This window comes from Mesorhizobium sp. M0296, assembly GCF_040321675.1.
In the GTDB taxonomy this organism is placed as follows: domain Bacteria; phylum Pseudomonadota; class Alphaproteobacteria; order Rhizobiales; family Rhizobiaceae; genus Mesorhizobium.
Map to the genome: position 1 here is coordinate 1 of NZ_JAMYRZ010000009.1, position 115,072 is coordinate 115,072.

Sequence of the window (115,072 nt, forward strand, 5' to 3'; positions counted from 1 at the left end):
CGCAAGCTCGAAAGCGCTTGACCTCAACATGCCGAATAGAGAAGTGCTTCAGGACTGCTGCAACCCGGACTTTTTCAACACTATCCACCCGTATCTGCTCTTGCGGCATACCGAGGATGCGCGAGAGCTGCATGCGGTCGCGGCGGCCATGCTGCCCACCGGCAAAGACGTTCAGGGTACCATCCGTACCGACGAAAGCGTAGCCGCCCTCCGTCTCCATAAAGCCGTGCATCTGGCACGGCGTTTCGTAGACAGCCTCGACGATATGAGCTGCCTTGGCAAAAGTCGCGGCGGCATCGCCACGCGTGAACTCGAAGCTGCACTGCAGATTGCCTGAGGCGTGGACCGACTCGGCTCCAGCGGCGAGTGCCTGTTGGGGATCGCTCACAATTGGCAGCGGCTCGTATTCGACGCTGACGAGAGCAAGCGCGCGTTCGGCCGTCTTCATGTCAACAGCGGCAACAGCAGCAACCGCGTCGCCAACATAGCGGACCTTGTCGAAGCACAGTGCCGGCTGATCTTGCACGACAATGCCGAAGGCATTGCTGCCGGCAATGTCGCGGTGCGTGACAACCGCCGCGACGCCGGGCAGCGCCTCGGCCGCGCTCGTATCGATGGAAACGATCCTTGCATGGGGAATGCCAGCGCGCCGAATGCGCCCGACCAGCATACCGGGCTCGCGATGGTCGGTCAGGTATTCGAGCCGGCCGGCGATTTTCGGCGCGCCGTCCGGCCGCTGGTACCAGCGTGCGCCGGTTTCCGACCGGGACACAAGAACCTCGGCAGGCGGCTTTCCGGACGGCACGGTCCGCCGGCGCGGCGAATGTGCTCCTTGGGACAACTTGCCGCCGAGCCCGAAGACCAGCGCATTCGCCGCGACATTGCGCCGATAACGGCCGGACCGCCACGAATCGTCGATCGCCGGCGCCTCTGCAAGAATTGCGGCGTGCAGCTCGGCCCAATCGATCTCTTGGAGGCGCCGGCCGATGAGCAGCGCTTCAGCGCGGCCAAGACGGGCTGCTTCGCCGCCGCGGCTGGCCGCGAGCCGCGCGATCGTGACAAGATCGTCCGCCGTTTCGATCAGTCCGGCAACACCAGCCACGCTTGGGGTGAAGGCGGCGCGCAGGCCGACTTTGCGATGGGTCCAGCGAGCGGCAGTTGGCTGCGGTGGAACGATGATCGTCTCAATGAGGGCCGCTGACGGTGCGTCGGCCAACCATTGCGCGAGCGGCACGACGGCGCGCCCAGCCGGTGAGACGATCTCCAGCTTCGCGTCGATCGCGAGCAGGGCCGGCAGAAGGCAACCCGTGCGCCCGGCGACGTTGCCGCCCAGCGTTGCGAGATTGCGGACGGCGGGTCCCGCCGTGGCGCGGACGGCGGCTGCGAGCAGAGGCAAATTCTCGCCTATCGCCCGGTCACGCTCCAAGGCACCCAGGGTCGTCACTGAGCCGATGCGAAAGCCGTCATCGGCCGGTTGGATGCCCTTCAGGCAGGCGATTCGGCCGATGTCGATGAGGCGCCGCGGCTTTGGCAGGCCTTTCGCCCAGCCGAGCTGCAGCGCCGTGCCTCCGGCGACCAGTTGCGATGCGCCCTCGCCTGCCAACGACAGCGCCTCGGCAACGGAGGCCGGGCGAAGCACCTGGAGATCCGGTCCGGTCATGTGGCTACCGCGGTCGTGCCGAAACGAATGCCTTTTTCCTTCAGCCAGCGGCGGTAAGCGATGGAGGAACCGTCGGCGCGTGTCGGGATTTCCATCCGCGGCTCGAGCGGAAGGCGCAGCGGCCGCTGGTTCTGCACGATGATCCGATCTTGCAGAAAGATGACCTGTTCGAAGTTGAGCAACGCCGTCTGCGTCGAAGCGGAGTCGACGAGATACATGACCGGCTGGGCGCGGCAGAGATCTTCCTCGAGAGGCTGGATGAACAGCGCGATCACATCGAGCCGACCGCGCGCTCCGGGGCATACACGGTAAAGCATGACAATGAATGGGCTCGGCACACGATAGGTCAGATGCACAAACGCGCCGGAGCTTTCCGTGGCGGCGATGCGCGGCTGGAAGAACGTGCAGTTGGTCGCCCAGACCTCGTCCACGTCGCGACGTATCTCGCTCAGATAGGCCGGCACCTCCGTATGCGGCTCCGAGCCGAGAATGTCGGTATGCACGAAGGGGAAATGTGCCATGTCGAGGAAGTTCTCTACGACACGCAAACCCGAAGCCCGCATCGTCACCCAGCCGCAGGGCACGTAGCGCCGGTCGGGCTCCGACGCCTCGGCGATCTCGAAGATTTCCTTCCCCGGCTCGCCCAGCGTCGTCCAGACGCAGCCGTAGCGCTGTCGGACAGGCAGCGCGAGGCCGCGGCCGTCGTCGTCCAGGACCTCCCTAACGATGATTGCGCCCGTGATGTCACGGACCAGTTCGATGTCCTGGCCCAGCAGCCGCGTGCGGCTCGGCGCGCCACCCAGGTCGGCCACCGTCGCCACCGCATACCAATCGTCCAGTGCCGCCCTGTCCGTCGTCTTCATTACCGGGGCTCGCCTTATTGGGTCCACTGCAGGCTGCCGCCGGAATTCTCGGCGAGGAAGGCGGCGCGCCGGGCGAACAGGCCAGGCGCGACGCGATGGATTTCGGCAATGATCTCGCGCAGGGCGCCGGTGCGCAGCACGCCGTGCTCGACGAGGATCTCGCCATCGACCATCGTCAGGGACACGTCGCTGCCGCGCACGGCGTGGACGAGATTGTGGTGGAGATTGAAATAGGGTCCGTCGCGGAAGACCGGCGTCATGCGCGGCGTATCGGTGCGGACCGCGATGATGTCGGCACGCTTGCCGACCTCGATCGAGCCGATCTCATGATCGAGGCCGATCGCCTTGGCGCCGACGATGGTGGCCATGCGCAGCACTTGCCAGCTATCCATGGCAGCGGCGTCGAGGTCCTTCAGCTTGCCCAGCAGCGAAGTCACCTTCATCTCTTCGAACATGTCGAAATTGTTGTTCTCCTTCTCGCCGTCGGTGCCGATCCCGACAGGCACGCCGGCCTTCAGCATCTCGGCCACCAGCGCGATGCCGCTTGCCAGCTTCATGTTGGAAACAGGATTGTGGGCCACCGAAACGCGGCGCTTGGAAATAAGCTCGATCTCCTCCCGGTCGAGCCAGACGGCGTGGGCGATCATGGCGCGCGGCGTTTCGAAGAAGCCGAGGTCGTCGAGCGCGAACATCGGCCGTTTGCCGTAACGCCGCTCAAATTCCGCGATCTCGATCTCGGCCTCGCTGCAATGTGTGTGGAAGCCGGTCTCGTATTTCCTTGCGAGTTCGATCGCCCGGCGCTGGCCGGCTTCGTCGGCATAAAACAGATGCTCCAGCCCGACCCAGACGTTGATGCGGCCGCCCGCCTTGCGATGCCAGCCCTCGATCATCGCCTCGTTCATGTCGAGCGTGTCGAAATAGTTGTAGTCGGGATGCTCGCCGACGTAAGGCACGGCGACCAGGCGGTTGCCGATCGCCTCGGCCGCCCTGGCGCTGCCTTCCATGAACCGCCACATGTCGACGACGGTGGTCGTGCCGCCGAGCACGGATTCCGCGTAGCAGAGCCACGACGCCGCCTCGGCCTCGTGTGGCTGCAGCACGCGATGCATCGGATTGATATGGAGTGTCAGCCAGTCCCAGACCGGCAGGTGCTCCGCCGTGCCGCGCAGGAAACCGGAATGCGCATGCGCGTTGACCAGCCCGGGCAAAAGCACCGCATTGTCGAGCTTCTTCACGGCTACGGCCGGATGCGCGGCACGCAGTGCAGCGAGCGCACTGACCGCGGCGATACGGCCATCCTCGACCAGCACGGCGCCGTCAGGCAACACATGGTTATTTTCATCCATAGTGAGCAGCGTGTCGGCCGCAAGGATGAGGCTTCGTGTCATCGCCAGTGCTCCGTGTGCGTTCTGTCGTTCATGACATCCTCAAGCTGCCGCGAGCAGGAAATCGGCGGCGCGCTCGCCGATCATAGTGGCGGGCGCGTGGGTGTTGCAGGTCGGGATCGTCGGGATCACCGAAGCGTCGGCAACATGCAGCCCATCAAGGCCGTGCACGGCGAGGCGGCTGTCGACGACGGCCATCGCGTCCTCGCCCATCTTGGCTGTTCCGCAGGTGTGGAAGAACGTCGAGCACGCCTCGCGGATGAAGGCGATTGTCTCGGTGCGGGTCAGTCGGCGGTCGGGTGCGGCGAAGCTGCCGAAGAGACCGGCATTCGCCTTTGCAGCCGCCATCTCCATCACCAGCTCGACCGCAGTGACCATGGCGTCGAGATCTTCCGGTTCCGCCAGAAAGTTCGGTTGGATTTCGAGCGGCCCGCCGGGCTTGCCGTCGAGTAGCTTCAGCTGCCCGACACTCTTCGAGCGCATCAGGCCCGCACCGAAGGAAAAGACATCGCCGGATAGATCGTAGCGCGCGCGGATCGCAGGTTCGGCGCTGTTGCCCTGGACCGGAAAGGCGTGCAGGTCGGGCTGCGGCAGGTCCGGCCGCGACTTCCAGTTGACCATCGAGCCACCGCCATTGCCCACTATCGGTCCGATCGGGCGCTTCGCGCGGAAAACGCAGGCCTGCGCCAGCGGATGATCCTGAAGATTCCGGCCGACGCCCGGCAGGGCGCAAACGACCGCAATGCCAAGGCGCTTCAGGTCGAGCGGATCGCCGATGCCCGACAGCATCAGCAGGCGCGGCGTGTCGATGGCCCCGGCCGCTAGCACGATGCTCTCTTGCGCGCGCGTTTCGCAGATTTCGCCGCCGACGAGGTGCTTGACCGCGACGCATCGGCTGCCTTCGACCGTCAGGCCGATGGCCGCGGATCCGGTCAGCACCGTCAGCATCGGGTGATCCAGGATCGGCACGAGATAGCCCGTCGCCGAACTCCAGCGCTTGCCGTCGAAGATGTTGAAATTCGCGGCGGTCGCCCCCTCGTTGCTGGGGCCGTTCGGATCGTCGATCACCGGGATACCGATCTCGGCCGCGCCATCGATCAGCGCCTGCGCGACCGGGTGCAGTGCCGTCGGCCGCTCGATACGGAGCGGACCGCCCGCTCCGCGAAACTCGCTTGCACCGTCGCGCCAGTCCTCGCAGCGCCGGAAAAAGGGCAGCACGTCGGCGAAGCTCCAGCCCTTGGCGCCGCCAGCCTCCCAGGCATCGTAATCATGTGGGTGGCCGCGATACCACATCATCGCGTTGATGGCGCTTGAGCCGCCCAGCAGGCGGCCACGCGGGATGCCGATGGTACGGCCGTTCACGCGCGGTGTCGGAGCATAGTCGTAGCCCCAGTCATAGGTGCCGCGGCCAAGCGGCACCCATTGGCCGGGGTCGTCGGCCTCCACGATCCCAAGACTCGTCGGGCCTGCTTCGATCAGGAGGACGTCGGCACCGGCATCGACCAGCCGCCGCGTCACCGCACAGCCACCGGAACCCGAGCCGACCACGACGTAGTCGTAGCTGGGTTTCAGCGCGCGTCGAGGGACGACAGGTCCGAGGGTGCCCATGATCTCGTCAGTTGTGCTCGCTCGGGCCCATGATGACGATGCGTTCGCTCGCCTCGACGTGGCGGACGAAGATATACTTGTCCTCGCGGCCGTCGCTGTGTTTGCGCTTGATGTCCGGCTGAACCGTTCCCGAGACCTTGGCGACCACTATATAGGGTGCCTCCATCGCGAGCGCCCTTGCGCAATGCACGTCGAACTCCTCCACGGTGCGCGCCGTATGGGCGTTCTCGACGCCGGCGCCGCGCGCGATCGCGGCAAGGTCGACGCGGCCCAGCGCCGTATGCGTCGGCGGGCCGCCGATCGACTGGTAGCACTCATTGTCCCAGACCACGATGAAGAGGTTTTTCGGTTGTTCGTTTCCGAGCGTGGCCAGGATGCCCAGATTGAAGAGCAGGCCGCCATCCGTATCAAGCGAAACGACGCGGCGGTGCGGCAGGCCGGCGGCGAGCCCGAAGGCCTGCGGCGTGACGCAGCCGAGTTGCTGCTGGAACAGGCTCGCCTCGCGCATATGCGGCGCGGCGTTGTACCACTCGTCGACGCTGCCGCCGAGCGAAAGGATCACCAACTCATCCTTCAACCGCGCGGCAAGCGCCTTCATGCAGTCGAAGCGTTTCATCGCACCACCTCGCCGCCGAGCGCCACGGCCGAATGGTAGTAGGACGCATAGGACCAGGAATAGGCGTCGACGATGGCGCGCTCGATCTTCGCCTCCTCGGTGACGATCCGGTACGGAACGCGCAGTGCGTTCAGCACCGGCTCCATGGTGATGCCATGCGGGATTGCCCACCAGTTGTTCTCGCCAAGCTCGCCGCGATAGCTCATCAGCATCACGACCGGGATGCCGGCTCCGAGGCCCATGCGGGCCAACGGCTCGACCGAGGCGCGCAAGCCGGAATTTTCCATGACCAGCGCCGCGCGCTTGCCCGACAGGAAGACCCCGCCGCAGATCGCCGCGCCCTCACCCTCGTTGGTGACGCGGATCGTGCGGATATCCGGATCGGCATCAAGCGCCGGGTAGAGCTCCTTGAACAGCGAATCGGGCAGGTAGCAGACGATGCTCACTCCCGCCCGCTTAAGCCCCCGAATGACCGCGTCGACCGCACTCTGCTTCATGACATCCCCTTCGGCCGGGAAGTCTCGCAAAGCTCAGTTGTTCGAGATAGGGACAAATTACTCTCTTTATCGATGCGCAAAATGCAACAACTAACCATGCAACGCCTCGACCATGCGGGCCAGCAGCGCCGCGAATGCGGAGGCCGCATCCGACATTTCGCGTTCCAGTCGGGCGAGCAGCATCAGTCGGTGCGGGTTCATGCGAGAATCGCGCAACGGCACGAAAACGATCGATCCGTCAGCCACTTCCGGTTCGATGCCGAGCTTGGTGCGAAGCACCACGCCGAGGTTGAGGCGCACCATCTCGGTCATCAGTCCGATCGAGTTGGTCCGCGACCGTCGCGTGATGTCGATCATGGAGCGCCCGATCGCATCGTCGATCGAAATGCCCAAAGCAAGGCTGTTGTCCGAGACGATGACCTGTTCGCCGGCAAGATCGAACAGCTTCACTTCCTTGCGGCCGGCAAGGCGACTGTCCGGATGAGCGACGACGCCCAGCGGCAGAGGCGTGCTCGCGATCTTGCGCACGTTGCGCGGCACGCGCACGTCGAAAGCAAGCGCCAGATCGCATTCGCCGTCGGCAACCGCATCGCAGGCGCGCTGCGACCCGGCGACATGCACATCGACCGATATCCGCGGATGGCGCTTCCAGAATTCCTTCAGTGCGTTCGGCACCAGCCCGCGCGCCGCGCTCTCCACGACTGCCACGGACAACGAGCCGCGGTTGAGGCCACTGAGATCGTTGATCTCGGACGAGGCGCGGGCCAACTCGGTGATGCTCTGACGCGCGTGGTAGAGCAGAAGCTCGCCTGCGCTGGTCAGTTTCAGTCGCTGGCGCACGCGTTCGAAGAGCGGTGTGCCCAGTTCGTCCTCCAGGCTCTTGATGACGCGGCTGATAGAGGATGGCGCCACGTTGAGCGTCTGCGCGGTCTGGCGCACCGAGCCCAGCCGCGCGACCATTTGGAAATAATGGATGCGCGGTGAGACCAGGCCAAGCCGGAAGGGATCCACTCAGGCGGCCTCGAAGGCCGGGACGATCTCCATTTCGGGCACCAGCACGAGACCTTTGTCGGTGATGCGGATTTCGGGGATGACCGAGAGCGGGATGAGGTTGAAGCCCATATAGGGGATGCAGCAGCCGGCCGCCTCCCATACCCGCTTGAGGATCTTCACCTCATCCGCGACCTCGGTGACGCGCTTGTCGGACAAAAGGCCGGCGATCGGCAGTTCGACCATGGCGGTTACTTTGCCGTCGACGACGACACAGACGCCGCCTTGCGTTTCCTCGATCGCCCGCAGCGCCACCTGCATGTCGGCCTCGTTGACCCCGGCGATGATGATGTTGTGGCTGTCGTGGCCGACAGACGACGCGACGGCGCCGCGCTTCAGCGTGAAATTGCTGAGCAGCCCGTAGGCGACGTTGCCGTCCGACTTGCCATGGCGCTCGACCACGGTGACGAAGCACAGGCCGTGGCGGTCGAAATGGTTCTGCCAGTCATTGGCCGGATCGAGCGTGATCTTCTGGTGGCCGAGCGTGATCCCCGGCAATTCGGTGCGGATGGTATGCGCCACCACCTTGGCGGTTGGCAGGTCCGGCGTCAGCTTGATCTGCTTCGGCAGCTTCACTGTGTGGTAGGCCGCGTCCGGATAGCGGTAGCGGGTCGAGAGGGCCTGGTCGAGCAGCGGCGTGATCTTGCCGTCATCGACGACGAGTTCGCCGCCATACCACGTGCTGACGGGATCGAAGCCGTCGTCGAGCAGCACCAGGTCGGCACGGCGGCCGCCACCGAGGCCTCCGATTTCGCCTTCCATGCCGAAGCGCGTCGCGCCATGCAGTGAGCCCATAGACCAGGCCTGCTCCGGCGTCATGCCGGCCTTCATCGCCTCGCGCGTCACCCAGTCAAGGCCGAAGAGCATCAGGTCGTCAGCATCGCGGTCGTCGGTGCAGACCGCGATGCGCTTGTGCGAGGCTCCGAGTTCCGTGATCGTCTTGATCGCTGCGGGCAGGCTGTGCCACGGCGTCGTCGGCGGGCCGCCGCGCAGGAACAGCCAGATGCCGGCTTCGAGCATGTCGTCGGCGATCTCGCGGTCGATCGCCTCATGGGTATCGGTGACGCCGGAGGCCGCATAGGCCGACACGAATTCGCGTCCATAGACGTGTCCCGACACCGGGCGGCCGCGTTTCAGCGCCGCAGCGAGGATGGCATGGCTGCGTTCATCGCCCATAGCCACTGGCACGAAATCCATCTTCTCGCCAAGCGCCACGGCTTCCGGCCATTTGTCGAACAATGCGCCGATCTTCTCGGCTGTCAGGTCGCCACCGGCCGTTTCCAGCAACGGCGAAGTTGCCGGGACGGTGCTCGGAACCGTCAGGAAAATGGACAACGGCGCCAGGCGCGCGTCCTCCAGCATCGCCTCGATGCCAGCAACGTCCATGACGTTGCCGATCTCGTGGCTGTCGCAGAAGAGGGTCGTGGTGCCGTTGAGCAGCGCCGCCTCGGCATAGGCGCAGGCCGTCACCATCGAGGATTCGATGTGGATGTGCGGATCGACCAGGCCGGGGGCCACGATGCCGCCCCTGGCGTCATATATCCTGGCGCTGCCGCCCTTGTAGGTGCCGGCCGGTTTCACAGCGGCGATCCGTCCTCCCGACAGCCAGATCTCGCGGCCTGGAAGAATGCGCTCCGAATAGGTCGACAACGCGCGTGCGCCGGCAATGACCAGATCGGGATCGGCTCGCCCGGAAGCGACACCGGCCAGTCGCCGGGTCATGGACGAGAGCGGCTGGACGGAAAAGCGCGTGAGAGAGGTCATTCTGTTGCTAGCCTCGTTCTCGAATGTTGGCGTCAATGGTAATCGGGGATGCCCGGCATGGTCATGAAGCCGGGAAGCGCGCGGAAGCGACGCGCCCAGCGGCGCAGCGCCGGATACTCGTCATGGTCGACGCCGAAATCGCGGCTCAGCGCAAAAGCCGGAAAAAGCGCGATGTCGGCGATGGTCGGGCGGTCCGCAGCGAACCATTCTTTTTTCTCGAAACCCCGCGCGGTCATATGGTCGTCCATGGCGCGGAGTGCGTGCGCGGCACCGGCCCTCAGCGCAGCCTCGTCGCCGCCGGCGCCGAACATGGCATGGCGGCGTGCGGCGCCGGCAACGCCGAGATCGCCGGTCGCGAAGAAAAGCCACTGCATCACCTTGGCGAAATCCGCCCCATCCGCCGGCAGCCATGCACCCATTGAATCGTGGCTGCGCGCCAGATGGACGATAATGGCCTCGGCGCCGAACATCGTCACCTCGTCGTCGCGGAGAATGGGCAGGCTGCCCGCCGGGTTCATGGCTAGGAATGGCGGCGTCTTCTGCTCCGCCCCCGGAAATGCATCGACTGCAACGGTCTGCCATTCCAGGCCGAGCATGGAAAGCGCCAGCCGCACCTTATAGCAGTTTTCGTCCAGCTCGTAGTTGTAGAGCGTGATCCTCGCCATCATGCGGCCCACGTCGTCGAGGTCGCGCCGGTACGCCCGGTCTCGAGATGATGACGCAGCTCGCTCGTCCAAGCGAAGAAATGCTCCTGCCCCTTGCCGGCATACTTGGCTGCCGGCCCGTCAATCACGACGTGCAGGGCCGATCGTTTGTCGGTCAGTTCCTGCAGGCCAAGAAGCAGCGTGTGTTCGCCGACCGTCAGGCTGAACAGCATCCCGCTCAGCGCCTTCAGATCAGCGAGCCCGGATCCGCGGGAGAAGGGCCTGGGCGGCATGGCCCTCACGACATCGATCACCATTGCGGCGGGACTGTCGAGATACAGGCTGCGGACCGGCACCACCTCCTCTGGCAAGGCAGGCAGTTCGGGCAATGCTGCTGCCGGATCCAGTGCCGTCCAGACCATTCCAGCCGCCTCGGCCGTGCTGTAGACGGACACGGCAATGGACGCCGGCACCCTGAGATCGGGGTGGGCCGGAATGTATCGGCACTGGCCGGCCGCATCGTACTGCCAGCCGTGATAAAGACAGGCAATATGATCGCCGCGGACAAAACCGAAGCTCAGCTTCATGCCGCGATGCGGGCAGCGATCCTCCCAGACATGCGCTGCGCCGCTGTTGTCGCGCCACACCACCAGTTCGTTTCCGCCAAGGCGGATCCCGGCCGAACTGCCCGGCTCGATCGATCCCGACAGCGCCACTGGGTGCCATCCAGCCTGTATCGTCATCCTGCGTCTTCCTCTCTGGAATATCCCCGAATTTCGGCCCGTTCGCAGTCCATCACCAGACAGTCGATTGGTCCCAGGCTACATGCCATCTCGAAGGCATCGATGAGATCGGGCTGGCCCGAAACCTGGACGACAAAAAAATCGTCCGCGGCTTCGTGCACCAGCAGATCGAGATTGAGCCGAGCGGCACGCCTGTCGGCGAACTCGCTAAAGCTCGACGACACCAGTTGGCCGACGAAGCGCAGGCGCGTTGTTTGAGGCGGAGGCGCAAGGTTCTGCGCTTCCAGTAAGTGCTTCATGCCTATATTTCTCCCGGCCTGCACATTTTTTAAGCAATTTTAGAATGTGTCTAGTTAGGCATCATTTTTTGGCTTGTGCAAGCCCCGTTTCCCTGACATCTGTTGCGTATCAGGTGATTGGACACTTGGAAAAAGCCGCGATTATCGAACAACTCGGCAGCCGTCCGTCGCCCAAGAAAACCAGGTGCGGCTTGGGATTGCCGGTCCGGGCGGGTGAGCGTCGATGTCGTTGTCAAGTTTCATTCAGCTTATACCCAAGGTCGAGTTGCACTTGCACCTCGAGGGTGCCGTCTCCACAGAGACATTCGCCGAGCTGGCGGCGCTGAACGCGGTGTCGCTGCCGGACGGCAGACCGACATCGGAGCTCTACAGCTACGGCAACCTGCTGGATTTCCTGAAGATTTACGATCTGGTTTGCGCCTCGATCAGGACTGCGGACGATTTCTCTCGCATCACCTTCGAGGCACTGGAGCGCTGCGCGAAGGCCAGTGCGCGCTACGTCGAACTGTTCTTCAGCCCGCATGCGCATCTGGCTCATGGCGTGGCCTATTCGACTATGCTCGAAGGCATCCTCGACGGCTTTCACCGCGCAAAGGAGCGCTATGGGCTTATAGCAAAGCTGATACCGGCCCATGCGAAGCCGCTCGGCGCGGCCGGTGGGGAGCGCTTCCTGGACATGGTTCTGGCCGAGCGCCCGGCAGAGGTGATCGGCATCGGCTTCGATTACGACGAACGCCCGAACCCACCGCCGATGTTTGCGCGCATCGTCGAGCGAGCGCGGGCGGCCGGGCTCAATGTCACCAACCATGCGGGCGAGGACGGCCCGGCGGGCTACGTCCGCGATACCGTCGACGTCCTCGGCCTGAGACGGATCGACCACGGCTACCACGTGGTCGACGACCCCGCGCTGATGGAACAGTGCAGGGAAATGGGTATCGTCTTCACCTGCTGTCCGAGCACGACGCTGGCCACCACTGTCTGGCGCGACCTTTCCGCGCCCGACCACGCGATCCGCCGCATGATCGAGGCCGGGCTTACCGTGACGATCCACTCCGACGATCCGCCCATGTTCGCCACGACGCTCGACCGCGAATACGCGCTGATCGCGGAGAATTTCGCGCTCGGGCCGCCGGCACTGAAGCGGATCGCGCTGGCTGGCCTGTCCGCCGCATGGCTCGACGACGACATCAAGCAGGCATGGCTGGCCGACTGGTCGGCAGAAATCGACCGCCTCATGGAAACCGAACTGTCTCTCCCGAACTGAACACAACACGGAACAAAGGACCGACGCATGATCGACCTGCGCAATCTCTCCCGCCGAGGCTTCCTCAACATGGGCGCCGCAGCCGGCGCCTCGCTGCTCCTGCCGAAATCCGGCCTTATCACGCCCGCCCATGCACAGACGCCGCTCGCCGCCGTCGCCGAGGAAAACGCTGTCATCGCCTTCGGCCACACCGGTCCGGTGACCGATGAAGGCTGGACCTGGAGCCACGACCAGGGCATGAAGGCCGTGCAGGAAGTGTTCCCGAAGCTGAAGACGCTGTTCGTCGAAAGCATCCCCTATTCGGCCGACGCGACCCGCACCTTCCGCCAGTTCGTCTCGGAAGGTGCCAACATGGTGTTTGCCACCTCCAACTATGGCGACTTCCTCTACGACGTGGCCAAGCGTTCGCCGGACGTCGCCTTCTATGAATGCGATGGCCGCAACCCGCTCGAAAATCTCTCGACCTATTACCTCGCCCATTGGTACCCGACCTACGTCACCGGTGTCGCCGCGGGCCTGATGAGCAAGAGCGGCAAGCTCGGCTACGTCGCCTCCTTCCCTGTTCCGTCGGTCTTTTCCGGCACCAACGCCTTCCTGATGGGCGCCCGTTCGGTCAATCCCAACGCCACGGTGCAGACCATCGTCATCAACTCGTGGTTCGATCCGCAGGCTGCCACCCAGGCCGGCACCGCACTCATCGATAACGGCGCCGACCTTCTGTTCGGCATCATGGACGAAGCAGGCTATCTGCAGGTGGCCGAGCAGCGCGGCGCGAAGGCCGTCATGTGGAATACCGACATCCGCCGCTACGGGCCGAAGGCCTACGTCTCCTCGATCGCCATCGACTTCAAGAAATTCTATGTCGACCAGGTGCGCCTGCGCCTCGAAGGCAAGTGGACGCCCTCGCAGACCATCCTGCCGATGGGCGGCGGTATCGACCGCGATGCCTGGGGCGAGACGGTGCCCACCGAGGTCGCAAAGCAGGCCGATGCCGTGCGCGACAAGATTCTCGGCGGCTGGAGCCCGTTCGAGGGCGAGATCAAGGACACCAAGGGCAACGTCAAGGTGGCTGCCGGCCATCGCATGACCGAAGAGGAACTCTACAACTGGGATTGGTCGATCGAAGGCGTCAGCGGCCTCCAAGCGTGATCCCGAAAGATTGCAGAGTTTTCGGATAGACTATGCGGCAGAAGGCAAAGAGCTGAGCGGGATGAATGATTTTGTTCCAGTTCATCATGCTTCGAGCGAGCACCGCTACGGCGGCATGGAGGTGCCGTCCACCTCCCCGGGGCGTTACGAGCCTGGCTCCGGCGCGCCGCCGCTCGTGCTGCTCAAGGGCATCAGCAAATATTTCCCCGGCGTCGTTGCCAACCAGGATGTCGACCTGGACGTGATGCCGGGGGAGATCCACGCCTTGCTTGGCGAGAATGGCGCCGGCAAATCGACCTTGATGAACATCCTCACCGGCATCTATCAGCCGGATGCCGGTGAGATCGTCGTCGACGGCTATGCCAAACGTTTCGCATCTCCAGTCGATGCGATCTCCGCCGGTATTGGCATGGTCCACCAGCATTTCAAGCTGGTGACCGCCTTCACGGTTGCCGAGAATATTCATCTCGGCTGGTCCGAAACGCCCAAGCGTATTGGCTCGTCGGTGCTCGAGGCGCGGACTGCCGCACTGGCCGACAAGCTGAACCTCGCGGTACGGCCATCCGCGCGCGTCGCCGATCTTTCGACCGGCGAGCAGCAGCGCGTGGAAATCCTACGCGTGCTCGCGCGCAACGCTCGCGTTCTGATCCTCGACGAGCCGACTGCAGTGCTTACTCCGGCGGAAGCGCGCGAGCTCTTCAAGGCGCTCAAGCAGTTCGTGTCCCGGGGCAATGCGGTGGTCTTCATCAGCCACAAGCTCGACGAGGTCCTGGAGATATCCGACCGCATCACCGTGCTGCGCGGCGGCCGCAAGGTGGCCACCGAAAAGACTGCGGACTGCGGCGAGAAGATGCTGGCGCGCCTGATGGTTGGCCGTGAGATCGTGCTTAGCAATCTGCGTGCCAGGCAGCCAGGCGCGGCCGGCATCTCCGCCGAGCCGGTGCTCAGCCTCAAATCCGTCGTCGCGCGTGACGACGTGGGCGGCATCCTTCTCGACCAGGTTTCGCTCGACATCCATGCCGGCGAGATTCTCGGCATCGCCGGTGTGGCCGGCAACGGCCAGAAGGAGCTGACCCAGGTCGTCACCGGCTTACGGCCGATCCACTCCGGCCAGATACTGCTCGGCGGAAAGGACGTCACGACCGCCGGCGCGGTCGATTACGCGAAGTTCGGCGTCGGCCACATTCCCGAAGACCGGCTGCACAGCGGCCTGGCGCCGGCGCTTTCAATCACCGATAACGCCATAATCCGCGAATATGCGTCGCCGCCTGTTTCAAAGGGCTTTGCGTTCCGACCGCGCCTTGCGGCAGCTCTCGCGCGCACGATCGCCGAAGCGGCATCCGTTGCGGTGCCCGATTTCGGCATGCCCATGCGCAACCTTTCCGGCGGCAACCAGCAGCGCCTCGTCGCACGCCGCGAGATGCGCATCGCAAGCAAGGTTCTGATCGCCGCCTATCCGAGCCGCGGCCTCGATGTCGGAGCGATCAACACGATGATGCACTACCTCGTCGAATTGCGCGATGCCGGCGTCGGTGTGCTCTTCATTTCCGAGGAGCTGGAAGAGCTGTTCAACCTGTCGGATCGCATCGCCGTGATGTTCCATGGCAGGATCATGGGCGCGGTGGAGACTGCCTCCACCGACATCGAGGAAATCGGCCTGATGATGGGCGGGCAGATGCGGTCCAGTGCTGGCGCCCAGGCCGCTGCCGGGAAGCACTGACCTTGGCGATCAAGCTTCAGCGCGTTCCATCCGCGCAGCCCTCCGTTGCCTTTGCGGCACGTGCCCTGGCGATCGTGCTGGCGCTGGGGGTCGCCGGCCTGGTTCTGGCCGCTCGCGGCAATGCTCCCGTCGAACTCGCCTGGGAGGTGCTCAGCTCGACTTTTGGCTCGAGCTTCGGGCTGGAAGACGTCGGACTTCTGGTCACTCCCCTGATCCTGACCGGCCTGTCGGTCTGGGTAGCGCTGAGAATCGGCGCCTGGAACATCGGCGCGGAGGGCCAATTCTATGCCGGCGCCTTCAGCGCCACGGCGGTCGCGCTGTTCATTCCCGGCCCGACCTGGCTGATCCTGCCTGTTATGTTCACCGCTGGCGCGCTCGGCGGGCTGCTCTGGATACTGGTGCCGACGCTGGCGCGCGCCTACGCCGATGTCAGCGAACTCATCACCACCCTGCTTCTGAATTTCGTGGCGACGCTGATGGTTTATTACGTCGCCACCGGCCCATGGCTCGACCCGAGCGGCCATGCGCTCGCGACCACTGCACGTCTGCCGCATGACGTGCCTGAATTCTGGGGTATCGTGCACTACGGTTTCCCGCTGGCGATCCTGCTCACTTTTGTCATCGCAGGACTGCTCAACTACACGCGCTGGGGTTACGAGGTGCGGGTCGCTGGGTCGAACCCGAGCGCGGCGCTTTATGCGGGCATGCCGTTCCGGCGCCGCCTGATCGTCGTCCTGCTGATGTCGGGAGCGATCGCCGGCATCGCCGGTATGCTGGAAGTAGCTGGCACGGTGCATCGCCTGCAGGGCGGCATCTCCAACAATTTCGGCTATCTCGGCATCATGGTCGCGGTGCTGGCGCGCGGTTCCTCACTTGGCGTGCTCGCAGGCGCGGCTTTGATGGGCGTCATCCTGAATTCGGGCATCATCCTGCAGACGCAAGGCATCACCGTCTCGGCCGTGCTCGCCATCACCGGACTGATCCTGTTCTTCACGGCGATCGGCAACGAACTCGCTCACTACCGCATCACGCGGACCGAACCGGCCGCGAGCTGAGGAAACACCCATGGACATGATCGCCGGACTGATCCAGACCTCCATTCTCGCCGGCGGCGTGCTGGCGCTGGCGGCGCTGGGCGAGACGCTCTCCGAGCGCGCCGGCGTCGTCAATCTCGGCGTCGAAGGGCTTATGGCACTCGGTGCAATCACTGGCATCGCGGTCGTCGTCGCCACGCCGCACCCTATGCTCGGCTTCGTCCTTGCGCTTGCCGTCGGTTTCCTCGTTGGCTGCGTCTTCGCTCTTGGCACCGTCGTCGTCAAAGCGAACCAGGTGTTGTGCGGCCTGGCGCTGACGCTGATGGGCACCGGCATGGCCGCAACGATCGGTCGCGCCTATTCCGGCATGCCGGCGCCGGCGACCTTCGCGCCGATCGCTATTCCCTATCTTAGCGACATCCCGCTGCTCGGTCGCGCGATCTTCACGCAGAACATCCTTGTCTACCTGATCTACATCGTCCTGCCGGTTGCGCTGCACTACATCATGTTCCGCACGCGCCACGGGCTGAACATGCGCGCGGTGGGCGAAAACCCCGCGGCAGCCGACGCCGCCGGCATTTCGGTGCAAAGCATCCGCTTCTGGTATGTCGCCGCGGGCTCGGCGCTGGCGGCCGGCGCCGGCGCTTACCTCACGCTTGCCTTCGTTCCCTCTTGGTCGGAAGGCGTCGTGGCCGGCCGCGGCTGGATTGCCGTCTCTCTCGTCATCTTCGCAGGCTACCGGCCCCTCAACGCCGTGCTGGCCGCTCTGCTGTTCGGTCTCATCACCTCTCTCGGCTTCGTCGGCCAAGCACGCAACTGGCCGATCGCGGCGCCGATCCTGTCGATGCTGCCCTATCTCGGCACGATCGCCCTGATCATCGTGCCGGTGCTTGCCTGGCAACGCATGCGCCGGGTAATGGCCGCGCCGGCTGCTCTCGGCGAACCCTATTTCCGCGACATGCGTTGAGACCATCATGCCCCGCCTGCTTGTCAAGAACATCGATCTGCTCGCCACCTTCGATGGTACGCGCCGCGAGATTTCCGACGGCGCCTTGTTGATCGACGACAACGTCATCGAAGCGGTCGGCACCACCGCGGAACTCAGTGCCTCCAGTGCCGACGAGGTGCTCGACCTATCGGGCCATGTCGTCATGCCGGGCATGGTGAACACGCATCATCATATGTACCAGAACCTCACCCGTGTGACGGCTCAGAACGACGAGCTGCTTGTCTGGCTGAAGACGCTCTATCCGATCTGGGCCGAGCTCGACGACGATGCGATAGGCGTCTCGGCGCGCGTAGCGATGGCCGAGCTCATCCATTCGGGCTGCACGACCAGCTCCGATCATCTCTACATCTTGCCCAACAACTGCACGCTCGACGCGACGATCGGTGCGGCCCGCGATATCGGTCTGCGTTTCCACGCTGCGCGTGGAGCCATGTCGCGCGGCGAAAGCCAGGGCGGCTTGCCGCCGGATCGCTGCGTCGAAAACGAAGAGGATATCCTGAAGGATGCCGAACGGCTGATCGGCGGCTATCACGACGCGTCGCGGCATTCGATGAGCCGAATCATCCTGGCTCCTTGCTCGCCGTTCTCGGTGACTCCGGAGTTGATGCGCGATGCGGCATCGCTGGCGCGCAGCCACAAGGGCGTGAACCTGCATTCGCACCTTGCCGAAGAGCTTTTCGAGGAGAAGTACTGCCTCGAAATCTATGGCAAGCGGCCGGTCGAGTTCGCCGAATCCGTCGGCTGGCTCGGTGACGACGTCTGGTTCGCCCACTCGATTTTCATGACCAGCGACGAGATCGACCGCTTCGCCGAAACCGGCACCGGGGTCGCCCATTGCCCGTCGGCTAACATGCGCTGCGGCCAGGGCATCGCGAAGATCCGCGAGATGCTCGACAAGGGCGTGAAGGTCGGCCTTGGCGTCGACGGCTCGGCCTCGAACGACACGTCGAACCTGTTCATGGAAGCGCGGCTGGCGCTGATGCTTCAGCGTGTCGCGCCGCACCACTACCTCTCCGAAAAGCCCGGCGGCCGCGGCGGTTTCGGCGGCACGCCGACGGCGCTGTCCGCGCGCGAGGCCCTCGAAATGGCGACGCGCGGCGGCGCTGCCCTGCTCGGTCGCAATGACATCGGCCATCTCGCGCCCGGCATGTGCGCCGACTTCATCGCGGTCAAACGCAGCCAAGTCGGCCTTTCCGGGACCGAGCGCGACCCGCTCGCCGCGCTGGTGCTTTGCGGACCCTTCAAGGTCGACTATTCCTACATCAACGGCCGGCAGATTATCGCGAGAGGCGACTTCGCCTCTTTCGATGTCGAGGCGGCGATGGCCGACCACCGGGCTGTGATGGACCGCATCTATCGGCAGTGAGATAGCACAGGAAGGACGCAACAATGACCATTAAGCGAGCTGCGGAGCAGGCGGCCCTCGATCAATGGTATTGCATTGACGCGCTGAACGAGATTCCGGTCGGCACGATGGCGAGCCGGCTTCTGGGCATCGATCTGTTGGTAGCCCGCGATACGGCAGGCGCGGTCAATGTGTCGCGTGCCGGCGACGGCAGCCAAGTCCCGGCCAAGGAACGCTACGGCTATCTATGGATCACGCTCGGCATGCCGGCCGGCGATGTGCTGTCGATCCCGGAGGCCTATGAGGACGATCGCCGGCCTGTCGTTTGCGGAGCGATCGCGGTAAAGGCGTCCGGCCTGCGCATCGTCGAGAATTTCCTCGACATGGCGCATTTCCCCTTCGTCCATACCGACATATTGGGCGCCGAGCCGCACACGGAAGTGCGGCATTACACAACCGAAATCCGCCGCGACGTGGATGAGGTGTGGGCGACCAACTGCGAATTCTTCCAGCCGCAGGCAGCACTCTCGGCGACCGGCGGCATCATGACCCAATACATGTACCGGGTCGCCAATCCTTTCGCGGTGATGCTCTACAAGACCTGCCCCAACGCGGCTACCCGGTGGGACGTGATCTGTCTGTTCGTGCAGCCCCTCGATCCGGACCGCTGCCGCGCGCACCCCGTCATGTTCCTGATCGACGACGTATCGACCACGACCGAACTTGTGCAGTTCCAGCAGCTCATCTTCCTGCAGGACCGCATCATCCTGGAGAACCAACGGCCACTTCTTTTGCCGCTCGAGCCGCGCGCGGAAATCCCGACGCGGGCCGACGGCTCGTCGATCGCCTATCGCCGCTGGCTGAAGGAGAAGGGCATCACCTACGGCACGACGGCGCAAGCCGCATGAGCGGCAGCCCTTCCGATATTGTCATCGGCACCGACGGACAGGCAATCGCGCTCTGGCGCTTCGCGACGGCAGTGCGTAGCTGTTCTTCGGCGGAGGACAGGTGAGCGACCTGAGCGGCAAGACGCTTCTGGCCAGCGGCTTTCACGCGCCAGAGCGCGGGCTCGTGGAAGAGTTGCTCCATGCCCTGATCGCAATCGATCAATCAGGCATCATCGTCTCGGTGCTGCATCCGCATGATGCCGGCTATGACGAGGCGCTGGAGGCCGCGCGCCGGACCGGTTCGCTGGCGACCTTGCCGGCGCAGAGTTATCTGCTGCCCGGCTTCGTCGATCTTCACGTGCACGCGCCGCAATATCCGCAGCTCGGCCGGGCGCTGGACGTGCCGCTCGAGGCCTGGCTCCACAAACACACGTTTCCCCTGGAGGCGCGCTACGCCGATCTCGCCTTCGCGCGGCGCAGCTACGGCCTGCTGGTCGACGACCTGATCGCTAACGGCACGACCACAGCGCTCTACTTCGCAACCATCCACCAGGACGCGACAAGGCTGCTCGTCGACATTTGCCTCGAACGCGGGCAACGTGCGCTGGTCGGCAAAGTGGCGATGGACAATCCCGACGAGTGCCCGGCCTATTATCGCGATACCTCGGCGGACGAGGCCATTGATGGCACGCGCGCTCTGATCGACTACGTGCATGGGCATCCAGACAATGCCACGGGACGGGTAAAGCCGGTCATTACGCCGCGCTTCATCCCCTCCTGTACCGACGCCGCCCTCGAAGGGCTCGGCACGCTTGCGCAGGAATGCGGCTGCCATGTGCAGACGCATTGCTCGGAGAGCGACTGGGCGCATGGCTACGTGCTGCAGCGCCACGGGATCAGCGACACGTCTAGCCTTGATCGCTTTGGCCTGCTGCGCGCCGGCAGCGTGCTCGCGCACGCCAATTTCATTACGCTTGCCGACATGGAGACGATCCGCGTGCGCAAGGCGGCCGTGGCGCACTGCGCCGTCTCCAACGCCTACTTCGCAGGCGCCGTGTTCCCATTGAGGGCGGCCCTCGAGAAGGGTGTCAAGGTCGGGCTCGGCACCGACATTTCCGGGGGACCGAGCGCCTCGATGTTCGATGCGATGCGCGCGACGGTCATGTCGTCGCGCATGCTGGAAACCGGCACCGACCCGGCGCTAGCGGCCGAGACGCGCACGGCTGGAACGGCACGCGTCGACTTTCGCGAGTCCTTCCACCTGGCGACGGCAGGCGGTGGCGCGGCACTCGGCTTGCCTGTGGGGCGATTCTCTCCTGGCTACCATTTCGATGCGATCCTGGTCGACACCGCCGCGCCCAGAGGCACAATTCACCTGTGGGACGAACTCGACGACGGCGACGGCATCCTTCAGAAGATCGTCTACTCCGCTTCCAGGGCCAACATCGCGTCGGTCTGGGTCGGCGGGAGAGCTGTTCTCGCCTAAGCGGACGGGAGGCTGTGCCGAGAACCAGGAATCTTCCCGTGTTATTCCTTACGGTCGGGGCACGTCATGGATTTTGATCAGTATTCGCCGACGTCGATGACAGCCTGGGCAAAGGCTTGCGGGGCTTCTTGAGGCAAGTTGTGGCCGATACCGCCGGTGATGATCCGGTGCGTGTATCTGCCCGAGAATTTCTTGGCGTAGGAACTGCTGTCGGGATGGGGTGCGCCATTGGCATCACCCTCAAGGGTAATGGTCGGCACTGTGATCACGGGAGCTTCGGCCAGCCGGTTTTCCAGAACGTCATATTCCGGCTCGCCCTGTGCCAGGCCGAGCCTCCAGCGGTAATTGTGAATGACGATGCTGACGTGATCCGGGTTGTCCAGTGCTGCGGCGCTGCGCTGGAAGATGTCATCGTCGAAATTCCACTGCGGCGAAGCGAGTTGCCAGATGAGTTTGGCGAAATCGCGCGTGTATTTCTCGTAGCCGGCGCGGCCGCGATCCGTGGCGAAGTAATACTGATACCACCATTGAAGCTCCGCCTCCGGTGCCAGCGGCACCATGCCGACGCGCTGATTTCCGATGAGATAGCCGCTCACCGAGACGATCGCCTTGCAACGCTCAGGCCAGAGCGCGGCAACGACATTGGCCGTTCGGGCGCCCCAGTCGCAGCCGGCGATCGTGGCCTTTTCGATCCCCAGCGCATCCATCAGGGCGATCGTATCCGCGGCGAGCGCCGACTGCTGGCCATTGCGCATCGTCTCGTCCGACAAGAATCGTGTGGTGCCGTAGCCGCGCAGGTAGGGCACAATCATGCGGTACCCCTTTGCGGCAAGCAGAGGAGCGGCGTCGGTGTAGGTGTGAATGTCATAGGGCCAGCCATGAAGCAGGATCACTGGAGCACCTTCGGCAGGCCCCAGCTCCGCATATCCGACGCTCAGTTTTCCGGCATTGACCTGTCTGAGCGAGCCGAATGATTCCGGCCGGGCTTGCGTCGCGGACGCCCTCGCCTCGACCATCCAAGTGGCTGCCGGCGCGCTCAAGCCGAGTTCGGTGGCGGCGAACGTCATTGCTGTCGCACCGACAATGCGCCGGCGGCGATGATCGACCGTGTCGGGAGCCTTACTCGCATTCATGATGAAGCCTCTATGATGACCAACAAGCGGGAACAACTAGACCGGCCGCCGCATCGGCCAACAAGAAACATTGCGCTTATTTCGACGGTGACTGCGGCGAATCCAGGATTGTAACCCTCGGCCAGGAGGCAGTGGGGCGAGCTCTGACTGAATGTCGGTAAGGTCCAGCGTTTCCTCGATTTCCCTCCGGAGAAATTCGAGACGTAGGCCATCCCCGCGGTTGGAAGCGGCTGGATGTAGCATCCGCAGGAACGGCAGCATGAGAATGACTCCTGATCTTCTGTTGGGGCGAGAGGATATGTTGCATCTGATCTTATGCTCGAAGTCGCCCTCAGCTTCAGACGAGGCCCTCACGATCCATTGCGATGCGCACGGCCGGCCGGGCAGCCATTCGGGCGCGAAGGGCTTGCAAGGGCGCGGGAACAGGGACGTGGAAGCGCGCCGCCCAAAGCAGCATCACGAAAAGATAAAAATCCGCGACGCTGGGTTTGTCGCCGAACAGATAGTCGGTCTCGAGCCCGTCAGCGAAGAACTCGAGTTGGCTCGTAATCGTCGCGCTCGCCTTGGCCTTTTCGGCATCGCTGCTTTGGTGCCACATCGGCTTGAAGCTTCGGTGTATTTCAGTTGAGACGTAGGTCAGCGCTTCGAGAAGGCGGGTACGGCCCAACGGCCCCGCCACTCCCAGTGGCGGGTATTGCGACGCAATCCAGTCGAGGACGGCGATATTTTCCGTCAGCGTTTCGCCGCTATCCAGCACGAGGGCTGGAACGTAGCCCTTGCGCGTGACGGTAGTGAAATCATCCCCGGAGCCTGTTCGTTTGGTCTTGAGGTTCACACTTTCGCGCTCGAAGGAAACACCGGCCTCTTCCAGAGCGATGTGGTCCGCCAGGCTGCAGGCGAGAGGGCTGTAGTAGAGTTTCACCGCTTTTCCCTTTTCTAAACCCGATTGAATCCCGCAACTGGTCGTAGCCGAGCGGAAAACCTGCCCCGCGCCACGCGAGACGACCGCTCCAGAAACTCGCATTTGGCGGAGACGACGACTACGACACCGACAGCTAGACGTGCCTATGCCGAGGTATGGTCGGGCTGAAGTTCGGGATCGCCGTGCGCAATGCCGGGGCGTATGCCAGCTCAGTGGCCAACGGTTACCTGGAGGAATCCAGAACCTTCCATGATGGCATCGCCAGGCCAGCCAGTCCTTCGCTCAGGAAATCCTAAACGAAAGTATTGGACGCACGTGCCGTTGGCACGATGGCTCACATCCGGCCACGGCCGGCATATTCCGCGCGGCATGAGCAGACTGGAAAGGCGAAAGCCGTGGTCTGCTTTTGCTCGATTGCCACCAACGCGATGACGCAGCTTCCGACAATAGGAGTCGCCATCATGGCCGACCTTTCCGAAACCTCCACAGCCGAGCACACATTGCGCGTCGAAGCGCCCGCCGCGATCGAGGTCGACGTCTCCTCGCTGACGCCGGGAACGTCGCTGATCGTCGACTGGCACGGCAAGCCGGTGGTCGTGCGCAACCGCACCGAAAAAGAGAGGAAGGACGGCCAGGCAGTCAGTCTCGCCGAGCTCCAGGATCCAATTGCCCGCAACGCCAATCTGCCGGCCGATGCGCCGGCAACCGACGCCAATCGAACTATGCCGGGCAAGGAAGCCTGGGTGGTGATGATCCAGGTCTGCACCCATCTCGGCTGCATCCCGCATGGTCAGGAAGGCGATTTCGACGGCTGGTTCTGCCCCTGCCATGGTTCGCAATACGACACCGCCGGCCGCGTCCGGAAGGGGCCGGCACCCGAGAACATGGCGGTACCGGTGTTCCAATTCGTTTCCGACACCAAGATCCGTATCGGCTGAGGCAAGGGCATTTCGATGAGCGGCGACAAACACTCGACCTATACGCCCAAAACCAGAATCGAACGTTGGTTCGACGCCCGCCTGCCGCTGCCGCGGCTGGTCTATGACAGCTTCATCGTCTATCCCGTCCCGCGCAACCTGAACTACGCCTATACGTTCGGCGGCATTCTCACGATCATGCTGGTTTCACAGATCCTGACCGGCATCGTGCTGGCGATGCATTACGCTCCTGATACGGGGCTGGCCTTCAACTCGGTCGAGCAGATCATGCGCGACGTGAATTCGGGCTGGCTGCTGCGCTATCTCCATTCCAACGGCGCGTCGTTCTTCTTCATTGCCGTCTACATCCACATCTGCCGCGGACTCTACTATGGTTCGTACAAGGCGCCGCGGGAGCTGCTGTGGGTGCTCGGTTGCACCAATCTCCTGCTGATGATGGCGACGGCCTTCATGGGTTACGTGCTGCCTTGGGGGCAGATGTCGTTCTGGGGCGCTACTGTCATCACCAGCTTCTTCACCGCAGTCCCACTGATCGGCGACTGGCTCCAGCAGCTTTTGCTCGGCGGCTTCGCGGTCGATAATCCGACGCTGAACCGCTTCTTTGCGCTGCATTACCTGCTGCCATTTGTGCTTGCGGGTGTGGTGACCTTGCACATATGGGCGCTTCACGTCGTCGGCCAGAACAATCCGACCGGCATCGAGGTCAAATCGAAAACTGATGTCGTGGACTTCACGCCCTATGCAACCGTCAAAGATGCCTTCGGCATCCTCGTGTTCCTGTTCTTCTTCGCCTATTTCGTTTTCTACCTGCCGAACTACCTCGGCCATCCCGACAATAGCAGCATCGCCAATCCGCTGAAGACGCCGGCCCACATCGTCCCGGAATGGTACTTCCTGCCGTTTTACGCGATCCTGCGGGCCATCACCTTCAATATCGGGCCTATCGATTCCAAGCTCGGCGGCGTGCTCGCGATGTTCGGCTCGATCGCCGTGCTGTTCCTGGTGCCGTGGCTCGACACCTCGAAGGTGCGCTCGGCGGTCTATCGGCCCTGGTACAGGGTGCTCTTCTGGCTGTTCGTTGCCAATGCCCTCTTTCTCGGCTGGCTCGGCTCCCGGCCGGCGGAAGGCGCATACGTCGTCATGTCCCAACTAGCGACGCTTTACTATTTTGCGTTCTTCATCATCGCGATGCCGGTGCTCGGGCTGATCGAAAAGCCGCGACGGCTGCCGAATTCGATCACCGAAGCAGTTCTCGAAAAAGACAAGGCCAGCGGCAGAGGCCCGATCGCCGGGCCGGAGACCAAACGTTGAACTGCCATGGCGGTGATCGTTCGTGAACTGGTGGAACTCTCCTCTGGTCTACATCGTGTTGCTCGGCCTCGCCGGGATCGTCGTTTGGACCCTCATCCCCAGCCGCTTCGCCAATGCGAAGCTGGTCGTCCAACTCGGCTTTTTCCTCGCGATGTCGGCCATGGTTCTCCACCTGCGCGTCGTGCCATACGAGGCCGCAGGAGACAACGAGACAACCGGAGGAGCGATCCTCATCGGCTCGGTGAAGCTGCTCTGGTGGGTTCACCTTGCCTGGGCGCTGATCGGATTTGTCCGTATCTATCTCGTCTTCGAGCGACAGCCGCGCGAGGCACGTCTCCTGCAGGACGTCGTGGTCGGTGTCGTCTACGCTGGAATGTTCCTGTCGATCCTGGCGTTTGTCTTTGCAGTGCCGGTCGGAACGCTCATTGCCACGTCGGGCGTCTTTGCCGTCATCCTGGGACTGGCGCTCCAGAATACGCTTGGTGACGTATTTTCGGCGATCGCGCTAAACCTCGGCCGCCCTTACGTGCTTGGAAACTGGATCATTCTGGGCGACGGAACCGAAGGCCGCGTTGTCGAGACCAATTGGCGGTCGACCCAACTTTTGACCCCGACACACAATGTCGTGGCGCTGCCAAACAGCCTTCTCGCCAAGATCGGGGTAACAAATCTAAGCGGTCCGGACGAGAGCCATGGACTTGCCGTAACCGTCAAGGTGGCGCCAACGAAGACGCCGGCGATCATCGTAGACCTCATGCGCACTGTCTTGCTGAGCTGCAATTCAATCCTCCAGGAGCCTTCGCCTTCGGTCACCATCAGAAGCCTGGATGCCGCAGCTATCGAGATCGAGTTGTTTTTTCGCGTCGCAAGTATCGACCAGCGAAGTGCCGCTCGGAACGAAATCTTCGATCTCATTTATCGCCATTCAAAGTCGACCGGCATGCTGCTGGCGGAGCCATTTTCGGGCTCGATTGCCATGACCAACCGGCCGGGCCACGAGACGGCGGCCTCCCAAGGCTTCACCCCGATCGAACTCATCAATTCCATACCGGTATTCTCGGCGCTAACGGATACCGAGCAGGAGTCGCTCGCCAAAGCGGCCTCGGTTCGCACCTACCATAAGGGCGAAATCATCGCACGACAGGGAGAGATGCTGCCGTCGCTCATGATCGTACGGACGGGAGTCATCGTCCGGCAAATTGGCCAGGGCGATGATCAACTGCAGGAGATCGGCCGGCTTGCACCCGGCGATTTCTTCGGCGAGACCGGTTTGCTCGCCGGCATTGGCGAGATGTCAAGTTTGCGGGCAATGACCCCCATCACGGTTTACGAGATAGACCAGGAAAGCTTTGCGCCGCTGCTGCACGACAGGCCCGAAATGGCCGAAGATCTTGCCGCGATCCTGTCGATGAGGGTGTCGGCTCTTAATGAAAGCGGCATCGCCGGACAGCACCACGCGGGCTCCAAATTCGCGCTCCTCAAAGCCATTCAGACAGTCTTTCGCGCCGCTCCGTTCAAGCGCGTTCGAGCACCTGGCTGATAAGGCATGCAGAAGGACAGAGATCCATGACCCATCCGCCAAAGCGATATCACAGGCATCGATACACTCATCCAGCCGGCTATCCGTGATTTTGCGGACGGACTGAAGATAAGGCGCGTATTGCCGTCCTCGAATCGCCTGATGATCGGGCCCTTCATCCTGTTCGACCATTTCGGCCCCGCTATGTTCGACGCAGGTCACGGTTTCGATATGGGACCGCATCCGCATATCGGCGTTGCGGCCGCGAGATCGTCCATTGCGACAATTTGGGTAAAGTGCAGACCATCCGTCCTGGCGAGGTCAACTGGATGACGGCCGGGTCGGGCATCGTCCATTCCGAGCGCACGCCACCGGACGTTCTCCGACATGGTCTATGCCGAAATTGTGCTCACGAGCGGCGCGCGCTACCAGGTGAAACCCGAACACCGTGAGCGTGCGATCTACATCGTCGCCGGTGAGGTTGGAATTGTCGGCCAGTTCGGTACGTTTCATGAGGCCGAATTAGTAGCTCTGGCGCCCGGCGCTGAGATTGTGCTCCAGGCGCCTGCCTTCCATGCGGCGAGACTGATGCTGATAGGAGGTGAGCCCCTGGCCGAGCCACGTCATATCTTTTGGAACTTCGTCTCCTCTTCAGCCGAACGGATCGAGCAGGCAAAGGCGGATTGGCGCGAACGCCGCTTCCCCGGCGTGCCGGGAGAGCACGAGCTCATGCCTCTGCCAGATGGCAGCGTGTGAGGGATAAGGCAGCGGATGGTGACCTCAGCGCCGCGACAGCTTTACGCCGGGTGGCGCAGGCAGACCACTACGATATCAAGTAGAGATCGTTCATCGTTTCCTCATCGAGCAAACCGTCGAACCAGACGTCGAAGATTGTCTCGAGCAGGAACTCGTCGTTGCTTGCTTCGGAAAACAGCGTGAGGGACGCGTGCAACTTCTTCGCATCAACGTCACCGAAGACAGCGCGAGCGCTTAGGCCGGAGAGCCGTTGCAGGGTGCCAACGCATTCCCGATAACGGCCTCCGAGGATCGGGAACGAGAGATAGGCGCTGGCTTCGTCGAGCGATGTGATTGCATATGGCTCAGGCGCTGTACCACTTCGCCTTGTGGCCAACCTTGGGAAGATGAACTCCATGTAGGGAGTGCACATCATCCCTCGACGTAGAATGGCCAGCGCGTCGTCGTAGACCGGATCCTGTGCGCTGACGAATCTCTGCAAATCATACTCGTTAGGCATTTGGATAGATCCTTGGGAAACCCTCAACATTCGTGCCCATGACTAGCCGCCGACGACATCTGCATAGTCCGGGTGCTTGGCGAAAAAGCGGCTCATGAAGGGACATTTCAAGATCGCTTTACGGCCGGTCTTGCGGAGCAGTTCGAAGGTTCCTTGGGCCAATTGCGACGCGATCCCTTGTCCGGAAAATTCCGACGGGACTTCGGTGTGTATCAGCGCAACCTTCCCGCCCTCGAGCCGATAATAGGCCGCCGCAAACATATCGCCGGCGATCGGCAGCTCGAAACGGTGCTGTTGGACGTTTTCGACGACTTGTGCATCCATCTTTATCTCTCGATTGTATGTCACGTTTGTCACCGGAGGCAGATTGGCGGGCCGCTATCGCATCGCAGGCAACCGCAGAGTGACGGTCGTGCCTGCCCCAAGTGTGCTCTGAATATCGATGCTTCCGCCTGATTGCTCGGCAAAGTGCTTCACCATCGGCAAACCGACGCCGCCGAGGCCTTCGCTTTTGGTGGTGAAGAACGGATCGAAGGCGCAGACCATCGTCTCGCTGGTCATCCCGATACCGTTGTCCGCGACGCGGATGTCTACCTGACCGGCGGCAGAGTTCTCAGAGGCCAAGCCGGCATCGATCGAGATGAAACCGCCGTCAGGCATTGCATCGCGCGCGTTGAACAGAAGATTCAGAACCGCATTTTGCAATCCAAAGCGATCGCATCTCACCAAAGGCAGGTCGGATCCAACCCGAAGCTCAAGACCGAAATTGGCATCCAAGGCGCTCCGTACGAGGGTTTCGATCTCAGCCAAGCAAGCACCTACGTTTGTGTATTCGATTTCCGCGTGGCTCTCTCGGGCCAGGCTGATGGTTTGCCGGACAAGGCCACCAGCCCGCTCCAAAGCCGTTTTGGCGCCGGCTATTACAGGCCCGAGCGCCGGAGCCGCTTGGATGCTCGGATCGCGGGCCAGGTGGTTCAACGCCGACGAGGCGACCTGAATGAGATTGCCCAGGTCATGGACGATGCCGGCCGTCGACATTTGCACGGACATACCACTTCCAGGGCCATCGGGCGGGCCGTCGAAGACATCTTCTTTTATGTCCGGACGAAACATTTCGTTCCCCGCTGGCTGAGTCGGCACCTATTGGCTTCAACACGCTATAATTTATGGCTTTTATTTTCCATTATATCTAAGCAGTCGCCGATACATACTTCCGTATATTCAATCGCGAGACGATGCTCTATTGATAGCCGATCCCGCTGATGTAGTTGGCAAGCAGCCGTTCCTGCAGTTCCTCTTGTTTGAAGAGCGCCTTCATCGCGTCACGGATATCGAGGACGCCTAGCGGTTTCGAGTCGGCCCCGAGCACCGGCACATTCTGAAGGCCTTGCGCGGCCATGGTCTGCCAGACTGAATGAAGGTCGTCATCGGGACCACAGGACACGATGGACCTGCTCATCAAAGCCGCAATCGGCGCTTCTGTTGGCCCTGAATTCGCCAGATGGCGGACAAGGTCGGACTTGCTCAGCACGCCTGCCGCCTCCCCACTGCCGTGGCACACCACGACCAGGCCTATTGCGGGCCTGGAAAGTGAGAGTGCCGCACTGCGGAGTGGAGCGTCGACATCGACCACCATGAGACGGGCCGATATTACTGGATGCAGACTGTCAATTCGCATGACGCCCTCCTGAGAGCGCCTCGCGGCCGCGGCCGCGGGGCTGGGATCGGTTCCAGTGTTGGTCGCCGAGCTCGGCGCCTTCGTCCGGTCGGTCAGAATGGCGCGCAAACAAGCGCCATTCTGACCCATTCCAAAGATTAGCTCAGTGCTGCTTTGCTCAGGCCAAACTTCGCATCGCCCGAGCCCGGGACGGGTTTGAAGCCGATGTTCAGACGGTTCCAAGAGTTGACCGCCATGACAACGAAGGTCAGATCGGAGATTTCCTTCTCGGAAAGCTGCGACCTGACCCGATCGTAGATCTCGTCGGGGACACCCTGCTCGGGCAGCTTGGTCAAGACTTCCGTCCATGCCAAGGCTGCGCGCTCGCGAGGAACGAACAAGGTCGAATCCCGCCAGGCTGCCAGGTGGTAAAGGCGCAGTTCGAGCTCGCCATGGATCTTCGCCTGTTTGACGTGCATATCGAGGCAGAAGGTGCACCCGTTCAGCTGCGCGGCTCGGACTGCAACAAGGTCGCGGATTGGCTCTTCGATCGACCCCTCTCGCGTCGCACCAAGAAATTCAATAAATTTCTTCAGAAGTTCCGGCGACTGCTCGGCATAACTCGCGCGTTGGGCGACGGCTTTTCCTTTCGGAGCGACCGGTGGCGCTGCAATATTCATTACTTATCTCCTTGAGGTGTTTGCAATCCATTGCAGCGTAAGGATGACCGGTGAGACGAACTGTTGCTATCGTGCCGATGATATGTATTGCCACTCGATTAGGTTGGGGCGCCTAAACCGAAGTATAGGAGGTGGAAATTGGCACCTGACCGCTGCCCCCGGCAATTCGCTTTGGCGCAGGCATGCGACGGGCGCACAGCGTTTGGGTCACTTGAAGGGCGAGGCTGAACCGACCGGTGTCGATAGAACCTGGATCGAAACTGCGTTCACTCTTCGAAGGGAGCGTTCATCACAAGATCAACTGCCGAAGTCGCCTTGTAGCCTGAAACAAAGCGCTCGCCGAAGTCCCGGGCAAAGTTGTCGTAGGTGGTTTCCGGCCTGACCTCGGCGATATGGCAAAAGCATCGCGTCATCCGTCGCTTCATTTGGAGGCGTGGAAACTCACCGATGATCTTTGCAATCTCGGCTGACGAAACGAGGCTGTATTGCAAGCCGACGACATCGAGACAGATGCCGGCTGTGCACAGCGCCACCTCAGCCTCCTTGTAGAGGCCGATTGACGGCGTCGAGTTGAGGGCGACGCTGTCCCAGATCAATTGGGCGCGCCGCTCGTCGAAGCCGCCTTCCCGAACGAAGGCGCGGGCGAGATCGGCGCCTTCCACTTCGAAACGGCGCGGCCCGGCGAAGTCCTCATTGAGCGTGACGTCATGCAACAGGGTTGCAACCGCAACAACCTCCGCGTCGTGCTGGATATTCTGAATCTGTCCGATCCGGGCCGCGAAAAGCCAGGATCGGACCACGTGGTTGAACAGGTAGGGTTCACATCGAGCGCGGGCATGTTCGATCGCTCGGCCAACAAGCGGAGTATCGGGGACCAAAATCCCCGCAAGTGTGCGGATGGCGATCGAATTCATGTCACTGACCGTCCCTTCGCGTACGCCCCGATGGTCCCGGGGCTACGATTTCATTTAGCGTTCGTCGTCAGTTCCGTCTCGCTGGTGTCGACGACGAAAATAGCAAGCAGACGAGCGCCTTCCGTCTTGCTGGCGTTTTCGCTGACGGCATGACGGTCGCCAGGGAATTCCGAGAAACTCTCGCCGGCGCGATAAGTCTTCACCGGCCCGTCGTTGACCTGGCTTCGGATCGCCCCCTCCAGGACCGTGGCATAGATGAACGCGGATTTGGGATGGGTATGAGCCGGCGACGTACCCCCAGGCGCGTACTCGACGAGCACGGCTTTCATGCTCTTGCCGGGCACGTTTGGCAGAGCCTGGTCGTAGACAAGCTTCACGCTGGCGGCGTCATTGGCCATTGCTGCGGTGACGGAAGCGGAGGTGAGCGCGGCGCAGAGAAGTGTTTTGATCATGTCTGGTCTCCTTGTTGTGCGAATGGCGGGCCTATCCGATGATTACTTACTTCGGTGGTGTGTATCGGCTGAGCCAATCATCGAAACGCACGGCGCCGATGCGCGCGTTCTCGCCGGGCACCAGCGTTCGATCGTCGATTGCCACTTGGCCGTAGTAGAGCGCGCCGGGATCCGGGACGACTTTGCGCGGGTCGTTGGTGGCCTTCAGGAAGCGCTCGACAAGTTCGCTCATGCGAACACGCTCCGGGCCGGCAATTTCGATCATGCCATTCAACGGCGCGGCAAGCGCGACGTCCGCCATCGCATCGGCAACATTATCAGCCGCCATGGGTTGGAAGTAGGCCGGCGACATATGAATGGTATCCCCGACGGCGCCCGTGTTTGCGATGGCGGCGGTGAATTCGAAGAATTGAGTGGCGTGAACGATGGTGTAAGGAATTCCGGACTCCCTGATCAGCTTTTCCTGAAGCAACTTGCCGCGGAAATAGCCCATGCCCTGCAGCCGGTCGGTACCGACGACCGACAGCGCCACGTGATGACGGACGCCGGCGGCCGTTTCGGCAGCAAAAAGATTACGCCCGGATGCCTCGAAGAACTCCAGGGCAGCCTTTTCCTCGAACGACGGCGAGTTCGCGAGGTCGACGACGACCTGCGCACCGGCAAGCGCGGCCGCCAGACCCTCTCCCGTAACGGTGTTGACGCCCGAATTCGGCGACGCCGCAAGCACGTCGTGTCCTTTGTTTCGCAGTCTCTCCACGGTCTTTGAACCGATCAGCCCGGTTCCGCCGATGACGACGATCTTCATGTCTAGTCTCCTGGTGTTGCGTGTCTATTTTCGTTGCTAGATCGGATGCTGGGCGTTTCCGGCCTGCTACTGACTGACCGATGCAGCAGCATCCTCGATGAGTGACGTGACCTCGTCGGGATGCGAAACCATGAGCGCATGGGACGCACCCTCGATGACGACGGTCTTTACCGCGTGCGCACGCTTGGCCATGAAGCTCATGACGGCTGCCGGGATGTTGCGGTCATCCGAGCCGTAGATCATGTAGGACGGCAGCGTCTTCCATGAGGCGACGCCCGAGGCTTCAGCCAGAGCCGCCTGCGCAACAGGGCGTTGAGTGGCAGCCATCAGCAAAGTCTGCTCTTGCGGAACGTCGGCGGCGAACTGGGCGCGGAACTTGGCCGGCTCGATGAAGAGGTCTTGTCCGCCGTCCGGCAACGCGACGGGAGCAAGCGCGCCCCCCAAGGTGCTGCCGGGAAACATGCTGGACAACGTAAGGCTCGATTCGCCGGTATCCGGCGCGAAACCCGCCACGTAGACCAATGCCTTCACATTGCGATTGCCATTGGCGGCCTCGGTGATGACAGGCCCGCCGTAGGAATGCCCCACCAGCACGACCGGCCCGGAAACCGACCGGATGATGGCTGAGACTGCTTTCGCATCGCTGGCAACGCCGCGGAGCGGATTAGCCGCGGCTATCGCTACATAACCGTCTTTGCTGAGCTTGGTGATGACTGCATCCCAGCTCGACGATTCCGCGAAGGCGCCGTGCACCAGTACGATCGTCGGCTTGGGCTGAGAATTCGCGGCCTGCGCCATCCCGCCGCCCGACGCGGCAAGCGCTGCGGTGAGGGCCAGGACTCGAGTTATGTTTCGCATTTGCTTTCTCCCGTGTGGCCTGTGGTGACCAATGCTCAGGAGCATGCGCCGACGCGGCCCGCCAACCTATTGTGCGGAAGGGTCTGTCATACAATGCCAAGGTGCAGGGTAGGTCACCAAGGAGATCAGGTGCCCTGCAGCATGATTGAGGTATCTATGCGGGGTGTGCATTGTCGGCGGTCGCCGGAACAGACACTGAGGGCGCGCCGCAAAGCCTCCTCTCGTCAACGACATAGTCCCTGGCCTTCGGCCTGAATCGCCCAATGCCTTCGTATGGATCAAACAGCCGGACCGTCTGATCGTGTCGCTGCGTCACGACATTTATATTTGTATGGGTGAATATCATCCAAGCCATCAATGGAGTTACTGAAATGAAAATGACAGTCCTTGCTGTCGCCGTGCTTGTTATTACAGCAGGAAGCGCCACTGCCGGAAGCGACCACTATGGATCAAACGGATCCCAGCAGCCTGCGACTGCGTCTTACAACATGTATACATCCTCGATCAAAAAAATGAACAATGATATCGGGGTGCCGAAAACCGTACGCAAGCCGACTGTTCCCAACGATGAATATGGCCAGGGCATCTGGGGTCACTGATCCCGACCTACAGAAAAATTTGAAGGACCGGGGCGTGACCTCGGTCCATCCGCCGTATCGGCGAGCCGGCTTCTCTCTTGCGCGTCGATCCCTGCAATGCGACTTGCCATTTACGTGGCTCAATTTGCACCACGTCGACAAAACGTCTCGCCTCCGACCTATTTGGCGGGATTCGTGCGGCAGCTTCCCGGAAAATCGTCGTGAGGAAGACCGATTGTTCCGGCGTTATTCGCCAGTCTATTGGCGCGACATCGCAGTCGTGGCTCAGAGCACTGCCATCCCGCCGTCGACCCGCAGATTGATGCCCGTGACGAAACTGCTCGCGTCCGAGGCAAGGAACAGAGCAGCTTTTGCCAGCTCTTCCGGCTGCCCCATCCGGCCCAGGGGTATTGCCTCCGCCATCGCCTTTTCAAACAGCCCGCGCTGCTCAAACGGTACGCCTAGCTTATCGAGAATAGCCGTATCCACCGGACCTGGGCTGAGCACGTTGACCCGGATGCCGCGAGACTTCAGTTCGATCGCCCAAGCGCGCGCAAAGGCATTTATGGCCGCCTTCGAGCCCGCGTAAACAGCATGACCGTCCAGAACCTTCTCGCTGGCCAGCGAGCCTGTGAGGATGATTGCGCCGCCATTCCGCATGACCGGAATCAGCTTCTGGACGCCGAAGAAGACGCCTCGCGTGTTGACGGCAAATTGCGCATCATATTCTGCCTCGGAGACGTCGGCCGAGTGCGTGATGGTGTTTATGCCGGCGTTCGCCATATAGATGTCGAGCGCCCCGAACCTCTGGCGGATCTGTTGCGCTACCTCGTCATGGTGCGACACGTCGGCCACATTTCCCTGAATGCCCAGCGCGCCTGCCCCGATCTGTGCGACCGCTTCCTCGACCGCCTGCCGCCGGCGGCCGGTAATGACGACTTGCGCGCCCTCGGCCGCAAAGATTTTTGCAGCCGATAGTCCGATCCCGCTGTTTCCGCCGGTGACCACCGCGATCTTGCCCGAGAGTGCGCCCATTTCGTTCCTGCCTTCGAAAAATAGTGCCGGTGCTGCTGCGATAGTCGCAACTGCTGGCCAAGAAATTTCACGCCGAATTGAGACCGCCAACATGAGCGGCAATCGCAAACGGCTACCGATTGATAAACTCCCGGTGCTTAGCCAGTTTGACGTCTTGGAGAGCGCTTTGGCCTTCAAGGCAGAACAAGCGCGCGGCGGCGACCCCCGACAGCGCGACGTAGTGTCGAACGCCGGCGATCGCCTCCGCGCTGCACAGGCGCAGTTGCCCGAATGGCAGCCCTATCGCAGCATATGTTTCGCGCCTTTGCCAGCGCTCTAACTCGATGGCGCAGTGGTTCGGTTCCACAATCCGGGACATGAGCCGACAGAACCGGCATTCAGGCCACCGCTCGGCTATGCGAGCGCACAAGGTTTGACCTGGCGCGCCACCCGAAATGCGGTTCAGGGCGCGCGAAATATTGCCAAAGGTGGTCATCGGCGGCTCCAAGGATTGCGGAGAACATGCGGTCGTGACTGAGGGTGTGCTATCCTTTGATGAAGGCGAGCAGGTCAGCATTGACCTGATCTTGGTGCGTGGCCGTGATCCCGTGGGGCGCGCCGGGGTAATAGATATCCTTTGCGCCTTTGATCAATCGGGCCGACTTGACTGCCGAGTCCTTGACGGGGACGATCTGATCGTCTTCGCCATGCAGGACGAGGGTTGGTACGTCGAACTTCTTGAGGTCCTCGGTAAAATCGGTCTCGGAGAACGCCTTGACGCTTTCGTACGCGTTCACGAGACCCGCCTGCATGCTCCAGAGCCAGAACTGATCCAGAGTCCCCTGGGAAACCTTGGCGCCCGGCCTGTTCGCGCCATAAAACAACGGTGCGAGGTCCCGGTAGTACTGCGAACGATCCTTGACGAGGCCAGCCCTTATGCCGTCGAATACCTCGATCGGCAGACCTTCCGGATTGGCCGGCGTTTTCACCATGATCGGCGGAACAGCGGCGATAAGAACAGCCTTGGCCACCCGCTTCGTCCCGTGCCGTCCGATATAGCGAGCAACCTCGCCTCCTCCGGTGGAATGGCCGACCAGCGTGGCGTCCCGGAGATCCAGCGCCTCGATCACGGCTGCAAGATCGTCCGCATAGCCGTTCATGTCGTTGCCGGACGTGGCCTGGCTCGATCGGCCATGGCCGCGCCGGTCATGCGCAACGACGCGAAAGCCGTTATGGGCAAGAAAGAGCATCTGGCCGTCCCAGGCGTCGGAATTCAGCGGCCAGCCGTGCGAGAACGTGACGACAGGACCCTTGCCCCAATCCTTGTAGTAGATTTCGGTGCCATCCTTGGTCGTGATGGTGCTCATCGTCTTGGTTCCTTTGATTGAGGGGGAAGAGGGAAGGTTTTGTTTTCGGCTCGTTGCCGAAGCAGCGCGGGGCAGTCCGGCGGCAACCGTAGAGATCAGGCCTGCCAACAAGACATCGCGGCGAGATCCGCCGACGGAGAAAAGTCCGTCTTTGTTCATCATGTCCATCCATGTGCTTTGAATATCCTGCTCACCATCACGACCGTCGAGTCGGCCTGTGCGGTCGCGTTCGGGGAGGAGCGAGCGAGGAGCGGTAGAAACGCGACGGTCGTGATGGCTTGCGAGGAACAGGATGCATCGATCCGGGCCGCGAACCTATTCTACGGAAGCATCTGTCATACGATGCCAAAGTGCAGGGCAGGCACGCCCAAGATAGGGCCGGGCTGAGGCAAGCTCTTATAGACACACGTCAATTTAGGCTTGGGTAGCGGCGCGGGGGCCGACGCGGCATGGCCGGCGTCAGTTGCTGTTGCATGAAATGTTGCGACTTTGTCGGTCAGACTGGCGCCGCCAAAAGGGCGCCGCTCAGTGGTAACCGATGTTTGGCGCGGCCTTGCCGCGAAACACCAACAGGACCACCGATGTACATCGGGATCACCCGCAGCAGCACGAGCGTACCAACAGGCAGGAGGCCTGGGCGCGCTGAGAAAGCACCTGAAATGGCCGGGCGCGCCGGGCGATCCTATTGGATGGGGCATGGATCGGCTTGTGCCAAATTCTAGACCTCGCGCATCGGCGCGGGCAGCGTTTCCCACGCCCGGATCAGCTCACCGATGGAAGCGGCTTCCATCTTTCGCATGACATTGCCGCGGTGAAGCTTGACCGTCACTTCACTGATGCCGAGGTCGAAGGCGATCTGCTTGTTGAGGCGTCCGCGCGCCACTTCACGCAGGACCTCGCGCTCGCGCGGCGTCAGCGTCTCGACGCGCTCGATGTTGCGCTTGACGATCACGGCATCCGCCCGCCGCTTGGCATCCACCGCAATGCCGGCGATCACAGCGTCAAGCAGCGTCTGATCCCGCACCGGTTTGGTGAGAAAGTCCACGGCGCCGGCCTTCATCGCCTGGACAGTCATCGGGATGTCGCCATGCCCGGTCAGGAAGATAATGGGTTTGGGGTTGCCGTTTTTCGCAAGATGGTGCTGCAGATCGAGACCGCTCGTCCCCGGCATGCGCACGTCGAGGATCAAGCAGCCGGGGCTCTCCAACACGTCGGCGTCAAGCAATTCACGGGTTGAGGTAAAGCACACCGGCAGGAAACCCGCCGACAGGATCAATTCAGACAGCGCCTCCCGAACAGAGGCATCATCATCGACAATAATGACCAGCGGCTGCTCGGCTTCAGCCCTTCGCTGCTGTGATGACGGCGTCGATCTCGGTAAGGGCAATTGGTCAACTCTCATGTTTAGCCTCCGTTTCTGGGTTGCGCAAAGCGTCGCCGATCGCCGCAAGCAGTGCCTGGCCATCGAACGGCTTGCGGAAAAGCCTGCCAATGCCCTTGGCGCGGTGCTGATCCACTATCTCGTGGCGGCCTGTGATCAGGAACACAGGCAGATCCGGACGCGCCTTCTTGACCAAGTCGCGAAGTTCAAAGCCGTCCATGCCGGGCATCCCGATGTCGGTGATAAGCATGTCCAATCCAGACAGGCCGCTGACCAGCAACGACCCTGCCGACGAGAAGCTGCGGGCCACATAGCCGGCGGACTCCAGAAGGTCCTCCAGCGACTCGAGCAGTCTTGGGTCATCGTCGACAATCGCCACGACAGGCCTCCGCTTGCTCACCCTCAGTTCCCCCCTGCCCGGCGCGAGTGCGTGATCGGTATTCCCAATCGCTCGGCGATGCGAACGAGGTCGGCGAGCGACGCCGCGACCATCTTCTGCATGACGTTCCTTCTATGAATTTCCAGCGTAACTTCGCTGATCCCCAGTTCAGCGGCGGCCTGCTTGTTGAGCAGGCCGCTGACCACCAGCGGCAGCACCTCACGTTCGCGCGGCGTCAGCTCGAGATAACGTTGCTTCAACACGCCCAGCTCGGCGCGCTCCGATCGCTGTACCCGATCCTGGGCAATCGCCGCATGGATTGCGGCCATGAGGTCTGCATCGCTGAAGGGCTTAGTCAGGAAATCCACGGCGCCGTGCTTGATCGCACGCACCGAGGACGGGATATCGCCATGTCCCGTTAGGAAAACGATCGGCGGATGATCGCCCTCGGCAATCTGCCGCTGCAGATCGAGGCCGTTAATATCCGGCAACTCGATATCGAGGATGAGGCAGGCAGGGACGTCCGGCTTGTCAGCGCGGATATAATCGCCCGCCGATCCGAACGCTACGGCACACATGCCGTGTGCAGCCAGCAGCTCACTGAGCGCCTCCCGGATTCGTTCATCGTCATCTACGATGAAGACAATTTGGCCGTCCGTCGTCATGACGCCGCTTTCGCTTCAATCGGCAACGTGAAGATAAACGTCGCTCCACGTGGTTCGTTCTTCTCGACCCATAAACGCCCGCTGTGCGACTCGATGATCGAACGGCAGATCGCCAGTCCCATGCCCATCCCTTGCTCTTTCGTGGTAAAGAACGGTTCGAATATCCGGTCGGGAAACTCGACGCCCCGGCCGCGATCTCTGACTTCGGTCTGGACAACATCCCCGATATGGCGCACGCGGATGCTGATAACTCCGTCATCCGCACCAGAGTCCATCGCCTCCATGCCGTTGCGGATGAGATTGACCAGAACCTGCTGGATTTGGACGCGATCGAACGCGACTAGCGGACTATCGCTTCCGACATCAACGCTGGTGCGAACGCCCCGCCGCATCGCTTCCTCGGCCACGAGGTCGCGTGCCTCTGCGATGACACTGCTGAGCGTCGCATTGGTCCTCGTCTCGGTGGATTGCTTGAACAGCGCGCGGATGCGGCTGACGACGTCCGCCGCCGAATTGGCGTCCCGGATTATGCGCTCGGCCGTAATCTTCGCGCGTTCGACGTTCGGAGGGGCGGCGGACAGCCAACGGTGGCATGCATGGGAATTGGCGACGATCGCGGCCAGCGGCTGATTCACCTCGTGCGCGATCGAAGCGGAAAGCTCGGCGAGACTTGCAGCCTGAGTGGCTTGCGCGAGTTTGTCGGAGGCTTGTCGCAGCGCTTCCTGGGCGCGCACCTCTTCGTCGATGTCGAGGGAAACCCCGTACCATTGCACAACCGCCCCGTCTTCATCACGCCGCGGCTCCACCCTGCACTCCGCCCAGCGATAGCCATCTGTTTCGCGCCAGCGAAACCGCATCGCGGAACCGCCGCCTGTTTCGAAACAGCTCAGCAACGTGCGCAGCACCTCGGGAGCATCTTCGGGATGAACCAGTTCTTGCAGCAATTCCTCGATGCGCGGCTCTCCGAGTGTTTCGAAATTGGCGATGACGGCGCGGAAATGGTCCTGGTATCGCTTGTTGAAATAGACCGGCCCGCCGGTCGGCACCGCGCTCCAAATGCGGACCGGCACAGCGTCGATCATCTGCTGAAGCTGCAATTCGCTCCGCCGCAGGGCCTCTTCGGCTTGCATCTGATCGTCTATGTCGTGACAGAGGCCGTACCACTGCGCGATCAGGCCAGCGTGATCGCGCATCGGCTCCGCCCGGCTCGACATCCAGTGATAGATGCCATCGGCGCGGCGCAAGCGATACCTCATGGAGAAGCGCTCACCGGTGGCGAGGCAGTGACTGAGCGTATCGCCGAATGCTGCTGCGTCGTCCGGATGGACGATGGCCGCTATCATCGCCGCCAGCCGGCTGATGCCCTGTTTGTCCAAATCCGTTACGTCAAGGCCGAGAAAGTCGACCATTCGCTTGTTGAAAAAGGTCGGCTCGCCGTCCGGCGTCAGGCGCCAAACGTGGCTCGGAACCATGTCGACAAGCTGCGAGAGCTCCCGCTCCCGGTCGCGCAATGCCTCCTGCGCGCGCACCTCATCGTCGATGTCGATGCTGGCCGTGTACCATTGCACGATCGTCCCACTCTGGTTCCGCAGCGGCTCGGCGCGGCCCTCCCTCCAGCGGTACACGCCGTCCGCGCGACGCAGGCGATACCTTATGGGATAGGGTTCGCCGGTGGCGAGCGAGCGGCTGAGCCATTCTCTCATCCTGGGTCCATCGTCGGGATGGACGGCTGCCGCGACCACGGTCGCCAGGCGGCTCGTGCCCGGCTCGTCCCAGTCCGCGATGTCGTCGAGGCCGATATAGTCTGTCGTGCGCTTGCTGAAGAAGGTTGGTTCGCCGTTGGGCGCCATGCGGGCGATGTGAGCGGGGATCATTTCGACCAGCAACGAGAGTTCTCGCTCCCGCTCCCGCAAGGTCTCCACACTTTGGCGCAAAGTGAGCACCGCCGCCTGATGCTGCCTGGAAATGGCGGCCACGACGAGCGCCGAAAATGCAGAGATGGCCAGAAAAAGCTGCAGCATGATCTGGTTGTGCTTCTGGGACTCGGGATCGCCGGCAAATTGGCTGGCGCCGGATATCGTGAATACCGCCGTGATCAGAGCGAGGACGGTCAATGCTACGGCGGCGCCTCGGAACTCAAAGCGCACCGCGGCCCAAAGAAGAGGCGGCATGATGATGTAGGCGAAGGGCAGATAGCCGCTCAAGGAAAGGGCGGCGATACCAAGAAAGATCAGCCCCAGGACGCAAGCTTCCATCCACCGCGCCGCCGAGAGCTGCGCCTTGCCGCGCCAGTTCTGGAACACGACCAGCGCCAGTGGCGCTACGATCAGGACTCCCGTCGCGTCTCCGATCCACCACAGCGGCCAAGCCGTCGCAAAGGTTTGCGATTGTATGCCAAACCACGAAAGCGCCGCACTTCCCACCGTCGCGCTTGCAACTGGCGCAACTCCGGCGGCCAGTGCGACGAATGCGAGAACGTCCCGCAACGTTTCCAGCCGAACTGGGCGCTGGCAGGTCTGGTTCACAAGCCATGCGCCGGCCACCGCTTCAAGAGCGTTGCCGGCAAAGATCAGGAAGGCCGCGGGCAGCGGAGTGTGGAACCACAAGAAGTTGCTGAACAGTTCTGCCACACAGGCCCCCAGCACCCACCACGGCCAGCTATACCTGGAGGCGAAGACAAGCGTAGCGATGAAAAGCCCGCTCGGAGGCCAAATGGAAATCCCTGTTCCAGGTATGATTGCGAGCGACTGGGCGAAGCCGCAGCCCAGGACATAGGCCGTAATAAAAAGCCCCAGATGCAAGAGTTGGGGACGGTGCGACCAGACGCGCGACAACCTGCCTCTTTCAAGATCGCTGATCATGTTGCCGCGAATCAGGCCCGGTTCATTCGTCGCGAAAGGTCGGCCGCTTCCCGGTCCGGATCGGTCCAAGTCATGCGTTAACGCGAGCGTTGCGCTGGAATCGGTCTCGCCAAGTGAGTTGGGCGCTATCGTCATCGGGTGCCCCTAACGGACAAACAAACTCTGGAGATTGTCGGCGCTTCGTGTAGCACTTGCTCTTGATAGCTGGACTGGGCTGACGGACTCACGTCGCCACCCTAATCCCGCCACGCCCCAACCGCACCTCATGGAAATCCATGCATTGCACGGGGCGGCGGCGCCCCTTCACCGAGAGCCGAAAAACCAAGCGCTTACTGAGCGCCGCCAGTTATTGCGCAGCTTTCGCTTCAACCGGGAGGGTGAAGATGAATATCGCCCCACGCGGCACGCTATTCTCCGCCCAAAGGCGTCCGCCGTGAGACTCGATGATCGAACGGGAGATCGCGAGCCCCATGCCCATTCCGTTCCCTTTCGTTGTAAAGAACGGCTCGAATATCTTGTTGGGACGTTCGATACCCGGGCCTCGGTCGCTGACCTCGGTCTGGATCGTGTCCTCTATCCGGCGCACGCGCATTCCGAGAACCTTGTCGCCCGCCGTGGTGTCCATCGCCTCCATGCCGTTGCGAATGAGGTTGACCAGGACCTGCTGGATCTGGACGCGATCGAACGCAACCAGCGGAAGGTCGCTTTCGACGTCGATGTCCATGCGAACGCGACGCCGCATGGCTTCCTCGGCCATAAGGTCACGTGCTTCGGCAACGACGCTGGGGATCGGCGTGCTGGTTCTCATTTCAAGCGAAGGTCTGAACAAGGCACGGATGCGGCTGGCGACATCCGCCGCCGAGTTGGCATCGCGGATGATACGCTCGGCCGTGATCTTCGCGCGCTCGACGTTCGGGGGCTCGGCGGACAGCCAACGGTGGCATGCGTTGGAGTTGGCGACGATGGCGGCCAGCGGCTGGTTCACCTCATGAGCGATGGATGCGGAGAGTTCGGCAAGGCTCGCCGCCTGGCTCGCACGCGCAAGTCTCTCTTGTGCCAGCCGAAGCTCCTCTTGTGTCCGCACCTCATTTTCGATGTCGAGGCAGATAACGTTCCACTGCACTATGGCGCCTTCAGCGTTGCGCATCGGCGCGGCGCGCGTCTCGACCCAGCGATATTCACCATCGAAGCGCCGCAGACGGTGCCGTCGCGCATACGGCTCGCCTGTGGACAGACAATCGGCATATCTCTCTTTGACACCTGTCAGGTCGTCGGGATGAACACCGGCGTCGAGTGTGCCAGCCAGCCGGGACTTTCCCGCTTCGTCCAATTCCTCAAGATTGTATCCGAGGAATTCGCGGAGCTGCTGGCTTCGATATATCGGTTCGCCATCCGGCGCGGCGCAATCGATCATTGCCGGCAGTGTTTCAACGAGCTGCCAGAGAGCCCGTTCTCTCTCGCGCAGCGCCTCTTCGACGCGCAGCTGATCGTCGATGTCGTGCGTAAGGCCGTACCATTGGACGATGCGTCCACCCTGGTCCCGCAGCGGCTCCGCGCGGCCCTCCATCCAACGATAAACGCCATCGGCACGGCGCAGGCGATACTTCATGAAGAAGCGCTCGCCGGTGGCAAAGCAGCTGTCGAGTGCTTCCTTCAGGCTGGCTGCATCGTCGGGATGGACGACGGTGGCAATGAAGGCCGTCAGCAGGCTCGTGTCCGGCTTTTCCGCGTCCGCTATGTCCAGGCCGAGAAAATCTATCAGGCGCTTGTTGAAGAAGGTCGGCTCACCGTTGGGAGACAGCCGCCAGAGGTAGCTCGGAACCATGTTGACGAGTTGCGAGAGCTCTCGTTCCCGGTCGTGCAACGCGGCTTGCGTGGTCACCAGGTCATGGATGTCGACGCTCACGCCGTACCATTGGAGAATGCTGCCATCTTCGTCGCGCAGCGGCTCGGCGCGAGTCTCCGTCCAGCGATAGCCGCCGTCGGCCCGCCTCTGGCGATATCTCTGAACGTAAGGCACGCCCGTCGCGAATGAGTGGCGGATCGCCTGCCGTGCGGTGTCGATATCGTCTGGATGGATCACGCTCAGCGACGGCGAGCCGTCCGGGGCGGTGATGTCGTGGAGCGTGGCCCCGGTTAAATCGGTGAACCGTTTGTTGACGTAGGAAGGCGTCCCTTCCCGTGTCGTACTCCAGATCAAAGCGGGCACGGTGTCGATCAGCTGCTGAAGGCGCCGCTCACTTTTGCGCAACGCCGCCTGCGCGCGCACCTCATCGTCTATGTCGAGAGAAACCCCGTACCACTGCACGACCGTTCCGTCGTCATCGCGTCGCGGCTCGACCCTACACTCAGCCCAGCGATAGGTGCCGTCTTTTTCGCGCCAGCGAAACCGCATCGCGGAGCCGCCGCCAGTTTCGAAACAGGTCAACAACGTGCGCTGCACCTCGGGCGCATCTTCGGGATGAATCACCTCGTGCAGCAACGTTTCGATGCCCGGCTCGCCGAGCATATCAAAGTTCGCGATAACGGAGCGGAAATGGTCCTGGTATCGCTTGTTGAAGTAGACCGGCCCGCCGGTCGGCATCACACTCCAGATGCGGACCGGCACCGCGTCGATCATGTGCTGAAGTTGCTGCTCGCTCTGCCGCAACGCCGCTTCGGCGTGCATCTGATCGTCTATGTCGTGACAGAGGCCGTACCACTGGACGATGCGGCCAGCGTCATCGCGCATCGGCTCCGCCCGGCTCGACATCCAGCGATAGACGCCATCGGCACGGCGCAGGCGATAGCGCATCGCGAAGCTCGCACCGGTAGCGAAGCACCAACGGAGTGCATCGCCGAATGCTGCCGCGTCGTCCGGATGAACGGCGGCCTGTATCATCACCGCCAGCCGGCTCATGCCCGGTCGGTCCAGATCCGCTACATCGAGGCCGAGAAAGTCGACCATGCGCCCATTGAAGAAGATCGGCTCGCCGTCGGGACCGAGCCGCCAGATGTGACTCGGGACCATGTCCACGAGCTGCGAGAGTTCCCGCTCCCGGTCACGTAATGCTGACTCGGCCCGCTTCTGGTCCTCAATGTCTATTGTCGTGCCGTACCATTGAACGATGCGCCCCTGGCTATCGCGAAATGGTCGTCCTGAGCTTCGAAACCAGCGATAGACGCCATCGGCGCGCCGCAGACGATGCTCGGTATCATAGGGATCGCCGGTTTCGAGGCAATGCCGCCATCTGGCGGCTACAGGATCATAATCGTCGGGATGGACGGCTCGACGCCAGCCGAAATCATCGTCGTCTTCGGAAGTGTTGAGATCCTCATGCATGTTGCCGAGGAACGCCAGCGTGTTTGGGCTGACATAGGTGAATCTTCCGGCGGCATCGGCTGCCCACGCGTGGCCGGGCATGCTCTCGATGATTTGCAGCGCAAGCGTTGCTTCGGGGTCGATTTCGCCAAGTGAGTTGGACGCTGCTGTCATTGGCTTCTCCTGTCGGACAAAAAAGCCTGGGGACGGTCAGCGCTTGATATAGCACTTGTTTTCAATATCTGGACAGGCGAACTCACTGCCTAAATCTAGTTCCGCCATGCCTCGGCTGCATCTCATGGAAATCCATGCATTGCGCGGAGATATCGCCGCTACGGGGGCCCTAACGATGGCCTCGCGTGAGGAGCGACGCGGATCGATGCATCAACACCTACCACTAGGAATACGAGCCGGACAGGTAAGACGCTCGGCTGCCTTTTCGTCGGCTACAGAGTGAAACCGGAAAAACCTCTGCATTCGTCATCCCTGTCTCGTCCGGTTAATACGGCTCATGAGATAATCTGGAAGCCTCTCCCGACCAATACATCTGTTCCAAAGTATAGGGCGTGGACGCGGTTTTAGTTCTGCGGAGCGGCTTGGCGGCCGAGCAATTGTTTGGCGACAATGAGACAGGGCGCAGCGATCGCGAACAGCAAGACGAGCGCGAAGAAAGCTTCGTCGAACGAGATCGTGGCGACCTGCTTCTCAAGCGCGCGCTGCAGCAGCGGCAGGGCGGCCTTTGTCGCCGCAGTGCTGTCGACACTGTTCGCCAGAGCGTTCGCAGTTGCTTTCTAGCGCTGGTCTACGGCTGGATCGCCATTGACGAGGTGGGACGCCAGTATCGTCCGGTTGTGGACATTCTGGTGATCAATATACGTTTGCAAGAGGGCTGTGGCGGTCAGACCGCCCACCTGCTTGCCGAAGTTGAATAGCCCGATGCCAAACGGCAGCGCATTGGCGGCAAGGCCCTGCAGCGTAACCAGCGTCAGTGCCACGAACAGAAGGCCGAGACCGAATCCTCGCAGCAGCAGAGCAAGGGGTCAGGTCCGGTGATTCGCTACCGCTCGTCGAAGCGGACAGCAGCCACATGGCGCCTGCGAAGAGCAGAATGCCAAATGGCGCAAGCGTGATCGGGCGCATCCCGGTCCTTTGGATGACGAAGCCGGACAACAGAACCTGATCGGTAGTTCGTACTGAACCTCAGCACAGGTCGTATTATCAGTCAGCCGGATTCCTCAGGCGCGCGAACGTGCCGGCGCGAACCTCCGTATTGCCGAAGACCGTGGCAGCAATGATCGCAGAGAGCGCCCTCTTGAAGAGTTCGGTTGTTTTAACGTTCACCTATTTTGACAAGCGCGCAACACGCATTCGCTGTGCGCAGTTGCGACGGTTCATGAAAACAACCCGCTATCTTGCCGCCGGCTAACGCGGTGCGACGCGCAGCCCGGCGGCATCGAAGAGATGCATGCGCTCCGGCGGCAGAGCGAGGTTGATCGGCGGCCCTTGCGATTCAACGCCCTGCTGCTTGAGAACGGCGATCAGTTTGCTGTCGCCGGCAATGGTGGCGTGGACAACTGTTTCCGGTCCCAACGCCTCGGCCAGCGTTACCCGCGCTTCCACCGATCCCTTGCCGCCATTCGAAAGTTGGATGTCGTGTGGCCGGATGCCAAGCGTCGCGTCGTCTCCCGGTTTCAGCGCGACCCCGTCGGCGGCGATCGAGGCCGACAGCCCGCCTGGACCTTCGACACGCACCTCGGCGCCGCTTGCCGAACGCACCTTCACCGGCAGCAGGTTCATCCGCGGCGCGCCGATGAAGCCGGCGACGAATAGGTTGGCCGGCGCGTTGTACAGATCGAGCGGCCGGCCGACCTGTTCGATCCGCCCCGAGCGCATGACCACGATGCGGTCCGCCAGCGTCATCGCCTCGATCTGGTCATGGGTGACGTAGACCATCGTGGTTGCCAGCCGCCGGTGCAGGCCCGCCAGTTCAGCGCGCATGGTGATGCGCAGTTCGGCATCGAGGTTGGACAACGGTTCATCGAGCAGAAAGGCGGTCGGATTGCGCACCACCGCACGGCCGATCGCCACGCGCTGCTTCTGGCCGCCCGACAATTGACCGGGCCGGCGGTCTAGATAGGGAGCAATTTCCAGCATGCGCGTCGCTTCCGTGATCCGCGCGTCGATCTCGGCCTTCGGCATACGAATGTTTTCAAGCCCGAAGGCGAGGTTCTGGCGCACGCTCATGTGCGGGTAGAGCGCGTAAGACTGGAACACCATCGCCAGACCGCGTTGCGCGGCCGAAACGTTGGTGACGTCGACCCCGTCGATCTCGACCTTGCCGTCGGTCGGCCGATCGAGCCCGGCAATCAACCGCAGCAGCGTGGACTTGCCGCAACCCGACGGGCCGACGAGGACCAGCATCTCGCCGTCACCGACGTCGAGGTTGATACCGTGCAAGATCTTCATCTTGCCGTAAGCGCGATCAATGTTGGTCAGCGTTATCCGTCCCATGACATCCTCACTTCAGCCCGGTGCCGGCAATGCCGGAAGTGATGTAACGCTGCAGGAAGACGAAGACGAGGACGACGGGGATCATCGTCACCACGGTCATCGCCAGGATGTAGTGCCACTGCACGTTTAGCTGGCCGGCATAGGTGTTGAGGCCGACCTGGAGTGTGTAGAGTTCCTTGCGCGACAGCACCACCAGCGGCCACAGAAAGTCGTTCCAGCGCCAGACGACCGAGAAGATCGCCAGCACGGCGAGCGCCGGTGCTGCAAGCGGCAATACGATGCGCCAGTAGATCTGCCATTCGGAAGCGTTGTCCATGCGCGCCGCATCGAGCAGCTCGTCGGGAATGGTCAGCATATATTGGCGCAGCAGGAAGACGCCGGTTGGCGTCGCCACGGTCGGCAAGATCACGCCCCACAGCGAATCGAGCAGTCCGACGGCGCCCACCACCGAATAGAGCGGCACCAGGATGACCGACAGCGGCACCATCAGCGTACCGACGATCACAAGCATCGTCAGATCGCGACCGCGGAACTTGTATTTCGACAAGGCGAAGGCGGCCATCGAATTGGTGAGCAGCGTGATCAGCGTTGCCATTGCCGTCACAAAAACCGAATTGCGCAGATAGCGCAGGAAGTCGAAATGGACGAAGGGCTCGGTGTAATTCTCCGTCGCGAACCCGATTTCGCGCACCGGCTGCCGGTCGGCGATGTTGACCTTCACGATATCGTTCGGCGCCTGCGGATCCACCATTTGCGCCATGATGCCGATGCGCCGCACCTCGGCCAGCACCTTGGTCGAACCATCCGGCAACTTCACCCTGTAGAGGGTCAGCGGCTTGTCGTAACCTTCGACCCTCGCGTGTTGGCTGACATAAGGCATTATGGTCGGCGGGAACTCGGCGAGCTGTGCCGGCGTCTTGAATGACGAACCCACCAGCCAGACGGCCGGGCCGAACATGATGACAACGCCGCCGAGCAGCCACAGCCAGCTCACGATATCCGTCCAGTGCCAGCCGCGACCGCCGCGCCGGCGGGTCAGGAATGTCATCACGCCGCTCATTCGCGGGCTCCTTTCCGCTCACCCCGGCGTCCGACCTGCAGCTGAACTAAGGTGAGCACGACCAGCACCAACCCCATCAGGATCGAAGCCGCCGAAGCCAGCCCCGGATTGCGCAGCAGGGAGGCGAAGCCGATCTCATAGATGTACTGCGTGATATAGAGGGTCGAGGTTCCCGGCCCTCCACCCGTCAGCACATAGACTTCGTCGAAGATCTGCACGGCGCGGATCAGCGCCAGTACGATGACGACAAGCAGATTCGGCATCAGCAGCGGCAGCGTGATGCGCCAGAACACCCGCGCCGGCTTCGTGCCGTCCATCTCGGCCGCTTCGTAAAGGTCGCGCGGGATCGCCTGCAATCCGGCAAGCAAGATCAGCGTATAGAAGCCCATATGTGCCCAAACCGAAACGCTGACCGCGGCGGTGAAAGCCCAGAAACGGTCTGTCAGCCAGTTGTGCGGCTCGCCGCCCAGATCATGGACGATCAGGTTGAGCAGGCCCTGGCGCTGCAGGATCCAACGCCAGATCAGGCCGGTGACGACGGGCGACAGCAGCACCGGAAAGAAGAACACCGCGCGCCAGAAGCTGCGCCCGACGATCTCGCGGTTGAGGATCAACGCTGTCGCCATCGACACGACCGTCATCAGCGCCACCTGCACGACGACGAACAGGCCGGTATTGTGCACGGCCTTCCAGAAGAGATCCTCGTGGCAAGTGGCAGTGTCCAGGTAGTTGCCGCAATCGAGCAGGCGCTGATATTGCTCGAGCCCCACATAGGTTCGGTCCTGCAGGAAGTAGGCCGTTCCCGACGTGGCCGAATAGAAAAAGTTGATGATCATCGGCACCAGGACGAAAATGCCGAAGATCGCCATGTTTGGGGCGAGGAAGAACGCGGCCATGCCGCTGGTGCCCGTCGCTCGCTGCCACAACTTCAGCGGCACGTTGACGATCGACGCCAGCCACACGACCGGCGCCGCGAGGGCGGCACCAATCCATGCCTTCAGTGTCGCGGCGGCGGTCACTTCGCCTCGGCAACCTTGTCGGCGATATCCTGGTCGATCCTGCCCCAGGCATCGTCGAGGCTGAGCTCGCCGGCCATCACCTGGCTGACGCGCGTCACCAGCGCGGCGAAGTAAGCGTTGGCCCACTTCCACGGCGGCAGCGCATCGGCCTCCGGCAGGGTTTCACCCGCCGCCTTGACGAACTTGTCGAGCGCCGGACCGACGTTCTTGTCGGCCGAGACCCATTTCAGCCCGCCCTTGTCTACGACGCCCTTGTGCGCGGGCAGAAACAGCGTGCGCTCGCTGAACTCTTTTACCACGTCTTCACGGGCCAGATAATCCATGACCTTGGCGACGTCCTTGGGATTCTTCGTGTATTTGATCGCGACCAGCGCCGCGCCGCCCTTCACGCCCGAACAGCCTGCCGTAGCGCAAGGCGAGCCGGTCGCCACCCAGTCGAAACTATCGCCGATCTTGGTCGATAGATTGGCGACCTGCCAGCTACCCGAATAATAAAACGGGATCTGGGCGTTGATGAAGTCGTCGGCGGCCGCGCGATAGGTCGAGCCTGCCGCCGAAACCCAGGTATCCTTCAGCATCAGGCCCTTGGCGGTCCAGTCGACGAGCTTGCCGACGAAAGCCTTGGTGCCGTCGTCCACTTTCGCCGGCATGCCATCGGGGCCGATATAGTTCGCTCCGAAGGAGACATTCGGACCCGAAATGCGGTGACCGGAACGGTCGATGGCAAAGGCAGCCGGAAGCTGCTGGCTCTTCGCCACCTCGGCGGCGGCTTTGATCCAGTCGTCCCAGGTCGCCTTGTCACCGGGCAGCGCCACGCCGGCCTGTTCGAACAGCGTCTTGTTGGCGAAGCCGCCGGTGAGCGTGAGCTGGGTCATGAAACCCGGGATGGCGTTGGAGCCGTCGGGGCGCATCCAGTCCAGCGTGTCAGCGAAATTGTCCTCCCAATATTTCGGATCGGCCACCAGTGGCCTGAGATCGAGCCAGTGCTGGGCAAGCTCCTTGATGTTTGTGACGCGGGCGATGTCCGGACCCTGGCCGGCTTCGAGCTGGATGGGCAACTGCTCCTGGATCACCTTGTAGGCGACGTTGTCGAGCGTGACGTGGATGTCGGGATTGTCCTTCATGAAGCGGTTCAGAATGTCCTGGATGACATCGCCCTCGACACCGTCCGAATACCACATGATGCGCACGTCGCCGGCAAACGCGCTGGTCGATGCGAGCAGGCTGACCGATAGCGCGGCCAGCAAAGTGCGGGTCTTATTCATGCTTCGTCTCCTCCTTTAGCGGGGGCGGCGCCCCGATGGTTCAAGCCTGCTACGCCCTCCTCCTCTTGAGCGTCGCAGCCGATCTCCTCCCTACTCTCTGTGCTTCATGCGCATCGCCTCACCGCGCACGGTCCAGTTGCCCGGATCGAGTGTACGTCCCTCAGCCACGATCCTTGCGTCGGCGAGGAAATGCACCGTGCCGTATTCCGGATCCTCGACGATCAACTCGCCGTCGGTACCTGGCCGCACCGACAGGTCCCCAAAAACGGCAGTCCAGGCGTCGAGGGCCGGCCGATTGGCATTCCGGTCACCGAGGCGAACGATCCATGTCGTCCTGCGTCCCGCCGCCCGCAGCTCGTTGCCGGCGGTCGGGCCGGCCACTACCTGCATGAGCGGCACATCCGTCTTCAGCATGACGAAGGCGTCGCCCGATTGCGCGAACGCCCGATCGCCACCCACTTGCACGGCATCGAAGGCACGTGCGGGAAACCAGGCGTGCGTGAAGTCGGGCTGTTCATCCGAGCAGAAGAAGCTGACGACGGCGAGGTCGCGGTATTGGTGAAGCCGGGGCAAAGTGCCTGAGCCACCCCAATATGATGGTCTGCCATATCCCGACTGCAGCACTTCGCCGGGGTGGTTGATCCAGATCTGCGCATCCGGATTCTTGCCCAGCCGGGCGTGAATGACGGTCTCCTGATAACCCCATTGGTTCCAGCGGTAGCCAGCGGCGCTGCCCATCGCATGGTCGCGCGTCTTGTAGTGGTAGAGCCGCGCGAAGCGATCTTGTCCCTGCGCAAAAGTCCATTCCCACGCCGTATCGTCGGTGAGGGAAGCAATTGCTGCCAACCCGTCCGGAACGCTCAAATCGTGATCCCGCAGGCACAATGCCAGCTGCGGCAGCGCGTGAAAGCGCATGCCGTAGTTGCCCTTGCCCCAAAGCATGCGGCAGATGCCGGATAATTCCAGGGAACGCGCGGCGCGCAGCGTGTGCTCATAGGAGCGGCCCTGCGCCCCGGTGAGGATGCCGCGATGCGCCGAGCGGGCGACGATTTCAAGCAGGCGTATGATTGCCTTGCCGGCACGTTCGGCGATGTCCTTGTCCGGGGCCAGCGCGTAGAGCGCGCACAGGCCCTTGAGGTCGATCGGGAAATAAGGCGCCGAGTTGAACTCGGCCATCTCCCATGCCTCGAAATGGTCGAGCCAGGCGCGTACACGCGCGGCTCCAACCGCGGACTGTTCGCGGCCAAGGCGGCCCGACCGCACGAACCGCACATCAGGCAACAGGCCCCCGGCAATATAGGCGGCGGTGTGGAAGAGCAGCGCGTGGTTCTCGGAGAAGTACCACTGCACATCATTGCCGGGCTCGTCCATCCAGTAGCGATAGCCGAGGATGGCGTTGTCGACGCGCGCGCGCAGGCTCGCTTCCAGCCGATCGCCATAGGCCTTGCGGCACCACAGCAGCGGCACCAGGATGAAGTCGGCGCAATCGTGACAATCCTCGATCGCCGGCAGCGTGCCGGAGATCATGGCGTCGGTCTCGGCGCCCTGCCGCCCGATCGCCAGGCGCGCCAGCGCGCGCACCGTATCGGCCTCGGCGTGACCGGCGACCTCGCGCAGGGCTTCATCTATACGCGCGGTAAGCGTTTCCGGCGCATCGCCCTGACGGCGCGCGTGGCATATCTCGACGCCGAAGACACGCGATACGGCATGGTCTGCGACCGTCAGCGTTACCTTGAAATGGCGAAAGTCTGCCGGCAGCTGCTCGGTATCGGCGATCGGCAGCCGCGCCTGGCCTGCCGGCAGATCGAAGGCGAAGCGCACCGGCGTCTCGATCGACATGAAATCGCCTTCGATCTCGATCTCGACTTGCGCGTCGCGCGGCAGGGCCACGCCGGTGACGAGCGCCACCTCGCCGCCGTCATAGGCGGGATGGTCGAAATGCATGTCGTCAAGGGCTGCTTCCATCGCATCGGCAACGCCGCTCTCGACTTCGATCGGCAATGCCACCGAAGCAGCCGGACCGGATAGATAATCGAGCTGGAAATAGTAGCGGGCGTCGCGCTCTGCGAGATCGTCGAACCATATCCGGACGTCGTTGCGGCCGGCCTTCAGCGCGATCTTGAAATGCTCTGCACTTTCCAGATTGCGGCCGTAGGGCGCCATCCAGCCGGCTTCCTCGCCATTGGTAAAGAGTGTGGCGCCGCCGCATGTGCGCAGCCGCACCAGCGCCTCGCCAGTCGAGGCCGCCTCGATGGTGGTCTCGGCCCAGGTTCCAAGCACCGTCGGCCGGAACCAGAAGCCCGATAGGTCGATGCGCGGCGAGGCGAAGGGCAGCCAGATGCGCTCGGCACCGAATTCGGCGCTGACCTGTGGTCGCTTGCCGCGTCGTTCCGCTGCGAACTGCGTGCGGCACGGATATTCATGGGGAATGAAATTCTTGTGCTTGGTCAGGAAGAAGAAGGGATCCATCTCGCCTTGCATAGGCTTGTCGGCCACGACGTAGCGTTGCTCGGCGATAGACCCGAGCCGCCAATAGACGATTGGCTGCCCCGCCATGAGCGGCCGGCGCAGCGTAAAATCCGTCCGAACGCTTTGCGCGGCCTCGCTCATCGCAAATCCTTCACGGCAACTGGATCGACATCGGTGTAGGCCTGGTTCTCGCCGGTCATGCCCCAGACGAAGGCATAGGGGCCGGTGCCGGCACCCATATGGATAGACCAGGCAGGCGACAGGACGACGTCGCCGTCAGCGACCATCAGGTGGCGCGTCTTGTCTGGCCGGCCCATCAGATGGATTACACGGTCGGCCTCAGCGAGGTCGAAATAGCAATAAGCTTCCATGCGCCGCTCATGCAGATGCGGCGGCATGGTGTTCCACACACTGCCCGGCGCGAGGTCGGTGATCCCCATCAGCAAGAGGCAGGACGGGGCCACTTCGGGATGGATGTACATACGCAGCGTGCGCCTGTTCGCACGGGCCTCCTCGCCGAGCACAAGCGGCTTGGCTTCGCTGCTGACGATGAGACGGTGCGCAACATCGGCGCCGGCCGGCACCGAGTTCATGTAGAAGCGTGCCGGCCTCTCCGGATCGTCGCTCTCCAGCGTCACCTCACGCGCTCCGCGTCCGACATAGACGATGTCGCGGTTAGCCACGTGAAAGCGCCGACCGTCCACCGCGACCGTGCCATTGCCGCCGAGATTGGCGATGCCCATCTCGCGCGCGTCAAAGAAGAGCGGGGTGCCGACTTCGGCGCCGTTGCCGAATGCCAGCGGGTTGGCCAGCGGCACCGCGCCACCGACGATCATGCGGTCGACATGGGTGTAGACGAATTCGATCGCGCCAGGCCGGAACAAGCCGTCGACGAGGAACTCGGCCCTCAGCCGGTCCGTGTCCATGCCGGCAATATCGCCCGGCGACGCGCCATAGAGCGTCCGCATCATGCCGCCTCCACCTTCGACTGCAGATGCCGCGCCCCTTCGGTCAGGCACAGAATGGCCAGCGCCTGCCCGTAGCCCGTCGGATGGATGGGTATATCGCGATAGAACTGCAGGTCGGCGCCCATGCGTGTGCCATAGGACACGTTCGCCACCACACCTTTGTCATCGATGTTGGCCACCACGGCTTCCAAGGCGCGGAGGCCGGCGGCACGGCACTCTGTCGAGCCGATTCCGAGCCGCGCGGCCTTCATCAACCCGTAGCCGAAGCCGGCCGTGGCGGAAATCTCCTCGTAAGACGTCGGGTCGTCGAGCAGAGTGTGCCATGCGCCCGAACCTGCCTGCACCTCGAGCAGGGCGTTGATCTGCGTGTCCAGCACGCCGAGCAGATAGGCCCGGACCGAAGGTGCAATTTCGGCGAACTCCACCAGTTCGAGAATACCGACGGTAATCCAGGCATTGCCTCTCGCCCAACGCGCGCGGGCGAAATTGTGCCGTCCCGCGAACGTCCAGCCGTGAAACCACAGCCCTGATGCCGGGTCGGCGAGATAACGGGCGTGGACCAGGAATTGCCTTTCTGCTTCCTCGACGAAGCGACGCTGGCCGGCAGCCTGGCCGTAGGATGCGAGGAACAGCGCCACCATGAACAGCGTGTCGTCCCACAATTCGTCGTCGTTGACCCGGTCCGAAACATCATGCTGGAAACCGCCTTCGTGCGTCCGCGGCAAGGCGGTGGCCACCCGCTCGGCCCATTCGCGCAGCACCGGCTCGAAGCGCGGCTGGCGCCGGCGCCGCCACAATTCGCTTAGCGCCAAAAGGGGCGCGGTGGTGTTGACGTTCATCGCAGGGAGACCGGCAGCGATGCGTCGGTCGTACCAGGCCTCGATCGTCTGCAGCAGCCGATCGTCGCCGGTCTGCGCCCACAGCCGAACCAGCCCGTAGAGCCCGACGCCTTGCGGCCATTCCCAGCTGTCGAAGCTGACATAGTCGCCCGGCGTGCCGTCGAGATTCGGCTCATGGAACCGCCCGTCATGACGCAAGCCGGTCATGCCGGCCACAAGGCTGGCAAGCACGGAATTCAGGCGTTCGGCCGATAGCGGCATCACTCCTCCCGTTTCTCCCGCTTCATCGGAATTGTTTCACAGCCATTTTTCTTGCGCAATCTGAAAATTTTTTGCATTAATCGGATGACTTTGCCGGAGGTGACGGAGCGGATGAATATCCAGGGCAAGCGCGGCCGCCCCAGCCGCCGCATTCGACTTGAAGAGATAGCGGCGCGTTGCGGCGTGTCGGTCAGCACCGCCTCCCGTGCGCTGAGCGGCGTCGGCGGCGTGAGGGACGAGCTTCGCACCAGGATCATCGAAACGGCGAAGTCGATGAACTATGCCATTCCCGCCTCGGTTGCCGGCCGCAAGGTCATCCTGGCCGCAAGCAGCGTGGCAATGGTGGACAGTGCCCGCAATCAGTTCACCTACCATGTCCTTGATGGACTCAACGAGCGCGCCCGGTTGCTGGGCGTCGAACTCGTGACCCGGCCGGTTTCGGCGCCCGAGGACGAAATCGCGCTGCTGCGTGAATCCGAGCGCGACGACAGCGTCGCCGGCTGCCTGTTTCTGACGCTGGACGATGACGATGTGCTGACGCTGACAGCCGGATTCGCCAAGCCGATCGTGCTCGTCAACGGCGACGATCCCTCGATGCGCCATTCGAGCGTGACGCCCTGCAATCGCTCTGCCGCCATGCTTGCGGCGCAGCATCTGATCGGCCTCGGCCACCGCCGCATCCTGTTCCTGATGCGGCGTGGCCGGCGCACGATCGAGCGGCGCTACGAAGGTTGGCGCGACGCGCTGATCACGGCCGGCATTGCCGGCTTCGACGACTTCGTGGTCGAGGTGCAGGACTGGCTGCCGGAACTTGCGAGCAGGGCCGTGACCGAGCGCATCGCGGCCCGTGGCCTCGATTTCACCGCCGTGCTGACGGCCGGCGACAGCTTGGCGTTTGGTGCCATCGCCGGCGTCCAGGAGGCCGGATATTCGGTGCCTGGCGATGTGTCTGTGGTCGGTATGGACGACTTGCCGCTCGCTGCCTTCTGCAACCCGCCGCTGACGGCGATGCACATTCCCATGCGCGAGATCGGATCGGCGGCGCTTAGCCTGCTGCTCGACGATATGGCCCATTCGGGGTCGCCGCCGCGTCGCGTCGAACTTGCCTGCAATCTCGTGGTGCGCCAGTCGACGGCACCAGCCCGAAGCGGCGCCGGCGGTCATCAACTGGCCTCTTGAGCGCGCGACTTGCCGCCAGCAAAGAGCAGCGGCAAACCCTCTTGCGTCTGCAGTTCAAGGACACGTCCAAGCAGGATCATATGGTCGCCAGCCGGGAAGCGGTCGGCGACGCTGCATTCGAACCGCGCCAGTGCGCGCGGCAGCAATGGCACGCCGTGCTCGCTCCACGACAGGTCAAGATCGGCAAAGTCCGTCCCCGACTTCGAAAAACGCCAGCACAGATCGATTTGATCTTCCGCCAGCACGTGAATGGCGTAGTGCGCGGAATTGGCGAAGGCTTCGAACCGGCGCGAGTGGCGGCCGATAGACCAGAGCACCAGCGGCGGATCGAGCGACACGGATGAGAAGCTGTTGGCAGTGATTGCGACCGGGCCGTCGGCCGTGCCGGTGGTGACGACCGTGACGCCGGTGGCGAAGCGCCCGAAGGCATTGCGCAAAAGGCGTGGATCGCACACGACATGCTCCATCAGCGGCGCTCCCCCGTTCCCAATGGTGTCGCCGGGGTCCGTTCCGGCACCCGGCCATAGGCGTGCGGGAGCGAGCATGTCTTGAGCTGGGGCAACACCTTGGTGCCGAAATGACGCGCCTCGTCGAGATGCGGGTAGCCGGAAAAGATGAAAGCGCGGATCCCCATCTTCATATACGCTTCGATTTCCGACAGAACCTGATCGGCCGAGCCCACGAGCGCCGCGCCGCAACCAGAGCGCGCCCGCCCGACGCCCGTCCACAGATGCGGCTCGACATAGCCTTCGGCATCGGCGATCTGGCGGTTCCTGGCTTGGTGCGATACGCCGAGCGATCGGGCGTCGAGCGCGCGCTCGCGGATCGCCCTGCCCTGCTCGTCGTCCAGCTTCGAAACCAGCTCCCGGGCATATTCCTTTGCCTCGGCCTCGGTATCGCGCACGATCATGTGGACGCGCAGGCCGTAGTCGAGCGTCCGCCCATGGCGCTCGGCGCGCTCGTGAACTGCTCTCATGCGGCCGGCAAGTTCCTCCCTGGTTTCCGGCCACATCAGGTAGACATCGCACTGTTCGGCGCAAAGCTCGAGCGCGTCGGGCGAATAACCGCCGAAATAGAGCAGCGGGCCGCCATTTTGCTGATAGGGCTTCGCTGGCGCCGTCGAGAGTCCTTTATAGCGATAGACCTCGCCCTCGAAATCGATGCTGTCCCTGGTCCAGGCCTGGCGCAGGATCTGCACAACCTCGCGCGAACGCTGATAACGGTAGGCGCTGTCGGCTGTCTCGCCCGGAAAGTCCGACGAAATGATGTTCACCGTCAGCCGGCCTTCCAGCATGTGATCCAGCGTCGCAATCGTGCGCGCCAGCATGATCGGCTGCATCTCGCCGCAGCGCACAGCGGCTAGCAGATTGATCTTCGAGGTGATCGGCGCGCAGCCGGCTACGAAGCTCAGCGTGTCCTGGCCGACCTGATAGGACGACGGACACAAGATGTTGCGGAAACCTAGTTCCTCGGACGTCTTCACGATCTCAGAGCAATGCGCCCAGCTCGAGCGCAACGCGCCGTCCGGCACACCGAGATAGCGATAGTCGTCCGAGCAGAGTGCGGCGAACCACGAGACTTCGGCTGCATCGAGATCCGGCGAGGTGATTGGGACGATGCTCATTGCCACTCTTCAAAAAAGAAGCCCGGGCCATTCTTCAAAGAGGTCCGGAGCTGCGAATAGGGCTTGCGTAGCATTCGTTTTGGTGTAGATCAATACTGTATCAATTTGAGCCAAACCCGAAACCGGGATGCGATTGGACACCGGATGCATTTGACAAGGGCTGACCCCGGCCACCGATCCAGCCAGATGCGCGGGCCCTTGCCTGTGCACTTGCAGACCAGCGAAATGCTGATCCGCGAAATCGCGGCCGGACGGCTGGCCGACGGGGCGCGGCTGCCGCCCGAGCGCGAGATGGCCGCGAGCCTCGGGATTGCCGTCGGCACGCTCAGGCGGGCGCTGGCAGATTTGACCGAAAAGGGCCTTCTCGACCGCATCCAGGGCTCGGGTAACTATGTGCGGGCGCGCGGCGACTTGCTCGGGGTCTATGCCTTTTTTCGCCTGGAGCGCATCGGCGGTGGCGGCCTGCCGAGCGCCGACGTGCTGTCCGTCGAGCGGCTGCCCAAGCCCGCCGACCTGCCGCAATTCGGCAGCGCCGGCGAAGCCCACCGAATACGCCGGCTGCGGCGGCTCGACGGCGAGCCGGCCGCGGTCGAGGAGATCTGGCTGGACGTCAGCCGCGCCGAGCGGCTCAAGCGCGAGGATTTGTCGGAATCCCTCTATCTCCACTACCGGCTCGCGCTCGGCTTTTCGATCGTTCGCGCCGAAGACCATGTTGCCGTCGCGCCTGCGCCGGACTGGGCCCCGCTTGAGTTCAGGCCACCGCCGGGCACGGTCGTGGGTTTCATAGAACGTATCGCCTGGGCTGGCGACGGCGCCAGCGCGGAATATTCCCGCAGCTGGTTCGATCCGGGCGCGGCGCGGTACGTCACGCGTTTCAGATAGGCCGGAGGAAGACGCCGCGTGACCAGATCATCGATCGGCTACGGCATCATCGGCTGCGGCATGATGGGCCGCGAGCATATCCGCAATATCGCTCTGTTGCCCGACGCGCATGTGGCCGCGATCGTCGAGCCGGACCCCGGCATGTTGGCGGCGTCGCTGGCGACGGCGTCGGGTGCGCGATCGGCGGCATCGATCGCCGAACTGCTGGCCATGGATGAGGTGGACTGCGTCTTGATTGCCAGCCCCAACCACCAGCACCTCGGTCAGATGGAGCAGATCGCCGCACTTCGACCACTGCCGGTACTGGTGGAAAAGCCGCTCTTCACCGAGGGCGCCGACGAGGGGCGCATCGCGGCGTTGAAAGCTCGGCTTCCGCTCGTCTGGGTGGCCATGGAATATCGCTATATGCCCCCCGTCGCCGTATTCGTCGAGCAGGCGCGCCCCGCCACCGGCGGCATCCGCATGCTGACGATCCGCGAGCACCGCTTCCCGTTTCTGGCCAAGGTCGGCGACTGGAACCGCTTCAACCGCAACACCGGCGGCACGTTCGTCGAGAAGTGCTGCCACTTCTTCGACCTGATGCGGCTGATCCTCGGATCCGACCCCGTTCGCGTGATGGCGAGCGCTGGACAGGCCGTAAACCATCTCGACGAACGCTATGGCGGTGAGAGGCCTGATATCCTTGACCATGGCTATGTGCTGGTTGACTTCGCGAGCGGCGCGCGCGCCATGCTGGAACTCTGCATGTTTGCCGAGGGCAGCCGCTACCAGGAGGAACTCTGCGCTGTCGGCGGCGACGGAAAGATCGAGTGTCTGGTGCCCGGACCAGGCCGTTTCTGGCCGACCCACCTTGGCCCTGCGCCAGTGCCCCAGTTGATCGTTAGTCCGCGCAATCCGCCTGGACCACGACTGCTGGAGATTCCCGTCGACCCCCGGCTGCTCGAGGCAGGCGACCATAACGGTTCGACCTATTTCGAGCACGCCCGCTTCACCGCTGCGGTGCGCGGACAAGGCAAGGTGGAAGTGACCTTGCAAGACGGCTGGTGGGCCGTCGTCATGGGTCTTGCCGCCCAGAGATCGGCCCGCGACGGCCGCGCCATCGAACTCGCCGGTGAATTCGCGTTGCCGACCTAGGCCGACGACGCATTACCGGACCACCGAGTCAGATGCGCCGACCGGTTGCTGCGTCGAACAGATGCGCACATGCGCGGTCGATCTCGATCCGCACCTCTTCGCCTTGCTTGAGCGCAAGCCTTTCTCGGAACAGGCAGGAAATTTCTTCACCGGAGCAGTCGACCTTGGCGAAGATTTCCGAGCCTGTCGCCTCGAGAAGCGTGATCGTGCCCGGCACGCCCTGCCCGGTTGCCCGGATATGTTCCGGTCGAATGCCGTAGACGAGTTCGCGTCCCGCGGCATCCGCCGGCTGGGCGCCTTCCGGCAACGGCAGGATCAACCCGCCGGCGCTGCGGAACACGCCCTCCTCGATGCGGCCGGCAATGAAGTTCATAGCGGGCGAGCCGATGAAACCGGCAACGAAGAGGTTGGCCGGATGGTCGTAGAGGTCCAGTGGCGCGCCGATCTGCTCGACCAGGCCGTCATGCAGCACGACGATCTTGTCGGCCATCGTCATGGCTTCGATCTGGTCGTGCGTGACATAGATCGTCGTGGTACCCAGCCGCTGGTGCAGGGCCTTGATCTCGCCGCGCATCTGGACGCGCAACTTGGCATCGAGGTTGGAGAGCGGCTCGTCGAACAGAAAGACCTGCGGGTCGCGTACGATCGCGCGACCCATGGCAACGCGCTGGCGCTGGCCGCCCGAAAGCTGGCGCGGATAGCGGTCAAGCAGCTTTTCCAGGCCGAGGATGCCGGCTGCCTTCCTGACCCGGCCAGCGGTATCGGTCGGGTCGGCTTTCTTGATCTTGAGGGCAAAGCCCATATTGTCGGCCACAGTCATATGCGGATAGAGCGCATAATTCTGGAACACCATGGCGATGTTCCTGTCCCGTGCCCGCAGATTGTTGACCATACGCTCGCCGATGGCGATCTTCCCGCCGGAGATCGTCTCAAGGCCTGCGATCATGCGCAGCAGCGTCGATTTTCCGCATCCCGACGGGCCGACCAGGATGACGAACTCGCCGTCGGCGATATCGACGCTGACGTCGTGAATGATCTTGGTGGCCCCGAAGGCCTTCTGCACGTTGTTGATCGTTACCGATGCCATTGGAGCTTTCCTGGAAAAAGAGTGATGTCAGGGCGGGCCCTCAGCCGCCCTTGACGGCGCCGGCGGTCAGCCCCGCGACGATCTGCCTTTGCGCGAACATGGTCAGGATCAGCACCGGCAACGTCACCACCAGCGCCGCCGCGGCGAGCGGCCCCCAGCTCACCTGCTCGTAGGACAGCATGTTGTAGACGGCGACCGGCAGTGTGCGCGTCTCACGGCTGGCAAGCACCACGCCGAAGACGAAATTGTTCCACGAGAAGATCACGGACAGGATGAAGGCGACGACGATGCCCGGCTTGGCGATGGGCAGGGCAACCAGCCGGAAAACCTGCCAGGAGCTGGCGCCGTCGATGTTGGCCGCCTCTTCCAGTTCCATCGGCGTGGTCTCGAAATAGCCGATCATCACCCACACCACGATCGGCACCGTCACCACCAGATGGATGATGATCTGCGGCCACAGCGTGCCGAGTATCCCGATCCATTGGAACAGCAGAAACAGCGGGATGAGATAGGATAGCCCAGGCGTCATGCGGGCGATCATGATGACGACCGCCGATCGTTCAGCCTTGAGCCGTGCGATGCCATAGCCGGCCGGTACGCCGATCAGCAGCGCCAGCAAGGTCGCCGTGCCGGTCACCAGAACCGAATTCCAGAGATAGAGCAGGAAATTGTTCTCCTCGAATACCTTTACATAGTTCGACCAGGCGAAGCGTTCGGGGATCAGGATCGGCGGATAGGCACCGTTGTCGATCTCGAATTTCAGCGACAGCGAGATCATCCAGAGGAAGAACAAGATCGCCGGGGAGACGAAAACCAGGGCAGCGAAAAACAGACCGATCTGGTTGAGCAGCCGTGAACTCATCTATTTGCCCTCCGTATCGATCCACTGCGAGCGTTGGCGCAGCATCAGCAGGACAAACGACAGGGCCACGATGACAATGAAGAACACCACGGCCATGGCCGAGCCGTAGCCGATATCGTAGTAGGAGAAGGCGGTGTTGTAGAGATAGATGTTGATGGTCTCCGACGCCGTTCCCGGCCCGCCCTGGGTCATCGCGTAGATGATGTCGAAGCTCTTCAGCGCATCGATGGTGCGGATGATGACCGCGATCATCAGGAACGGCGCGATCATCGGCAGAGTGAGATAGCGGAATTGCTGCCAGGCATTGGCGCCGTCGATCTCGGCGCTTTCGAAGGGCTCGCGCGGCACCGAGGCCAGCCCGCCAAGCACGATCAGCATGACCAGCGGCGTCCACTGCCAGGTCTCGACCGCAACCAGCGACGGGATGACCGTGTTGGCGTTGAATATCCATTCCTGAGCCGGGATGCCGACCAGCGACAGCAGGTAGTTGAGCACGCCAAGCTGAGGATGGAACATCATTGTCCAAACCAGTGCGACGGCAACGGGTGTCGCCATCATCGGCATGACGAAGACGCCGCGCAGCAAGCCGCGCAGCGGAAACCTGGCATCGAAGATCAGGGCGGCCAGAGTGCCCAGCAGCATCGGCGCTGCAACCGAGAGGAAGGTGTAGGTCAACGTATGAACAAGGGATTCCCAGAAACGTGGGTCGCTGGCCAGGCGGAGATAGTTTTCCATGCCGGCAAAGCTCCGCGACTGGCCGAGCGTCCAGCGATTGACGCTCATCCACAGGGTGAAAGCCCAGGGGAAAACGATGACGGCGCCGACGACGACGAGTGCGGGGACAACGAAAGGCCAGTAGTTGGGAGCCAGCCGGATCGTCTGGCTCCCGTCGACAACCGGCATCGTCACCCCGGTCTGTTCTGGGGTGGTGGCCGACATCAGCCCTGCTCGCTCCTGTCGAGAACCGGCTGGAATTGTTCGGTGGCCTTCTTCAGCTCCGCGGCTGGATCGGCGCCGGCAATCATGTTGGTCAACGCCACGCCATAAATGTCGCGGAATTCCGTGACGGGGATGATGACCGGCAGTGCCAGCCGACTGATATTGCCCGAGCCGACCACGGCATCAAGCCAGCTTGCCGGCATGGTGACGCCTTCGCGCACCTTGGGATCCTCCAGCACGGATTTGCGGAACGGAACGCCGGCGCCGGCCTGCAACAGCCGTGCACCCATGGTTGGCGATACCGCCCACTGGCAGAACAGATAGGCAGCCTCCTTCTTCTCGCTGGCGGCGGTAACGCCAATCCCGTCGCCGAAGGTGCCCGAGGCATGCGCCTTGGGACCCTTGGGCATCACGCCGTAACCGACCTTGCCGACCACCCTCGATTTTTCCGGATTTTCCATCGGCGGGGCAAAACCCACGCCGTCGAGCCACATGCCGATCTTGCCCTGCAGGAAGGCCGACTGTGCTTCGGCCCAGTTGAACCCGGTAACGCCCGGAGGGGCGGACTTGGTCATCAATCTTTGATAGAGCGCGGCAGCCTCGATCGCCTCGGGAGCCTCGGTGCGCAGCTTGCCCTTGTCATCTAGCGGCGTCATGTCGTAGCCGAGCATCAGCGACGTCCACACCGGCGTGTTTGCGTTCTTGAGCCCGCGGGCGACGAAGCCGTATGTATTGGTCGAGGGGTCGGTCAGCGCTTCGGCGGCTGCCACCAGTTGCTCGAAGGTCTCTGGGTATTTGAGGCCCTTGGCCTCGAACAGCTCCTTGTTCCAATACAGGATCCAGTAGTCCACCGAGAACGGTAGCGAGCGCAGCACGCCCTGGCCGTCCTTGGCAAACAGAATGCCGGCTTCGGCGAAGTCGCTTTCGACCAGCGCCGGGTCGGTGAGCGACGGATCGGCGAGATAGCCGGCGATGTCGGCCAGCCAGCCACCCTTCTCGAACTGGCGCTTCTGCACGTGGTAGCTCAGATGCACGACGTCGAAGCTCGGCTTGCCCGAGCTCAACTCGATCACCGTCTTCTGGCGCTGCTGCTGCTCGGGCGTTGCCTCGGCATTGACCTTGATGCCGGTCAGTTCCTCGAACTCGGCGAGATATTTCAGGATGGTGTCGCTGCGCGGGCTTTTCACCAGATTGACGTCAAGCGTCGTCCCGGCAAAGCGTTTCCAGTCAACGCCTGCGGCAAAGCCGGGGCGAAGCCCCACAAGGCCGGCAGCGGTTAGCGCCGCGGTTCCGGCAAGGAGTTGCCTCCTGGTTGGGTTGAACAGATTGGACGACATTTCTTCCTCCCGGTTGCTGTCGTTGTGGATGCGCCGCGAACCGCGGCGCGGCTATATTTCCTCAGATCTGGAGCGCCAGCCGGCGCGCATTGTCGATATGCAGACTGATCGCTTCAACCGCTTTTTGCGGATTGCGGCTCTCCATGGCTTCGATGACCGCCAAATGTTCGCGCATCACCGGCACCACACGACCGTCGATGCGGAAACGCTCCTGGTGGATCAGCCGGATTTTCACCGAGTTGACCAGATAGGCCTTGGCGATAATCTCGTTGCCGAGCGCATTGATGAAGGTGTCGTGCATCGCCCAGTCGATGTTCTGGGCCTTGGCTTCCATTTCCGGCGTCGGCGCCTGCCCGAGAGCTTGAGCCAGCATCTCTTCATGTTCGCGCCGCATGCGGGCAAGTTCGGCATCAGAAGCGCTGGTCGTGAATAGCGCCACTGCCTCGCGTTCCATGAACAACCGAAATTGGAACGCCTCGCGGATCAGATTGATATCGATATGCGCGATCTGCATGCCGCGCTGCGGGATGGTGGTCAGCAGTCCCTCGGCCTCGAGACGCGGGACGATCTCGCGAATGGCACCCAGCGGCAGCCCGGTGAAAGCGACCAGTTCGCGCTGTGACACGAACTGCCCCGGCCGCAGATCGCGGGCCAGCAAATGCCGCGTGAAGCTGGCATAGGCCTTCTCCCGGAGAGTGATCGGTTCGCTGCCGTCTTCCACTTAAGCTCGCTTCCTTGTCGGTCAGCCTGGCCTTGTCGGTCAGGCCGCCTCTGTCGCAAACAGCCTGTCGTAGGCAGCGGCAAGCTGCCGCTGTCCCTGCGGATCGATCGCCTCTAGGGGCGGACGGACCGCCAGCCAGCGCTCGTCGCCGGTCTTGCGCGCGACCATGACCTTCACCGCCGGCGTGACCGGGTATTTGAGCAATTCGAGCACGAAGTCTTCGACGCGTGGGTCGTCGCCCCCGTTTTCGACCATTGCCCGGATTTCGCCGGTAACAAAATTGGCCATGCCGGAAATCGCGCCCTGTCCGCCGCGGCGCACGCTTCTCGCCAGATGCCGTTCGTCGCCGATGAGGATCACCAGATCGCCGTGCGCCTCAAGCAGCGCCTCACTGTAGCTCCAGTCCCCGCCGGAATCCTTCACCCCGGCCACCACAGCGGGAAAAGCGGCGCGCAGCCGGCCGATCAGCCCAAGCGGGAGCGGCACCATGGTGACTGAGGGGATGTTATAGAGCAGCACATCGCGCGCCAGCGGACCGAGTGCGGCGAAGACGGCGGAAAACCATCCGAACAGCCCGTCCTCGCCGACATTCTTGAAGTAGCTCGGCGGAGCGAGCAGAATGTTGCGAACGCCGCGCTGCAAAGCGTGCCGGGCCTGATCGGCGGCATCTTCGGCTGCATCGACCAGCACTGCGGCGACGAGCTGATGTGGCGGAATACCGGCCGCCAGCATGGCCTCGGTGACGATCCGTCGCTCGTCGGTGCCGACCGAGGCTCCTTCGCCGGTGGTGCCGAACAGCGTCGCGCTGCTGCAGCCGGCGCCAAGGCAGGCTCGGGCATGCGCGATCATCGGCGCGAGCGCTATCTGCCCCGACGGGTCGAAGGGTGTGGTCAGGGCAGCCGAAAGACCAAAGCGGGAAGCCAATGCGATCTCCGTTGAAATCAATGTGGACGTAGCGTTAGCACGCTAACATGTCAGATGTAAACGGGTGACCTTGCCAACTCGGCATCGCCGAACTGCGCTGCCGCGGCAGCGCCATCGCCGATCATTTTCCGCCGCTCGAACATCACATATGCAGCTGTCCCCGAGCCTCTGCGGGATTGGCTGGACGAGGCAGCCTGAGCTCGATCAAGTGGCGACGAGGTGGCCGTCGCCAACATCTTCGAGCTTGAGTTTCCGGGGCTCGTCACCGATGCGCCGCACAGCGCTTGGAATTTCGCTGTCCAAACGGGCGAACCTGGCGCGGCGCCGGCCTGGATCGGGAACCGGAACGGCTTCGATCAGCCGCTTTGTGTAAGGATGGCGCGGGTTGGAGAAGATCTGGTCGCGGGTGCCCATCTCGACGATCTGCCCCAGATACATTACCGCCACGCGATCGGAGATGTTCTCGACCACCGCCATGTCGTGCGAGATGAAGAGATATGCGACGCCGAATTCGCGCTGCAGCTCCTTCAGCAATCTTAACACGCGCGCCTGCACCGACACGTCGAGAGCAGAGACGCTCTCGTCGGCAATGATCAGCTTTGGTCGCAGCGCCAGCGCCCGTGCAATGCAGATTCGCTGGCGCTGCCCGCCGGAGAATTCGTGGGGATAGCGCTCCATCTGGTCAGCGGAGAGGCCGACGCGTTCGAACAGGGCGGCGATCTGGGCATGCCGTTGCTCTCTGTCGCCGAGGCCGTGGATCAGCAGAGGCTCGGCGACGAGATCGCCGACCCGCATGCGCGGGTCGAGGGACGCGAAGGGATCCTGAAAGATCATCTGCACATTGCGGCGGACAGCCTTGCGCTCCTTGCGGCTGAGCGCCGACAGGTCGTGGCCGCCGATTGAAATGCTGCCGGTGAAGGGCACCAGTCCGGCGATCGCCTTGGCCGTCGTCGACTTGCCGCAGCCCGATTCGCCGACCAGCGACAGGGTTTCGTGCGGCGCGATCGAGAAACTGACGCCTTCGACCGCGTGCACGCTGCGGTCAACGCGGCCGAAGAAGCCGCCGTGCAGGTCGAAGCGGACGTGAAGATCGCTGACAGATACAAGCTCGGCCGGCATGTTGGCGGCATCTTGTCGGTCTTCGGCCGTCCGTCCGCCGCCGATACGCGGCACGGCAGCCAGAAGCTCGCGTGTATAGTCGGCCTGCGGGCGATTGAAGATGTCAGCCGCCCTGCCCTGCTCGACCATCCGGCCGTCGCGCATGATGATGACGCGGTCCGCCATCTCGGCGACGACGCCCATGTCGTGCGTGATCAGGATAACACTGGTGCCGTGCTCGCGCTGCAGGTCGCGCAGCAGCTCCAGCACCTCGCCCTGAACCGTGACATCGAGGGCGGTCGTCGGCTCATCGGCGATCAGCACATCCGGGTTCAGGGCCAGAGCCATGGCAATCATCACGCGCTGGCGCATGCCGCCTGAGAGTTCGTGTGGATAGTGCTCGAGCCGCCGTTCGGCATCCGGAATTCGGACTGCCTTCAGCGCCTCGAGCGCCCTCAGCCGCGAGTTGGAGCGCGACATCGAGGTGTGTGCCTCGATCGCCTCCGTGAGCTGACGGCCGACGGACAGAACCGGATTGAGCGATGTCATCGGTTCCTGAAAGATCATGGCAATACGGTTGCCGCGGATGCGGCGCATACCGCTCTCGCTGAGAGCCGCGAGATCCTGATCGCCGAGCCGGATGGAGCCTGATCCGATGCGTGCCGCCGGCTGCGGCAGCAAGCCCATGATGGCCAGCGCCGTCATCGACTTGCCGGAACCGGACTCGCCGGCGATGCAAAGCGTTTCGCCGCGCATCAGGCCGAATGTCAGGTCGGAAACGACGTCGCGCTCGCCCTCCTCGCCGCACACGGCGACGCTCAGACCTGAGACGCTGAGTACCGGCCTGACAGAGCCACTCTCCGCGGCGGCCTGCCCGGATCGTTTGATGTCCTCCACCTTCATTCAAAGACGCAGCGGGGGAAGTAGAACGAAACCACCCAGTTGGGCATGTCGACGATCTCGCTGATGCGCAGGTCACCGCAAACCGAGACGAGCATATAGGCATCTACCGGATCCATGCGGTAGCGGCCGGAGAGCAGGTCGATCATCTGGGAAACGGCGCTCCTGGCGCCGTCCATCAGATCCGGCCCGATACCGGTTGTCACCTCGTAGCCCTTGGCGTCGAGATGCCGCGACACCGGACCGGGCGTTGTGAAACGCGGCGTCCGCAGCCGGGCATCCTTGACCAGATCGAGCGTCAGCACGGCGTTCATGGGGCTCTCGATCGCCGTGCCGCAGACCTCGCCGTCACCCTGCGCGGCGTGCGTGTCGCCGACCGAGAACAACGCTCCCGCGACCTCTACGGGCAGGTAGAGCACCGTGCCGGCGGCGAGATCGCGGATGTCCAGATTGCCGCCCACGCGCCGCGGCGGGACCACCGAATGCAGACCCGGCTCAGCCGGGGCATTGCCGATGGTGCCGGCGAAGGGCTTGAGCGGCACCCGGCCGCTCTTGCCGAACAGCGCCGGTTCGAGCGAGGCGGCGTCGTACTTCCAGATATTCAGTGCCGGTTGGGAGAAGTCATCCGCCAGCAGACCGAATCCCGGGATGTTCGCCGTCCAACCGAAGCCTGACGGCTTGAACGCCTCGATGGTGATTTTCAGGGCATCGCCCGGTTCTGCCCCTTCGACATAGATTGGCCCAGTGACCGGGTTCACCTTGGCAAAGTCGAGCAAAGCAACGTCGTCGACGGTGCTCTCCATCGTCAGCTGCCCGCCGGACGAGTCCAGGCACTGGAACTCGATCGTCGACCCTGGCGCGACCCGTTCGGTCGGGACAAAGGAATTGTCCCAGCCGAAATGATGGTGGCGCCCGTGGATGGTGTAGTCGCAGTTATTGCACATCGGTCACATACACATTGTCGTAGTTGATCGGGATGTGGACCGGGTCGACATAGAGGTTGTCGGCGCCACCCATGCGGGTTGATTTCATGGTGAAACGCTGCTCGTTGAAGACCGGTGCCCAAGGCGCGTCTTCCATGATCTTGCCGTAGATCTCGCTCCACATCTTGGCGCGTTCGCCAGCCTTGGCCGGGTCGACGATGGAGTCGGCTTCGGCCGCCTTGGCGTCGAGCTCCTTGTTGCAATACCACGACCAGTTCCAGCCGCCCGGGACGGCACCAGCGCAGCCGAGGATCGGGCCGTAGAAGTTCGACGGATCGGGGAAGTCGGCGATCCAGGCCATGCCGCCGGACCAGATCATCGGCGCACCGGCCTTGTCGCCGCCGGCGGCGATGACGTTGGCCTGCGCGAGCGACTGGATGCTGGCCTTGATGCCGACCGCCGCCAGATCCTGCTGAATGGCCTGCGCGATGCGCGGGTTGGGATCGGTGTTCATGGCAAACAGCTGCGTGTCAAATCCGTCGGGATGCCCGGCCTCGGCAAGCAAGGCCTTGGCCTTGGCCACGTCATAGGGATAGCCCTTGAATTCCTTGTCATAGCCGGGCATCGACGGCGGCAACGGCTGATTGGCCGGCACCGCACGGTTGTTGATCAGCTGGACGATGCGGTCCTTGTTGATCGCCATGTTGACCGCCTGCCGCACCTTCACGTTGTCGAAGGGCGCCATGGTGGTATTCATGGTGATATAGCCGGTGTGCAACTGGCCGCCCTCGACGACACGGGCCTTCTGCTCGGGATCGGCCATCACCTCCTGGAACTTCGCCGGCGGAATGCCGTCGCCGGGAACGTCGATCTCGCCTTTCTGGAGCCGCAGCAGCGCCACGATCGGCTCCTGGCCGATCTCAAAGGTGATCTTGTCGAGATGCGGCAGACCCTTGTGCCAGTAATCCGGGTTGCGCTCGAAGACCACGCGCTGGCCGAGCGTCCATTCGGCGAGCTTGAAGGCGCCGGTTCCGACCGGATGTTTGCCGAAGTCCGCGCCGTATTTTTCGACTTCTTCCTTCGGCACGACATGCGAGAAGTTGATCGCCATGACATGCAGGAAGGTGGCGTCGGGCCGGGTCAGCTCGAACTTGATCGTGTAGGGATCGACGACGGTTATGCCCGCCAGGCTTTCCGCCTTGCCGGCAGCGACGTTGTCATAGCCTTTGATCGAGCCGAAGAAGCCGGCACCCGGGCTCTGTGTCTTTGGATTGGTGACCCGGTCGAGCGAATATTTCACGTCGTCGGCGGTCATCTCGCGGCCATTGTGGAACTTCACTCCGTGGCGCAGCTTGAAGGTGAAGGTCTTGCCGTCGGGCGCAATCTCATAGCTCTCGGCAAGGTCGGGCCGCAGGTTGGTGGTGCCCGGCTCGTAGTCCATCAGCCCGTCGAACAGGCTCTTGATCATCGACCAGTTCTGCCAGTCATAGCCGATGGCCGGATCGAGCGTGGCGACGTCGTCCTTATAGGTGATGGTGATCGCGCCGCCCTGCTTGGCATTCGGATCGACGGCGTCTTCGGCGCGTACGCTTGTCATGCCAAGCACCAGCGCAAGCGCCGATGCCGCCACGGTCGATATCAGATATTTTCTCATGTCATGTTCCCTTTCTCTGGTTTTCTTGGTTTTCATCTGAGCTTGATGCGTGGATCGATGAACGGTGCGACAGTGTCGGCCAGGAGATTGCCGAGCACGATGGCAAAGGCCGAAACCAGGGTGACCCCCATGATGATCGGAATATCGATGCGCTGAATGGCCTGCCAGGCTAGTTGGCCGATGCCTGGCCAGCCGAACACGCTTTCGACAACCACGATGCCGCCCATGAAGATGCCGATGTCGATGCCGATCATGGCGATGACCGGCAGGATGGCGTTGGGCAGCGCGTGCCGGAAGATAATGGCGCTGCGTGTAAGACCCTTGGCACGCGCGGTACGCACGTAATCCTGGCGCAGGACGTCGATCATCGACGAGCGCATCATGCGGGCGTACCAGCCGGCACCGAGAATTCCCATGGTCAGCGATGGCAGCACCAGATGACGCCAGGTGCCGTAACCGCCGATCGGGAACCAGCCGAGCCGCACCGCGAACACATAAAGCAGCAGCAGGCCGACGACGAATTGCGGCGCCGAGACGCCGACGAAGGAGGCGACCATCAGCGACTGGTCGGTGGCGGTGCCACGCTTGACGGCGGCGATGAGGCCCATCGTCAGCCCGATCACGACTTCGCAGGCAATTGCGCCGAGCATCAGCAGCAGGCTTGCCGGCAGCCGCGAGACGATAAGCTCCGTGACCTCCGAGCGCTGGATGTAGGAGCGCCCCAGATCGCCGCTGAGCAGACTGATCAGATAGTGCCAGTACTGGACGACGAAGGGCTGATCGAGGCCGAGCTGCCGACGGATGTTTTCGACCGTCTCGGGCGTGGCGCTGCGGCCGGCGATCTGGCGGACGGGATCGGCGGGCAGCAGATAGAGCAACGCAAAGGTGATCAGGGAGACGCCGAGCAAGATGAGCACGGACTGGACAACGCGGCGGCCGAGATAGGCTATCATGCCCGCCCCCTTTGCGTCGGATCGAGGATGTCGCGCAGCGCATCGCCGACCAGGTTAAAGGCTAGCGCCAGCGCCAGGATCGCCGCACCCGGAAAGAAAACCAGCCAGGGCGCTGCCTGGAAATAGGTTTGGTTTTCGAAGATGATGTTGCCCCAGGAAGCAGTCGGCGGTTGCACGCCGATGCCGAGATAGCTGAGCGTCGCTTCCAGAAGCACCGTAGTCGAAATGCCGAGCGTGCCCCAGACGATGATCGTCGGCAAAAGGTGCGGCAGGATATGACGAAACAGGATGCGCGGGGCGCTTGCGCCGATGGTGCGCTCGGCATCGATGAACTCGCGCTCGGAGAGCGAACTTGTCTCGGTGTAGATGACGCGGGCGGTCTGCACCCAGTTCACCAATGCGATCACCATGGCGACGATCCATAGGCTCGGCTGGAGCACCGCCGCCAGGCAGATGGCGAGCAGCAGCGCCGGGAAAGCCATCATCAAATCGGTGAAACGCATAAGCGCGCTGCCGATCCAGCCGCGGAAATAGCCGGCCGTGATGCCGACCAACGTGCCGATCAGAAGCGCCACGCCATTGGCGACGATGCCGATGATCAGCGACGTGCGCGCGCCGAAAAGGAGACGGGTCAGCAGGTCGCGGCCAAGCAGGTCGGTGCCAAGCCAGAATTGGGCCCCCGGCGGCAGTGGCGCGCCTTCAAGCGTGAGCCCGTCGAACATCTGCTCGTTTGGATCGTAGCCTGTCAGCCACGGTGCAAGAATGGCGCCGGCCAAGACAACGGCAATAATCCCGAGGCCGAGCAAAGCGAGAGGCCGTTTTAGCAGACGTCGCCAGACGCCGGCGCGAGGCTTGGCTGGCATACGCCCGGCGGCCGAAAGCTCAGGCGTGATCGGATTGGTCATCGTCGCCTTCTTCTTGTGTCATCGCCACGATCCTGCGCGCGGCTTCCTCGACACTGATTTGCCAGCTCATCGCCAGCGAGCGGAGCTGCGCATAGGCACGGCCGTCCTCGGCGCCCTTCGACAAGACCTCCACCGCACGTACGATGGTCTGGCGCTCCGCGACCCGCTGACGAAGCGAGGCAATCTCGCTGGCCAGAAGCTTGCGCGCCTCGAAACTCTGCCTTGCGATCAAAAGCGCGCTATAGACGCCGGCATTGCCCACCGGTTTCAGCAACTGCGCATCGGCCTTGTGCGACAATGCCCATTCGACGCGCCCCGGCGCCTCGGAGCCGATCAGTGCTATCAGCGGCATCGGTGCCTCGCCCGGCTTCCACGGAAATTGCTCGTCAAAGCCGAGATCGACGTCGAAGAAGACGAAGTCCGCCGCCAAGGCTTCGGCCGGCAGTTCCGGCCAGAAGCCAATCGCCTCAAGGCCGATGGCCGACAATTGCCTTGTGATCGCCTGCACGGTCGGATGTGGACGATGCAGGACAAAAGCCCTGGCGCCTCCAAGGTTCGGGATACGCGCCATCTTGCTCACGACACCACCCGCAGGCGTGGCCGCCCGAACGTCTCCGTCCGGTCATAGCGGGAAAGGTAGGGATCGGGTGCCACGCCCTTCGTCAGCGTGACCGTTTTGAACGATGTTCCATCGATACGTCCGATTAGCACCGGCAAGGTAGCATGCTGGGTTTGCGGGTCGATGGCGATGTCGCCCAGTGGCGTTCGAAATGATGTTTCGGTAAAGACCTTGGGAAGGTCCGTCCATTGTGCACCGGGGTTGCCGGTGAGGATCTCGGCGAGCATGCGCACCGAGGCATAGGCCGCCGCCTCGAAGGATGAGGCCGGCATGACGGAAGGCACTGGAGCCGCACCGCGATCCGCCCCCGAGATGTCGTGAAAATAGGGCCCAACGGAAAGGTGGCCATCGCCTGCCCCGTTGAGCGCCGGCAATTCGCATTCCGTGAGATTGCAGGACAGGATCGGGCAACGCTCCGGCCTGAAATGCGGGTCGCGCCGGCCAAGCTCCGCATAGGCAGCGATGAAGGCATAAGAAGAAGGGCCGATGAGATTGTTCAGAATGAAATCAGGTCTCGTCGCCTGTATCTCCGCGATCAGCCGCGCAACATCGACCTCGCCGAGCGGCAGATAACGTTCGCCCAGCACCTTGCCGCCGGCGTCCGCAATCAGGTCGCGCGCCACGCGGTTGGTCTCCCAACCCCAGATGTAGTTGGAACCGAGCAGGAAGCCGTCGGCGCCGAAACGAGGCACGACATAGGCAAGCAGCGGTACGAGATGCTGATTGGGGCAGGCGTGTGTGTAGACGACATGCTCGTTGGCTTCGAAGCCCTCGTACGGGCAGGCGTACCACAGCGTGCCGCCTGCCCTCTCCAGGATTGGGATGACCTCCTTGCGGCTCCACGAGGTGACGCAGCCAATGATGTGACGCGCGCCGCTGTTGGCGAGAATGTCCGCGCAGCCGCTTGCATAGCGATCGATGTTGCCCTGCGGGTCGCGCTCGATCGGGATGAATTCGAATGGGATAGCGGGATCGGCGTTGACGTCGGCGATGGCGTTCATCGCACCCGCACGGCAGGATTCGGACACCAGCCGGTAGTTGCCGGACCGCGAATAGAGAATGCCGATCTCGATATGCCGTTTCAAGCAATGCCTCAAAATGACAATGCCCCGCAGCCACCGCCACCAGGCGAGAGCATACGAGGCATTCTTGCCGCCCGGCGGTCAGAGCCGGTATTTGTCCTCACCGTATTACGCCCGCGCTCCCAGTCAAGAGCAGCCACGCCAAACTTTGGCCAGCCGAAACGGTTCGGCGCGGAGCACGCAACTCATGCCGCTGGTCGTGTAGAGTCCGCCGGGAACGAAAATTGCTGATGTCCAGGTATGGGGCCGGACAAACCCGGTTCGCTACCATTCAAAGCAACGACTTTAATATCGGTTTACCTGAATCTGCTAGCAGCAATGACGCCGGTTTTTCGTCGGTCAAGCAAAGGGTTCCACCTTGCCGCAGCAATTCAGCACTCCGTTCGGTCACCGGGGCGATCGCAACTGGCCGAGGTTACACGGCTTCATGGGCGTCGAGTTGGAACGCGCGCCCGATGTTCTCGTGCCTCGCGTCGCCTTGGCCCGGAAGCTCGGTGGATGGGACTTTGGTGGCGGGAGCCGGGCTTGAGCGTCATTCGCGCCTTGCAAGGCGCCGACCTCCCGGCAGTTGCGAACATGTTTCAGCGCGTGCTGTTGAAGGAGAGGACCGAAGCGCCGGCCTCTCTCGTGGAATACATGAAACGGTTTTATCTGGATGCGCCCGGTTGCGCAGACAACCTCCGGTCGCTTGTCCATGTCAACGACGCCGGTCGCGTCTCCGGATTTGTCGGCGTCCACGTCCTGCCGATGACGTTCAACGGCCGACAACTACGAGCGGCCATCTGTAGCTCGCTCATGGTCGAGGACCATGAGCACGACCCGCTGGCCGGCGCCCGCTTGCTGAAAGCTTACCTGGATGGTCCGCAGGACATCTCCTTCAGCGAGACGGCCAACGATATTTCCGTGAAATTGTGGACCCGGCTGCGCGGCGTGGTCCTGCCGCAATACAGCCTTGACTGGGTCCGCGTGATGCGCCCCGCGGCCTTCATGCTCAGCCTTTCCGCCAATCGCATGGCGCTTGCGCGAATGCTCAATCCGCTGGCGCGGACAGTCGACCGATTTTACTGCAGAAGGATGACGTCCAGCGAACGACGTTGGTCGGGTGTGGCGGTGGACGGGGCAGGCCACGGAGCATTTCGTACATCCGAAATCGACAGCCACGCATTTGCCAAGCTCATCGAACCGTTTACCGCTCAATTCGCCCTGCGCCCAGATTGGACGGAAGACCAACTCGACCACATCCTGACCGATGCCGCACAAAAGCCGGATCTGGGCGAGCTTGTCTACGTTTGCGTGACATCGCCAGTCGGCACCAATGTCGGCGCTTTCGCCTACTACGCACGAAAGTATGAAATTGGTCGCGTGCTGCAGATCTTCGCCCTCCCCGGCCAGGCGGGCCCGGTGATTGACTGCCTGATCGATCACGCCGCCGCGCGCGGCGTCAGCGGCCTGCGCGGACGTATTCAACCTGCACTTCTGGAGGCGATGCTTGGACGACGCATTGCTTTCCTGACCGTTGCCTCAACGGTGGTACATTCACGTGATCCAGAGCTTCTGGACGCGATGAAGAACTCGCAAGTCTTCCTGAATGGGCTTGCGGGCGAGCAGTGGAGCCGGCTGATCGGTAGCCGTTTCAGCTGAGGCGGGATGCTTTCAAGTTGAACCGAGCATCCCGCTCTATCTATTTATTTTAGGCGCGTTTCCACTTGGCTGCAAAATGCTTGGGTCAAAACCCAATCACTCTGAACGACCGAGTTCGACCCTTTGCCGTCATCCAGTTGGGAGCGTCGCATGACGCGATCTGACCCTTGTCCGACATTCGGGCTCTCATGCAGCAAGGTACACAGACCCGAAAAGCTGTCTTTCAGGGGCGGCGGCAATGGCATCAACCTGCGACCTGCTGTAAGCTTGGAAAGCGGGTAACAATCCGCGAAGGATTGGGGGATGGAACGTCATCTCGCAGCCGTCCTGATTGCCGATGTCGTCGGCTATGGCCGCTTGAGCCAGATCGACGACGAGGGTACGCGTGCGCTTTTCCGAACCGACCTGAACGAAGTATTCGAGCCAAGGATCGCTGCGCACCATGGTCGACTGGTGAAAACCATGGGAGATGGGATGCTGGTCGAGTTCCACAGTGTGGTCGACGCCCTACGCTGCGCGGTCGAAATCCAGCAACAGAAGGCGGAGGTGAACGTTCTCACGCAGCCAGAACGGCGGCTTGATTTCCGCATCGGCATCAATCTGGGCGATGTTATCGTTGAGGGTGACGACATCCACGGCGATGCGGTGAACATCGCCGATCGGCTGCAAGGGCTGGCGGAACCTGGAGGAATCGCGATTTCCGCCACCGCCTGCGACCATGTGAGGGGAAAGGTGCCGATCGGCTTTGCCTCACTCGGCGTGCAGAAAATGAAAAGTATCGCCGAACCGGTTCGCGTGTACCGTGTCTTGATCGACCCCGCTACTGCGGGCAAGATCGTCGGTGCCAAACCAGGCCTTTCTGCCGGCGACGACAGTAAGCCGCCGGTAATTGCGGTTTTGCCGTTCGAAAACCTGAGCGCCGACGACGGCTGGACGCGGCTGGCAGACGGCCTGTCGGCCGACATGATCGGCGACCTAGCGCGCTATCCCGACCTTGCGGTCATTTCGCGCCAGACCATGCAGTCCTATCGGGGACGGGCGAGCGACACACGCTCGGTTGGACGGGAACTGAACGCCGATTACCTGCTGGAAGGCACCCTCCAGGCGATCGGACAGCGTGTCCGCGTCGCGGTGCAGCTGGTCGACACCCGGACCGGAGCCAACCTTTGGTCGGCGCGGTTCGACGAGTCGACCGATGATTTTTTTCTCATGCAGGACAGCATCACACAGAACGTCATCAATGCCCTGGCAGGCACTTTCGGCAAGCTCGCCAATCTCGGGCGTGAGGTGGCTCGGCGGAAGCCTCCCTCGAGCCTGGGTGCTTACGACTGCTATCTACTCGGGGTGGAACTGCACGACAGATTCACGACCGATGCGAGGGCAGAAGCCATACGCATGCTGTCCCGCGCCGTGGAACTCGACCCCGGCTTCGCGCGGGCCTGGATGACGTTGGGATTGGCACATGCGGTCGATGCCTTCAATGCCTTCACGCCAGATTCAGCCGCTTCGGTCGAGCGCTGGCGAGAATGCGTGGAAAAGGCTCTGGCGCTCGACCCTACCGATCCGATGACGCGCCTTTACATGGGCGCTCTCCGCGCCATTGACGGCGATATCAGCGGGGCCGCAGAGGAATACGACCGGGCGCTGGCCCTGGCACCCAATGACGCCGATGTGCTGTCGATGCTTGCCTCAAGCCGAGCTCTCGTGTGTGGAAATCCGGAAGAAGGCTGTGCTCTTGCCGAACGGGCGCTTCGCCTCAATCCGCAGGCTCCGAGTTGGTACTACGCGCAGCTCGCCCGGGCGCGGTTCGTCGCCGGTCGCTATGCCGACAGTCTGTCGTCGCTGCGCCAAAGTCCGCCGGATATTCCCGTCACTCTGATGTTCCGTGCCCTGTGTCACGCGCTGCTTGAAGAGCCGGCGCAGGCGCAGTCGATCGCCAGGCGGATTGCCGTCGAGTTTCCAAGGTTCACCGTCGAGAACTTCATCCGAACCTATCCCGTCACCAATCCTCTGGCCCTCGCTGCGATTAAGGAAGGGGCTCGTCGCGCAGGTATAGCGTAGAGCCGAAAACGGTGCCTAGCTGAGGAGGGGGACGCGCTTCCTGGATATGCCACTTGGTAAGCCGGGCCCCGCTTCCGGCACAGGCTGAAGGTCTGCTTCGCAGCGCTAACTGGGCGCTGGCGTGACCCCTGCTAAGCTTCCGCTCCTGGCGCAACGTGCTCGTCTGGCAGATGAGACGAACGGCAACTTCCCGCCCATCTCGGCCATTGGCGGCAGCCTGCTGATTGAGTTTTGACCCTAAGGCGCTTTTTGGGACGTGGCCGGTCTCGAAGCAGGTCAGGTACCGAGTTCTTCGACTTCCTCGACGAGTTGCGGACGCTGGTGCAGATAACGCGTCGCCTTGCGCTTGGCGATGATATCGGCCCAGACGCGTTCCACTTGTGTGGCGGCCAACCCGGCCGCCTGCCCCACCACCTCAGCCGCCACGCCGTTGTTGAGACCGTAAAGGCAGAGATCCATACGGTCATAAGGAAGCGAGAAGTAGAACTCCTCCTGGGTCTGCGCCAGCGAGTAGGTATCGGTGGTCGGAGGCCGGTTCAGGATTTCCTCCGGAACACCGAGATGGGCCGCCAGCGCATAGACCTGCGTTTTATAGAGGTGGGCGATCGGCTTGACGTCCGCGGCGCCGTCACCGTTCTTCACGAAGAATCCCTGATCATATTCCAGCCGGTTCGGTGTTCCAAGAACGGCGAAGTTCAGACGATCAGCATGATAGTATTCGATCTGCTTGCGGGTGCGCTGCTTCATATTGGTAGCGGCGACGACGCCGAGATAGACAGGCAACGGCATTCTCAGTTTCGTCTGCTTGCCTTCGGGATCCTGCACCACCAGCGACGAGATATTATAGCCTTGGCCCTCGAGCGCGTTCGCGATCACGATCTTCGAGGCCCAGCCTTCGCCGTATTCCGGGACCAATTCGCGGATGAAGGCGTCGCGGCGCTGGTAGCAGCCCATCGCGCGCAAGGCCGGCCCGATATCCTCCGTCACAGCCTCGACACCGAAAGTTTCGGCGACGAGGCGGCCGAGCCGCAGACTTTCAGGATCGGAATCGCTTTCCGGCATGAACAGGCAAAGCACATTCTTGGGGCCGACGGCTCGTGCCGCCAACGCGACCGACACGCTCGAATCGATCCCGCCCGAAAGACCGAGCACAAGGCCCCGCTTGCGAAGCCCGCGCAACTGCTGGCGCAAGGCCGTTACGATACGGTCCGTTTCGGTGATCAGGTCGATTGCCAGAGCCTGCGCCAGAAAGGTCCGCGCATCCTCGGTCGGGCGAACATTCATTGCGCGGCCTCCATGGTTTCTGCCGCAAGCCGACGGCTGACCTTGCCGGTATCGGTCTTCGGCAGCTCGCGGCGGAACTCGATAACCTTGGGGACCATGAAGTCCTCAAGGTGGCGCGCACAGTGGCGTATGATATCCTTTTCGCTAAGCGCTGGGTCGGACCGTACGATAACTGCGCCGATCGCATGCCCGAGCACGGGATCCGGCACACCGACAACCACCGCTTCCGCGATGCCCGGATGAGCATGAAGCACGGCTTCCACTTCCTTGGGCGCCACCTTCTCTCCCCGCGACTTTATGATGTCGTCCTTGCGGCCGACGAAATAGAGAAAGCCGTCCTCATCGGCCCTGAACAGATCGCCGGTGTAGAGAACCTTCTCCCAAGGGTTCGGGCCTGGGCGCAGGGTTTGTTCCGTCGCAGCTTCGTTTCGCCAATAACCCTGCATGACGTGCGGCCCGCGAATGACCAATTCACCTGCTATGCCCGGCGGCACTCGTTGCCCATGGTCGTCGACGATAAAGGCTTCGGTGTTTGGAATGGCTATTCCGACCGATCCCGGCCGGCGGTCGAGCTCCTCGGGCGGCAGATAGGTGCAGCGCTTGCATTCCGTCAGGCCATACATCGAATAGAGCCTGACACCGGGAAAAAGGAACCGCAAGCGTTCTATGTGAGCCGGCGGCAAGGCAGCCGCCGTGTTGGAAATATAGCGAAGGCTGGGCAGGAAGCCCGGCGCCAGATCACGCATCTGCAGGATCATCGCTGCCATCGTGGGCACGAGCGGAAGCCCGGTGACGCCTTCCTGGCGGATGCGTTCAAAGACCGCCTGGGGAAAAGCGAAGGACTTCTCGAGCACGAGCGTGGCGCCGAGCCTGACAGCCATCAGCAACTGATAGAGGCCGTAGTCGAAAGCGAGGGGCAGAACATTCAAGATGATGTCGTCTGGGGAGTTGCGCAGATAAGTGATGATGGAGCCCGCCGCCGCGTCGCAATTGCGGTGCGTCATCATCACGCCCTTGGGCCGGCCGGTCGAGCCCGAGGTGTAGATCAACATCGCAAGATCGACGTCAACGCCGCGGTGGTCAATCTCCCTGGCTTGGAGCGTCAAGCAATCCGCCAGGGACATCGCCCCTGCCGGGCATTGATTATCGGCAGCAACGGTGGAAGCCACGAAGATGCCGGTCTTGCCGGAGGACGTCTTGCCGGACGATCCGCACGCCTCGGCGACCACGGGCATCAGTTTTGCTTGCGTGAGGATCGCAGCTGCGTCGCAATCGCCGATGATGTAGGCCAGCTTTTCGGCCTTGGTGGATGCATTGATCGGACTGAAAGTCGCGCCTGCTTTAAGAACTGCGAAAATCGAAACCGCAGCCTCCCAGCAATTGTCCATGAAGATCAGGACCCGGTCGTCGCGACTGACGCCATTCATGAAAAGGGCGGCGGCCAGGCGGCTCGAAAGATCGTCCAGCTCTTCATAGCACAGCCTTTTGTGCTCGGTGATCAATGCCGTTTTGGCTGGATGGGCAGCGGCCTTCGCCGTCAGAAAATGTTCGATCCGCACGGACGCTCCTCGCCGATGGCGCCTACGCTGCCAGCGCTTCTGCCTTTGCCTTGATGAAGGCTGAGATGCGGTCAATCGAATCCAGATTGGCCGGTACGATGTCGGCATCGACCATCGCTATGCCGAAATCATCCTCTATGAATGCCACGAGCTCCAACACGGCCGTCGAGTCGATGATGCCGTTCTCGATCAGTGATACGGAGTCTGCAAGCTCGTAGGACGTGTCCCCGAACAGGAAGTTGTCGACGATAAAGGTTTTGACCTTGTCCTTGATTGCTACCATGATTTTTCATTCCCTCGATTTCTCAGGCCGCTCGTGCTGCACCGACCTTTTCGCCAGTGAAAATCTTCTGCCACAGTTGCGTCGACAAAATGCCGACGAAAGCCGCATTGTCGCGGAATCCGGACGCTGGCTGCAAGCGGCATTTCTCGTGCAGGTTCGCCACCGCCTTGGCGTTGAATAGTCCGCCGGCGGCGATGCTCGCTTCGCTCAGTGAGTCGCGTACGTAGTCCAGTTCTCCCGCTCCAACGAAGGAGCGGGCTTCCGGTGCCCGGTAAGGCTGTTTGGTGCGCTCGCGGATGGCCGTCGGAAGCAGGTGCTTGGCAGCTTTGCGCAATATGTGTTTTTCCACCAGTCCCTTCAGCTTCATCTCCGGCGGAAGTCTGGCCGCAAACTCCACCAAGCGATGGTCAAGGAAGGGGAAACGCCCTTCGATACCGTGTGCCATGGCCATGCGATCGCCCTGGCTGGAGAGGATGTAGCCCGGCAGGAGAAAGCGGGTTTCGAGATATTGCGCCTGATGAAGCGGATGCCACCGGGAAAATGCCTCAGGCAACCGGCTGGCCAGGTCCTCGGCTGCGTCATACCCCTTCAATGTCGCGCGCAGGTCACCGGAAAAGAACATCTTCGCCGCTGATGTGGTCTTGAAACGCGGCCGATGCGAGAACAGCGGATCGTCCAGGGCAGCGCTGCCGGTTCCGAAGAACGCAGCCAGGTACTCCACGGACTGCTGTTGCAGGCCCGGCAGATAGGGATAAAGCTTGCGGAACAGTTGTGGCCTTATGCGCGATGCCGGCTGTCGCGCGCAGAAACGGCGAACCCGCGCTTCCTTGAAGACATCATAACCGGCAAAGACCTCGTCGGCGCCTTCGCCTGTCAGCACCACCTTCAAACCGGCCTGGCGAACGAGGCCGGACAGTTGATATAGGGGGGCCGGGGCCGTGCGGATGATCGGCCGCTCGGTAAAGCGGATGACTTCGGGAAACACACCGGCGATATCGCCGGCACGGCAGGCGATGGTTCGATGCTGCGTGCTAATTGCCGACGCCATTTCGGTCTGGAAGGCGCTTTCGTCATGCTCGGCGCTGTCGAACGTCACGGAAAATGTCTGCAGCTTAAGAGGAGTCATGCCGGCCGCGAGTGCCGAAACGAGGGATGAATCGAGCCCGCCCGAAAGGTAAGAACCGACCGGCACGTCGGCGCGCATGCGAAGCCTCACCGCGTCGGTCAACAGGGCCTGCAGTTCCTCGGCCGCGTCGTCCTCATTGGTGATCTTCGATGGCGTATCCGGATACGGGTAGTCTAGGTGCCAATATGGTTTGACCGTGACTTGCCCCTGTGTCGCGATCATCACGCTTGCCGGCTCAAGCTCGTGGATGTTGCGGAAAGCCGTGCGTGGAGCGATCGGCGCCCACAGCGTAAAGATCTGGTCGAGTGCAATCGGATCGATTTCGGCCGAGACGCCGGGTACCTTCAGCAGGGCCTTTATCTCCGACGCAAAGTAGAGCACCCCGTCCTTGCTGGTGTAGAACAGCGGCCGAACACCCATGCGGTCTCTTGCAAGCACCATCCGCCGCCGCCGGTTATCCCAAATCGCGAAGGCGAAATCACCGTTCAGGAGCGACAGGCAGTCTTCGCCCATCTCGTCATACAGCTGCAGGAGAACTTCGGTATCGCTCGACGTGCGAAAGCGTCGGCCCCTGGCCAGCAGCCCTTCGCGCAATTCCACGTAGTTGAAGATCTCGCCGTTGAACGCAATCGTCAAATTGCCGGTTTCGTCGGACATCGGCTGCTGGCCATCGCCAATCCCGATCACCGACAGCCGCGCATGCCCAAGTCCAGCCTCGGGCGCTACGAATTTCCCTTGTTCATCCGGCCCGCGATGGGCGATCGCAGACGTCATGCGCGCAAGCAAAGCTTCCGCATCCCGGACTGAACCGAAATAGCCCCCGAATCCGCACATCCACACAGCTCATACTGAACAGCAAGCCACGAAACATAGCGGTCATAAGCGCCTCAAAGGTTAATCGGATACTTTTCAGCAAGCATGTGGTTAACAGGATGTTAGGACAAAATGATGCTTTTGCGGACCGACTTGCGCCCCACTCCAGGTGTCACGCTTGAAGGCGTCACGGCGAGCGTTGCAAATCACTGCTTCGAGTACGGCCGGTACCAGGCAACAAACTTCTTCAGCCCGTCCTCTATCGAAACGCTAGGCCTGAAACCGAAATTCCGCTCCAGCGCGGTCATGTCGGCGTAAGTCTTCTCGACGTCGCTCGCCTGCATCGGTTCGTTGTGGCGGATTGCCTTGACCTCGAGCAGCCTTTCCAGAATGTCGATGAAGTCGCCCAGACGCACCGGCCGGTTGTTGCCGACATTGTAGAGCCTGTTCGGCGGAACGTCAGCCGCCGGCGGCTTGTCGAGCACGGCGACAACCGCCTTCACAACATCGTCTATGTAGGTGAAATCGCGCCACATTTCGCCATTGTTGAAGACCCGGATCGGCTTGCCCTCGAGCATCGCCTGGGTGAACATCCAATAGGCCATGTCGGGACGGCCCCAGGGACCGTAGACCGTGAAAAACCGCAGGCCGGTCTGCGGTATGCCGAACAGATGGGCGTAGGTGTGGCTCATCAACTCATCGGTTTTCTTGGTGGCAGCGTAAAGCGAAACGGGCTTGTCGACCGGATCGGCTTCGCTGAACGGCACGCTGCGGTTGCCGCCATACACCGAGCTCGACGAGGCATAGACCAGATGCTCGAATGCCGGTTCGGCGCGACAGAATTCGAGCACTTCGAGGTGGCCCATGACATTGGAGCGGATATAGAGCCGCGGATTGTCGAGTGAGTGGCGCACGCCCGCCTGCGCGGCAAGGTGCACGATCCTAACGATGCCTTGCCCGGCCAAAGCGGCTGTAAGCGCGCCCTGTTCGGCAATATCGATCTGGTGGAACGAAAAATCCTTGTGGGGCAGAAGGCGGGCAAGCCGCCCCTTTTTGAGCGCCAGGTCGTAATAGTCGTTCATGTTGTCGACGCCGACGACCGCTTCTCCCCGGTCGAGCAGATGGTGGCAAACGTGGCTGCCAATGAACCCCGCGGCTCCGGTGACAAGTATAGGCAACAAGCTTCTCCACGCGCATAGCCGGGCCGGTATCTGGAGCGGCAGATCCGGCCCATTTTGTCGTGCTATAGTCGAAAGCCGAGGTGGAGACCACCATTAAGCTGATGCGTCAGCTTGCCTCGCGCATGGCTTCGGCCGCCTGCAGGTCAACCGACACCAGTTGGCTGACGCCTTGCTCGGCCATGGTCACCCCAAACAGCCGGTCCATGCGCGCCATGGTGATCGGGTTGTGTGTGATGATGACGAAGCGCGTTTCGGTGGTTGCGGCCATTTCGTCCATCAGATTGCAGAAACGCTCGACATTGTGGTCGTCGAGCGGCGCGTCGACTTCGTCGAGCACGCAGATCGGCGCCGGGTTGGTCAGGAACACGGCGAAGATCAGCGACATCGCCGTCAACGCCTGCTCGCCGCCGGACAGCAGCGTCATCGTCTGCGGCTTCTTGCCGGGCGGGCGCGCCAGGATCTCGAGCCCCGCTTCGAGCGGATCGTCGGACTCGATCAGTTGCAGCTCGGCGGTGCCGCCACCGAACAGATGCGAAAACAGCCGTTGAAAATGGCCGTTGACCACCTCGAAGGCGGCGAGCAGCCGCTCGCGGCCTTCGCGGTTCAGGCTATGGATCGCCTGCCGCAGCTTGCGGATCGCCTCGATGATGTCGTCGCGCTCGGAGACGATGGTCTCCAGCCGGTCCGACAGTTCCTTCTGCTCCTCCTCGGCGCGCAAATTGACGGCACCGAGCCGTTCGCGTTCGACCTTCAGCCGGTCGAGCTGACGCTCGATCTCGGCCATTTCGGGCATCGGGCTGTCGGATTCGAGGCCGGTGTGGCGGATCACCAGATGCGGCGGCGTGTTCAGCGTTTCCTGGATGCGCGCCTCGACTTCCAGCCGACGCTCGTCGGCGGCGGTCAGCCGCTCTTCGGCGCGAACGCGGGATTCGCGCGCCTCGGCCAGCGACTGGATGGCAGCAGTCGCAGCCTTGTCCAGCTCGGACTGCCGGTTCTCCGCTTCCTGCAAGCGGTCGCCCGCTGCCTTGCGCAGGCTTTCGGCCTCGGCGAGCTGCGACAGCAGGGCGCGCCGCTTGGCGTCAATCTCGTCGGGGGCGTCGGCCAGTTGCTCGCGCTCGGCCTCGGCCTCTGCCTTGCGTTCGCCGAGCGCCGCGATCTGCGTCGAGGCGTTTTCGGCGCGCTCGACCCAGTTGCGCCGTTCAACGCCGATGGCGTCGAGCCGACGCGCACGTGCCTCGGCTTCCCGCCTCAGGCCCTCGTGAACGGCACGCGCATCGGCAAGGGCGGCGCGGTCGCGGGCGACGTTGGCGGCCGACTGCTCGAGCTGCAATTGCAGATCGCCGAGATCGGGCGCGTCCTGCAGCAGCATTTCCGCCTCGACGAATGCCGCCGCCGTTTCCTCATGGCTGTCGACAATGCGTGCGCGCGCCTCGTCAAGTGCTGCACGCCGGCTCGACAGCTCGCCGCCGGCTTTTTCGGCCTCGGCCAGCGTGTTGCGGGCAGCGTCGAGCCAGTGCTGGGCGTCGCGCCCGGCCTGTCGGGCGTTGCGTTCGGCATCGCTCGCCTGGGCAAGCGCCTGTTCGGCCTGGGCAAGGGCTTGTTCAGCTTCGCGCAGGGTGCGCGTGGCATGGACTGCTTCGGCATCGAGCTCGGCCAACCGGTTTTTCTGCGCCAGCCGCTGCGCGGCGGCGGTCGGGGCATCGGCGCTGGCGGTGAAGCCGTCCCAACGCCAGAGCGCGCCTTCGCGGCTGACCAGCCGTTGACCGGGAGCAAGCAGCGTCTGCAGCCGTCTTCCGTCGGCGGCTTCGACAATGCCGATCTGGGCCAGCCTGCGGGCCAGCTGTGCCGGCGCACGCACAACGCTGGCGAGGCTCCTTATGCCTTCGGGCAATGCGGCGTCGGCAGGCTGGATTTCGCTCTGGCCCCAATGTACCGGCGCACTGCGGTCGAGCGGCACGTCGAGATCTTCGCCAAGCGCGGCACCCAGCGCCGTCTCGTAGCCACGCTCGACGCTGATCTGCTCCAGCACCGAGGGAAATAGATCGCCGCTGGCGGCGTTGAGGATCTTGGCCAGCGTGCGGGCCTCGGTTTCGATCCGCGCCAGCTCGGCCTTTGCGTCCTGAACCGGTGGGCGGGCAGCACTTTCGCCTGCACGCGCCTCGGCGACCGCCTGTTCGGCGGCAATGGCGGCTGCCTCAGCCTCTTCGAGCAGCGTCAGCGCCTGATCGACCAGCAGCCGCTTCTCGGCGGGATCGGGCAGGCCGGCGACCCTGGAGACGATCTCCGACAGTTCGCGGTCGACATCGGCAAGCTGGCGGGCAAAGCGGTCGCGGCGCTCAGCGGTGTCGCGCAGCGTCCGTTCGATCTGGTTGCGCGAGGCGGCAGCCTCCGCCCGTTCGGCGGTCAGCGCGGTGAGCCTGGCCTCGCTCGAGGCAAGCGTCGATGCCGCCTGCTCGAAAGCCGCGCGGGTGCTGGCCTCGCGCTCGGCGGCGCCGGCGTTTTCGGCGTTGAGCGCGGCTTCTTCGGCGGCGAGGCGTTCGAGGATATCCGCATTGTCGCGGACCATGCGCTCCTCGCGGGCAAGGTCGCCATCGAGCTGTTGCAGTCGGCGGTCGAGCTCAGCCTGGCGGGCGCGGATGCGGCCTGCCTCTTCCTCGATCTGCGCCTTGGCGATCGATAGACGCTGGAAGGCGGCGGCGGCAGCGGCTTCCGCATCGCGCAGGTCCGGCAGCCGGTGGGCGTTGATGCCTTGTTCCCTGGCGGCAGCCATCTGGGCGGCGGCACGGTCACCGACCAGCGCGGTGGCAATCGCCAGCGCCGAACGCGCTTCGCCTTCCTGCGTCTTGGCCAGCGTCCAGCGCAGATGCAGCAGCGTCGCTTCGGCCTTGCGGATGTCGGCCGACAGGTTCTTGAAGCGCGAGGCCTGGCGGGCCTGGCGTTTCAGGCTTTCGATCTGGCTTTCCAGCTCGCCGACGACGTCGTCCAGCCTTTCGAGGTTCTGTTCCGCCGCCTTCAGCCGCAGCTCGGCTTCGTGGCGGCGCGTATGCAGGCCGGAAATTCCGGCCGCCTCTTCCAGCAGCGCGCGGCGCGCCTGCGGCTTTGCCTGGATCAGCTCGCCGATGCGGCCCTGGCCGACCATCGAGGGCGAGCGGGCGCCGGTCGACTGGTCGGCGAACAGCAGCTGAACGTCCTTGGCGCGAGCCTCCTTGCCGTTGATGCGGTAGAGCGAGCCGGCCTCGCGCTCGATGCGGCGCGAGACCTGCAACTCGTCGGCGTCGTTGAAGGCGGACGGCGCGGTGCGGTCGCTATTGTCGAGGAACAGCGTGACTTCGGCGGTGTTGCGGGCCGGACGCGTTCCCGAGCCGGAAAAGATGACGTCGTCCATGCCGGACGCACGCATGTTCTTGTAGGAGCTTTCGCCCATGACCCAGCGCAGCGCCTCGACCAGGTTCGACTTGCCGCAGCCGTTCGGCCCGACGATGCCGGTCAGGCCGCGTTCGATGACGAACTCGCCGGGTTCGACGAAGGATTTGAAGCCGAGGAGGCGAAGGCGCGAGAACTTCATTCGCGCCGGCCCATAGCCAAGTTTCGCAAAACTGTGCCGCGGTTTTGCAAAGAGAACCCGCGGCAAGACAAAGAAGTGCGCACGCCGAAGCTACGCCGCTTCGGCGCTGCCGAAACGTCAGAGCAGAGGGTCGATGATGGCCGACATTTCCGCAATCGACATCGCCCCTTTGTAGGTCTTTCCGTTGATGAAAAAGGTCGGTGTGGAATCGACCTTGAATTCGTCGGCGCCGCGCTTCTGGACGGATCTCACATCGTCCAGAAGTTTCTGGTCCGTCAAGCAGGCCTCGAAGGACTCCTGTGTAAAACCGGCAAGCTTGGCGATTTGCAGCAGTGCGTCCTTGGTATTGTTCACACCAACCCAGTTCGCCTGCTGCCTGAACAGTACGTCGACCATCGGGAAATAGTTGTCCTTGGAGCAGCGCGCCAGCATGAAACCGGCCTCGGCGCTGGGATCGAACGGAAACTCGCGCAGTATGTAACGGGCCTTGCCGGTGTCGATATATTTCGTCTTCAGCTCCGGAAAAGTGGTCTCGGCGAAATGCGCGCAATGCGGGCAGGTCATCGATGCATATTCGACGATGGTGACCTTTGCATCGTCCTTGCCGAGCTGCATGTCGGGCAATGCGCCGGGCTTCAGCAGCGCCGCCATATCGACCGTGCCCTGAGCCTCCGGCGCCGCCGCGGCGGCCGGAGCGGCCGGCTTCGCAGGTTCCGGAGCCGCAGGCTTCACATCCTGCGCCTCGGCTTTCTCGCCCGAGTCGCTGCAGGCGGCAAGCAGCGCCACCGCTGGTATTGCGGCCAGCGAAGTCAAAAGGTTTCTGCGGGACAAGGAACGGATCATACGAATCACCTGGCAATAGTTGGATTTTGCAATGCAAAGTCTACAAAAAGCGAGAGTTGGCGCGAATTAAGGCATTACCGCCCCCATTCCAATCGCCAAATCCGGGCATACCATCACGATAGCGCGAGATCACGGTTTCTTTTGACCGAGAATGGTGGCGCCAAGCCGCTCCAGCGAGGCGCGCAGCCCGCCGTCCTCGATCAAACCAACGGTGCCCGACAGCTTCGCTTTCTCGGCCGCAGTCAATGGCCGCAAACTGGGTTTCGGCTTGTCGTTGCCCGCCATTACCGGCTTCTGCACGATCCTGATGCGACCTATCGCATTGAAACCGAGGAAGGCATTGACCCGGTTGATGATCTCGCCGGTCTCGTGCTGCAGATGCAGCGCCGCCACACCCTCGCAGGCAATCACCAGCACCGCCGGTTCGAAAGGATCGTCCTCGTGCATGCGGCGCGGCCACTGGATCTTTTCCGGGCGCGAGCGGCCGGCAAGCCGCGGCCCGGCAATTTCTTCCCATGACTGGACCAGTCCGATCGACATACCGGCCCGCTTGCGCAGCACTGGGTCGAGGATCTCGGTTGCGAGATCGCTCACCGGAACGGGATTGCCGAAGGGCCTTTTCCCTGCCATGTGCGTTCTCCAGCTTCAGCACCAATGGATTAGGGCCGACCCTCGATCAATGGCACTGCACGACCAGACCCGCAAGGCCGTATCCGGAGACAATGTCGAGATCGCCTCCCGGCTGCTTGGCTGGTACGACGCGCATCACCGCGACCTGCCCTGGCGCGTTTCGCCGCGCACGCTGGCGGGCGGGGCGCGGCCCGATCCCTATCTGGTCTGGCTTTCCGAGGTGATGCTGCAGCAAACCACGGTCGAGGCGGTAAAATCCTATTTCCGGGCGTTCGTGCAGAAATGGCCAACGGTCCAGGCGCTGGCGGCGGCACCGACCGAAGACGTCATGAAGGCCTGGGCCGGGCTCGGCTATTATTCCCGCGCCCGTAACCTCAAAGCCTGTGCCGATCTCGTCGCGCGGCAAGGCGGCCGCTTTCCGGACAGCGAGTCCGGCTTGAAGGAACTGCCCGGCATCGGCGCCTATACGGCGGCGGCGATCGGAGCGATCGCCTTCGACCGACCAGCCGCGGTCGTCGACGGCAATGTCGAACGGGTCGTCTCACGGCTGTTTTCGATCGCCACGCCGCTGGGCGAAGCCAAGGGCGAGATACGCGGCCAGGTCGAACGCATGGTTCCCCCGACAAGGCCCGGCGACTTCGCGCAGGCGATGATGGACCTGGGCGCGACGATCTGCACGCCGCGCCGGCCCCGCTGCATGCTGTGCCCCGTTCGCGAGGATTGCAGCGCCACAATCTCGGGCGACCCCGAACGCTTTCCGGTCCGCCTGCCCAAGGCCGAAAGACCCCTACGCCGCGGTGCCGCCTTCGTTGCCGTCAGGGGCGACGGCGCCGTGCTTTTGCGAAAGCGCGTCGAAAAGGGCCTGCTCGGCGGCATGACTGAGGTGCCGACGACCGGCTGGACGGCGCGCATAGACGGCGCCACCACGGAAGCGGCAGCCCCGTTCCCCGGCGACTGGCGGCGGGCCGGACGCATCGGCCATGTCTTTACTCATTTTGCGCTTGAACTCTACGTGTTCAAGGCGGACACCGACAGCGTCGCCCCGGCCGGGCATTTCTGGTCGCTGGCGCATGAAATTTCCGGGGAAGCGCTGCCGAGCGTCATGAAAAAGGTAATCGAAGCGGCGATACCGGGCGCGACGAAAAAGCAGCGGCCGCGTTGAAAGAGAGAAGAATGACTGAAATCCGCCACATCGTTTTCGACATCGGCAAAGTGCTGATCCACTATGATCCGGACCTGCCCTTCAGTCGCTTGATCCCCGATCCCGACGAACGGAAATGGTTCTTCGACAATGTCTGCACGCATGATTGGAACATCGAGCAGGATCGCGGCCGCAGTTGGGAAGAGGCCGAAGCGCTGGCGATCGCGCAATATCCCGAGCACGCCGAAAATATCCGCAATTTCCGCCGGCACTGGCACGAGATGGTGCCTCACGCCTATGAGGACAGCGTCGCCATCATGATCGGCCTGATCGACAGCGGCCATGACGTGACGATGCTCACCAATTTCGCTGCGGATACGCTCGCCGAGGCCCGCGAGCGCTTCGATTTCCTCAATCGGCCGCGCGGCGTCACCGTTTCCGGCGACATCCGCCAGATCAAGCCGGATCGCGCCATCTATGACCACCACGTCGCCGCGTTCAGCCTCGAACCGTCAGCGACGCTGTTCATCGACGACAGCCAGAAGAACGTCGACGGCGCCAAGGCGGCGGGCTGGCAGTCGGTGCTGTTCACCGATGCAAGGACGCTCAGGGCGGACCTTGAGCGTCTTGGGATCAAAGTGTGATTTGAATCGGTTCCAGGAGTTGGTTGAGCCTTCGCATTAACCGATCTGTCGCAACTCGGAAGCCGTCAGGCGCCCGCCCGCTCCATGCCTAGCCGAGCAATGCGGCGAAGCTCGTCGATCGGGGTCAGGCCGCCGCTGCGCTCATAATGCCAGAAGGTCCATCCGTTGCAGGCGTCCAGCCCCTGCACCTCGGCGCCGATCTTGTGGATCGACCCGGCACTGTCGCCGATGGCCAGCGTGCCGTCGGCGCGCACTTTTGCCGCCCAGCGCTTCTTGGCGTCGTAGAGCGTGGCGCCTGGCGCCACCAAGCCATTGTCGAGAAGCGTGACGAATGCGACGCGCGGCTCAGCCCGCTTGCCGGTCAGTACCGTCAAGTTGGCGCCTTCCAGCGGCCGGACCGCATCGATACGTTCCATGGCGGCATCGATATAGGTTTGTTCGCGCTCGATGCCGACGAAGTGGCGGCCAAGCCGCTTGGCCACAGCCCCGGTGGTTCCTGAACCGAAGAACGGGTCGAGCACGATGTCGCCCGGCCTGGTCGATGCCGTCATGATGCGGGCAAGCAACGCTTCCGGCTTCTGCGTCGGATGCAATTTGTCACCATTGTCGTTCTTCAGGCGCTCGCCGCCGGTGCAGATCGGAAACAGCCAGTCCGAGCGCATCTGGACGTCGTCGTTCGATGCCTTCAGCGCCTCGTAGTTGAAAGTGTAGCCCTTGCCCTTCTGGTCGCGCGATGCCCAGATCATCGTCTCATGCGCGTTCTGGAAACGGCGGCCACGGAAATTGGGCATTGGATTGGTCTTGCGCCAGACGACGTCGTTGAGGATCCAGAAGCCCAGGTCCTGCATCTTTGCCCCGACCCTGAAAATATTGTGGTAGGAGCCGATAACCCAGATCGTGCCGTTGGGCTTCAACACACGGCGCGCCGCCAGCAGCCAGGCGCGGGTGAAGGCGTCGTAGGCCTCAAAACTGTCGAACTGGTCCCAATGGTCGTCGACGGCATCGACCTTGGATTGGTCGGGCCGGTGCAGATCGCCATCGAGCTGCAAATTATAGGGCGGATCGGCGAAGATCACGTCGATCGACTTTTCCGGCAGCCGTTCGAGCGCGGCGACGCAGTCGCCCTTCAGGATCGTATCCAGCCACTCGGATTGCTGGGGAGCATCGGAAAGCTCGTCGAGAAGACGCACGGCAGACATTGTGACACCCAAGGCACGCGTTACTGTTTACTGTCCGTTATGGTTACCGATCAGCGTAAATATTCAGTGAAGCAGCCCGCCGAATTTGCGAAGCACGGCCTGTTGGTGTATGCCGCGCCGCCTGAGCCGTTTGGACCAAAGGGCCTCGGCATTCCCCTCATCCCGCTTTCCGGATCACCATGCCTCAGCCAGACCTTGTCATCTTCGATTGCGACGGCGTGCTCGTCGATTCCGAAATCATCGCCGCGCGGATCGATGCCGAGCTGTTGACCTCGGCCGGCTACGAGATATCGGCCGAGGAGATTTCCGAGGTCTATGCCGGGTTGACTTTCAAGGACATCATGATGCGGGTCGAGGAAAAGTCCCGGATCCCGTTCCAGGCCTCGCTGATCGACAAGGAGGAACAGCTGGTCGATCGTCGGCTGCGCAGCGACGTGCGTGCCATCGACGGGGCGCACGAGGCTGTCGCCGCGGTAGCAGTGCCGCGCTGCGTCTGTTCGAATTCGCGTTCGGAGCGAATCGAATTCATGCTGGAGAAGGTGCAGCTTTTGCCGTTCTTTGCCGGCCGTATCTTTTCCTCGCTGGAAACCCCGACCGGGAAATCCAAGCCGGCGCCGGACGTGTTTCGGTTCGCCGCGGAAAAGCTCAAGGCCGATCCTGCGAACACCTTTGTCATCGAGGATTCGGTGCATGGCGTCACCGGCGCCAAGACGGCGGGAATGCGCGTCATCGGCTTCACCGGCGCGGCGCACAGCTATCCCGGCCACGCCGATGCGCTGACCGAGGCCGGCGCGGAAACGGTCATCCGCCGCTGGGCGGAACTGAAAAGCGTGATCGCCGCGCTGTCGGAATGGTCGGCGGACGCCTGAGAGGCCGCCTCCAACCGCCGTGGCGCGAATGCAGCGGCTTAGTTGGTCGCGGCGGCTTTCTTCTTCCTCGGCTTGTCTGTCGCTACTTTCGGAGCGCCCTCGTCATACCCGGCATACGCCTGGTAGTCCTTCGCCGTCGGCTCCGGAACGACGACGTTGGAATCGGTGAAGACGAACTGCGTGGCACTCGAAGGATCAGTAACCTGGACCTGATAGGAGTGAAGCTGCGAATAGAGAACTTCGGTGCCGTGCATCACCGCGATGCGGATCGGCATGGTGATGGTCCCGGGGGTGAACATCGGGCCAGGCACGACCTTGCCGGCGACGGCTATCTTCATCGACAAGGAGCCGTTGGCGCGGCTGCAGTCGCGGGTCACATCGGTGATCGAGGCCTGATAGATGATCTTGGCGGAATCGTCCGGCTGATCGGCGCCAGCCGCGTCCGCTGCCGGCTGGGCGGCTTCCTCGGCGGCAACATCGGTTTTTTTCTTCGGCTTCGGACCGCTCTTGGCGTAGGTATTGAAGAAGGCGGTGCCGTCCCGCAACGTCACTTTCGGGCAATAGGCCTGCAGCTGGCTGGAAAGCACCTTGGGATCGGGTGGCGGTGGCGGTGTTGTATCCTTTTTGCCGAAGCCGAGAATTCCATTGTCGCTCGATTGGCAACCTGCGGCGGCAAGCATAAAGCCGGCGAGCGCCAGACCCGCGACAAAACGACCGTTGAATGAATGAAACGCCATGAACTGCACTTCCCTCTCGCAAAGCCGGTGACGTATATCAACCGCGCGGCAAAAATGCGACTGAGCCTGCGCAGAAATCCACCACCTCGCGGCGGGCGAAAATTCCCGGCAGCAATGGAAACGTGACGATGCAATATGTGAGTACCCGCGGGGAAGCGCCCGCGCTTGGATTTTCCGACGCGGTGCTGGCCGGACTGGCGCGCGACGGCGGGCTCTACCTGCCGAGCGCCTGGCCGCATTTTTCCGCAGCCGAGATCCGCGCCATGCGCGGCCTTGCCTATCCCGATCTTGCCATCCGTGTGCTGTCGCCGTTCCTCGGCGGCGAGATCGCGGCGCCAGTGTTCGAACGGCTGGTGCGCGAAGCCTATGCGACCTTCCGCCATGAGGCCGTCTGCCCGCTGGTGCAGACCGGGCCGAACAGCTTCGTGCTGGAGCTGTTCCACGGCCCGACGCTCGCGTTCAAGGACGTGGCGATGCAGCTTCTTGCGCGGCTGATGGACCATGTGCTGGCCGAGCGCGACCAGCGCGCCACCATTGTCGGTGCCACCTCCGGCGACACCGGAGGGGCCGCCATCGATGCCTTTGCCGGGCGCAACCGCACCGACATCTTCGTGCTTTTCCCGCACGGCCGCGTCTCGCCGGTACAGCAGCGGCAGATGACGACCTCGACCGCCGCAAACGTCCATGCGTTGGCGATCGAAGGCAATTTCGACGACTGCCAGGGCCTGGTAAAGGCCATGTTCAACGACCACGGTTTTCGCGACCGGGTATCGCTGTCCGGCGTCAACTCGATCAACTGGGCCCGCATCATGGCCCAGATCGTCTATTATTTCTCGTCCGGCCTGTCGCTCGGCGCGCCCGACAGGCCGGTTTCCTTCACCGTGCCGACCGGCAATTTCGGCGACATCTTCGCCGGCTATGCCGCCAAGAAGATGGGGCTGCCGATCGAACGGCTGATCATCGCCACCAACGACAACGATATTCTGGCGCGCACGCTGGCGACCGGCGAATACCGCATGAAGGGGGTCTTTTCGACCACGTCGCCCTCGATGGACATCCAGGTGTCTTCGAACTTCGAACGCTTGCTGTTCGAAGCGTCCGGCCGCGATGCCTCGACCGTGCGGCGCTACATGAACGGGCTCAAGCAGTCCGGCGCCTTCACCATCGAGGCCGGCGAAATCGCCAAGATCCGCTCCGAATTCGACGCCGGCCGCGCCACCATGGACGAGGTCGCCGCCACCATCCGCACCACACTTGCGGCGAGCGGCTATCTGCTCGACCCGCATACGGCCGCGGCCGTGCATGTGGCCGCCGGCAAGGCTGCGGGTGAGGTGCCGATGGTGGTGCTGGGCACTGCGCACCCGGCAAAGTTTCCCGCCGCCGTCGAAGCCGCCAGCGGCGTGTCGCCTGCCCTGCCTGCATGGCTAGGCGGGTTGATGAGCGCCGAGGAAAAATACACGGTACTTCCATCCGACCTGAAAATGGTGGAAGATTATCTCGGCCGCCACACGCGGGCGGCGCGTTAGGGAGTAATTGCCATATGGGTGTTGAGGTAAGCCGTCTGTCGAACGGCCTGACAGTCGCCACCGAAACCCTTCCAAGCCTCGAATCTGTTGCCCTTGGCGCCTGGGTCAAGTCGGGCGCACGCAACGAGCGTGACGAAGAGCACGGAATGGCGCACTTGCTCGAGCACATGGCTTTCAAGGGCACTAGGCGGCGAAGCGCCTTCGAGATTGCCTCGGAGATCGAGGACGTCGGCGGCGAGATCAATGCCGCCACCAGCGTCGAGACGACTTCCTATTATGCAAGGGTTCTGAGCGACGACGTGCCGCTGGCCGTCGATATCCTTTCCGACATCCTGCAGGAATCCGAATTCGATCCGCAGGAGTTGGAACGAGAGCAGCATGTGATTCTGCAGGAGATCGGCGCCGCGCACGATACGCCCGACGACGTCGTTTTCGATCACTTTACCGAGACCGCCTTCCGCCACCAGACTATCGGCCGCTCGATTCTTGGCACGCCGGAAACCGTCAAATCCTTCACTTCGAAGCAGCTGCACGACTTCATCGAACGACAGTACGGCGCCGAGAACATGGTGATGGTGGCGGCCGGCGATATCAAGCACGACGATTTCGTGCGGGAGGTCGAAAAGCGTCTCGGCAGCTTCCGCGGCAAGGCCGACGGCACCGTCCCGCAATATGCGCAATATGTCGGCGGCGATTTTCGCGAGGACCGCGACCTGATGGACGCGCAGATCGTGCTGGGTTTCGAGGGCCGCGCCTATCACGTCCGCGATTTCTATGCCTCCCAGGTCCTGTCGATGATCCTGGGCGGCGGCATGTCGTCGCGACTTTTCCAGGAAGTCCGCGAAAAACGCGGCCTGTGCTATTCGGTCTATGCCTTCCATTGGGGTTTTTCCGACACGGGCGTCTTCGGGGTCCACGCGGCGACCGGACAAAGCGATATTGCCGAGCTGGTGCCTGTGATCATCGACGAGTTGCAAAAGGCCGGTGAAAACATCCTGCAGGAGGAGCTTGACCGGGCGCGTGCCCAATACCGCGCCGGGCTGATCATGTCGGCCGAGAGCCCGGCCAGCCGCGCCTCGCAGATCGCCAGGCAGTTGCTTCTGTTCGGCAGGCCGATCGCCAAGGAAGAGCTGATGGAGCGGCTGGCGGCGTTGACTGTCGAGCGGCTGACGGATCTGTCGTCCCGGCTTTTTTCGACCAAGCCGACGCTTACAGCCGTCGGGCCGGTGGGTACGCTCGCGCCCTATGAGGCCATCCTCGATTCGCTTTCGGGCACGCAGACCACTGCCCGTAAGCTTGCCGTCTAAGCCTATTCGAGCGTCGTGTTCGCGCTCCCTTTCTTTCGCCGCGACCTGCCGGCACTGAAGGGCGAGCTTGTCACGCTGCGCGTACCGCTGACCAACGACTATCGCGAGTGGTCGGTGCTGCGCAGTGAAAGCCGCGCCTTCCTCGAGCCGTGGGAGCCGCGATGGACGCCTGACGAACTCGACCGCACGGCGTGGCGGCACCGTATCGGCCGCTACCGCGAGGACTACGCGCAGGGGACGGCGATCGCCTTCTTCATCTTCGAGAAAAGCAGCGGCAAGCTGGCCGGCGGTATCACCCTCGGCAATATCCGCCACGGGGTCGCCCAAAGCGGCCATATCGGCTACTGGATCGGCGAGCGCTTCAGCGGACGCGGCCTGATGACCGATGCCGTCAAAGTGGTGACGCGTTTCGCCTTCGAAACGCTGCGATTGCACCGGATCGAAGCTGCCTGTATCCCCGATAACGCCCGGTCGATCCGCGTGCTTGAAAAAGCCGGATTCCGGCGCGAAGGACTGCTACGATCCTATCTCAGGATCAACGGCATCTGGCAGGACCATTACCTATACGCCCGAATCGCGGACGATCCGCCGGGCGTTGGAACAAAGGGCTGATTTTGACGAATTTTCTGCGCAACGGGTCGCTGCTTGCCTTTATGCTGGCGGCAATCGTCACGCTCTGCGCGGCATCCTCGGCGTTTGCCGTAGAACCGATCAAGATCGCCCGCGACGACGTTGCGCTCGATCTTTCGGGCGCCGTCTTGATCTACCGGAACCAGGGCGAGAATTTTCAGGTGTCGACCGCGCCAGGCCCGGACGGCATCGTGCGGCGCATCGAGGTCGAGGCAAATGATGCGCGCTCGACCGGTGACTGGGCGGTGTTCGCGCTCGCTAATACCACCGACCAGCAGCTCGACAGGCTGATTGTCGCACCGCATTTCCGGCTGGTGAATTCCGGCCTGTTCTGGCCGGATCTCGGCTCGACCCGTATCGCTGCGATCACGCCCAGCGAAGGCTTTGCGCTCGACCGCCAGACCAGCCCCGACGCCGACGTGTTCCGGGTCACACTGAACCCGGGAACGGTGATTACCTTCATCGCCGAGCTCGCCTCGCCCAAGCTGCCGCAGGTCTATCTGTGGGATCCTGAATCCTACAAGGACTCGGTCAATTCCTACACGCTGTTTCGTGGCATCGTCATCGGCATCGCCGGCCTGCTGGCGCTGTTCCTGACCATTCTTTTCGTCGTCAAGGGGACCTCGATGTTCCCAGCAACGGCGGCCCTAGCCTGGGCGGTGCTTGCCTATATCTGCGTCGATTTCGGCTTTCTCAACAAGATCATAGAAATCTCCCCGGGCAATGAGCAGATGTGGCGCGCCGGAACGGAGGTGGCGCTTGCGGCGACCTTCGTGGTGTTCCTGTTTGCCTATCTCAACCTCAACCGGTGGCACGGCCATTTCAGCTACGGCGCACTGGTCTGGATTCTCGGGCTGGTGCTGATCGCCGGTGTCGCCATCATCGATCCGGCGGTTGCCGCCGGCATTGCCAGGCTGTCCTTCGCCGCCACCGCGCTAACCGGGCTCGGCCTGATCATCTTCCTCGGTATCCGCGGTTACGACCGCGCCATCATGCTGGTGCCCAGTTGGGTGATGGTTCTGCTGTGGCTATGCGGATCGTGGATGGCAATCACCGGCATGCTGGACAACGATATCGCTCAGCCGGCGCTGGGCGGTGGGCTGATCCTCATCATCCTGCTGATCGGCTTCACCGTGATGCAGCACGCTTTTGCCGGCGGCGCGCTGCATCAGGGCCTGTTCTCCGACCTTGAGCGGCAGGCGCTGGCGGTTGCCGGATCGGGCGATACTGTGTGGGACTGGGACGTGCTGCGCGACCGCGTCGTCACTCGTCCCGACGTCAGCATTCAGCTCGGTCTTGCCCCCAACAGCCTCGGCGGCCCTGCCCGCAACTGGCTGCCGGTGCTGCATGCCGACGACCGCGACACGTTTCGCACGACGCTCGACGTGGTGCTCGAGCACCGGCGCGGCCGGGTGTCGCAAAACTTCCGCCTGCGCGGCGCCGACGGGCACTATCACTGGTTTTCGTTGCGCGCCCGGCCGGTGATCGGCTCGGACGGCGAGGTCATCCGCTGCGTCGGCACCATGGTCGACGTGACGGAGCAGAAGAAATCCGAGGAACGGCTGCTACATGACGCCGTGCACGATAATCTGACCGGCCTGCCCAACCGCGAGCTGTTCATGAACCGGCTGGAGGCGATCATTTCGATTGCCCGCACCGAAGAGAAGGTGCGCCCGACTGCCTTCGTCATCGACATAGACCGGTTCAAGCAGGTCAATGACGGGCTCGGCATCTCGGCCGGCGATACCATCCTTTTGACTATCGCGCGGCGGCTGCACCGACTGCTCAAGCCGAAGGATTCGCTGTCGCGCTTTGCCGGCGACCAGTTCGCGCTGATGCTTTTGTCGGAGCAGGATCCGGCCCGCATCGCGGCCATTGCCGATGCCATCAAGCACGCCATCAACAACCCGATCACCTTCGCCAAGCGCGAGATCGTGCTGACGGCCTCGATCGGGCTGATCACCTGGACCGCCACGCAGACCTCGGCCGAGGACATGGTCAAGGATGCCGAGCTTGCCATGCATCAGGCCAAGCGCTTCGGCGGCGACCGGATCGAGCCGTTCCGTCCCGCCTTCCGCACCGTCGGCACCGACCGGCTGCAGTTCGAGTCCGACCTGCGCCGCGCCATCGAACGACGCGAATTCACGCTTGCCTACCAGCCGATCGTGCGGCTGGAGGACGGCAGCGTCGCAGGCTTCGAAGCGCTGCTGCGCTGGGACCATCCGCGGCGCGGCATGATCCCGCCGGCGGATTTCATTCCGGTCGCCGAAAACTGCGGCCTGATCGTGCAGCTTGGGCTGTTCGCCATGCAGCAGGCTGCCGAAGACCTGGCGGGATGGCAAAAGCAGATCGGCGATGCGCCGCTGTCGGTCTCGGTCAATCTGTCCAGCCGTCAGCTCATCCGCCGCGACCTGGTCAGTGACGTCCGCTCGGTCATCGCGCGAGCCAACCTGAAACCGCGCTGCTTCCGGCTCGAACTCACCGAATCGCTGGTGATGGACAATCCCGAGCAGACCGCCCATGTGCTGACCAAGCTGAAGCAGCTTGGCATCGGCCTGTCGCTGGATGATTTCGGCACCGGCTATTCATCGCTGGCCTATCTGACGCGCTTTCCGTTCGACACTATCAAGATCGACAAGAGCTTCGTCGACGACGCGACGCCGAAACGTGCGGTGCTGCTCAAATCCATGGTCAACATGGCGCATGAACTCGGCCTGTCGGTTGTCGCCGAAGGCATTTCGGACGAGAGCGATGCGCTGGAGTTGCGGCAGATGGGCTGCGAATACGTGCAGAGCTTCATGTTCGGCGCGCCGATGCCGGGCGACCAGGTGCTGAAGACGCTGAAGGAACAGTATCCGTTGACCCAAGCGTGACAAGTTTCAGGACGTAATGAGGTTCAGGCGTGACCGGCAGCCAGGCTGAGATGCGCAAGATCGATGCCGATCGAGGCGAGGATCCGGTCATATTTGCGATCGATGTCGGCGTCGAACAGAAGCTCGGCACTTGCCGGGCAAGTCAGCCAGCCATTCTCGACGATCTCATTTTCAAGCTGGCCCGCACCCCAGCCGGCATAGCCGAGCGCCATCAGCGCCCGCCGGGGTCCGCGGCCGGAGGAGATGGCGCGCAATATGTCGACGGTCGCGGTCAGACAGACATCGTCGGACACGGCGAGCGAGGATTCCACCCGGTAGTCGCCCGAATGCAGAACGAAGCCGCGGCTGCGATCCACCGGTCCGCCATTGCGCACGACGAAGTCGCGCGCCGGCGGCGGCAGGCGAATTGCCTCCAGCTCGTTCATGATTCCGAGTTGCACGAGCAGGTCCGGAAACAGCATCTGCTGCGTCTGGTTGATGATCAGCCCCATCGCGCCTTCGTCGCTGTGCGCGCAAATGTAGATGACGGAGCGTGTGAAGCGGTCGTCCTTCATGCCGGGCATGGCAATCAGGAACTGATCGTCGAGAAAGCCGGGTCCTGCGGCCGTCCTTTTATGGCGCAACAAATCCATGGCCACAGCGTAACGCGTTTCCGGGGCGTCGAAAAGATGGGCGGCGCCCGATTTGATTAGGCTCAAAAGCCGAAGGTCACGCAAATATGATGCCGGCGGCGTCATGAAATCATTGTGTGGCCATCAACAGACGATCAAATCATCGCCATGCAAAGCTTGAAAATCCTGCTGCTTAGCGTGGCCATTGGATCGGCGACCGGCCTCCCCGCCTCAGCCTCCTCATCGGCCTGGTACAATAGCGAAGGCGGCAGGGTGCGGCTGGTGACGAGCGGCAAGGCCGACGAGGCCGGGCGTCTCCAGGGCGTCCTCGACATTGCGCTGAAGCCCGGCTGGAAGACCTATTGGCGCGATCCGGGTGATGCGGGCGTGCCGCCACAGATCGACGTCTCGGCCAGCACCAACATTGCCGACGCGACGCTTTCGTTTCCGCCGCCGCAGCGCCATGACGACGGCTATGGCAAATGGGCCGGCTACGACCACCCGGTTTCGTTGCCGGTGACGTTCACGCTTGCCGCGCCCGGCCAGCCGGCCGTCATCGATGCGGACATCTTCCTCGGCATTTGCGAAACCATCTGCATCCCGGTGCAGACAAGGCTGACCGTCGATCCCGGCGCCGATCCCGACAACGCCGAGGATGCGGCACTGGTCAAGGCGGGCCTTGCAACCCTGCCCGCCACGGCAACGCCCGATTTCGGCATAAACGTACTGCCGGGCGACCACGAAACGCTGATTGTCGAAGCGAGCTTTCCGGGCAGCCCCGAGGGCGCCGACTTCTTCGTTGCCGGCGAACGCGACTACATGTTCGGTGCCCCGGCACGCAGCGAAAAGGATGGCAAGCTGATCTTTACTGTGCCGATCCTCGACAGGCCGTCGACAACGCCAACCGATGGCGGCCTGCACTACACACTGACAAGCGCCGCAGGCGCGGTCGAAGGCCTGTTGCCATTCCCGTGATGCCAACGTCTGGACGGTTGCCGGGCGCGCCTTAATTCGCTATCGCAAGGACACTCCCTTCCATTTCCAAGCGAGGACCATCATGACGATCTCCGTTGGCGACAAACTGCCCGATGCGACCTTCAAGACAATGACCGCCGACGGTGCAAAGCCGATCACGACGGGCGAGATATTCTCAGGAAAGACGGTCGTGCTGTTTGGCGTTCCAGGCGCTTTCACGCCGACCTGCAGCAACAATCATCTGCCCGGCTACCTGGATAATTACGACGCCATCCTGGCGCGCGGCGTCGACACTATCGCCGTTGTCTCGGTCAACGATGTTCACGTCATGGGGGCTTGGGCCCGCTTCAGCGGCGGTGAAGGCAAAATCCTTTATCTTGCCGATGGCAATGGCGATTTCGCCAAATCGGTCGGCCTCGACGCCGACCTCTCCAGCGGCGGCATGGGGCTGCGCTCAAGGCGTTTTTCGATGATCGTCGATGACGGCAAGGTCACCGCACTCAATGTCGAGACAAAGCCCGGCGTCGACGAGTCCGGTGCGGCTCACATTCTCGGACAGCTTTCCGTCCTGGCGACAGCATAGGCCTGGGACGGCGGCGGGCGCCTTCGAGCGCTCAGCGTCCAAAGGACGCTGACTTTTGCATCGGCGCATGATTCTTCCGAAAGCCGACCCGGTTTTCGGGGCCATGTGTCGGCCCTTCGGGACTGCTTGCTTTTGGGGACCTCGATTATGTCCGACATCTTGTGGCGCAGCGTCGCGATCGGCATCGGCGCAACCGCGCTTATGGATGTCTGGGCGATTTTCCTGAGCAAGGTGTTTGCTCAACCGCGGCCGAACTGGGGGCTGGTCGGCCGCTGGGTCTGGCATCTCAGGGAAGGCAAGGTCTTCCATGACGACATTGGCGAGGCCTCGCCCTACCCGCATGAATCAGTACTTGGCTGGGCCTTTCATTATGCTGTCGGCATCGTCTACGGCGTCATACTGGTCGTGCTGGCCGGAACGGCCTGGCTCACCGCGCCGACCTTCCTGCCGGCTTTTATGCTCGGCATCGTCACCGTCGGCGCCGGGTGGTTTCTGCTGGCGCCCGGCATGGGCGCCGGCTGGGCCGCTTCGAAGCGGCCCAATCCGATGCAGGTCCGCGCCCTCAATCTTGTGTCGCATACGGTGTTTGCCATCGGACTGTTCGGCACCGCCCTTCTGATCCGCTGACACGCCAGTTCAACCGGATCAATAACTCTGGGTCGAGCGCCGAACCTTCTTGGCCGCCGATTGCCTGGACTGGGTGCCTTCCTTCGGCGGCACGGACGCGAGCACGGGTTTCGCCGACTTCGTCTTGAATGGCGCCATGCCGAGCCGCGCCAATTCGTCGGCGCGCTCGTTCTCAGGATGGCCGGCATGGCCCTTGACCCAATGCCAGGTGACCTGGTGGCGGTTGCGCGCAGCGTCGAGCTGCTGCCACAGCTCGGCATTCTTCACCGGCTGTCGGGCAGCGGTTTTCCAGCCGTTGCGTTTCCAGCCATCGATCCAGCCGAAAATGCCGTCCTTGACGTAATTGCTGTCGGTATAAAGGTCGACGACGCAAGGCTCCTTGAGCGCATTGAGCGCCGAGATGGCCGCCAACAGTTCCATACGGTTGTTGGTGGTCAGAGCCTCGCCACCATGGAGCTCCTTGATTGCGCCGTTGAAGCGCAGGATTGCGCCCCAGCCGCCAGGCCCGGGATTGCCCGAACAGGCACCATCGGTGAAGATTTCAACGCGCTTGGTCATGTCAGTCCATATTCGGAAGGAGAGTTGATCGCCCGGTGGAAGCGCATCCGGCGGATATACTCGGTCGGGTCGCGTTTCATCACCAGCCCGCCGTCCGGGACCGTCAGCCAGTCGTAGAGCCGGGTCAGCATGAAGCGCAGCGCCGAGCCGCGCGCCAGCATCGGCAGCGCAGCTTTCTCGTCACTGCTCAACGGCCGCACGCTTTGGTAGCCGGCAAGCAGCGCCGTGCCCTTGGTCAGATTGAAGGAAAAATCCTTCTCGAAGCACCAGGCGTTCAGGCACGTGGCAACGTCATAGGCGTAGAGGTCGTTGCAGGCGAAATAGAAGTCGATCAGCCCGGACAGTTTCTCGCCGAGGAAGAACACATTGTCCGGGAAAAGATCGGCATGGATGATGCCTTGCGGCAGACCGTTCGGCCAGTTCCGCTCGAAATCGGTGAAATCGGCATCGACCTCGGCCGCCAGTCCCGGCTCGACCTCGTCGGCGCGGGCGCGGGCGGCATTCCACAGCTTGCGCCAGCCATCGATGGCAAGGGCGTTGGGGCGGGTCATCGGAAAATCCGCGCCGGCGAGATGCAGTGCCGCCAGCGCCTTGCCGACCTCGCCGCAATGCGCAGCCGTCGGCCGCCGCAGCGACAGGCCTTCGAGAAAGGTGATGATGACCGCCGGCCGGCCGGCAAGTGTTCCGATCACACCGCCATCATGTGCGGTGACCGGGAGCGGGCACGAAATGCCCTTTCTGGCGAGGTGGGCCATGAGGCCGAGAAAGAACGGCAGGTCAGCCTTGTCGACGCGCTTCTCGTAAAGCGTCAGTATGTAGGAGCCGCTGCTGGTGTGCAGCAGAAAATTCGAGTTTTCGGTGCCTTCGGCGATGCCCTTGTAGGACAACAGGTCGCCGACCGGATAGTTCCTGAGGAATGCGCCGAGCTCGCCCTCGTTGACGTCGGTGTAGACCGCCATCGTTGCTACGCGGCCCCGTTGACGAAGGCCATGTCGGCAGCCGTCAGTTCGACATCGCGCAACACCCGCATCACCGGAAAGTCCTCCGTCTCCGTCGCCGTCACGGCCAGCTCGATGGTCACGTCGAAGCGCTGCCTGAACGCATCGACGATCTCGTCGACGATGATCTCCGGCGCCGAGGCGCCCGCCGACAGGCCGAGCGTCGAAATGCCGGCAATCTCATTCCACGGAATTTCGGAGGCGCGCTGCACGAGAAGCGACATCGAGGCGCCGGCGCGCTCGGCCACTTCGACCAGGCGCCGCGAGTTGGAGGAGTTGGGTGCGCCGACAACCAGGAAGAGATCGGCGCCGGCCGCTGTTTCCTTGACCGCTTCCTGGCGATTGGTGGTGGCATAACAGATCGATTCCGCCGCCGGCGCGTGCAGCTCGGGAAAACGCTGCTGCAGGGCGCGGATGATACCGGCGGTGTCCTCGACCGACAGCGTCGTCTGGGTGACGAAGCCGAGCGCTTGCGGGTCTGCGGGCACGAAGCTTGCGGCGTCGGCCTCGGTCTCGATCAGAGTGACCGCGCCGTCCGGCAACTGGCCCATTGTGCCGATCACCTCCGGATGCCCGGCATGGCCGATCAAGAGCACGTGGCGGCCAAGCCGCTGATGGCGCATCGCCTGCTTATGGACTTTCGAAACCAGCGGGCAAGTCGCGTCGAGATAGAACAGGTTGCGGGACTGGGCGTCGGCCGGCACCGATTTCGGCACGCCATGCGCCGAAAAGACGACCGGGCTCTGGCGATGCTCGGGCGGGATCTCGGAGAGCTCCTCGATGAACACCGCGCCGAGGCTTTGCAGCCCTTCGACGACGTAGCGGTTGTGCACGATCTCGTGGCGGACATAGACCGGCGCGCCGTATTTCTTCAGCGCCAGCACGACGATCTGGATGGCACGGTCAACGCCCGCACAGAAACCGCGGGGCTGGCAGAGCCGGATGGTCAGCGGCGGCTTTGTGTGAAGCATGATTGCATCTTACGCTGATTGTAGGCCGGTTGATCGGACTATGACTTCTGAGCTCAAGGCGCGAAATGAGGTGCGCGGCCCTGCCCTGTCAAGGGTAGTGGCGGCGATCATTGGTCTTTCGCCGGGCGGCGGAGCCAGGAGATCAGGACGCCGGCAAGGGCGGCGGCAAGGCCGTACCAGGTTATCGCATATTGCAGATGGCTGTTCGGCAGGTCGATGACGGTGACACCGCCAACTGGCAGCCCGCCGGGGTTGGGCGTGGCGTTCGCATCGATGAAGATCGGCACCAGCGCCGCACCTGTCGGCAGGCCGGCGCTCGAGGCCATCGCGTCACGATCTTTCCAGTAGAAGATATTCTTCTGCGGATCATTGTCGGGAAGCATCATCGAGGGCTTGGCCGGCAGCGGGTTGCGGGCGAGCCCCGTCACCGTCACTTTGCCCGTTACCTGCCCCTGCGGCCGCTTGGCTGGATCCTTGAAATCGTAAGGCACGAAGCCGCGGTTGATCAGCACGAAACGGCCATCGTCGAGCTGTAGCGGCGTGAAGACGTCGAAACCGGACTGGCCTTCCCAGGTGGCGAGGAAATGCCGCTCGTCTTGATGCAGGAAAGTGCCGGTCACTATCACCGGCGTGTAGTCCACGTCGCCGGCGGCAGCAAACCGCTTTTCGAGCTCGGCCAATGGCACAGGCGCCGAATGCGTGCGCTGGTCTATCGTCTGGAGAAGGCCCTCTTTCCAGTGCAGGCGCTGAACCTGCCAGGTGCCGAGCGCCAGCAGGATCAAAAATACGACGATACCCAGGCCGAGCGCCATTGCACGCTTCGGCAGCGACCGGCCGGCCACCGAACCTGATGCCTCGCTCATTCGCCGCGGTCCAGCCGGCCCTCGGCCGCCTTGTGGCGGTATTGCAGCGTCAGCAGCACGCCCTTGATTAGCCTGAGCGCCGTCAGGCAAAGCACCAGCGTCAGCGGAATCCACAGCAGCAGATGCAGCCAGAGCGGCGGATTGAGCGTCACCTCCATCCACAGTGCCAGGCCGACGACGATAAAGCCGATGATCAGGATAGCGAACACCGCCGGCCCGTCGCCGGCATCGGCGAAAGAATAATCGAGGTCGCAATTGGAGCAGCGATTGCCGACCGTGAGGAACCCGGAGAACAGCTTGCCCTCGCCACAGCGGGGGCAGCGGCCATGCAAGCCGGCCGAGATCGGATCGATTGGTGGCCAGATCGCCTTGTCGTCGCTCATGAGGTCATCCTAGGAGCATTTGCCGCAAAAGATAAGGCGGCCACGTCGCCGCAGCCGCCTTGTCGATTTCCTCAGTTCGATCTCAGTGCGGTTCGATCATCGCACCGTTCGATGCCCAGACGTAGATCGAGGCAAACAGGAACAGCCACACCACGTCGACGAAGTGCCAGTACCAGGCGGCGGCCTCGAAGCCGAAATGCTGCTTGGGCGTGAAATCGCCCTTCATGGCGCGGATCAGGCAGACCAGCAGGAAGATCGTGCCGATGATGACGTGGAAACCATGGAAGCCGGTCGCCATGAAGAAGGTGGCGCCGTAGATCGAATCCCTGAAGCCGAACGGCGCGTGCATGTACTCGTAGGCCTGCACCATGGTGAACAGCATGCCGAGGCCGACGGTCAGCACCAAGCCATTGATCAGGCCCTTGCGGTCGCCGTGGATGAGCGAGTGGTGCGCCCAGGTCACCGTGGTACCCGACAGAAGCAGGATGAAGGTGTTGTAGAGCGGCAGATGGAAGGGGTCGAGAACCTCGAGGCCCTTGGGCGGCCAGACGCCGCCGGTGAAGGCGGTACGGGCGTATTGATGGACCTCGCCCGGAAACAGGCTGGCGTCGAAGAAGGCCCAGAACCAGGCGACGAAGAACATCACCTCGGAGGCGATGAACATGATCATGCCGTAGCGCAGATGCAGCGACACGACACGGGTGTGGTGTCCCTCATGCGCCTCCTTGATCGTATCCGACCACCAGGCGAACATCGTGTAGATGACGATCAGCAGGCCGATGAAGAACAACCATGGATTAGCGATGTTGAAACCGAAGATCGGGAAATCGCCGCCCTTGAGATATTGCATGTAACAGACGCCGCCGAACGCGGTCACCAGCGCCCCGACGGAGCCCAGGAAAGGCCACGGGCTCGGGTCGACAAGGTGGTAGTCATGTTGTGGTTTTGCGTGTGCGTCTGCCATATCAACCCCCGAGGCTTGCTTCGGTATCTGAAATCTTGTTGCTGCGGCCGTCGGCCGGCACCGATGATGCGACTGGCTTGGTCTTGTCGACCGGGAACATCGTGTAGGACAGGGTAATCGTCGTCACATCCTTCAATTCCGGCGCGTTGATGATGTCGGGATCGACATAGAAGACGACCGGCATGTCCAGCGTCTCGCCCGGCTTCAGCGTCGTGTCGGTGAAGCAGAAACACTCGACCTTGTTGAAGTAAGGTCCGGCCAGTTCCGGCTGCACGTTGAAGGTGGCGCGTCCAGTGATGGGACGGCTGAATTTGTTGGTCGCGCTGAAATGCGCCTCGGCGGTTTCGCCGATCTTGATGGTGATCGAGCGGGCGACCGGCTGGAATTGCCAGGGAACGCCGGCGGTGTTGGCGTCGAAGCGGATGGTGATGTCGCGATCGAGCACCCGATCGGCATATTGCTGGGTCGCCCGTTTGACGGTGCCGCCGTAGCCTGTCGCCTGGCAGAACATCGCGTAGAGCGGCACCGCGGCGTAGGCCATGCCGATCATGCCGCCGAAGAACGCGATGCAGACGCCGGCGACGACGCGGTTCGTGTTTTTCTTCGTAGGATCGGTGACTGTTTGCCTGGTCATTGTGAGCTCACATCGAGCCGGGGAAACTGTGACCAAATTTCACGATGGTCGCGACGTAGAATATGACGACCAGCGCCGCCAGCGCGAAACCGATTGCGGCCGAGCGATTGCGGCGGGCCTTCTGCTGACGTTCGGTCAGCGTGACCAGTTCAAGCTTCTTTTCGATCATGCTCATGCTCCACCGATGGTCAGCGCGCGCGCGACAACGCAATCGCCAAGGTAGGCGGCGAAGATGGCGAAGAGATAGAGCAGCGAATAGCCGAACAAGGCCTTGGCCGGCTTCATCGCCCGGTCGTCATCGGCCATTTGCAGCACCTTCCACGCATACCAGACGAAGCCGGCGCCGAGCAGCAATGCAACGATGCCATAGGCCGGCGTGGTGAAGCCGAGAACCCATGGCAGCACGCCAACCGGTGCGAGGACCAGCGCATAGGCAAAGATCTGGCGCCTGGTCGAGGCCTGGCCGGCGACATTCGGCATCATCGGAATGCCTGCCTTCGCATAGTCCTCCGACTTGAAGAGCGCGAGCGCCCAGAAATGTGGCGGCGTCCACAGGAAAATGATCAGGAACAGCACCAAGCTTTCGAGGCTGACCGATCCGGTTACCGCCGCCCAGCCTATGACCGGCGGAATGGCACCGGCAGCCCCGCCGATGACGATGTTCTGCGGCGTCCAGCGCTTCAGCCACATCGTATAGATGACGGCATAGAAAAAGATGGTGAAAGCCAGAAGCGATGCTGCCAACCAGTTGACCAGCACGCCGAGCGTCATCACCGACAGAACCGACAGCACCAACCCGAAACTCAATGCCTCGCCCGGTCGGATGCGGCCGGCCGGCACGGGACGGCCGGCGGTGCGCGTCATCACCGCATCGATGTCTGCGTCGTACCACATGTTGAGCGCACCGGAGGCGCCGGCGCCGATGGCAATAGCCAGGATCGCGATCACCGCCAGCAGCGGATTGATGGTCACCGGGGCGGCGACCATGCCGACAAACGCAGTGAACACCACCAGCGACATGACGCGCGGCTTCAGCAGGGCGAAGAAGTCGCCCGCCGTCGCTTCCGACATGCGGAAGCCCGGCTCGTCAATCAGTCTGTCTTCGGCAAGGGCCATGCGTACTTAAAGTCCATCATTCCGTTGGCCAAAACCGCCGGCCGGCCGGCGGTTCCGTATTAAGGAGGCAACCGCCTACTTGATCTTCGGCAACTGTTCCCACTGGTGGAACGGCGGCGGCGAAGGCAGCTGCCATTCCAGCGTGGTCGCACCCTCGCCCCAAGGATTGGCGCCGGCGACCCGCCTCTTCTGGAACGCCTCGAAGACGCCGAAGAGGAAGATGACGACGCCGACAGCCGAGATGTACGAGCCGTAGGACGACACCATATTCCAGCCGGCGAAGGCATCCGGATAGTCGATATAGCGACGCGGCATCCCGGAGAGACCGAGGAAGTGCTGCGGGAAAAAGACCAGGTTGACGCCGACGAAAGTGACCCAGAAGTGGGTGTTGGCGATCACCGGCGAATACATGTAGCCGGTCATCTTCGGGAACCAGTAGTACCAGCCGGCGAAGATGGCGAAGACCGCGCCCAGCGACAGCACGTAGTGGAAGTGCGCGACCACGAAATAGGTGTCGTGCAGCGGGCGGTCGAGGCCGGCATTGGCCAGCTGCACGCCGGTGACGCCGCCAACAGTGAACAGGAAGATGAAGCCGATCGCCCACAGCATCGGGGTCTTGAGCGAAATCGACCCGCCCCACATAGTGGCGATCCACGAGAAGATCTTCACACCCGTCGGCACCGCGATGACCATGGTGGCAAAGACGAAATAGCGCTGGGTGTCGAGCGACAGGCCCGTCGTGTACATGTGGTGGGCCCAGACGATGAAGCCCACCGCGCCGATGGCAACCATCGCATAGGCCATGCCGAGATAGCCAAACACCGGCTTCCTCGAAAAGGTCGAGATGATATGGCTGATGATACCGAAACCCGGCAGGATCAGAATGTAGACCTCCGGATGGCCGAAGAACCAGAACAGGTGCTGGAACAGGATCGGATCGCCGCCGCCGTCCGGGGCGAAGAAGGTGGTGCCGAAATTGCGGTCGGTCAAAAGCATGGTGATGCCGCCGGCCAGCACCGGCAACGATAGCAGCAGCAGGAAGGCGGTAATCAGCACCGACCAGGCGAACAGCGGCATCTTGTGCATGGTCATGCCGGGCGCGCGCATGTTGAAGATGGTGGTGATGAAGTTGATGGCGCCAAGAATCGAGGAGGCGCCGGCTATGTGGATTGACAGAATCGCCAGGTCCATGGCCGGTCCAGGCTGGCCCGATGTCGACAGCGGCGGGTAAAGCGTCCAGCCGCCGCCGACGCCGTAGGCGCCGGGCGCACTCGGGACGAAGGCCGAGAAAATCAGCAGAATGAAAGCCGGCGGCAGCAGCCAGAACGACACGTTGTTCATGCGTGGGAAGGCCATATCCGGCGCGCCGATCATGATCGGCACCATCCAGTTGGCAAAGCCGCCGATCAGCGCCGGCATCACCATGAAGAAGATCATGATCAGCGCATGCGCGGTGGTGAAAGCATTGTACATGCTCTTGCCGCCGTCGATGGCGGCGTCGCCGTTCATGCCGTAGACCATCTGCGCCAGGCCAGTGAAGATCTGGATGCCCGGCTCCTGCAATTCCATGCGCATGACGACCGACAAGGCGCCACCGATGCAGCCCGCCATGATCGCGAAGATCAGATAAAGCGTACCGATGTCCTTGTGGTTGGTCGAATACACCCACCGGACCCAGCCATGATACGGCTTGTGGTCGTGGTCGTCGTGAGCTGCAGCGTGCGCCATGGTCGGCTCCGTTCCCTGAATCTTTTCTGGTCGCGGCATCAATTGCCGGCGGCCGCTACCTTGTTCGTGCCATCGACCTCGGCCATCAGCGCCTTGTTGGCGCCGGGAAGGTCGGTCTTGGCTGCCGCCAGCCAGGTCTTGTATTGTGCATCGGAGACGACGCGAATGGCGATCGGCATGAAGGCGTGGTCCTTGCCGCAGAGTTCCGAGCACTGGCCGTAATAGAGGCCTTCCTTGTCCGCCTTGAACCAGACCTCGTTGATGCGGCCCGGCACCGCATCGGTCTTGATGCCGAAGGACGGCATGGCAAAGGCGTGAATGACGTCGGTCGCCGTCACCAGCACCCGGGTCATGGTGCTGACCGGCACCACCATCTCATTGTCGACGGCGAGCAGGCGCGGATACGCGGCGCGATCTTCCTTGCCGGCAGCAGCCCTGTCGGCATCCTGAAGGATCGCGGAATTAAAGGAAAGCGTGTTGTCGACCTGGTATTCGTAGTCCCAGTTCCACTGATTGCCGGTCGCCTTGACGGTCAGCTTGGCTTCTTCCGGCGGCGTGTATTGCGCGGTCAGCAGCTGGAACGAGGGAATGGCGAGACAGAGCAGGATGACGACGGGACCGACAGTCCAGATGACCTCGATCAGCGTGTTGTGGCTGGTGCGCGACGGCGTCGGGTTGACGCTCGCCCGGAACCGCAAAATGCAGTAGGCAATCAGGAAAAGCACCAAGGCGGTGATCACAATGATGAACGCAAACGAGTAGTTCCCGAACCACTCGATCTGCCGCATAATGTCGGTTGCCGGAGGCTGAAAACTGGTTTCCCAAGGTTGGGGCTGGGCTGCATGAGCGGATGCAGCGGCAAACAACGTGGCGGCGGCAGTAGCTACGATTTTGGCGGTTGCCAGGAATTTTCTCATCGCCCTCGTCATCTCCCAGTTCCTCGCGATCGGACCGCAAGAATGTCGAACAATGCCGGGACGGGAATCCCGGACAATTCAAGGCTGGTTCAAACCATACTCTATTTGCCTCCGCAAGAAAGGAGCGCCGGAACCCGTGCGGCATTTTTGCGCGCAAGCGCGGCGCTGGCTTCGTGCGGTGACGGCTCGCCGCGAATCACCGCAGCGGCATCCGGGTAGAATGAGCCGCGCGGCGCGCGGAACCGTCGCAATTAGGGCGAAATTGGCACGGAAAAGCGCATTGTTGCCTGTGTCGGGGCAGATCGCCGGGGTCTCGTCCTTTACTTGGGTTTAGTGCGGCTTAAAGTGCCGTGATTCGCAATGGAGCCGTCATGAACCCTTGGCTTTCGAGAACCTTGGCGAAGGTCATCTTTGTTGCCGCCGCAATAGCCTTGTCCGAGGCCGGCCTGGCCAATGCCGCGCAGCCAAGCGGCACGGTGAAGTCAACGCACGGGGCGTGGTCGATCATCTGCGATACGCCCGCCGGTGCTACATCCGAACAATGCGTGATGATGCAGAACGTCGTCGCCGAGGACCGTCCGGAAATGGGTCTTTCCGTTGTCGTGCTGCGCACAGCCGACAACAAGGCCGAAATCCTGCGTGTGCTGGCGCCGCTCGGCGTGCTGTTGCCCAACGGCCTCGGCCTCAATGTCGACGGCAAGGATATCGGCCGCGCCTATTTCGTGCGCTGTTTCCAGGACGGCTGCTATGCCGAGGTCATCCTGGAAAAACCGCTGCTCGACACGCTGAAGACCGGTACGTCCGCCACCTTCATCGTCTTCCAGACGCCGGAAGAGGGCATCGGCATTCCCGTCGACCTCAAGGGTTTCGCCGACGGCTTCGCCGCCCTGCCTTGAGACTGGGTCTTGTAGCGCGATCCAGTGAGTTGACCGGCCGAGGTCACGGCAAATCTCATTTCAGATTGTCTGTGCGGGCCTTCGCGCCTACATCGTGGGAAACAATCCTCCTGCGAATGGACCTGCCATGAACAGCCTGATCGGCCAATTTGACATTTCCGACGATCGCATCAAGCAAATCGTTGCCGAGACTATTAACGGCGCCGACGACGGCGAACTGTTTCTCGAATATAGCGAAAGCGAATCGCTGATGTTCGACAATGGCAAGCTGAAGACCGCGAATTTCAACACCGACCAGGGTTTCGGCCTGCGCGCCGTCGCCGGCGAAGCCAGCGGCTACGCCCATTCCAGCGATCTCTCCGAAGCCTCGCTGCTGCGCGCCGCCGATGCCGTTTCGACGGTGAAGAGCGGCTATTCCGGCACGCTTGCCGCAGCGCCTGCCCGCACCAACCGCCATCTCTACGGCGACGGAAACCCTATCCCCTCGCCTTCCTTCGAGGCCAAGGCCAAGCTGCTTCAGGAAATCGATGCATGGCTGCGGGCCGAGGATCCGCGCGTCAGGCAGGTGACGGCGTCGCTCGCCGCCTCCTGGCAGCATGTCGAGATCGTGCGCGCCGACGGCCAGATGGTGCGCGACATCCGTCCGCTGGTCAGGATCAACGTGTCGGTGGTGGTCGGCGACGGCGACCGCCAGGAGAGCGGCTCCTACGGCATGGGAGGCCGCAAGGATTTTGGTGAATTCCTGATCGAGGACAGCTGGCGGCACGCGGCCAAGGAGGCATTGCGGCAAGCGCTGGTCAATCTCGAAGCGGTTCCAGCACCTGCCGGCACTTTCGACATCGTGCTGTCGAGCGGCTGGCCGGGCGTCATGTTGCACGAGGCCGTCGGCCACGGGCTGGAGGGCGATTTCAACCGCAAGAAGACGTCGGCCTTTGCCGGCCTGCTTGGCCAGCAGGTGGCGGCGAAAGGCGTCACCGTCGTTGACGACGGCACCCTGCCCGAGCGGCGTGGCTCGCTTACCGTCGACGATGAGGGCACGCCATCGGCCCATAACGTGCTGATCGACGATGGCAAGCTGGTCGGCTACATGCAGGACCGCCAGAACGCCCGGCTGATGGGCATGAAAGCCACCGGCAACGGGCGACGCCAAGGTTACGCGCACGAGCCTATGCCGCGCATGACCAACACCTACATGACAGCGGGCGACATGGAGCCGGACGAGATCATCGCCTCGGTCAAGAACGGCATCTATGCCGTGTCGTTCGGTGGCGGCCAGGTTGACATCACTTCGGGCAAGTTCGTGTTCGGCTGCACCGAAGCCTACATGATCGAGAACGGCAAGGTGACGCAACCGATCAAGGGCGCCATGCTGATCGGCAACGGGCCGGATGCCATGCATCGTGTGGCGATGATCGGCAACGACATGAAGCTCGACACCGGCATCGGCATGTGCGGCAAGGCCGGACAGGGCGTGCCGGTCGGCGTCGGCCAGCCGCATCTCAGGATGAACCAGATGACAGTCGGCGGCACCAGGGTTTGATGGAGTTGACGCCGAATTATCGCCGCTCCGGAACAACCAATCCCCGCCGCCCACTGCCTTGTCATCGCTTTAAGTAGGAGTAGCTTGCGCCTTGAATTTGCGGAGAGCTTCGACTATCTTACATTCGTCTTACACCTAAGGACGTGCCGAGATGGCTGCCGCAAAGAAGCTCGTAACTACGGTCTCGACCAAGGGACAGGTCATCCTGCCCAGCGCGATCCGGAAACGGAGGGAATGGCATGCCGGCACACGCCTTCTGGTCGAGGATACCCCGGAGGGCGTGCTACTGAAGCCTGCGCCAGTCTTCGCCGAGACACGGCCAGAGGACGTGTTTGGATCGCTGCGCTATAGTGGCAGGCCGAAGACGTTGGAGGAAATGGACGCGGGCGTGCTCGCCGAAGCGCGGCGGCGCCATGCTCGCAATTGATACCAACCTGATCGTCCGCTACCTGACGGGCGATCACCCGTCGCAGTCTTCCCGCGCCCGGGCGCTGATCGATAGCCAGCCGGTCTTTGTCGCCGTCACGGTGATGCTGGAAGTCGAATGGGTGTTGCGCAGCGCCTATGG

At 62.6% G+C, this 115,072-nt stretch carries 106 protein-coding genes and 1 pseudogene (1 of these 107 cut by a window edge); 33 read left to right on the forward strand and 74 right to left on the reverse strand.

Translation table 11 applies throughout. The annotated features are described in order from the left end of the window. From NKI97_RS11020 to NKI97_RS11070, 11 genes are all read right to left on the reverse strand, one after another. Window positions 1-1,660: FAD binding domain-containing protein (locus NKI97_RS11020; RefSeq protein WP_352834031.1), on the reverse strand; the 1,660-nt coding region annotated here is incomplete at its 3' end. Beyond that, complete coding sequence (locus NKI97_RS11025) at window positions 1,657-2,523, reverse strand: aromatic ring-hydroxylating dioxygenase subunit alpha (protein WP_352834033.1); 867 nt, start codon at window positions 2,521-2,523, stop codon at window positions 1,657-1,659. The genes NKI97_RS11025 and NKI97_RS11020, both read right to left, overlap by 4 nt. Before the next feature lie 14 nt (window positions 2,524-2,537). Beyond that, window positions 2,538-3,911 carry an amidohydrolase family protein gene (locus NKI97_RS11030; protein ID WP_352834036.1) on the reverse strand — a complete coding sequence of 458 codons (1,374 nt, stop codon included), beginning with the start codon at window positions 3,909-3,911 and terminating at the stop codon, window positions 2,538-2,540. 39 nt (window positions 3,912-3,950) lie between these two features. After that, window positions 3,951-5,516, reverse strand: a complete 1,566-nt coding sequence (locus tag NKI97_RS11035; protein ID WP_352449814.1) for a GMC family oxidoreductase — start codon at window positions 5,514-5,516, stop codon at window positions 3,951-3,953. 7 nt (window positions 5,517-5,523) lie between these two features. Next, window positions 5,524-6,132, reverse strand: coding sequence for a thiamine pyrophosphate-dependent enzyme (locus NKI97_RS11040; RefSeq protein ID WP_352449815.1), 609 nt, complete (start codon window positions 6,130-6,132; stop codon window positions 5,524-5,526). Beyond that, complete coding sequence (locus NKI97_RS11045) at window positions 6,129-6,629, reverse strand: thiamine pyrophosphate-binding protein (protein WP_023674235.1); 501 nt, start codon at window positions 6,627-6,629, stop codon at window positions 6,129-6,131. Before NKI97_RS11045 ends, NKI97_RS11040 begins: the two co-directional genes overlap by 4 nt. A 90-nt stretch (window positions 6,630-6,719) precedes the next feature. Continuing rightward, a complete protein-coding gene (locus NKI97_RS11050; RefSeq protein WP_352834038.1) occupies window positions 6,720-7,640 on the reverse strand; it encodes a LysR family transcriptional regulator in 921 nt (306 codons plus the stop codon). Then, window positions 7,641-9,443, reverse strand: a complete 1,803-nt coding sequence (locus tag NKI97_RS11055; protein WP_352834041.1) for an adenine deaminase — start codon at window positions 9,441-9,443, stop codon at window positions 7,641-7,643. It lies immediately after the preceding gene. A 32-nt stretch (window positions 9,444-9,475) separates the two neighbouring features. Beyond that, window positions 9,476-10,111: a glutathione S-transferase family protein gene (locus NKI97_RS11060; RefSeq protein ID WP_352449818.1), complete on the reverse strand. Its 636-nt coding sequence runs from the start codon at window positions 10,109-10,111 to the stop codon at window positions 9,476-9,478. Beyond that, the gene (locus NKI97_RS11065; protein ID WP_352449819.1) at window positions 10,108-10,830 is read right to left on the reverse strand and encodes a Rieske 2Fe-2S domain-containing protein; all 723 of its coding nucleotides are present in this window, start codon (window positions 10,828-10,830) and stop codon (window positions 10,108-10,110) included. Before NKI97_RS11065 ends, NKI97_RS11060 begins: the two co-directional genes overlap by 4 nt. Then, on the reverse strand, window positions 10,827-11,129 hold the full coding sequence (locus NKI97_RS11070) for a hypothetical protein (RefSeq protein ID WP_352449820.1): 303 nt from the start codon (window positions 11,127-11,129) through the stop codon (window positions 10,827-10,829). The genes NKI97_RS11065 and NKI97_RS11070 overlap by 4 nt, the downstream gene beginning before the upstream one ends. 223 nt (window positions 11,130-11,352) lie before the next feature. On the opposite strand from NKI97_RS11070, the gene add reads away from it, so the two are divergent. From add to guaD, 8 genes are all read left to right on the forward strand, one after another. Continuing rightward, window positions 11,353-12,393 (forward strand): adenosine deaminase, encoded by a 1,041-nt coding sequence (gene add / locus NKI97_RS11075; protein ID WP_352834044.1) that lies wholly within the window; start codon window positions 11,353-11,355, stop codon window positions 12,391-12,393. 27 nt (window positions 12,394-12,420) lie between these two features. After that, window positions 12,421-13,542, forward strand: a complete 1,122-nt coding sequence (locus NKI97_RS11080; RefSeq protein ID WP_352821434.1) for a BMP family ABC transporter substrate-binding protein — start codon at window positions 12,421-12,423, stop codon at window positions 13,540-13,542. Window positions 13,543-13,657: 115 nt separating this feature from the next. Next, the gene (locus NKI97_RS11085) at window positions 13,658-15,262 is read left to right on the forward strand and encodes an ABC transporter ATP-binding protein (RefSeq protein ID WP_352834197.1); all 1,605 of its coding nucleotides are present in this window, start codon (window positions 13,658-13,660) and stop codon (window positions 15,260-15,262) included. A 2-nt stretch (window positions 15,263-15,264) separates the two neighbouring features. Then, window positions 15,265-16,317: an ABC transporter permease gene (locus NKI97_RS11090; protein ID WP_502894821.1), complete on the forward strand. Its 1,053-nt coding sequence runs from the start codon at window positions 15,265-15,267 to the stop codon at window positions 16,315-16,317. 10 nt (window positions 16,318-16,327) lie between these two features. Beyond that, on the forward strand, window positions 16,328-17,263 hold the full coding sequence (locus tag NKI97_RS11095) for an ABC transporter permease (RefSeq protein ID WP_352743678.1): 936 nt from the start codon (window positions 16,328-16,330) through the stop codon (window positions 17,261-17,263). A gap of 7 nt (window positions 17,264-17,270) precedes the next feature. Next, window positions 17,271-18,671, forward strand: a complete 1,401-nt coding sequence (locus tag NKI97_RS11100) for an 8-oxoguanine deaminase (protein ID WP_352834047.1) — start codon at window positions 17,271-17,273, stop codon at window positions 18,669-18,671. Between the two features lie 23 nt (window positions 18,672-18,694). Then, window positions 18,695-19,558, forward strand: a complete 864-nt coding sequence (locus NKI97_RS11105; protein WP_352834050.1) for an aromatic ring-hydroxylating dioxygenase subunit alpha — start codon at window positions 18,695-18,697, stop codon at window positions 19,556-19,558. Between the two features lie 100 nt (window positions 19,559-19,658). Beyond that, window positions 19,659-21,023 (forward strand): guanine deaminase, encoded by a 1,365-nt coding sequence (gene guaD / locus NKI97_RS11110; RefSeq protein ID WP_352834053.1) that lies wholly within the window; start codon window positions 19,659-19,661, stop codon window positions 21,021-21,023. Between the two features lie 77 nt (window positions 21,024-21,100). Here the strand turns inward: guaD and NKI97_RS11115 are convergent, their stop codons facing one another. Both NKI97_RS11115 and NKI97_RS11120 read right to left on the reverse strand, forming a co-directional pair. Further along, window positions 21,101-22,156 carry an alpha/beta fold hydrolase gene (locus tag NKI97_RS11115; protein WP_352821442.1) on the reverse strand — a complete coding sequence of 352 codons (1,056 nt, stop codon included), beginning with the start codon at window positions 22,154-22,156 and terminating at the stop codon, window positions 21,101-21,103. Between the two features lie 337 nt (window positions 22,157-22,493). After that, complete coding sequence (locus NKI97_RS11120; RefSeq protein WP_352455799.1) at window positions 22,494-23,078, reverse strand: glutathione binding-like protein; 585 nt, start codon at window positions 23,076-23,078, stop codon at window positions 22,494-22,496. Between the two features lie 428 nt (window positions 23,079-23,506). Between NKI97_RS11120 and petA the strand changes: the two genes are divergently transcribed. The 4 genes and pseudogenes from petA to NKI97_RS11140 all read left to right on the forward strand — a co-directional run bounded on the left by petA (window position 23,507) and on the right by NKI97_RS11140 (window position 27,602). Beyond that, complete coding sequence (gene petA, locus NKI97_RS11125) at window positions 23,507-24,016, forward strand: ubiquinol-cytochrome c reductase iron-sulfur subunit (protein ID WP_352834199.1); 510 nt, start codon at window positions 23,507-23,509, stop codon at window positions 24,014-24,016. A 15-nt stretch (window positions 24,017-24,031) separates the two neighbouring features. After that, a complete protein-coding gene (locus tag NKI97_RS11130; RefSeq protein ID WP_352834055.1) occupies window positions 24,032-25,327 on the forward strand; it encodes a cytochrome b in 1,296 nt (431 codons plus the stop codon). A gap of 22 nt (window positions 25,328-25,349) precedes the next feature. After that, on the forward strand, window positions 25,350-26,867 hold the full coding sequence (locus NKI97_RS11135; RefSeq protein WP_352834058.1) for a mechanosensitive ion channel family protein: 1,518 nt from the start codon (window positions 25,350-25,352) through the stop codon (window positions 26,865-26,867). 33 nt (window positions 26,868-26,900) lie between these two features. Next, a pseudogene (locus NKI97_RS11140) lies at window positions 26,901-27,602 on the forward strand (pirin family protein). Between the two features lie 67 nt (window positions 27,603-27,669). Here the strand turns inward: NKI97_RS11140 and NKI97_RS11145 are convergent. From NKI97_RS11145 to NKI97_RS11185, 9 genes are all read right to left on the reverse strand, one after another. Then, entirely contained in the window at window positions 27,670-28,101 is a 432-nt protein-coding gene (locus NKI97_RS11145; protein WP_352834060.1) for a DUF1810 domain-containing protein, read from the reverse strand. Between the two features lie 42 nt (window positions 28,102-28,143). Then, window positions 28,144-28,425: a GNAT family N-acetyltransferase gene (locus tag NKI97_RS11150; protein WP_352449832.1), complete on the reverse strand. Its 282-nt coding sequence runs from the start codon at window positions 28,423-28,425 to the stop codon at window positions 28,144-28,146. A gap of 54 nt (window positions 28,426-28,479) precedes the next feature. Continuing rightward, window positions 28,480-29,214 (reverse strand): sensor histidine kinase, encoded by a 735-nt coding sequence (locus NKI97_RS11155; RefSeq protein WP_352612467.1) that lies wholly within the window; start codon window positions 29,212-29,214, stop codon window positions 28,480-28,482. Window positions 29,215-29,341: 127 nt separating this feature from the next. Then, complete coding sequence (locus NKI97_RS11160; protein WP_352449834.1) at window positions 29,342-29,737, reverse strand: CBS domain-containing protein; 396 nt, start codon at window positions 29,735-29,737, stop codon at window positions 29,342-29,344. Window positions 29,738-29,916: 179 nt separating this feature from the next. Beyond that, a complete protein-coding gene (locus NKI97_RS11165; RefSeq protein WP_352834063.1) occupies window positions 29,917-30,438 on the reverse strand; it encodes a carboxymuconolactone decarboxylase family protein in 522 nt (173 codons plus the stop codon). 266 nt (window positions 30,439-30,704) lie between these two features. Further along, window positions 30,705-31,352 carry an HD domain-containing protein gene (locus NKI97_RS11170; protein WP_352834065.1) on the reverse strand — a complete coding sequence of 216 codons (648 nt, stop codon included), beginning with the start codon at window positions 31,350-31,352 and terminating at the stop codon, window positions 30,705-30,707. A gap of 50 nt (window positions 31,353-31,402) precedes the next feature. After that, on the reverse strand, window positions 31,403-31,804 hold the full coding sequence (locus NKI97_RS11175) for a cupin domain-containing protein (RefSeq protein WP_352449836.1): 402 nt from the start codon (window positions 31,802-31,804) through the stop codon (window positions 31,403-31,405). A gap of 46 nt (window positions 31,805-31,850) precedes the next feature. Beyond that, complete coding sequence (locus NKI97_RS11180) at window positions 31,851-32,609, reverse strand: SDR family oxidoreductase (RefSeq protein WP_023674205.1); 759 nt, start codon at window positions 32,607-32,609, stop codon at window positions 31,851-31,853. Window positions 32,610-32,675: 66 nt separating this feature from the next. Continuing rightward, the gene (locus NKI97_RS11185) at window positions 32,676-33,467 is read right to left on the reverse strand and encodes an alpha/beta fold hydrolase (protein ID WP_352834067.1); all 792 of its coding nucleotides are present in this window, start codon (window positions 33,465-33,467) and stop codon (window positions 32,676-32,678) included. Window positions 33,468-33,838: 371 nt separating this feature from the next. Between NKI97_RS11185 and NKI97_RS11190 the strand changes: the two genes are divergently transcribed. Continuing rightward, on the forward strand, window positions 33,839-34,066 hold the full coding sequence (locus NKI97_RS11190; RefSeq protein WP_352612459.1) for a DUF680 domain-containing protein: 228 nt from the start codon (window positions 33,839-33,841) through the stop codon (window positions 34,064-34,066). 264 nt (window positions 34,067-34,330) lie between these two features. Here the strand turns inward: NKI97_RS11190 and NKI97_RS11195 are convergent, their stop codons facing one another. The 8 genes from NKI97_RS11195 to NKI97_RS11230 all read right to left on the reverse strand — a co-directional run bounded on the left by NKI97_RS11195 (window position 34,331) and on the right by NKI97_RS11230 (window position 45,187). Then, window positions 34,331-35,080, reverse strand: coding sequence for a glucose 1-dehydrogenase (locus NKI97_RS11195; protein ID WP_352745563.1), 750 nt, complete (start codon window positions 35,078-35,080; stop codon window positions 34,331-34,333). A gap of 112 nt (window positions 35,081-35,192) precedes the next feature. Then, window positions 35,193-35,555 carry a hypothetical protein gene (locus NKI97_RS11200; protein ID WP_352745560.1) on the reverse strand — a complete coding sequence of 121 codons (363 nt, stop codon included), beginning with the start codon at window positions 35,553-35,555 and terminating at the stop codon, window positions 35,193-35,195. A gap of 49 nt (window positions 35,556-35,604) precedes the next feature. After that, entirely contained in the window at window positions 35,605-36,585 is a 981-nt protein-coding gene (locus NKI97_RS11205; RefSeq protein WP_502894826.1) for an alpha/beta fold hydrolase, read from the reverse strand. Window positions 36,586-37,144: 559 nt separating this feature from the next. Continuing rightward, window positions 37,145-37,828 carry a response regulator transcription factor gene (locus NKI97_RS11210; protein ID WP_031211078.1) on the reverse strand — a complete coding sequence of 228 codons (684 nt, stop codon included), beginning with the start codon at window positions 37,826-37,828 and terminating at the stop codon, window positions 37,145-37,147. Then, window positions 37,818-38,207 (reverse strand): response regulator, encoded by a 390-nt coding sequence (locus NKI97_RS11215; protein ID WP_352470617.1) that lies wholly within the window; start codon window positions 38,205-38,207, stop codon window positions 37,818-37,820. The genes NKI97_RS11210 and NKI97_RS11215 overlap by 11 nt, the downstream gene beginning before the upstream one ends. Window positions 38,208-38,209: 2 nt before the next feature. Continuing rightward, window positions 38,210-38,851, reverse strand: coding sequence for a response regulator transcription factor (locus NKI97_RS11220; protein WP_352470618.1), 642 nt, complete (start codon window positions 38,849-38,851; stop codon window positions 38,210-38,212). Beyond that, the gene (locus NKI97_RS11225; RefSeq protein ID WP_502907097.1) at window positions 38,848-41,712 is read right to left on the reverse strand and encodes a sensor histidine kinase; all 2,865 of its coding nucleotides are present in this window, start codon (window positions 41,710-41,712) and stop codon (window positions 38,848-38,850) included. Before NKI97_RS11225 ends, NKI97_RS11220 begins: the two co-directional genes overlap by 4 nt. A gap of 346 nt (window positions 41,713-42,058) precedes the next feature. Next, window positions 42,059-45,187, reverse strand: a complete 3,129-nt coding sequence (locus NKI97_RS11230) for a PAS domain-containing protein (protein WP_352834070.1) — start codon at window positions 45,185-45,187, stop codon at window positions 42,059-42,061. Between the two features lie 422 nt (window positions 45,188-45,609). On the opposite strand from NKI97_RS11230, the gene NKI97_RS11235 reads away from it, so the two are divergent. Then, window positions 45,610-45,945 carry a hypothetical protein gene (locus NKI97_RS11235; RefSeq protein WP_352834073.1) on the forward strand — a complete coding sequence of 112 codons (336 nt, stop codon included), beginning with the start codon at window positions 45,610-45,612 and terminating at the stop codon, window positions 45,943-45,945. Window positions 45,946-46,435: 490 nt separating this feature from the next. On the opposite strand, the gene NKI97_RS11240 is transcribed toward NKI97_RS11235, so the two are convergent. The 7 genes from NKI97_RS11240 to bglB all read right to left on the reverse strand — a co-directional run bounded on the left by NKI97_RS11240 (window position 46,436) and on the right by bglB (window position 55,405). Then, window positions 46,436-47,524, reverse strand: coding sequence for an ABC transporter ATP-binding protein (locus tag NKI97_RS11240; RefSeq protein WP_023674193.1), 1,089 nt, complete (start codon window positions 47,522-47,524; stop codon window positions 46,436-46,438). 7 nt (window positions 47,525-47,531) lie between these two features. Beyond that, window positions 47,532-48,584 carry a carbohydrate ABC transporter permease gene (locus tag NKI97_RS11245; protein ID WP_352821462.1) on the reverse strand — a complete coding sequence of 351 codons (1,053 nt, stop codon included), beginning with the start codon at window positions 48,582-48,584 and terminating at the stop codon, window positions 47,532-47,534. Further along, a complete protein-coding gene (locus NKI97_RS11250; RefSeq protein WP_502906206.1) occupies window positions 48,581-49,603 on the reverse strand; it encodes a carbohydrate ABC transporter permease in 1,023 nt (340 codons plus the stop codon). Before NKI97_RS11250 ends, NKI97_RS11245 begins: the two co-directional genes overlap by 4 nt. Beyond that, window positions 49,600-50,868 (reverse strand): ABC transporter substrate-binding protein, encoded by a 1,269-nt coding sequence (locus tag NKI97_RS11255; protein ID WP_352834076.1) that lies wholly within the window; start codon window positions 50,866-50,868, stop codon window positions 49,600-49,602. The genes NKI97_RS11250 and NKI97_RS11255 overlap by 4 nt, the downstream gene beginning before the upstream one ends. 90 nt (window positions 50,869-50,958) lie before the next feature. Next, the gene (locus NKI97_RS11260; RefSeq protein ID WP_502907095.1) at window positions 50,959-53,478 is read right to left on the reverse strand and encodes a hypothetical protein; all 2,520 of its coding nucleotides are present in this window, start codon (window positions 53,476-53,478) and stop codon (window positions 50,959-50,961) included. Then, a complete protein-coding gene (kduI, locus tag NKI97_RS11265; RefSeq protein WP_352821466.1) occupies window positions 53,475-54,308 on the reverse strand; it encodes a 5-dehydro-4-deoxy-D-glucuronate isomerase in 834 nt (277 codons plus the stop codon). Before kduI ends, NKI97_RS11260 begins: the two co-directional genes overlap by 4 nt. Then, the gene (gene bglB, locus NKI97_RS11270; protein ID WP_352821468.1) at window positions 54,305-55,405 is read right to left on the reverse strand and encodes a beta-galactosidase BglB; all 1,101 of its coding nucleotides are present in this window, start codon (window positions 55,403-55,405) and stop codon (window positions 54,305-54,307) included. The genes kduI and bglB overlap by 4 nt, the downstream gene beginning before the upstream one ends. A gap of 111 nt (window positions 55,406-55,516) precedes the next feature. Here bglB and NKI97_RS11275 point away from each other — a divergent pair, with 111 nt between their 5' ends. Continuing rightward, on the forward strand, window positions 55,517-56,584 hold the full coding sequence (locus NKI97_RS11275; protein ID WP_352455781.1) for a LacI family DNA-binding transcriptional regulator: 1,068 nt from the start codon (window positions 55,517-55,519) through the stop codon (window positions 56,582-56,584). Here NKI97_RS11275 and NKI97_RS11280 read toward each other — a convergent pair. Both NKI97_RS11280 and NKI97_RS11285 read right to left on the reverse strand, forming a co-directional pair. After that, on the reverse strand, window positions 56,569-57,051 hold the full coding sequence (locus tag NKI97_RS11280) for a flavin reductase family protein (RefSeq protein ID WP_023674185.1): 483 nt from the start codon (window positions 57,049-57,051) through the stop codon (window positions 56,569-56,571). The two genes, NKI97_RS11275 and NKI97_RS11280, sit on opposite strands and share 16 nt — an antisense overlap. Continuing rightward, window positions 57,051-58,208, reverse strand: coding sequence for an LLM class flavin-dependent oxidoreductase (locus NKI97_RS11285; protein WP_352834079.1), 1,158 nt, complete (start codon window positions 58,206-58,208; stop codon window positions 57,051-57,053). The genes NKI97_RS11280 and NKI97_RS11285 overlap by 1 nt, the downstream gene beginning before the upstream one ends. Before the next feature lie 225 nt (window positions 58,209-58,433). Between NKI97_RS11285 and NKI97_RS11290 the strand changes: the two genes are divergently transcribed. Then, window positions 58,434-59,090 carry a GntR family transcriptional regulator gene (locus NKI97_RS11290; RefSeq protein WP_352745534.1) on the forward strand — a complete coding sequence of 219 codons (657 nt, stop codon included), beginning with the start codon at window positions 58,434-58,436 and terminating at the stop codon, window positions 59,088-59,090. Window positions 59,091-59,150: 60 nt separating this feature from the next. Continuing rightward, a complete protein-coding gene (locus tag NKI97_RS11295) occupies window positions 59,151-60,224 on the forward strand; it encodes a Gfo/Idh/MocA family protein (protein WP_502907098.1) in 1,074 nt (357 codons plus the stop codon). 28 nt (window positions 60,225-60,252) lie between these two features. On the opposite strand, the gene NKI97_RS11300 is transcribed toward NKI97_RS11295, so the two are convergent. The 13 genes from NKI97_RS11300 to NKI97_RS11360 form a co-directional block, all read right to left on the reverse strand. After that, a complete protein-coding gene (locus NKI97_RS11300; protein ID WP_352834085.1) occupies window positions 60,253-61,311 on the reverse strand; it encodes an ABC transporter ATP-binding protein in 1,059 nt (352 codons plus the stop codon). Window positions 61,312-61,351: 40 nt separating this feature from the next. Continuing rightward, on the reverse strand, window positions 61,352-62,173 hold the full coding sequence (locus NKI97_RS11305) for a carbohydrate ABC transporter permease (protein ID WP_023674179.1): 822 nt from the start codon (window positions 62,171-62,173) through the stop codon (window positions 61,352-61,354). After that, window positions 62,174-63,076, reverse strand: coding sequence for a carbohydrate ABC transporter permease (locus tag NKI97_RS11310; RefSeq protein ID WP_352449957.1), 903 nt, complete (start codon window positions 63,074-63,076; stop codon window positions 62,174-62,176). It lies immediately after the preceding gene. A gap of 35 nt (window positions 63,077-63,111) precedes the next feature. Next, the gene (locus tag NKI97_RS11315; RefSeq protein ID WP_352449854.1) at window positions 63,112-64,449 is read right to left on the reverse strand and encodes an extracellular solute-binding protein; all 1,338 of its coding nucleotides are present in this window, start codon (window positions 64,447-64,449) and stop codon (window positions 63,112-63,114) included. 61 nt (window positions 64,450-64,510) lie between these two features. Next, window positions 64,511-65,170: a GntR family transcriptional regulator gene (locus NKI97_RS11320; RefSeq protein WP_023674176.1), complete on the reverse strand. Its 660-nt coding sequence runs from the start codon at window positions 65,168-65,170 to the stop codon at window positions 64,511-64,513. A gap of 39 nt (window positions 65,171-65,209) precedes the next feature. Next, window positions 65,210-66,094, reverse strand: a complete 885-nt coding sequence (locus NKI97_RS11325) for a dihydrodipicolinate synthase family protein (RefSeq protein WP_352745524.1) — start codon at window positions 66,092-66,094, stop codon at window positions 65,210-65,212. A gap of 204 nt (window positions 66,095-66,298) precedes the next feature. Further along, window positions 66,299-68,095 (reverse strand): ABC transporter ATP-binding protein, encoded by a 1,797-nt coding sequence (locus NKI97_RS11330; RefSeq protein ID WP_352834088.1) that lies wholly within the window; start codon window positions 68,093-68,095, stop codon window positions 66,299-66,301. Then, a complete protein-coding gene (locus tag NKI97_RS11335) occupies window positions 68,092-69,036 on the reverse strand; it encodes an acetamidase/formamidase family protein (RefSeq protein ID WP_352834091.1) in 945 nt (314 codons plus the stop codon). The genes NKI97_RS11330 and NKI97_RS11335 overlap by 4 nt, the downstream gene beginning before the upstream one ends. After that, complete coding sequence (locus NKI97_RS11340; RefSeq protein ID WP_352455772.1) at window positions 69,026-70,669, reverse strand: ABC transporter substrate-binding protein; 1,644 nt, start codon at window positions 70,667-70,669, stop codon at window positions 69,026-69,028. Before NKI97_RS11340 ends, NKI97_RS11335 begins: the two co-directional genes overlap by 11 nt. Window positions 70,670-70,701: 32 nt before the next feature. Further along, window positions 70,702-71,622, reverse strand: a complete 921-nt coding sequence (locus tag NKI97_RS11345) for an ABC transporter permease (RefSeq protein ID WP_352592449.1) — start codon at window positions 71,620-71,622, stop codon at window positions 70,702-70,704. Further along, complete coding sequence (locus NKI97_RS11350) at window positions 71,619-72,485, reverse strand: ABC transporter permease (protein WP_198023515.1); 867 nt, start codon at window positions 72,483-72,485, stop codon at window positions 71,619-71,621. Before NKI97_RS11350 ends, NKI97_RS11345 begins: the two co-directional genes overlap by 4 nt. A 19-nt stretch (window positions 72,486-72,504) precedes the next feature. Then, on the reverse strand, window positions 72,505-73,107 hold the full coding sequence (locus tag NKI97_RS11355; RefSeq protein WP_352834094.1) for an ANTAR domain-containing response regulator: 603 nt from the start codon (window positions 73,105-73,107) through the stop codon (window positions 72,505-72,507). Further along, window positions 73,104-74,231, reverse strand: coding sequence for a transporter substrate-binding protein (locus tag NKI97_RS11360; protein WP_352834097.1), 1,128 nt, complete (start codon window positions 74,229-74,231; stop codon window positions 73,104-73,106). Before NKI97_RS11360 ends, NKI97_RS11355 begins: the two co-directional genes overlap by 4 nt. A gap of 522 nt (window positions 74,232-74,753) precedes the next feature. Between NKI97_RS11360 and NKI97_RS11365 the strand changes: the two genes are divergently transcribed. Continuing rightward, window positions 74,754-75,869: a hypothetical protein gene (locus NKI97_RS11365; RefSeq protein ID WP_352834099.1), complete on the forward strand. Its 1,116-nt coding sequence runs from the start codon at window positions 74,754-74,756 to the stop codon at window positions 75,867-75,869. A 303-nt stretch (window positions 75,870-76,172) separates the two neighbouring features. After that, window positions 76,173-77,930: an adenylate/guanylate cyclase domain-containing protein gene (locus NKI97_RS11370; RefSeq protein WP_352834101.1), complete on the forward strand. Its 1,758-nt coding sequence runs from the start codon at window positions 76,173-76,175 to the stop codon at window positions 77,928-77,930. A 276-nt stretch (window positions 77,931-78,206) separates the two neighbouring features. On the opposite strand, the gene nadE is transcribed toward NKI97_RS11370, so the two are convergent. From nadE to NKI97_RS11410, 8 genes are all read right to left on the reverse strand, one after another. Continuing rightward, entirely contained in the window at window positions 78,207-79,214 is a 1,008-nt protein-coding gene (nadE, locus tag NKI97_RS11375; protein ID WP_352743627.1) for an NAD(+) synthase, read from the reverse strand. Next, window positions 79,211-80,773 (reverse strand): class I adenylate-forming enzyme family protein, encoded by a 1,563-nt coding sequence (locus NKI97_RS11380; RefSeq protein WP_352449863.1) that lies wholly within the window; start codon window positions 80,771-80,773, stop codon window positions 79,211-79,213. The genes nadE and NKI97_RS11380 overlap by 4 nt, the downstream gene beginning before the upstream one ends. Before the next feature lie 22 nt (window positions 80,774-80,795). Continuing rightward, a complete protein-coding gene (locus tag NKI97_RS11385; RefSeq protein WP_352449958.1) occupies window positions 80,796-81,059 on the reverse strand; it encodes an acyl carrier protein in 264 nt (87 codons plus the stop codon). A gap of 19 nt (window positions 81,060-81,078) precedes the next feature. Further along, on the reverse strand, window positions 81,079-83,016 hold the full coding sequence (gene asnB / locus NKI97_RS11390) for an asparagine synthase (glutamine-hydrolyzing) (protein WP_352449864.1): 1,938 nt from the start codon (window positions 83,014-83,016) through the stop codon (window positions 81,079-81,081). A 185-nt stretch (window positions 83,017-83,201) separates the two neighbouring features. Continuing rightward, complete coding sequence (locus NKI97_RS11395) at window positions 83,202-84,173, reverse strand: NAD-dependent epimerase/dehydratase family protein (protein WP_352449865.1); 972 nt, start codon at window positions 84,171-84,173, stop codon at window positions 83,202-83,204. A 109-nt stretch (window positions 84,174-84,282) separates the two neighbouring features. Continuing rightward, on the reverse strand, window positions 84,283-87,741 hold the full coding sequence (gene smc / locus NKI97_RS11400; protein ID WP_352834105.1) for a chromosome segregation protein SMC: 3,459 nt from the start codon (window positions 87,739-87,741) through the stop codon (window positions 84,283-84,285). 117 nt (window positions 87,742-87,858) lie between these two features. After that, complete coding sequence (locus NKI97_RS11405; protein ID WP_023674158.1) at window positions 87,859-88,584, reverse strand: DsbA family protein; 726 nt, start codon at window positions 88,582-88,584, stop codon at window positions 87,859-87,861. Window positions 88,585-88,713: 129 nt separating this feature from the next. After that, window positions 88,714-89,214, reverse strand: coding sequence for a DUF721 domain-containing protein (locus tag NKI97_RS11410; protein ID WP_352834108.1), 501 nt, complete (start codon window positions 89,212-89,214; stop codon window positions 88,714-88,716). A 49-nt stretch (window positions 89,215-89,263) separates the two neighbouring features. On the opposite strand from NKI97_RS11410, the gene mutY reads away from it, so the two are divergent. Next, window positions 89,264-90,376 (forward strand): A/G-specific adenine glycosylase, encoded by a 1,113-nt coding sequence (gene mutY / locus NKI97_RS11415; RefSeq protein WP_352834111.1) that lies wholly within the window; start codon window positions 89,264-89,266, stop codon window positions 90,374-90,376. Window positions 90,377-90,387: 11 nt separating this feature from the next. Next, window positions 90,388-90,999: an HAD family hydrolase gene (locus tag NKI97_RS11420; protein WP_352449869.1), complete on the forward strand. Its 612-nt coding sequence runs from the start codon at window positions 90,388-90,390 to the stop codon at window positions 90,997-90,999. A gap of 65 nt (window positions 91,000-91,064) precedes the next feature. Here NKI97_RS11420 and NKI97_RS11425 read toward each other — a convergent pair whose 3' ends face one another. Continuing rightward, on the reverse strand, window positions 91,065-92,198 hold the full coding sequence (locus NKI97_RS11425) for a site-specific DNA-methyltransferase (protein WP_352621675.1): 1,134 nt from the start codon (window positions 92,196-92,198) through the stop codon (window positions 91,065-91,067). A 179-nt stretch (window positions 92,199-92,377) separates the two neighbouring features. Between NKI97_RS11425 and NKI97_RS11430 the strand changes: the two genes are divergently transcribed. Next, window positions 92,378-93,067: an HAD family hydrolase gene (locus tag NKI97_RS11430; protein WP_023674153.1), complete on the forward strand. Its 690-nt coding sequence runs from the start codon at window positions 92,378-92,380 to the stop codon at window positions 93,065-93,067. Window positions 93,068-93,105: 38 nt separating this feature from the next. Here the strand turns inward: NKI97_RS11430 and NKI97_RS11435 are convergent, their stop codons facing one another. Then, complete coding sequence (locus NKI97_RS11435) at window positions 93,106-93,804, reverse strand: hypothetical protein (protein ID WP_023674152.1); 699 nt, start codon at window positions 93,802-93,804, stop codon at window positions 93,106-93,108. A gap of 128 nt (window positions 93,805-93,932) precedes the next feature. Between NKI97_RS11435 and thrC the strand changes: the two genes are divergently transcribed. From thrC to NKI97_RS11455, 4 genes are read left to right on the forward strand one after another with little or no spacing between them, the layout of a single operon-like run. Continuing rightward, window positions 93,933-95,330, forward strand: a complete 1,398-nt coding sequence (gene thrC / locus NKI97_RS11440) for a threonine synthase (protein ID WP_352834114.1) — start codon at window positions 93,933-93,935, stop codon at window positions 95,328-95,330. Between the two features lie 14 nt (window positions 95,331-95,344). Next, complete coding sequence (locus tag NKI97_RS11445) at window positions 95,345-96,637, forward strand: M16 family metallopeptidase (RefSeq protein ID WP_352449872.1); 1,293 nt, start codon at window positions 95,345-95,347, stop codon at window positions 96,635-96,637. 15 nt (window positions 96,638-96,652) lie between these two features. Then, entirely contained in the window at window positions 96,653-97,249 is a 597-nt protein-coding gene (locus tag NKI97_RS11450) for a GNAT family N-acetyltransferase (RefSeq protein ID WP_352449873.1), read from the forward strand. A 2-nt stretch (window positions 97,250-97,251) separates the two neighbouring features. Continuing rightward, window positions 97,252-100,140, forward strand: a complete 2,889-nt coding sequence (locus tag NKI97_RS11455; RefSeq protein ID WP_352834117.1) for an EAL domain-containing protein — start codon at window positions 97,252-97,254, stop codon at window positions 100,138-100,140. Window positions 100,141-100,163: 23 nt separating this feature from the next. Here the strand turns inward: NKI97_RS11455 and NKI97_RS11460 are convergent, their stop codons facing one another. Beyond that, window positions 100,164-100,772: a YqgE/AlgH family protein gene (locus tag NKI97_RS11460; RefSeq protein WP_031211061.1), complete on the reverse strand. Its 609-nt coding sequence runs from the start codon at window positions 100,770-100,772 to the stop codon at window positions 100,164-100,166. A 147-nt stretch (window positions 100,773-100,919) separates the two neighbouring features. Between NKI97_RS11460 and NKI97_RS11465 the strand changes: the two genes are divergently transcribed. From NKI97_RS11465 to NKI97_RS11475, 3 genes are all read left to right on the forward strand, one after another. Continuing rightward, window positions 100,920-101,726: a protein-disulfide reductase DsbD domain-containing protein gene (locus tag NKI97_RS11465; RefSeq protein WP_352692186.1), complete on the forward strand. Its 807-nt coding sequence runs from the start codon at window positions 100,920-100,922 to the stop codon at window positions 101,724-101,726. 82 nt (window positions 101,727-101,808) lie between these two features. After that, window positions 101,809-102,309, forward strand: coding sequence for a peroxiredoxin (locus NKI97_RS11470; protein ID WP_352589027.1), 501 nt, complete (start codon window positions 101,809-101,811; stop codon window positions 102,307-102,309). 147 nt (window positions 102,310-102,456) lie between these two features. Further along, a complete protein-coding gene (locus NKI97_RS11475; protein WP_352748716.1) occupies window positions 102,457-102,936 on the forward strand; it encodes a DUF2938 domain-containing protein in 480 nt (159 codons plus the stop codon). An 18-nt stretch (window positions 102,937-102,954) separates the two neighbouring features. Here NKI97_RS11475 and rnhA read toward each other — a convergent pair whose 3' ends face one another. The 11 genes from rnhA to coxB all read right to left on the reverse strand — a co-directional run bounded on the left by rnhA (window position 102,955) and on the right by coxB (window position 112,068). Then, complete coding sequence (rnhA, locus tag NKI97_RS11480; protein WP_352476676.1) at window positions 102,955-103,494, reverse strand: ribonuclease HI; 540 nt, start codon at window positions 103,492-103,494, stop codon at window positions 102,955-102,957. Beyond that, window positions 103,491-104,453, reverse strand: a complete 963-nt coding sequence (locus NKI97_RS11485) for a homoserine kinase (RefSeq protein WP_352743610.1) — start codon at window positions 104,451-104,453, stop codon at window positions 103,491-103,493. Before NKI97_RS11485 ends, rnhA begins: the two co-directional genes overlap by 4 nt. A gap of 5 nt (window positions 104,454-104,458) precedes the next feature. Further along, a complete protein-coding gene (gene ispH / locus NKI97_RS11490; RefSeq protein WP_254818458.1) occupies window positions 104,459-105,463 on the reverse strand; it encodes a 4-hydroxy-3-methylbut-2-enyl diphosphate reductase in 1,005 nt (334 codons plus the stop codon). Window positions 105,464-105,570: 107 nt separating this feature from the next. Further along, a complete protein-coding gene (locus tag NKI97_RS11495) occupies window positions 105,571-106,326 on the reverse strand; it encodes an SURF1 family protein (protein ID WP_352834120.1) in 756 nt (251 codons plus the stop codon). Then, window positions 106,323-106,709 carry a DUF983 domain-containing protein gene (locus tag NKI97_RS11500; protein WP_352834123.1) on the reverse strand — a complete coding sequence of 129 codons (387 nt, stop codon included), beginning with the start codon at window positions 106,707-106,709 and terminating at the stop codon, window positions 106,323-106,325. The genes NKI97_RS11495 and NKI97_RS11500 overlap by 4 nt, the downstream gene beginning before the upstream one ends. Before the next feature lie 82 nt (window positions 106,710-106,791). Beyond that, window positions 106,792-107,673 carry a cytochrome c oxidase subunit 3 gene (locus NKI97_RS11505; protein ID WP_352834125.1) on the reverse strand — a complete coding sequence of 294 codons (882 nt, stop codon included), beginning with the start codon at window positions 107,671-107,673 and terminating at the stop codon, window positions 106,792-106,794. A gap of 1 nt (window position 107,674) precedes the next feature. Next, a complete protein-coding gene (locus tag NKI97_RS11510) occupies window positions 107,675-108,307 on the reverse strand; it encodes a cytochrome c oxidase assembly protein (RefSeq protein WP_352834128.1) in 633 nt (210 codons plus the stop codon). 7 nt (window positions 108,308-108,314) lie between these two features. Next, window positions 108,315-108,482 carry a cytochrome c oxidase system small membrane protein gene (locus tag NKI97_RS11515; protein ID WP_502894815.1) on the reverse strand — a complete coding sequence of 56 codons (168 nt, stop codon included), beginning with the start codon at window positions 108,480-108,482 and terminating at the stop codon, window positions 108,315-108,317. Beyond that, window positions 108,479-109,423 carry a heme o synthase gene (locus tag NKI97_RS11520; RefSeq protein WP_352578609.1) on the reverse strand — a complete coding sequence of 315 codons (945 nt, stop codon included), beginning with the start codon at window positions 109,421-109,423 and terminating at the stop codon, window positions 108,479-108,481. The genes NKI97_RS11515 and NKI97_RS11520 overlap by 4 nt, the downstream gene beginning before the upstream one ends. A gap of 75 nt (window positions 109,424-109,498) precedes the next feature. Then, window positions 109,499-111,151 carry a cytochrome c oxidase subunit I gene (gene ctaD, locus NKI97_RS11525; RefSeq protein ID WP_352578610.1) on the reverse strand — a complete coding sequence of 551 codons (1,653 nt, stop codon included), beginning with the start codon at window positions 111,149-111,151 and terminating at the stop codon, window positions 109,499-109,501. A 38-nt stretch (window positions 111,152-111,189) separates the two neighbouring features. After that, window positions 111,190-112,068, reverse strand: coding sequence for a cytochrome c oxidase subunit II (gene coxB, locus NKI97_RS11530; RefSeq protein ID WP_352834131.1), 879 nt, complete (start codon window positions 112,066-112,068; stop codon window positions 111,190-111,192). 371 nt (window positions 112,069-112,439) lie between these two features. On the opposite strand from coxB, the gene NKI97_RS11535 reads away from it, so the two are divergent. The 4 genes from NKI97_RS11535 to NKI97_RS11550 form a co-directional block, all read left to right on the forward strand. Then, entirely contained in the window at window positions 112,440-112,964 is a 525-nt protein-coding gene (locus NKI97_RS11535) for an invasion associated locus B family protein (RefSeq protein ID WP_352743604.1), read from the forward strand. A 127-nt stretch (window positions 112,965-113,091) separates the two neighbouring features. Further along, a complete protein-coding gene (gene tldD / locus NKI97_RS11540; protein ID WP_352470657.1) occupies window positions 113,092-114,504 on the forward strand; it encodes a metalloprotease TldD in 1,413 nt (470 codons plus the stop codon). Window positions 114,505-114,655: 151 nt separating this feature from the next. Beyond that, window positions 114,656-114,931, forward strand: coding sequence for an AbrB/MazE/SpoVT family DNA-binding domain-containing protein (locus NKI97_RS11545; RefSeq protein WP_352449889.1), 276 nt, complete (start codon window positions 114,656-114,658; stop codon window positions 114,929-114,931). After that, window positions 114,918-115,072, forward strand: the beginning of a protein-coding gene (locus NKI97_RS11550) for a type II toxin-antitoxin system VapC family toxin (RefSeq protein ID WP_023674128.1). It continues 235 nt past the right edge of the window; only the first 155 of its 390 coding nucleotides appear in the window; the start codon lies at window positions 114,918-114,920; the stop codon falls past the right edge of the window. The genes NKI97_RS11545 and NKI97_RS11550 overlap by 14 nt, the downstream gene beginning before the upstream one ends.

Bases quoted from the DNA above. Each gene is read 5' to 3' on its own strand.
- NKI97_RS11025 (WP_352834033.1), bottom strand. From the start codon at position 2,523: ATGAAGACGACGGACAGGGCGGCACTGGACGATTGGTATGCGGTGGCG.
- NKI97_RS11030 (WP_352834036.1), bottom strand. From the start codon at position 3,911: ATGACACGAAGCCTCATCCTTGCGGCCGACACGCTGCTCACTATGGAT.
- NKI97_RS11035 (WP_352449814.1), bottom strand. From the start codon at position 5,516: ATGGGCACCCTCGGACCTGTCGTCCCTCGACGCGCGCTGAAACCCAGC.
- NKI97_RS11040 (WP_352449815.1), bottom strand. From the start codon at position 6,132: ATGAAACGCTTCGACTGCATGAAGGCGCTTGCCGCGCGGTTGAAGGAT.
- NKI97_RS11045 (WP_023674235.1), bottom strand. From the start codon at position 6,629: ATGAAGCAGAGTGCGGTCGACGCGGTCATTCGGGGGCTTAAGCGGGCG.
- NKI97_RS11055 (WP_352834041.1), bottom strand. From the start codon at position 9,443: ATGACCTCTCTCACGCGCTTTTCCGTCCAGCCGCTCTCGTCCATGACC.
- NKI97_RS11060 (WP_352449818.1), bottom strand. From the start codon at position 10,111: ATGATGGCGAGGATCACGCTCTACAACTACGAGCTGGACGAAAACTGC.
- NKI97_RS11065 (WP_352449819.1), bottom strand. From the start codon at position 10,830: ATGACGATACAGGCTGGATGGCACCCAGTGGCGCTGTCGGGATCGATC.
- NKI97_RS11070 (WP_352449820.1), bottom strand. From the start codon at position 11,129: ATGAAGCACTTACTGGAAGCGCAGAACCTTGCGCCTCCGCCTCAAACA.
- add (WP_352834044.1), top strand. From the start codon at position 11,353: ATGTCGTTGTCAAGTTTCATTCAGCTTATACCCAAGGTCGAGTTGCAC.
- NKI97_RS11080 (WP_352821434.1), top strand. From the start codon at position 12,421: ATGATCGACCTGCGCAATCTCTCCCGCCGAGGCTTCCTCAACATGGGC.
- NKI97_RS11085 (WP_352834197.1), top strand. From the start codon at position 13,658: ATGGAGGTGCCGTCCACCTCCCCGGGGCGTTACGAGCCTGGCTCCGGC.
- NKI97_RS11095 (WP_352743678.1), top strand. From the start codon at position 16,328: ATGGACATGATCGCCGGACTGATCCAGACCTCCATTCTCGCCGGCGGC.
- NKI97_RS11100 (WP_352834047.1), top strand. From the start codon at position 17,271: ATGCCCCGCCTGCTTGTCAAGAACATCGATCTGCTCGCCACCTTCGAT.
- NKI97_RS11105 (WP_352834050.1), top strand. From the start codon at position 18,695: ATGACCATTAAGCGAGCTGCGGAGCAGGCGGCCCTCGATCAATGGTAT.
- NKI97_RS11115 (WP_352821442.1), bottom strand. From the start codon at position 22,156: ATGAATGCGAGTAAGGCTCCCGACACGGTCGATCATCGCCGCCGGCGC.
- petA (WP_352834199.1), top strand. From the start codon at position 23,507: ATGACGCAGCTTCCGACAATAGGAGTCGCCATCATGGCCGACCTTTCC.
- NKI97_RS11130 (WP_352834055.1), top strand. From the start codon at position 24,032: ATGAGCGGCGACAAACACTCGACCTATACGCCCAAAACCAGAATCGAA.
- NKI97_RS11145 (WP_352834060.1), bottom strand. From the start codon at position 28,101: ATGCCTAACGAGTATGATTTGCAGAGATTCGTCAGCGCACAGGATCCG.
- NKI97_RS11150 (WP_352449832.1), bottom strand. From the start codon at position 28,425: ATGGATGCACAAGTCGTCGAAAACGTCCAACAGCACCGTTTCGAGCTG.
- NKI97_RS11155 (WP_352612467.1), bottom strand. From the start codon at position 29,214: ATGTTTCGTCCGGACATAAAAGAAGATGTCTTCGACGGCCCGCCCGAT.
- NKI97_RS11160 (WP_352449834.1), bottom strand. From the start codon at position 29,737: ATGGTGGTCGATGTCGACGCTCCACTCCGCAGTGCGGCACTCTCACTT.
- NKI97_RS11165 (WP_352834063.1), bottom strand. From the start codon at position 30,438: ATGAATATTGCAGCGCCACCGGTCGCTCCGAAAGGAAAAGCCGTCGCC.
- NKI97_RS11170 (WP_352834065.1), bottom strand. From the start codon at position 31,352: ATGAATTCGATCGCCATCCGCACACTTGCGGGGATTTTGGTCCCCGAT.
- NKI97_RS11175 (WP_352449836.1), bottom strand. From the start codon at position 31,804: ATGATCAAAACACTTCTCTGCGCCGCGCTCACCTCCGCTTCCGTCACC.
- NKI97_RS11180 (WP_023674205.1), bottom strand. From the start codon at position 32,609: ATGAAGATCGTCGTCATCGGCGGAACCGGGCTGATCGGTTCAAAGACC.
- NKI97_RS11185 (WP_352834067.1), bottom strand. From the start codon at position 33,467: ATGCGAAACATAACTCGAGTCCTGGCCCTCACCGCAGCGCTTGCCGCG.
- NKI97_RS11190 (WP_352612459.1), top strand. From the start codon at position 33,839: ATGAAAATGACAGTCCTTGCTGTCGCCGTGCTTGTTATTACAGCAGGA.
- NKI97_RS11195 (WP_352745563.1), bottom strand. From the start codon at position 35,080: ATGGGCGCACTCTCGGGCAAGATCGCGGTGGTCACCGGCGGAAACAGC.
- NKI97_RS11200 (WP_352745560.1), bottom strand. From the start codon at position 35,555: ATGACCACCTTTGGCAATATTTCGCGCGCCCTGAACCGCATTTCGGGT.
- NKI97_RS11205 (WP_502894826.1), bottom strand. From the start codon at position 36,585: ATGAACAAAGACGGACTTTTCTCCGTCGGCGGATCTCGCCGCGATGTC.
- NKI97_RS11210 (WP_031211078.1), bottom strand. From the start codon at position 37,828: ATGAGAGTTGACCAATTGCCCTTACCGAGATCGACGCCGTCATCACAG.
- NKI97_RS11220 (WP_352470618.1), bottom strand. From the start codon at position 38,851: ATGACGACGGACGGCCAAATTGTCTTCATCGTAGATGACGATGAACGA.
- NKI97_RS11225 (WP_502907097.1), bottom strand. From the start codon at position 41,712: ATGATCAGCGATCTTGAAAGAGGCAGGTTGTCGCGCGTCTGGTCGCAC.
- NKI97_RS11230 (WP_352834070.1), bottom strand. From the start codon at position 45,187: ATGACAGCAGCGTCCAACTCACTTGGCGAAATCGACCCCGAAGCAACG.
- NKI97_RS11240 (WP_023674193.1), bottom strand. From the start codon at position 47,524: ATGGGACGGATAACGCTGACCAACATTGATCGCGCTTACGGCAAGATG.
- NKI97_RS11245 (WP_352821462.1), bottom strand. From the start codon at position 48,584: ATGAGCGGCGTGATGACATTCCTGACCCGCCGGCGCGGCGGTCGCGGC.
- NKI97_RS11255 (WP_352834076.1), bottom strand. From the start codon at position 50,868: ATGAATAAGACCCGCACTTTGCTGGCCGCGCTATCGGTCAGCCTGCTC.
- NKI97_RS11260 (WP_502907095.1), bottom strand. From the start codon at position 53,478: ATGAGCGAGGCCGCGCAAAGCGTTCGGACGGATTTTACGCTGCGCCGG.
- kduI (WP_352821466.1), bottom strand. From the start codon at position 54,308: ATGATGCGGACGCTCTATGGCGCGTCGCCGGGCGATATTGCCGGCATG.
- bglB (WP_352821468.1), bottom strand. From the start codon at position 55,405: ATGCCGCTATCGGCCGAACGCCTGAATTCCGTGCTTGCCAGCCTTGTG.
- NKI97_RS11275 (WP_352455781.1), top strand. From the start codon at position 55,517: ATGAATATCCAGGGCAAGCGCGGCCGCCCCAGCCGCCGCATTCGACTT.
- NKI97_RS11280 (WP_023674185.1), bottom strand. From the start codon at position 57,051: ATGGAGCATGTCGTGTGCGATCCACGCCTTTTGCGCAATGCCTTCGGG.
- NKI97_RS11285 (WP_352834079.1), bottom strand. From the start codon at position 58,208: ATGAGCATCGTCCCAATCACCTCGCCGGATCTCGATGCAGCCGAAGTC.
- NKI97_RS11290 (WP_352745534.1), top strand. From the start codon at position 58,434: ATGCTGATCCGCGAAATCGCGGCCGGACGGCTGGCCGACGGGGCGCGG.
- NKI97_RS11295 (WP_502907098.1), top strand. From the start codon at position 59,151: ATGATGGGCCGCGAGCATATCCGCAATATCGCTCTGTTGCCCGACGCG.
- NKI97_RS11300 (WP_352834085.1), bottom strand. From the start codon at position 61,311: ATGGCATCGGTAACGATCAACAACGTGCAGAAGGCCTTCGGGGCCACC.
- NKI97_RS11305 (WP_023674179.1), bottom strand. From the start codon at position 62,173: ATGAGTTCACGGCTGCTCAACCAGATCGGTCTGTTTTTCGCTGCCCTG.
- NKI97_RS11310 (WP_352449957.1), bottom strand. From the start codon at position 63,076: ATGCCGGTTGTCGACGGGAGCCAGACGATCCGGCTGGCTCCCAACTAC.
- NKI97_RS11315 (WP_352449854.1), bottom strand. From the start codon at position 64,449: ATGTCGTCCAATCTGTTCAACCCAACCAGGAGGCAACTCCTTGCCGGA.
- NKI97_RS11330 (WP_352834088.1), bottom strand. From the start codon at position 68,095: ATGAAGGTGGAGGACATCAAACGATCCGGGCAGGCCGCCGCGGAGAGT.
- NKI97_RS11335 (WP_352834091.1), bottom strand. From the start codon at position 69,036: ATGTGCAATAACTGCGACTACACCATCCACGGGCGCCACCATCATTTC.
- NKI97_RS11340 (WP_352455772.1), bottom strand. From the start codon at position 70,669: ATGAGAAAATATCTGATATCGACCGTGGCGGCATCGGCGCTTGCGCTG.
- NKI97_RS11345 (WP_352592449.1), bottom strand. From the start codon at position 71,622: ATGATAGCCTATCTCGGCCGCCGCGTTGTCCAGTCCGTGCTCATCTTG.
- NKI97_RS11350 (WP_198023515.1), bottom strand. From the start codon at position 72,485: ATGCCAGCCAAGCCTCGCGCCGGCGTCTGGCGACGTCTGCTAAAACGG.
- NKI97_RS11370 (WP_352834101.1), top strand. From the start codon at position 76,173: ATGGAACGTCATCTCGCAGCCGTCCTGATTGCCGATGTCGTCGGCTAT.
- nadE (WP_352743627.1), bottom strand. From the start codon at position 79,214: ATGAATGTTCGCCCGACCGAGGATGCGCGGACCTTTCTGGCGCAGGCT.
- asnB (WP_352449864.1), bottom strand. From the start codon at position 83,016: ATGTGCGGATTCGGGGGCTATTTCGGTTCAGTCCGGGATGCGGAAGCT.
- smc (WP_352834105.1), bottom strand. From the start codon at position 87,741: ATGAAGTTCTCGCGCCTTCGCCTCCTCGGCTTCAAATCCTTCGTCGAA.
- NKI97_RS11405 (WP_023674158.1), bottom strand. From the start codon at position 88,584: ATGATCCGTTCCTTGTCCCGCAGAAACCTTTTGACTTCGCTGGCCGCA.
- NKI97_RS11410 (WP_352834108.1), bottom strand. From the start codon at position 89,214: ATGGCAGGGAAAAGGCCCTTCGGCAATCCCGTTCCGGTGAGCGATCTC.
- mutY (WP_352834111.1), top strand. From the start codon at position 89,264: ATGGCACTGCACGACCAGACCCGCAAGGCCGTATCCGGAGACAATGTC.
- NKI97_RS11420 (WP_352449869.1), top strand. From the start codon at position 90,388: ATGACTGAAATCCGCCACATCGTTTTCGACATCGGCAAAGTGCTGATC.
- NKI97_RS11425 (WP_352621675.1), bottom strand. From the start codon at position 92,198: ATGTCTGCCGTGCGTCTTCTCGACGAGCTTTCCGATGCTCCCCAGCAA.
- NKI97_RS11430 (WP_023674153.1), top strand. From the start codon at position 92,378: ATGCCTCAGCCAGACCTTGTCATCTTCGATTGCGACGGCGTGCTCGTC.
- NKI97_RS11435 (WP_023674152.1), bottom strand. From the start codon at position 93,804: ATGGCGTTTCATTCATTCAACGGTCGTTTTGTCGCGGGTCTGGCGCTC.
- thrC (WP_352834114.1), top strand. From the start codon at position 93,933: ATGCAATATGTGAGTACCCGCGGGGAAGCGCCCGCGCTTGGATTTTCC.
- NKI97_RS11445 (WP_352449872.1), top strand. From the start codon at position 95,345: ATGGGTGTTGAGGTAAGCCGTCTGTCGAACGGCCTGACAGTCGCCACC.
- NKI97_RS11460 (WP_031211061.1), bottom strand. From the start codon at position 100,772: ATGGATTTGTTGCGCCATAAAAGGACGGCCGCAGGACCCGGCTTTCTC.
- NKI97_RS11465 (WP_352692186.1), top strand. From the start codon at position 100,920: ATGCAAAGCTTGAAAATCCTGCTGCTTAGCGTGGCCATTGGATCGGCG.
- NKI97_RS11470 (WP_352589027.1), top strand. From the start codon at position 101,809: ATGACGATCTCCGTTGGCGACAAACTGCCCGATGCGACCTTCAAGACA.
- NKI97_RS11475 (WP_352748716.1), top strand. From the start codon at position 102,457: ATGTCCGACATCTTGTGGCGCAGCGTCGCGATCGGCATCGGCGCAACC.
- rnhA (WP_352476676.1), bottom strand. From the start codon at position 103,494: ATGACCAAGCGCGTTGAAATCTTCACCGATGGTGCCTGTTCGGGCAAT.
- NKI97_RS11485 (WP_352743610.1), bottom strand. From the start codon at position 104,453: ATGGCGGTCTACACCGACGTCAACGAGGGCGAGCTCGGCGCATTCCTC.
- ispH (WP_254818458.1), bottom strand. From the start codon at position 105,463: ATGCTTCACACAAAGCCGCCGCTGACCATCCGGCTCTGCCAGCCCCGC.
- NKI97_RS11495 (WP_352834120.1), bottom strand. From the start codon at position 106,326: ATGAGCGAGGCATCAGGTTCGGTGGCCGGCCGGTCGCTGCCGAAGCGT.
- NKI97_RS11500 (WP_352834123.1), bottom strand. From the start codon at position 106,709: ATGAGCGACGACAAGGCGATCTGGCCACCAATCGATCCGATCTCGGCC.
- NKI97_RS11505 (WP_352834125.1), bottom strand. From the start codon at position 107,673: ATGGCAGACGCACACGCAAAACCACAACATGACTACCACCTTGTCGAC.
- NKI97_RS11510 (WP_352834128.1), bottom strand. From the start codon at position 108,307: ATGACCAGGCAAACAGTCACCGATCCTACGAAGAAAAACACGAACCGC.
- NKI97_RS11515 (WP_502894815.1), bottom strand. From the start codon at position 108,482: ATGAGCATGATCGAAAAGAAGCTTGAACTGGTCACGCTGACCGAACGT.
- NKI97_RS11520 (WP_352578609.1), bottom strand. From the start codon at position 109,423: ATGGCCCTTGCCGAAGACAGACTGATTGACGAGCCGGGCTTCCGCATG.
- ctaD (WP_352578610.1), bottom strand. From the start codon at position 111,151: ATGGCGCACGCTGCAGCTCACGACGACCACGACCACAAGCCGTATCAT.
- coxB (WP_352834131.1), bottom strand. From the start codon at position 112,068: ATGAGAAAATTCCTGGCAACCGCCAAAATCGTAGCTACTGCCGCCGCC.
- NKI97_RS11535 (WP_352743604.1), top strand. From the start codon at position 112,440: ATGAACCCTTGGCTTTCGAGAACCTTGGCGAAGGTCATCTTTGTTGCC.
- tldD (WP_352470657.1), top strand. From the start codon at position 113,092: ATGAACAGCCTGATCGGCCAATTTGACATTTCCGACGATCGCATCAAG.
- NKI97_RS11545 (WP_352449889.1), top strand. From the start codon at position 114,656: ATGGCTGCCGCAAAGAAGCTCGTAACTACGGTCTCGACCAAGGGACAG.